This window comes from Anaerobacillus alkaliphilus, assembly GCF_004116265.1.
GTDB lineage: Bacteria > Bacillota > Bacilli > Bacillales > Anaerobacillaceae > Anaerobacillus > Anaerobacillus alkaliphilus.
Genome location: NZ_QOUX01000025.1, coordinates 1 through 115,343, shown reverse-complemented (window position 1 = coordinate 115,343; position 115,343 = coordinate 1). Strand labels below are relative to the sequence as shown.

The following is a 115,343-nucleotide window of genomic DNA, read 5'->3' as shown; positions in this document are numbered from 1 at the left end:
CTAAGCTTGCAATTGGCTCATCCGCTAAAACAACCTCAGGGTCCTGAAGCAACATCCGAGCAATTGCAACGCGTTGCTGTTGCCCACCAGATAGTTGATCCGCTCTGCGTTTTGCCAAATGACTTAAACCAACCCTATGTAAACACTCCATAGCCTTCTCGCGTAGTTCTGGAGAAGCTACTGGTGCGAATGCTTGAAAAGAATATTTTACAGATCCAAGAGCTCCAAACAACACATTTTGAAACACAGACAGATTATTAATTAAATGAAAGTGTTGGAAAACCATTCCCACTTTTTTTCGGATTGGTCGTAACTGCCCTTGACTGAGACCAATAATGTTCGTTTTATCTATGAAAATACTTCCTTCTGACGGCTTTTCAAAGCTAGTAATACAACGGAACAACGTAGATTTACCAGAGCCATTGTGTCCTAATAACACAACGGCTTCTCCTGGTTCTACAGTAAAGCTAACATTATTTAAAGCTTTTGTTCCGTCGGGATAGATCTTTGAAATATTCTCTACTTTTAGAGAAATCATAGTACCCCTCCTATCCTTCTTATAAGTCAATGCCTAAAATGCTGTATGTTTTTCTCATTAAGTCATAATCAGCATCTGAAATTTCCACGATACTCGCTTTGTTATATTTTTTATTGTCTTCGCTAGCTAAGATGGCATTTAAGATATCTTCCTCGTATTCAAATAGGATTCGGCGGAACTCTGCTTTAAAGCTTTCAGGTAATTTTGGTGATGCTACGAAAGGATCTTGAGGAAGTGGAGGTCCTTCATGTAACAATCTCCATTTACCTTCACCATCTTCTTCAACCATTTTATTGTAGACACGGATACCATCACCAATTGCATCTACTTCACCAGATTTTAACGCTTCAACAGAAGCACCACCTAGTAAAAGGATATTTACATCCCTATCTAAGTTAAATCCGTGATCAATTAAGATTGAGCTTGGCCCAATATGTCCTGACGTAGATCCTGCTTCCTTCATCGCAATCTTGGCACCCTTTAAATCTTCTAACGTCTGATACTTACTATCTTCTGCTACGATAAAAACTGTGTGGTATTGGTCACGCTCAATAGCCGCCAATGGCTCAGCACCAGGTACAGCTGATTTCGTAAGAACGTATTCAGATGGACCAGATAACACCATGTCGACTTGGTCATATTCCATTGCAGTTGTGACAATTGTACGATCTGATAAAGCAAAAAATTCAAACTCAACCCCCATTAAATCCTGAATTATATCTCGAAAGGCACCATAATTCCTTTGTAATTCTTCCATCCCATCAATACCAGTTACTGCAAATCTAACTTTTTTCGGCCAATCAGCTCTCTCATCAACTGTCTCGCCAGCAACAGTCGTATTGCTAGTTTGTGTCTTTGTCGTTTCCTGACCACCACAGCCAACTAAAAGAGCAGCACTTAAAACTACCGAACTCAGAAACTTCCATCCAAAAAACTTCATACAATTTTCTCCTCCTAATAGTGTCAATCGTTAATTTATTATGTATTGTTTCTACAATTAAAACTTTACACCGCTAATGTTAAGGCTGTACTAAGTAGGCGTTAAGATACTATGAGAATTGTTAAAAAATTACTTAGATTGTAAAGTTATCAATAATACATTAAGAGTTTGTAAATATTAGGGCCATTAATATCAGACACTGGATATTTTACTGTAAGATACAGCTAGAGGGAGTGATACTATGGACAACACTCATAAATTTAACGGAAAAGCAGGCATCTATTCTCTGTACCGACCCGATTATCCAGACCAACTCATTAAAGATATAATTGAGGAGTTTCATCTAAACAAGAACTCGCTCATTGCAGATATCGGCTCCGGAACCGGTATCTTCTCTAAGAAGCTATTAAAATTTCAGTTACAAGTAGTTGCTGTTGAGCCAAACGAAGAAATGCGCGATGTTGCGAAAAGTGAGTTAAATGAATATACTCGTTTCACTTCCATTAATGGAACGGCAGAGAATACAACACTAGAAGCTAACAGCATTGATATTATTACGGTTGCCCAAGCCTTTCATTGGTTTAACCAGGGGAAGTTTAAAAAAGAATGCCAGAGAATTTTAAAACCCGGAGGAAAGGTTTTCATCGTGTTCAATAATCGAGACATTCATTCAGACGTTTCCAAGGAGATTATTTCGATATTCAAAAAATATTGTAGCGACTTTCGTGGGTTTTCAAACGGAATTGAAGAAGATCTTGATGTGTATAATAATTTTTTCACTACAGACTACTCCTATAACAGCTATGATTTCCCATTACTTTATGACAAATCAAGTTTTATTGGGCGTCACCTTTCAGCCTCCTACGCCCTGAAAGAAGGTGATCCATTATATCCACAATTTCTAGAAGAGTTTAGTAACCTCTTTGATTTCTATCAAAAAGATGGAATTTTACACTTACCAAATGTCACGAAGAGTTATTGGGGCTCTGTGTAAATTAAAAACGAGAGCGTCTCTAAACGCTCTCGTTCATATCATTTCTTTTGCCTTCTTCTTTTACCTTCCACAATCTATATAGATGAGTGACAATTACCTTACCGATCGCATAAATCGGGATCACTAGGATCATTCCTACAATACCGATGAAACGTCCTGCGACTAACACTAGTGCCATAACCGTCACTGGATGAAGTGACATCTTTTTACCAATAATTTGTGGTTGAACAAAGATACTTTCAATTTGTTGAATAACAACAACAATGATTAACACAAACAATGCCATCATCGGAGAATGAAGCAAAGCAACGGTTACTGATGGGATTGCTCCAATCCAAGGACCGAGATACGGAATGACATTTGTGATCATTCCAAAAATCGCTAGAACAAGTGCATACTCTAAGCCAATACTCGTAAAACCGATGTAGTAAAGAACTCCGATAAACGAACAAACAATTAAGACCCCTTGTATGTAACTACTTAATGTCTTATCCATATTCGTAAGGATAGGCTTAATCTCATCCTGTTTATCCTCAGCAAAAAATTTCAGGAAGTACTTCGGAAGTCTTTCTCCCTCTTTTAACAGATAAAAAAGGATGAAAGGAACGATAAATAGTAATAACAAAGCGCTAAATACTGTACCGATGATCCCTACACTTCTAGTAAATATATCTCCAACTAGACCCCCAACCACGAGTCCAATTTGTTCAATATAATCTTCAATGGAAAATACTTCTGATAGGCCAAATCTTACGACTAGTTCATTTTGCTGCAAATTGGTAATTAACAACTGGAGTTCAGCAATGATGACAGGCATACTGACAATTAAATTCGTAAACTGCTTCTGCAATTCTGGACCAATGAAAGAAATTACTCCTATTCCCAGCGCAATTAAACCAACATATAATAACAAGATGGCCAAAGCCCTTGGCATCTTTTTACTCAACAAGGTCACTAGCGGTCTAAATAGGTAATACATAATTCCCGCTAAAAGTATTGGAAGAAATAAAGTCTGTACGAAAACGACAAGAGGTCTGAACACCCAACTTATTAGACTACCTAAGTAAATAATTACAAATAGCATGATAATAATTGAACCAATCTTTAAGACCTTTTTATACACTATAATACTCCCCCTATTGAAACCCATATACTAAGCGTTAGGCTAAAAGCTCCATTCTACATCTATTTTAATCTGCTAGAGCGGAAATACAAAGTTATTTTACTAAAGGTCGACAAAAAACTAGTGAAGCTAAAATTATTAAAATAAAAACGAACTCTAAATTTTCATCTAGAGTTCGTCAGAGCATTACCCTTTTACTAACTTTGATCGAAGTTTATTAGAGACTAACTCAATGATTAAAATGAGAATAACCAATCCAATCAAAATCGATCCTACTTGATCCCACTTATACCCTCTCATTGCGAAGATAAGAGGTGCCCCAATTCCTCCTGCACCAACTAAACCAAGAACAGAAGCATCACGCATATTCATATCAAAACGGTAGATCATGATTGACATGAATATCGATAATAGTTGTGGGATAATGCCGTAACGAATTTTCTCAAACGTTGTACATCCAATCGAAGTCATTGACTCTAACACTTTTGTATCGATCTCTTCAATTGAGTCAACATATAGCTTCGAAAGCATACCTATAGATGATATACCGATTGTTAAAACACCTGCAAAAGGTCCTGGACCTGTTACACGTATAAACATTAACCCATAAACTAGTGCAGGGATCGTTCGAATAAAAATAAGTAAAAGTCTCGTTACCCAGGAAACTGGTCTAGGTACGATATTTGTAGCTGCCAAAAAGGCTAATGGGATAGCTAAAATAGCGCCGACGATCGTTCCTAGAAAAGCGATCGCGACAGTTTCTACTAGCAAATAAGGGACACTTTGAGTTGAGAAATTAAATAATAAATTTAGATCTGGATTGAGGAGCCCCTTAAAAATATTAGAGGCGATCTTAAGACCAGTCTCATCTACACTTTTAAAGCTAATTGCGGTCACTGACCACGTAAAAAGGATCATGACGATGAATGTTACGGTTAACACATAACGGTGATGCCTTGGCGCAGCATGCAACTGCCTTTCTAATGTTGTCATAGCTCGTACTAACTCCTTTATATTAAGCTTTTTTCACAAAAATTGTTACTTTACAAACTAGGCATTGAACAAAGTTTACGAAAAAGCTTTATATTAACTTCTTTCTAAAATGTTCACTAACTGTTTCAATTAGATAGACGGTAACTACTAGTGCTAAAATGATCATTCCAACATTGGAGTAGTCGCGCCAACCAAGACCTTCATTAATTAGAACACCGATCCCCCCTGCTCCTACATAACCGAGGATGGCTGCATAACGAACATTCCCCTCGAAACAAAACAGAGAAGTCGATAAGTAACTTGGGAGAACTTGTGGGATCACAGCAAAACGAAATGCTTGAATTCTTGTCATTCCAATTGACTCCATCGCTTCAAAAGAACCCATATCTACGTTTTCGATTTGTTCATATAATAGTTTACCAACATAGGAAATTGTAAACAGCAGGATCGCTACGGTTCCTGCCATAGGCCCTAACCCAAAGATAAAGGTGGCAATGAGCGCTGACACCAGTGTAGGAAACGTCCGAAGAAGACTTAGGGCAACCTTAGTAGAGACGACAACTGCTTTCAATTTGATAATATTAGAGGATGCCATGACTGCAACAGGAAGTGCTAGGATCGACCCAATAATTGAACCAAGTAACGACATTTTAAGAGTACTCATTAATGCACTCCATAAGCTTGGTAAGTAGCTCCAATTCGGCGGGATCATTTGACCAATAATGATGAAAAATTGGTTTATTCTTGATATAAGTACTTTGTAATTAAAGCCTGTAAATTCTATTGAGATGATAATCCCAATTAGTAATAGGATGATAATGAGTGGTGTTCGAGATCTCTTTTCTAGTATCACTTTTCCATTCGGTAATAATAGTTTTTTAGGCGGAAAGATTTTATCATACATACGCCACGCTCTCCTCTAAGGAGGATTTCACCTCATCAACTTTCCCACCATAAATCTCATCAAGTAATTCTTGAGTAACAAGTGCCGCTTCTCCATCAAAGACAATCTCTCCCTTACGAACGCCAATAATCCGATCTGCATACTCTAAGGCTACTTCGACATGATGGATGTTCATGATAACGGATATGTTCATTTCCTTATTTACCTTTTTAAAGTCGTCCATGACCAACTTAGAAGTAACAGGATCTAATGATGCAATTGGTTCATCCGCCAAGATGATATCTGGGTTTTGTGCTAGTGTACGTGCTAAAGCAACACGTTGTTGCTGCCCGCCTGATAGTTGGTCAACTCGAATATAGGCTTTATCGAGTATCCCTACCTTATCAAGGGCATCCAAAGCCTTTATTTTTTGTTCCACGGTAAAAATACCGAGTGACTTTCGCCATAAGGGAAGATCTGGTACAAAGGAGACCAACACATTATTGATGACTGATGTTCTTGTCACTAAATTAAACGATTGAAAAATCATTCCAATCCTTCTACGAAACCTGCGAATTTGCTTTCCTTTTAGCTTTCCTACATCAACACCATCAACAACCAATTGCCCACTAGTAATGTCATGCATACGATTAATGCAGCGAATTAACGTTGATTTTCCGGCACCTGAAAGACCAATAACTGCAACAAATTCACCTTGTTCGATTTTTAAATTAATATTTTCTAATGCTACTGTTCCATTTGGATACGTCTTTTCAACATTTATAAACTCTATCATGCTATTACTCCAATCTTAATAAACTCTTACTCTCATTCAACAAGACTTAAAAAATGAGAACATCAACCATTCATGATGTTCTCACTTTTCACTACTATTTTAGAGATTTAAGAAATGCTTGTGCTTCTCTTTCACCATCATAATCAGAAGATGTTGCTTTTTGGTAACCTTGATGGCTGTAAATTGAAATTACATTTTTTCCTTCTTCGGTTTGAGCAATATTGATAAAGGCTTGTTGTATAGCCGCTTTCAAACCATCATCGATGATACTAGAGTTTTTACTTACACTTACCGTATCGTTAAAGATTGGTTGCGTAACTGCAATAACATTTGTTTCTTCCCAAATTGATTCAGATCGTGAAAAATCTGTAGTCCACTTAGCTTCATTGTCTCTTCTTGCATCAGCATAAGCGACAATAATATCAGCTTGACCAGCAGCTAAGCGCGCAAAAGAGCTTCCATATGAATCTGATTGAACAATTTGGCTTAAGTCAGTAAGACTTTTCCCAAATTTATCTTGTAACCATAATGTTGGGTAAATGTATCCTGCTGAAGAAGAAGAAGACATAACTGCCCATGATGCACTATTTAAATCTTCCCATGTCAGTTCTTGACCGCTGTTAACTTTCTCAGCTAACTCTTGCCCTTTTGCAGATGGTCCAGCAATGAAAATTGAACGATAGTATGTTGCTTGGCTATCCGTTGCTGTTGTTGGCTTGTTAGCATTCCAATCTTTTGCCTTATTAGAGTCATTCGATAATCCTGCACGTGTAGCGGTTAAGATAACCTCAGCTCCATCATCGTATAATACATAGGTACCACCTGGAATTAAACCTACATCTGTCGTACCAGCTGAAAGAGCTTCCCCAACTGCTTCATATGTAGTTCCTACATTAATCTCAACGTTTTTCACATCGTAGCCTAGATTTGCTAATTCATTTGTTAAAAGTTCTTTAAGTGGCTCCGTCATCGTAATGATCTCTTCTGGATCTCGAGAGGGTACAAAACTCACTTTAAGATCCTTGATTTCTTTACTAGTTGGTTCACTAGATTTCGTTTCCTCTTTAATTTCAGTGTTGCTAGAGTTTGCTGGCGCACTCGAATTCGTAGTGTCTGACCCACAACCCGTCATAAATCCGATAATCAAAACAAGTCCAATTAAGAACATTAATTTGTTTTTCATATCCTTTTTCCCTCAATTCATTTTTAGTGTTATTTTCCACATCTGATGAAAAATACCACCTTATCATACTATGATTTTGTCTCTCTTTTTTTAAGGAATTGTAATGAATTTGTAATAAATTTGTAAATAACCGGTAACCTTCCTGTGATGTTATTGTAAAAAAATAAAAATCTACTATACAAAAGAGCTCTATCTTAAAAATAATCACAAATTTATTTACAGAATGTTCACTACACCGAAAGTTTTTACTATATCTGTAATTGCTTAGCACAAAAAGAAAGGTGTCCCAAAAGCCATACATCTTGGGACACCCTTCTTTTTACTCTAGTTTTATTTTTCGAGGACATATATTCGGCTGCAAAAAAGAGTGCCTTAAGGCTACTCTCAATTATATTAAATCATTATGCGTTCGCATGCCCTAACACACCTTGAGTAGCTGCCATTCCAATAATGACACATCCCCATGCATGTTTGTATGCTGTTACCATATTATCAGCTGTAAATCGGATCGTTTTTGGATTGATAAGCTCGACTGAAGGAATTGTTGTTGTCATAAGGGCTTGATTTGTCCCTTTAAATTCAATTTCAAATGTAATTGGTCCGTCTACTTTATAAGGTTGGATCGTATTTGCTTTTTCAACAGCCATTTGCGCTTTTTCTCTTATGATTTGCTGTGCTTTCTTCGGAGGAAGTAATTCGGCTGCTAAGCGATCAATACCTCTTTTGACAACAGCAGATTCAATCTCAGGTAATGTTTCTTTTACCTCTTCTACATACGTGTCATCACCTGTGATTAAAAGAGCTGGTACGTTAAAGTCACCTGCTACAGCAGCATTAAGTTCTGTTTCTCCAACAACCTTTCCGTTAATACGAAATTCATTGACACATATACCAGCTAGTGAATGATTGATGACTGTTCGCTCAGAACCGCCTTCCCGTCCGTGGTGACCGACAAAAAAGATCCCATCATATGTATCATCTAAACCTTCTAACTGGCACATCACTCGGTTGTTACCAGAAATGAGCGATGCACGTTCGTCTAACTCTTCAATTAGAATGTTAGACATATTGCCATGCCCATCAGCAACTACGACTTCTGTTGCCCCACCGTTAAAAGCCCCTTCGATTGCAGCATTTACATCTTGAGTCATTAATTTGCGAAAACGTTGATACTCACTTTCCTTCTTTAGCTGGATACCAGTGGCAACTCCAGAAATCCCTTCAATATCAGCAGAGATAAAAATTTTCATAGTGTTTCTCCTCTCTTTTACTCAGAAATTTCACCTTTGGTAAGTATTCTAAATCAATTTAAACTTATATTCAATTCTGAATGGACACTCATTCCAATCTACTTCAACATGTGACTGCCTAATAAAATCAAGAATAGGTAGAAGCTTTTGAAAATATATATGAGCATAACATTATATATAACCCAACCCACTAAGAATTTGACTATCAATGGACATTCGTCTGACTAATAATAGTGATAATTATTTTTCTAAAATTATCCATAGATAATCATTTTCAATTATATAATTTGCTATCTCTGTAAATATCTTAAGTTTTAACTTCTAGATGCTTGGGTATATGTATATATAATAATAAGTAATGAAATGACTGTTCCCTCTAGTAACTGTCACTACTTTTATTACATAAAAAAATAATTTGTTTATTAGAAGCTATATTTCTTTCAATTAGCAAAATAATTTAATATAATAATAATGTAATAATAATTATCATCTAGTTTATGAGTTTTTTCTACTAGAGAAATAGTTATTATAAATAAATATACAGTGAGAGGAAGAATAAAATATGGATACTAATAACAATGCAAGCATGGGAAAATGTCCGTTTAATCATGGCGCTGCTACAAGTCCAAAAGCTAGTGGTACGACAAATCGCGACTGGTGGCCAAACCAGCTAAACTTAAATATTTTACACCAACACGATAGAAAGTCTAACCCTATGGGAGAAGAATTTAATTATGCAGAAGAATTCCAAAAGCTAGACTATGATGCTCTTAAGCAGGATCTTCATACTCTAATGACTGATAGCCAAGATTGGTGGCCAGCTGACTATGGTCATTATGGCCCATTCTTTATCCGTATGGCTTGGCACGCTGCAGGTACATATCGTACTGGCGATGGTCGTGGTGGTGGCGGAACTGGTGCGCAACGTTTTGCTCCGCTTAACAGCTGGGCTGACAACGGCAACCTTGATAAAGCCCGTCGCCTATTATGGCCAATTAAGCAAAAATACGGTAACAAAATTTCTTGGGCTGACTTATTGCTTTTAACAGGAAACGTTGCGATCGAATCAATGGGTGGAAAAACATTTGGTTTTGGAGGCGGACGTGCTGACATTTGGCATCCAGAAGAAGATGTCTATTGGGGTTCTGAAACTGAAATGCTAGGTAGTAACCGTTACACAGGAGATCGTGAGCTTGAAAATCCACTTGCTGCTGTTCAAATGGGTCTTATCTATGTTAACCCAGAAGGTCCAGATGGCAAGCCAGATCCAATTGCTAGTGCTCGCGACATTCGCGAAACATTTGGCCGTATGGGAATGAACGATGAAGAAACAGTTGCTCTAGTGGCTGGTGGTCATACATTTGGTAAGGCCCATGGTGCTGGAGATGCGGCTCTAGTTGGTCCAGACCCAGAAGCTGCTCCAATTGAAGCACAAGGCTTCGGTTGGTTAAGCACACACGGTAGCGGTAAAGGTCGTGATACTATCACGAGCGGTATTGAGGGCGCTTGGACGGCTAACCCTACACAATGGGATAACGGTTATTTTGAATTATTATTTGGCTATGAATGGTGGCTTACTAAGAGTCCCGCAGGTGCATGGATCTGGCATATTGTAGATCCTGATGAGAAGCATTTAGCACCAGATGCAGAAGACCCATCAATTAAGGTTCCAACAATGATGACAACTGCTGATATGGCATTACGTTTTGATCCAACTTACGAAAAAATTTCTCGTCGTTTTTACGAAAATCCAGAAGAGTTTGCAGATGCATTTGCTCGTGCTTGGTTCAAACTACTTCATCGTGATATGGGTCCTAAAGCAAGATACCTAGGTCCAGAAGTTCCAGAAGAAGATCTAATCTGGCAAGATCCAGTACCAACAGTTGATTATGATTTAACAGATGCAGAAGTAGCGGAATTAAAAGCAAAAATCCTAGACTCAGGATTAACAGTCGGAGAGCTAGTAACAACTGCTTGGGCTTCAGCTAGTACGTTCCGTGGCTCAGATAATCGTGGTGGTGCTAACGGTGCGCGCATCCGTCTTGCTCCGCAAAAGGAATGGGAAGTTAACCAACCAGAACAGCTTGCAAAAGTTCTTTCTGTATTAGAAGACATTCAAAGTTCATTAGACAAAAACGTTAGCATCGCTGATTTAATTGTGCTAGGTGGTAGTGCTGCAATCGAAAAAGCTGCACGAGTAGCTGGCTTTGATGTAACTGTTCCTTTCGCTCCAGGACGTGGTGATGCTACTCAAGAGCAAACAGATGCAGAAGGCTTTGAAGTACTAGAGCCAGTAGCTGACGGTTTCCGCAATTATCAAAAGAAACAATATAGCGTAAGTCCTGAAGAGCTTTTAGTAGACAAAGCACAATTATTAGGCCTTACTGCTCCAGAAATGACTGTACTTATCGGTGGTATGCGTGTTCTAGGTACTAACTACGGTGGAACCGGGCACGGCGTATTCACGGATACTGTAGGTACACTTACAAACGACTTTTTCGTTAACTTACTTGACATGAGCGTACAATGGAAGCCTGTAGACGGAACGGTATATGAAGGCCGCGATCGTCAAACAGGTGAAGTAGTTCGTACAGCCACTCGAGTTGACCTAGTATTTGGTTCTAACTCAGTACTACGTGCTGTTGCAGAAGTTTATGCTCAAGACGACAACAAAGAGAAATTCGTTCGTGATTTTATCGCTGCTTGGGTAAAAGTAATGAACGCAGATCGTTTTGACCTAAATCAGGCTGAACTTAAGAAAGCTCAATTAGCTAGTAAGTAAGTTTGATAGAAACCCCACTGTCAGAGATGATGGTGGGGTTTTTGGTTGGAAACGAATAAGCAGCAGTCCCTCTTTTTACGAAGTCTGCTGCTTGTTAAAATTTATTTGGACACTGGTTAACCTGGCGTAATGATTTTCAGTGGTCTCTCCGATTTGATAGTGTTTACCTTAAACTAGCTTTCAGCACTTCCGTTATTTGGAAGTCGATGATTAATTTGTTTACTAGAAAAAAGTCACTACCTATTATCCCATCAAACCCATGCATCTCTCTAACATCCCCGAGCTGTATCGTGAAGTCATTAATTGGAAAGATATCAATTGACATACTGCTCACTTTTTGTTCTATACAAATTTCAGTGCCACCAATTCCGTACATCTTTCGCTTTTTTGCATTTTCTAGATCAAGATACAGTCCAATTTCCTCACATAGATCCGTATCTAATATGGTTGAAGAACAGCCAGTATCTAGAAGGACGTTTCTAGAAGTCTTTTTCTTACCATAGTACTCAATTTCAATAGAAGCCTGTGGTAAATGGTCTTCCATACCAAACTTCATACTCTTCTTCGCACTCCTAAATATGGCTGCTCAATTACTATTACTTCTTTATTATTAGTGTGAAAGATATATAATTCACGGCTCTGATTTTCAGCATGTAATTTTTTATAAACTTTCCATGCAGCATTGCCGTTTTCAAAGTCACTAATTACCGACATTTCATCAATTATTCTCTCTCTACCTCTTGTTTCTGACTTTATTGCTTCTACTAAGACACACCGTTCTGGAAAAATCTGACGAATTTCTGACCACTTCATTAGCATGCGCCTCCGTTCAATAGTGCTTCTTATTTATTATACCACTTATATATGCAATAGATTAGGTACCATGGTTTTGTTAATATAGGTTTGTTAGCTTTTTCTGGAGATAATAGAAGTATTTGAGGTTGTCTTATGATGGGTTTGTCACATGTGAAGTTGATTTTACTAGATCAGGATAAGCAGAAAATTAAGGAATACAAATAGACAAATTATCCAAAATAAACACTTACACTCCCATCTTTGTGTGCTGTTTCTAAACAATTTTCTATAAACATCAGGATTTGTTTTAGATCCCAATCAGCCTCCGAGAGAGGGATATGAGAAAATAATTGCTTGTAGGCATCCATTGCCTTTTCCATTTGTTCTATTGTAAATGTAGAACTTCCACCTGATCCACTAACTCCTGCATGGAATTCATTTGCATCAAGTAAACTGTATAGTATTGATGCGTTATAATTCCCCATACTAAACCGCGCATACGCAACTTCATTACCGGCTTTACTAACTCCATAAATATCGTGACCCATTAACTTTCCTCCTTGAGATTTAGTTTTGATACAAAATCCTAGAAAACTATTATATGTAATTTGGTTAATCACTCCTTTCAGAGTTTTACTTTTTGAAAGAATTTTGAAGTCATTATTGGAGAAAAAAGAGTAAAAAGAGGTTGTTAAAGCACGTCAATATTATTCATTAATTGGATATGATTTTAAAATGTGGGTATTAACTGAGGGAAATCTGAGGTTTTCTATATAATAATTTCATGATCTGGAAGGCTTGTCAACAGATAATAATTCGACAATATTCGAGCATGTTTAATTAGCCTAATTGACAGGATGTTTTAGAAAAGATGGCAATTTTTGAAGTAACATTCAAGGTTTAGCTTCCAATAAAAAGGAACTGGCCACCATATCACAAAAAGCAAGCACCTACACTTTTGTGCAGATGCTTTATAAAATAGTATGTCTATTTACTTTTCTATAATCCTACTTACCTCTTGACCACAAGTGCCACACTTTCCATCAAGTATTATTCCTAACTTATGACTTTGTATAACGTAATTAGTTATCTTGACAACATCTGAACATGTTGCACACCAAACATTACGAATGAGCTGATTTCTAATTTCATTAGGTATTTTTAACCATTCTTTGTTAGCGTTATCCATTTCATTTCCTCCCATTATACAACTCACTGTGACTTCCCGAAATTTCTTGTTTCACAATCATATCCACAATACCTGTGCAACATACTATTAATTCAATATTTTTCGGGTTGTCACTGTGACTTTATTGTAGTTTGAACTATTACTCTAGACTTTTGATTTGCCAGAAAGACTCCCAAGAATATTGTTATCAAGCCAATTATTAGGTTACTAGTGATTGGTTCTCCTAGTAATACATTGCCCCACATAAGTGCCGTAAGGGGGATCAGGTAAGTGACAGTACTAGCAAATTCTGCTCCGCCATGGTTAATCAAATAATAATAGAGTAAGTGAGCAATCCCTGATCCTAAACAACCTAAACCTATTACAGAAACAAGGAACACTAAATCGATAGAGTTTATTATGTTTGCAAATGACGAAGAGTCTGTGACAACTACTCCTATCGCCCCTATACATGCACCAACTAGTAAAGAGAATGTTGTAATGATAACGACATTCAACCCTTGCAGGTGTCTTCTTGTAAAATGAGATGCAAATCCATAGCAAGTGGTCGCTAGCACCATAGTTCCAATTCCAATGAAATTGCTAGAAAATAACTCGTTAATGTTAAATTCCATTAAGATTAAAATTCCAACAAACCCAAGAATAATGCCTATCCACTGCCTTTTGTTAAGAAAGACCGAAAAGATAATAAATCCATTTAAACCCGTCAATATTGGTGTCAAAGCATTAAGGACCGCTGCTGTGTTACTTGTAATATTCGTTTGACTAAGTGCTATGAGCCCCCACGGTAATGCAGCATTAAACACCCCAACGGTCACTAGTGCTTTCCACGGAAGGCGTTTTGGAACCTCTTTTCTCTTAAACTTAATTAATAGAATTGGTAAAAGAATGATTGCACCAGCTAGACAGCGTAAAAATACAGTTCCCCATACACCTGCTGTACCAATTAAGTTTTCTATAAACACAAAGGATAATCCCCATATTAAACTTAATACGAGTAAAGGCCCGAATAATCTCATTTACTAGCTCCCTTGTCAGATTTGTATTTTTTTCTATAAGCGTTCGGTGAGAGCTGCTTTTCCTTTTTAAACAATGTAACGAAATAAGAGGTATTTGTAAACCCAACTGCGGAGCCAATAATTGATACTGGTTCGTTTGTGTTTTCTAGGTAATAGATTGCTTTTTCTACTCGAATTTTTCGAAGATACTCGACTGGACTAATTCCCTTTACACGCTTGAACGTTCTCTGAAGATGATATGGACTCACATGAAACGTTTCTCCAAGGATGGTTAATGTAATGTCTTTCCTGTAGTTCGTTTCTAACCAACCCACAATGGAATTCACCCACTTCTCCTCAGGAAGTTCGATCCCATCTGGTCTACATCGTTTACAAGGTCTATATTGAAATGATTGTGCTACTCTTGCATCATGGAATATCCTAACATTTTCTTTATTTGGAGGCCTAGAATGACATGATGGACGGCAGAATATCCCAGTCGTTTTAACAGCATAGTAAAAACTTTATCATAACTCGAATCATTCTCTATAATTGCTCTCCAATATTCTTCTGGCACATCCAGTTTCATTCGAACACCTCATCCCTATCTTCTAAGATACCAAAATTCAAAGTATAGGCAATAGCTTTCGAATGTCGTAGCAAGAAAACAAAACAATCGACAGGTGTTTGTGCACCTGTCGATTGTTCCTAAAGTATAGCACTCACTATATTAATTTCAATTTTTTAGGATTAATCTTTTCCTCTAGTAGTCCTTTAAATCGAACGATATCCTCTTTGTTCTTAAAATATCTTTTAGGCAAAATAAGTGCTGATGTTTTTGTGACGTAAAGAAGGAACATATCTTTGTATTCTGTAGTTGATAATATATCTTCCCAGACATACTTTGATTGTAGGCTATTACCAGTTAGACGGATCGATTTAGCGTTAATCATGTATTTCATTCTTTGTTTTAACGTTGGGTTTCGATCATAATGCATTTTATTAAAAAAATTCAATACAATCTTGAGGGTTATAAAACCCATGTAAGTGATGGATAGTGGTAATGAAATAGTAAGAAACCAGCCAAGTTCATCATAAGCCATGATGTAAACTCCAATAATGGAAACTAGAAACACAATGATGAAATAACGAGTGAGGACTTTCCTTGAATGATATCGACTGTATTGTTTAAATTCTTCGTATGTCAGTTGTCCTTCTAAAGTAATGGACTTATTAACCATTTATAACTCTCTCCTACTTTTCTCAGATTTAATTATGATGTTTACTCCGTTAGCTGTCCCACTCCAAATGTGGTTCTCAACTGTTGAAATATCTATTTCGGTTTCTAGAGTAACTATTCTTCTTTCTCTTCCAGAAAGAGTGATTTCATGCAAACCTTCATGATTCATTAAAGTAAGCATTTGGGGATCACCCTCAAAGCGATGCCGCTCGTAAAACTCAACTGAAAATTCAACAGGCTTTCTACTGTGATTTACAAATGGCAGTTTACAAGTACCTACTAATGTTTCATCATCAATCATCGTAAATTGACAATTGCTTGACTCGCGATCATAGGAAACCGCATAAATTCCAGTTGCTACCGATTGTTGATAAACACTAACTAAAAAGACTGGTCCAACCATCATAACAACAAATCCGAGGAGAACAAAGCGACCTCTATATTTTTTCAAAGAGTTTGACAGTAAAAACAGACTAATTATGACAAGGATGAGCGAAATAACCCCGACATAATGGATTCCACCAGCAGATCGGTGTGATGCATTTAGACTTAACAGAATAGTCTCGATTAATGATCTTGCGTGCGGGAAGGGCAAATTGAGTATGATCACAAATATTGCAATTGCTATTGCCCAATAAAAGTATTTTTTATTTTCGATCATCTCACCACTCCCAGTAAAATTGTTTCTGCTCAAAAAAACCTTCGCTTCATTATAACAAACTGTAGCGAAGGTTTTTTCATTATATTTTATTAATTTAGGAGAAGGTTTACGCTTATATCTCCTAATTACGCTACCAATAAGCGAGATAATAAAAAATATGATGAAGATATAAAAAATAAATTTAGCAATTTCAACTGCTGCACCAGCTATTCCGATAAAGCCGAAGAATGCCGCTATTAGTGCAATGATAAAAAAGATAATTGACCATCTTAACATCAGATCCACGCCTTTCTTTGTGTGTATACATAACAATACCCATCTATTAGTTAAGTAAACATTAAGAAAATCGATTTTTAATCTCAAAAAATATCCCTATTAACAATTACTTTTCACAAAAATCAACAGAAAAAACACTTGGAAACTTTGAATCATCCAAGTGTCTTTTATTATATCTTCTGTTAAAACCACCACTCACCATAATGATTAAATACACTATTATCAGGAAATTGAGTTATTATTTCTCTAGCTAGAATTTTCCAGTGATTTTTAACTTCTTCATAATTCCCCTCATAGAAAATATCTACATTTAAATTTGCTATTAAATATTCAATACCTTTATTAAATGTTTCGATATGATATAAAATTTCTTCTTGGGTAATTGTTTCATCTCCAGCTACATATCCCCTTACTTGTCCACTCACATATAGATTGATATCGCTGAAAAATCTAGAAATTTCAGCCATACTATCATGCAAATTTCGGGGCATTGATTGCTTAAGGTATACTTGGAGGAAGGAAAATGATTCTTCAGAAGTTGAAAGTGATGAAGACAAATCAGCTAGAATCAGGAGTTGTCTTTCCACAGATTCTCCTTTAAGGATAGAATTATAAATGTTATCCAATTGTCGTGTAGTAGAGTAAAATACATCAGTTGCTTTATGAATATTTCTAGAGTGAAAATCCTCAGCTATCCTTTTTTGAGTATGATATTGCGATATAAAATAAATGTTTGAAACGACTAATCCTATAATTATGGCTATAACTATATTATTTTTAATGTAATCTCCTCCATGTATTTCTTTGATGTTGTTTTGAAACACGTTATCTATTGTTTATAAGTAGTTTAACATATTTTTTGAATTTCCCTCCAAAAAATCCGAAAATGGAAATAGTTGCATCACAATTGAATGAGTTAGCGTAAGTATATCGTTTTTGTCACTGTGACACCCCGAATTTTCTTGTTTCACAGACATGTTTCATGAATTATCAACCATGTGCCTAAGAAACAAACTTGCGAGAAACTATTTTTAGTGGTGTCACAGTGGTCCAAAACTAAGCGTCAATTTTCATTAATGCTTCTGCGCATTTTATACCGTCAACCGCGCTGGACGTGATACCTCCAGCATAACCTGCACCTTCACCACAAGGGTATAACCCCTTGATGTTCGACTCAAATGTTAGCGGATTTCGCCTAATCGTAACTGGTGATGAACTTCGGCTTTCTACAGCAGATAAAATTGCGTCGTGTTTGATAAAGCCTGAAAGTTTTTTATCCATTGCTCGTAAGCCATCCTTTATACTGTCAACGATAAAATCATCAAGACATTCTCTTAAATCTGTAGTTGTGATACCTGGGGTATAAGTTGGAATAACACGCCCAATTTGTTTACTAGGTTTATCTGCTAAGAAATCGCCAACCAGTTGGACTGGTGCGTAATAATTTCCACCTCCAACTTCAAAGGCTTTTCGTTCAAGTTTTCTTTGAAACTCAATTGCCCCTAATACATCGCCATTAAAATCTTTTGGTGAGACAGAAACAAGTAATGCACTGTTGGCATTTTCACCACTTCTTGCACTATAGCTCATACCATTCGTAACTACTGTATTTTTTTCTGAAGAGGCTGCAACAACATGACCTCCAGGACACATACAAAACGTGTAAGCACCTCTTCCATTGGCAAGATGTGCATTCAACGTATATTCAGATGCTCCAAGTAATGGACTACTAGCAAAGCGACCAAACTGTTGTTCATCGATGTCTTTTTGGAGATGTTCAATACGGACACCTACAGCAAAAGGCTTCGGTATCATGTCTACTCCTAATTCCTTTAACATGTAAAAAGTATCCCTGGCACTATGCCCTATCGCGAGCACCACTGCATCAGTTTCAATTGACTCTACTTTCCCTTGCTGTCCTTCTAGTACTAAGCCTCTAACTTCACCAGCTTCAATAATAAGTTCTTTCATTTTCGTTTCGAAACGCACTTCTCCACCTAGTCGTTCGATTTTTTTCCGGATATTTCTAACAACCGTAATTAATATATCAGTTCCAATATGAGGTTTTGATAGATAAGATATCTCCCTAGGAGCACCAGCTTCTACAAGTTCATTAAACACTTTTGGGATTTTAGGATTTTTTATGCCTGTTGTTAATTTACCATCTGAAAATGTTCCTGCTCCACCTTCACCAAATTGAACATTACAATTCGTGTCGAGTTCGCCGTATTTCCAAAACTTCTCAACAGCGACTTTTCTCTTGTCTACGTCCATTCCCTGCTCGAAAACAATTGGGTTTAAACCATGCTCCGCTAACACCAAGGCGCAAAAAAGTCCAGCAGGTCCACTACCAACTACTACTGGACGATTGTTTTTTGTGATTTTCTTGATGCTATATTCTAAAGGTTCAAAGTAGGATACGTCTTTTATCCCTAAATATAAGCTCTCATTATTAATTTCAACATCAACTGAATATACAAGCTGGACATTATTTTTATCCCTTGCGTCAATTGACTTTTTAGAAATACTAAAAGATAAAATTTTGTCCTTTTTGACCCTTAAGACTTTTTGAATTTTCAGAGCTAATAGTTCCTGCTCCTTACTTGGGTCAAAATCAGCTAGAAGCTTTATATTACTTATTCTTAACATGTTAAGTTCCATCCTTAATTATTATTGCAGATATTCCATATATAGATATCTGTCAGAAAACTTAGTAGGTTTACACACACTGATAATTAGTATAAATGATAACTTGTTCTAGAAACCTTCTAAACTAGTATCTTTTTCGACAGTATCGTGACCGTTTTTTTCTTGTCACTGTGACTACCCGAAGTTTCTTGTTTCACAGAGAATGTTCCACCAATATTTTTTGATATTTCCCTGTGACGTATGAAAAAGCATTTTCATTTCATAATAAGTGCGTAGAAGGTAGTATAGACTTACAGATAAAAGGAGGTATAGGATATTGAATACAAAATATAACCCACTATTTGAAGAGTTTACGTTTAAAAGCGGTGTTCGCTTAAAAAATCGTATTCTAATGGCTCCGATGACGAACTTTGCATCCAAAAAAAATGGTGAAGTTAGCGATGAAGAATTGCCATACTATAGAGTTAGGTCCAATGGAGTTGGAGCTGTTATTACCGCTGTTGCCTATGTAACTCCTGACGGAAAAGGGTTCGTGAATGAAATTAGTGCGCACTCTGATGAGATGATCCCAGGTTTAAAGCGGCTTGCCGATACAATTAAAGGGGCAGGTGCCAAAGCAATCCTGCAAATTTTCCATGCGGGAAGAATGGCCCCACCTGAGTTGTTAGAGGATGGTCAACCGGTTAGTGCAAGTGCGGTTGTTGCTCTTAGACCTGGGTCAGTCACTCCTCGTGAATTAACTGAAGGCGAAATTGAAACAATCATACAAGCGTTTGGCGATGCCACTAGACGTGCAATTGAAGCTGGATTTGACGGCGTAGAAATTCACGGGGCAAATACGTATTTAATACAACAATTCTTTTCCCCACACTCCAACAGAAGAACGGACAAATGGGGAGGTACGCTTGAAAAACGAATGGCGTTTTCACTTGCTATCATAGACGTAGTGAAAGCTACAGTTGATGAACATGCAAAAAACCCTTTTATTATTGGCTACCGAATATCCCCAGAGGAGAAGGAAAACCCAGGGATTACGATGGAAGATACGCTGGTTTTTGTGGATACTCTAGCAGAGCAAGATTTAGATTATTTACATATCTCTGTCCAAAATTTTTGGCAAGGTTCAATTAGAGATGAAGAAGATAAAAAGTCTAGGGTGACGCTCATCCATGAACGAGTGGGAGATAAAGTTCCTATTATTGGTGTAGGTTCACTACATACACCAGATGATGTAATGAAAGCACTAGACACAGGAGTTCCTTTGCTAGCATTAGGACGAGAATTAATTGTTGAACCAAATTGGATAGAAAAAGTCCAATCTGGTGAAGAAGACACCATCGCCACAACATTAACAAATGACGACCAAGAAAAGTTAATTGTGCCTGATGCGTTATGGTCAGCTATCATGAATACACCCGGTTGGTTTCCTGTCGTTAGTAAATAATCGCAGTAGTTTACGTCACTGCGACACCCCGAAGTTTCTTGTTTCACAGATATTGATGTGTAACAATATTTTTCGAGGTGTCACAGTGACATTACACTTACTTTATATTTGCTTCATAATGCTCTTCATTAAGTTTTACTACCTCAAGTTCTTTTATATTCTCATTCAATTTCAACGCTAAACTTTCAATACCAAAGAATTCTGTAAAAGTATGACTACCAATGATAAGATTTATTCCTTTAAACTTAGCATATTGTATCGTATACAAATTACATTCCCCTGTAATATATACATCACACTCATTTTCGACTGATTCCTTAAGGCATGTTGTTGGCGCACCATTACCACAGACTAAGCCCACTCGCTTCACCTTTTTGTCATTAAACCGCCAAGATTTAACCGGTTCTTCAAGTAGGTTTTCAATATATTTTACAAATTCACTAAATTCAACTTCTTCACCGTATTCTGCGACTCTACCAAAATATAATCCTTCCCACTCGTGAGTCCTCTTAACAATTTCTAAGTTTAATTTTATTAATAAACTATCATTTGTTCCAAAGTTACAGTCATCAAGCGGCAAGTGATTATAGTAGTGACTAATACCATACTCGGCTAGTTTTTCGATGCATGCCTCTTTTAATCCAAAGATTTCATCCCATGCATCGTGGTGGGTCAACATCATACTAACTCCATGATTTCTTGCTTCCTCGATAGTTTCAAGCGTTAAATTAACACAATATCCTAACCTTTTTACTTGTTTATCTGCATTGTATGTAATTCCAGATTCCTTAGAATAGATTTCCTTACTTGTTGTATTGAAAAGATCATTAATTCCTTTGACAATATGTGAAACATCCATATACTTACCTCCTCAATTCGATCCTGTTTTGACGTCCATTCTCATTATTACCTTGGTTGTAATCAAAAAAAATTTATCTCTAAACTCTTAGCCAATAGCCAATTCAATTTACCACAGCCAGATATTTCCTAAACAAAGACGATTAAATTTTTTCTAACTCCAACCCGATATCTATCAAAAACTATAATCTTTAGCAAAAATTAAAACAACAAATATCCATATACAAGCAACACAAAGCTATAGCTATAGAAAACAAAAAATGATTTAATCAAGTCATAAAAAAATTCCAGTCTTCTAACATACGGAATTCCGGAAATCTAGAAAGGATGGATTCATTATGGACAGTCATAAGTTACTGGGTTTGAGGCCCGCAATGGGGTGGAACTCTTGGAACACCTTTACTTGGGATATTAATGAACAACTAATACGGGATGTAGCAGATCGCTTTGTTTCAGAGGGGTATAAGGATGCTGGATATGAATATATCGTTATCGATGACTGTTGGAGTTTGAAGGAAAGGGACTCTGAAGGAAATTTGGTGCACGATCCTATCAAATTCCCAAGCGGTATACGAGCACTCGCAGACTATATTCATGAAAAGGGCTTAAAGTTCGGTATGTATTCATGCGTAGGTACCCATACTTGCGCCGGCTTTCCGGGCAGTTTTGAGCACGAATTCCAAGACGCTCAATTATTAGCCGAATGGGGCGTTGATTATTTAAAATATGATTACTGCTTTAAGCCAAGGAGTATGTCAGGGGAATTGTTGTATAAACGAATGAGTCTCGCTCTTAAAAATTGCGGGAGAGACATTTTATTTTCCGCCTGCAACTGGGGTGAAGATAATGTGTACCAATGGATTCGAGAATCCGGTGCTCATATGTATAGGTCGACTGGCGACATACAAGATAACTGGGACTCGATAAAAAGCCTGACCCTTTCACAGCTCGATAAGACATGTTACACAGGCTCCTTCTGCCATAATGATATGGATATGCTTGTGGTAGGAATGTACGGTGGTAGTAACGATGGTTTTATCGGCAGTAAAATCGGAGGGTGCAGCGACAATGAGTACAAAACCCATTTTGCTTTATGGTGTATGATGGGTTCTCCTCTCATGATTGGTTGTGATATCCGAAACGCTAATGACGTAACAAAGGATATTCTGTTAAACCCAGAGCTTATCAAAATTAATCAAGATGTCGAAGGGCGCGGGGCTTACCGTATTAAACCGGAGCCGCAGTGGTTCCATTCAGATGATGTTTTTATGCTTGTCAAAGTTCTCACAGACGGTGACCTTGCCATCGGCTTCTTTAACTTGAGCGATACTCAGAGAGAAATTTCATTACAATTCTGGGATCTAGGACTTCCGTATGCGTCTGGTTTCTCTTTAGAACTGTATGACTGTTGGGAGTATAAGGAACTTGGTAAATTTAAAGAACGATTCGCTCCAACTGTTCCGGCACGGGATTGTTTAGTTGTACGGGCAAAATTAGTCAAATGAGCAGCAGCAATCGGTCATGCCAAACGTGCCGAGTTCCTCTCCAAACAGATGATGTTGCCATCTACTTAAAGCTTGTCTCTAGAACTGCACAAGATTTTCTATGTATTGATTGCCTAGGTGAGAAATTAAACTGCGGGCGCGAACCTATTGAAAAGTTAATTAAGTATTACAGAGAATCTGGGATGTGTGTCTTATTTCGTTAAAGCACTGAACGATTTGCATGCAATGTCATATATTCTGAAGGAGTATGTGACGTTGCCTTTTTAAATATTTTCGAGAAGTATAGTTGATCCCTATATCCAACAGAGTAAGCTACCGATTTAATAGACAGTTCAGCCGACTTCAAGAGTTCACACGCACGGCGGATTCTGTATTCGGTGACATAGGTTGAGATAGACATTCCAGTTTCCTCTTTAAATAAGCGGAACAAGTAACTGCGCTCGATTTTAGCAGCGTTCACGATATCCGAAACCCTCATCGTATTTTTCCAATAATTGTTGTGAATATAATTCTTCGCCACTCCTACATAATCTGTTTGCAGGATTAAGGTTTCTTTTTGATAATATTCAATATAATAGGATAGGAGCAGACGCAACTTGGCATCAGACCGTAATTTATCGAATGGTTTAGTATTGATGTTCACACCAATATCAAAAAAGGATTTTAGATTTACATTGCATATCGGGACAACAGGCTTATCAGGCGAAAACATTGTCAAAGACAACAGTTTTTCAGCTTCTTCACCGTTAAAATCAACCCAAACATACTCCCAAGGATCTTCCAAATCCGGATAGTAATGTATTTCCATATGAGGATATATCATGAAGCTTTCTCCTGCTTTTAGTGAAAACCTACCATGCCTTGTCTCTAGAACCCCCTTTCCTCTTTCGATATAGTGCAAAGCATATATATCACGTACACCCGGCCCCCATTTATGCATATTAGGAGGCTTATGGCCATTGCTGATGTAAGTCAAATTATTGCTAAAACGCGAATGATTGAAGGAGTTAATTTCAAAATCTTCATCTCGCTTCACCATTTCCCGCCTCCCCCTTTTTTTTCTATCGTAAACTCACTGTGACACCCCGAAGTTTCTTGTTCCACAATCCCCCTATGAAACAATATTTTTCGGGTTGTCACAGTGACATTACAAAAGCTTCTTAAATAAGACTTCAAGCTTCATTGATTTTTTTAAAGTATTATAGATTGGTGAATTAGTTAGTGCCTTGGTGCAAAAATCATCAAACTCATTATCCTCTAAATCTGCATATAAGAAAACAGTAATCATGATTTTACTGATCACCGGTTCTTCGTCATACCCCCTGACACCAGCTAAGGTCAGAGGGTTTTCTAGTGATAGGTTCAAAACTCCTTCAATTTCTTCAATGATTGACCCTCGCTTTTTCGATTGCTCTAACAGTGACAATAAAATGCTACTTAAGACTGATCCTGCAAAGTATTCAACACTAGTAATATGCTCGTTTTCTGAGTCAAAGCTTATTTGCTTCTCTATTTGAATGCTGCTTTTATTTGTAAATACTTTTACTCGTGAGAGATCATTAGACGTTCCTCTAAAGTTTATATCAAAAATTTTGGACTCGTACAATGTGTTTCTATTATCTGAAGTCTTCTTTTTCATATTTTCTCCTTAAAACTGAAGCTGCTTCTGTTAACGTGCTCATTTTGCCTGTGATCGTCTCAAGTACGTTAACCGGACTACTTGAGAATGTGGCAAACCCGCAGTCAGGATTTAGCGATATTCTTTCTTTTGGTAGATACTTCATTGCCTCTTCTACTCTTGAGAGAATTGAATCAACTGTCTCAATTTCATCTGTACGCGGATTTAGCACTCCTAAACCAAGTGCTGTGTGCTCTCCAATTTTTGTATCTGTGAGTAATGAGCTGATCTCTCCTGCTCTTGGAGTAGAGAATTCAAGTGTTAAAAGGGCTGGGTTTACCTCTGCAAATAGCTCGAGTAAAGGAGTATATGGACCTGTCAATAAGATGCTCTCATCCTTACTCCAGTTCCCTCTGCAAACATGAAGTGAAGGAACTGTCTTAGACCTATCTATATGATCGATGATCTGTTTAATTAGTGAACTGGCAAATTCAAGCTCCTCTTTAGGATCTTTTCGCTCCGAAAGAGCTGCACACATAAATGATCTTGGCTTTCCGTCAGTGAAAACAACTTCTGTCAGCACTGGTTCATCAAATTGAATGACATCGACTCCAATACTCATAAGGTTATCGATCTCTTCTTTCATAATCTTAATAACATCTTGGCCAAGCTCTTCTTTACTACCATAAGCCTTACCAGAAAGATTAGGAAGCCACATTGATCTAGTCAAGAGATAAGGACCTGGTAAGGTGATTTTCACAGGTTTGTTCGTAAACTTCTTTACCATCTTAAGTTCATCTGCGACAATGTCGCCGTTGTAGCTCAACTTGCCAACACAAATAGCATTCTTAATGCTTACTGCCGGAACATCAAGAGTGGTCAAGATGTTTTCAAAAGCTTTTTTATCATCAATATAATCAAGCATTTCACTCATGCTCATCATTTTGACTCCGCCAATTTTATCGGAAACGAAGGATACGTAGTTATCACGCCCAAGCTCTCCACTAGTAATTACATCGATTCCGAAATTTTCCTGAAGCCTAATAACCTTCTCGGTTTCAGTCTCTATAAGCTTGTTAAAGTCGCCAGGATCGATCGTTCCTCTTCTCACCATTCTCAGTGCTTTTAGAACTTCTTTTGATCTAGGCATGCTCCCTATTAAGGAAGTAGGAAAGAGAGGTAATGGTAGTTTCATATGTATCATCTCCCAGATTGAAATAGTGAAAAGAGAAGCCTGGATTGCTTCTCTTTTTAAAGAATGCCTACTTTACTTATCAAAGAACTTCAAATAGTTGTTGGCTTCGCGTAATTGCTGAAACCCTGTAATCCTGCCTTCAACCCATTCCTTTAAGCCTTCCATATCCATCATATTTTTATGGTCATCATTGTTATAATCCATTCTATTAAGCACCTTTTGCCATTCTAGAAATCTTTCAGTTGAAAATTCAGGGTGCGCTACGAAAATGCAGTGGTCAAACAAATCCGTTGTATCAATGCAAACTAACTGATTTTCATCAACGGTACCGTCCTTCTTCCAAGCGTCCCAATTCAAATCGAGAGCTACAGCGGCGTCTACAGTTCCTTCCATCAGTGCTTTTACGGCATCTAACTCGCCACCAACGTGATCTCCGTGAAGACCGACACCAATATCAAACCTTTTTTCACTGTAATCTTCTTCAAATTCTAGTCCATTTTTATACAAGTGGTTGATCGGGATAAGTCTTGCTTGAGGAGAATCGATCGCTCCAAAACCAATCGTCTTTCCTTTTAACCCATCTAGGTTCGTTATGCCACTATCTTTCCGGACGATGAAGCATGTCTTTCGGTCTCTGTCTGTATCCCTCATAGAGCCCATCTGGCATTTTCCATCGGTTCTCAAGTAAGTGTCCAACCAAGCTAAAGGCGAGTTCCAGGCAATATCGATTTCCTTGTTCATTAATCCGTCAACCTGTTTCTCGTAATCCTTATAGAAGACACATTCTATTTCAAGGCCTTCCTCTTTGAAAAAATCAGCGATAATCTCCCAAATAACCGTAACTTTCGGATCATAAATAACAGCACCAACTTTTACTCTATCATTACTCAATAAACTCACTCCTACTCTATTTTTAAGGAATCATCTGACCAGTTAATGCTTTTCCAAGCCAAACATTTAGAACGTCTGCACTTGGAGCCATAATTTGCCCTGCATAGGCATCTCTCAGAAGTCTTTCGGTAGGTAAAGCTTTATTATATGCTTTCCCTCCCCCGACTCTCATGGCAAGCTTCCCGCATTCAATCGCAGCTTCTGATGCTACAATTCTAGCAGCTAAAATCTTTGCAAGTGCATCTGCGTCTCCGTTTGCACCTGCAGTAGCAGCATCTAGCGTTAAGGCTCTTGCCGCAGCTGCATTCTTGTAAATCGTTCCAATATGTACTTGGACGGTTTCAATATTAGATAGTGAACTTCCATCAGGGTATTTTCGATCTACAGAATAATTACTTGCAACATCAAACATATGCAAGGCAGTACCACTGTAAACTGAACCTAGTCCTGTGATGAAGAAAGGTGCTACTACATTGAATACTTGCTCTTGGCCTGAACCTTCTTCTCCAATTCGATAGGACGCTTCGAGAGCAACATTTTCGATGTGCATTGGGCAGGAAGAGTTCCCTCTCATTCCGAGTCCATTCCAATTGGACATTTCAAAGCTTAAGCCTTCTGTTTCTAAAGGGAATACCCAGTTATTAATTTTTCCTTCTTCTACAGATGGCGCAAGAACAAGGTAGTAAGAAGCATACGTTGCTGAAGTTACCATGCTCTTCGTTCCGTTGAATTTTGTATAGTCACCATTAAACTGAGCTTGAATTTCTGGATTGTAGAAATGTGTTCCTGTTCCGAATTCACTGTAGGCTAATGCAAGGAATTTTCCATTTTCTACGACATCAGAAAAAATCTTTCTCTTAAGCTCTTCACTTCCGTGAGTTACGATACACATCAAAGCAACATTATGCATCATATAACAAAGTGCAGTTGTAGAACACGACTCCGCAAAAGCCAGAACAGCCTCTGCATGCTCGACAAGACCTTTTCCGTGTCCACCAAATTCTTCAGGTACAAGCAGTTTTAAGAAGCCTTTATTCCCTAGTTCCTTAAAAGCTTCTTCCGGAAATTTCGATTCCTGATCAATCATTTCTGTGTAAGGTAGTATGTAGGTAGCGGCAAAATCCTTACTTTCTTGATATACATTATTCATAAAATCCCTCCTGAATTCTAAAAATCTATTAATTTCTTATAATAATTAATTATTATAATAGTTATAATTTATAGTTATGATAGATACAAAAAGTTTATCACACTCAAGTTTGATTGTGAAATTAAAAATTTGGTAGATAATTTTTAGCTGACCGTTTGTAGAAAATAACATCAATGCCACGTAATCTAGTTTTAGAATTCCATATGAAAAGAATAAAAACAAACCAAGTGACCATTATTATATCTAGTAATAAGGTATGAATTTCTTCTTCAATTCATACACAAGCTTGTATACTATTTTTGCTTTAGGCCAAGTAATCCCCAAGCTCTTTTTGAGCTTGGGGATTATATTAACGAGCTATACTATGGTAGATACCTTTTTGATAGGAACGTAAATTCCCACCATAAATTATCATATTCCCAAGGGTGGCAGCGCTCATCGTAAAACTCAAAGTCTAGTTTGGTGTCATCAATCTCATAGCCGGAGTTCGGAAACCACTCCTCTAAAATATATCATTTGTCACTGAAATTAAAGTACTTACATACCGAAATTGCTATTAAACACCTATCTTTAATATAATATTTATAGCGTCTGGTCTGGCTAGACACTATATGCACAGGTTTGAGAAAATGACGGCAGATAAGATCATTACTATTACTAAGCAAACTGTTTACAGATTACTACAACAATAAATTTTATATATTGCCTGCCGTTTGTAAGGAATTCTTACAGCTTTTATAAGGTGGGGAGAAGGAGTGATAATATGAAATATCATGTGTCAATGCAAGGGAATGATCAGGCAAAAGGAACATCTGATCAACCCTTTCGTACAATATCACGCGCTGCGGCTCTTGCCATGGCTGGTGATACGGTTACTGTTCACGCTGGGGTATATAGGGAATGGGTTAATCCGGCTAATGGAGGAACAGAAGAGCATAGAATTATATATAGGTCGGCTGGTGACGGGGAAGTCGTCATTACAGGGGCTGAACGTATTACCGACTGGAAGGCTGAAGGAGACAGTGTTTGGAGCACAGAAATACCTAATTCGATATTTTCTGTTCGTAATCCCTTTGAAGTAGAGTTGAGTGGAGACTGGCTATTTGACGGAGCTTTCCCAGTTCATCTCGGTGATGTATATTTGGATTGCAAATCCTTATATGAATGCAATAGTGTTGATAAAGTACGTAAGCCCGATGTTTGGCCCGAAGCCAAATATCCCAAGGACTCACTACTAAAATGGTATGCCGAAGTTGGTTCTACAACAACGAAAATTTGGGCCAATTTTGGTGGAAAAGATCCTCGTAAGGAAAATGTAGAAATTAACGTCCGTCCTTATTGCTTCTGGCCTGAGAAACCAGGACTTAACTATATAACCGTAAGTGGATTCACACTTCGTCAAGCATCTCCTCAATGGGCAGCGCCAACTGACTACCAGGAAGGTTTGATCGGACCTCACTGGAGTAAGGGTTGGATTATCGAAAACAATATGATCAATGAATCCAAAAGCGTTGGTATCAGCCTAGGTACTGAGATCGGTACAGGTCACGCTAAGTATATGGACAAGCACATGAAAGGCGGCACACAACGTGAGCAGGAGGTTATCCTGAGAGCATTACGTTCTGGATGGCATAAGGATAGTGTAGGCAGTCACATCGTTCGTGGTAATGTAATCCATGATTGTGAACAGGCAGGAATTGTGGGACATATGGGTGGAGCCTTCAGTCGCATTTATCAAAACCGGATCTACAATATCCATCACAAGCGTCTCAGACATGGTGCCGAAGTAGCAGGAATCAAGCTGCATGCTGCTCTAGATACTCAAATTAGTGAAAATATTATCTATAGCAGTTACCGTGGAGTTTGGCTAGACTGGCAAGCACAGGGCACCCGTATTAGTCGTAATGTATTTTTTGATAATCTTTCTGAGGATTTCTTCGTTGAGGTTTGCCATGGTCCGTATATGGCTGATCATAATCTGTTCCTCTCCCCGATGAATTTCAGAAATATGGCACAGGGTGGAGCATTTATCCATAATTTGTTTGCAGGTAGATTTGTGGTTCGTTCCGAGATTACCCGTATTACGCCGTACCACTTCCCTCACGAGACAGCAATGGCAGGTTACTCCAATATTACCGGAGGCGATGACAGGTACTATAACAATATCTTTTTGGGGGATAATGATGCTAATAAAGAACCTGTCCCAATAACCTTTTTTGAGCATCTTCCGCTTAAACCTAGGGATGAAGTCGGAGATGACGGGAAGACTGTCATGGATGGTGTTCCGGACGATTCCATTTGCTATCTGCATGCTGTGGGACTGGAAGGCTACGACAAGCATCCTGATGCAAAAGATAAGAAGTGGTGGGAATACACCAAAGAGGAGCTTGCTGAGCTGGGAGATGCCGCAAAAGATTTCTTTATAGGAAATGCAGTTCTTCCGGTAGCTATGGACGGAAATTTATACCTTAACAATGCGGTTCCAGGCAGTCATGAACCCAATGCGAAGATATATGAGCAGAAGAGCATTAAAGTGGAGATTAATCCTATGCAAGGCAGAGTACAAATTCAGGTCAATGAGCCCAAATTGCTTCGTGGAGCCTCTGCAATGTTGGTTACCACCGACCTGCTTGGCAAGACTTATCACGCTGATATGAAGTATGAGCAACCAGACAGCACTCCATATCGTTTTGACTCTGACTTTTTCGGGAAAAAGAGACCTGATGCAAATGTCACACCCGGTCCGTTTGAATTAACCGAAAATGGTACCATTGATTTTGAATTTTAGTTTATTATTGAAGATCCAATCGTTTTAAAGTGATTGGATCTTTATTGTTTTAGCTTTTTCTTATGTCTATACCATTTAGTAATTTTAAGAGTTACATAACAATCTATTTTCTTAGATTGTCTTCTAGCGTAGTGATAATCTTTGTCTTCCCAGGCTGTGGCTGTAGATTTAATCTGTTAAGTATTTGCACGACTCATCATATGCATGTTGTTTATTTTTTCCTCTATGCGCATAAACGATTACTCAAAACCCATACATTAATGCAAATATCACTAGTTCTTCGTAAAAGTTAGACCCCTAATTCAAAATACCCTCAAACACCAAGTCTGAGGGAAGGGAACATAAATCACAATTCGATGTTCACTTAAAAACCTTTAAAGCCTTTGATATCAGCATGTTTCTTCTCTATCCTTGCTACGCACTCCACATGTGTCGTATGCGGAAACACTCCCTCTTTCTGTTAGGGAGTGTTTAATTTAATATCATTTCATTATCTTAACAACAATCCACACCAAAGACGTCGAATTATACCCCTCTGTACGTAAACAATCTCCAAAGACGCTCAAGCGGTCCATACTTAAACCTTGCCATCCAGGCTTTACTTAAAAAGATTTGAACAGTAAAAATAGCTACTGTGATGAGAATACCTAGTTCTGGCGTGACTTTACCGTAAAAGCCAAACCCATAGCCGTTAAATAAGAAAATACAAATAACGGTTTGAAGCAAGTAATTCGTCAACGCCATCTGACCTACAGGTGCTAAAAATTTAAGTCTTGCCAGCCAAAGTTCTTTTTGACATAGCAGTGTAATCGAGCTGATGTAAAAGAAAGACATTACAAGCCCTGATACTAGCGAGAGAACTTCTACGGCTGCTTCATGAAAATAAAACGGTACGATAAATAGTTCTGCTTTTAATAATACATATACAACAGTCATTAAAACGCCAAAGATCATGCTGTTCTTCCAAACTTTTTTGATCCAATCCAAATGACCACTTATATTGTAGAGAACCCCTTTTTTCCCAACATATAAGCCGATAAGAAAAATAGCCAGGACCATTGGAACAGTGATGATATAGTTAGATAACATAAATGGTATTTCTTCAGCTAAGCGAAACGATAGAATTTCTGAGAAACTACCATTTTGAAAAACAACAAGCGCTTCTTCAACCATGAGTGAATAGTCTGTAGTAAGTTCCATCTCTCCTGCTAGGACGTTATCCATAAGAGATGATAGAAAGCTAAAAATGGCTGTTATAAAAATAACCACACTAAATAATCCGATTGCCCATTTCTTAATTGTTTCTTTGGAAGACTTTCTAAATAGCAGTAGGAAAAATGCTGCAAGCGCATAATTAAGTAATATATCACCACTCCATAATATGAAAATATGAAAAAGTCCAAGAAACAAAAGGAATAATATCCTTCTAAAGTAAAGTTTACCTACAGATAGCCCTTTATCCTTTACTCTCTCCATAAATATAAAAAAGCCTAAACCAAATAAAAATGAAAACGTCGTAAAAAATTTGCCTGTTGCAAAAATGGTAACAAACCCGTCTGCAGCTTTGCTCACTGCTCCATCAAACAATGTATCACCCGATAGAAGTAAAAATAATTCTGGGGCCACAAAAAAATTCATGTTTACCAACAAAATACCTAAAAGCGCAAAACCTCGAATGATATCCAATGTGATAATCCGATCGCCTTGCTGGGTAGGTCGTAACCTCGGTGCATCCATGCTCTCACTCCATTCAATGTTTTGAAACAATATTGCTCGTAATTCTGCCTTAACTGTTTAACATTAAAAATTATACACGATATCAGTGGAAATATAAGTAATTTTTTGTGAGAAAATCCCAAAAACCTTTTTCCATATAGTAAGAAAGCAGAGGAATTCAACTCTGCTTTCTTATTTTCTAAATCAAATCTCGCATTAATTTGTATAAAATCGAGGATCCTTAGCTTTACTGCGACGAGATTTTTTAGCTTTCACTTGCAAGCATCTGTGTAGCTGCTTCATGCATTTCTTTCAAACCTGATGCTTCGGCGTATTCAGCAACAGTAATGCCACTTGTTGATAAAAGTTCAACGATATGCTCAGCCATTCCAGACCAAGTTTTACCTCCGGCATTGTCATATGCGTCAATCAATTTTCTCAGTCCATCTTTGCCAAACAGTAAATGATGTGACATAAAATCGACAGACACATCAGCTATCTCTACTTCTGTCCAATCAATTAAACCCGTAACATGATTGTTCTTATCAATAAGAATATGACCTGGATGTAAGTCTCCATGTATCACCCCTACATGAGATGGCCAAAGGGAGTCTTTCGCTAACCATGCTTGCCAGCGGTCCCATAGATTTTGGTTGACGTGATATTTTTCTTTTACACGTTCCATTCGTTGTTTCATGGAAGCTCTTAACTCACTAGCAGCAAGAATGTTAACACCGGTATCCTTGAATTCATGTTGAGGTAATGAATGTAAATCTGCGAGAACTTTTCCTAGTGAGTAATAATACTCAGATGGCACATTGGTTTTATCTAAACTCCAGACATAGTCTTGTAGTTCAACGTCAATAGTAGCAGCAGGAACACCACTTAATTGCTTATACGCAATTAACTCTTCGGAGAAAATAGACCAGTTGGGAACCTCAAAGCTTGCATAGTTATGAAGGATTTCTAACGCTTTTTTCTCTTTTAGAGCATGTCTCATAGACTCTGGTCTACGCGGAACCCTTAGTACCCATTTATCACGGTTTTGATCTTTAGCAAGTGCTACTCGAAAGTCAACACCAGACTCATTCATTTTTATAGTTTCTTCTATGATGTTTAGTCCTTTACTATTTGCTAATTGTTTCATTTCAAGTGTATTCATTTTCGTTTCCTCCAAATTTTTCATTTTACTATTTGCCGTAAATAATAGAAAATCACAGATCTCTGTTCAAGAGTAAACGAGGCTAACACAAATAGACGTCTCCCTTTGTGTAGGTGAAAAAGACATACGAAAAAAAGACAGATAGATATCTGCCTTTCTTCACGTTAAAAAGTGTTTACTTTTCCGTTGAAGGTTATTAAAAATGTGCAGACTACTCCCGTTTACTCTGTTTGAAACAGAGCCTTTGAACATATTAAATTACTTATTGTTCAAAGTTTGTTGGCGTAATCTTCCTGCATGCATCATCTTTAACAACCCTCCCTTTCAATTATTTAATTAAACTATACTCGATTTATTAGTAATTATCAATAAAGAGTACCCTATCAAACCAGTAGAGCGTTTTTACGCATCTTGTAAAATAGTAAGGAACGGCTCAGTCTTATATATTCTCTACCTTGTTGTCTCGAACAAGTGAAATTTCAAACCAAAAGGGTCTTCAACCATTACACTTTTTGGAGAATACTCCTTTGTGATTTGACAACCTTTTTCTAGTAGCAGGCTTTTAGTAGTTTCAATATCTTCAACTGCAAATTCAAAGTGAACGATGCTTTCACCCGTGTTTTCTATAAAAATATTTGTTCCACTGATTGAAAATTTTATTTCATTCTCAAAGATTTGTTCGACCTTCCACCCTAGTATGTCTTGATAAAACCCAATAGCATTTTCATAATCCTTCACACCAATTGCTATATTGTTCGTAAGCTGAAAAGTTGAGTGGCTGTTGAGCTTCCTTATAGTTTGAACATTTATAGAGCCTGAAGGTAGTAAGTCAAATAAATGCCAAGGAACACAATAATCATCACCCGGTCCGAAGTAAGCTTGAGTACATAGGTATATGTTATTCTGCTCATCTCTTCGGAATGTCGAAACACCAGGGTAATGCTGATTTTCCTTCAAGAAGCCTACCTCACTAGTAAACGAGTTTCCCTTAACAGAAATCATCGGAAACTGCCACTTTCGTTCCGCTGCAAAATCCTCTTGGACGGAAGGTTCATCTGGAGAAGCAAGAACAAATCCTGCTTTTGCCGCTAAATGATGATACACGCCATTAAAGCCATCCGCCCACATTGTACAATAGGAACAGCCTTTTCCCATGTTATGGATAACAAATAGTTCATCTTTATCACCAAACAAACCAAGCAATGTCGCTTGTTTATTAGTCGAAGTAACAAATTCATAGTTCGGAACCAATCGTTCACCGACTGACTTTCGTAGTTCAACAAGCTGTCTCTTCTTCTCCAAAATCTCTTGTTCTAGTGCTTCTATTTGTGCTTGAATTGTTGTCATCTGGTTCAACCCCTTATACGTGATTAATAAATAAGTTCACCATTTGAGGTCATCTTACCTTTAATTATCTCTCCACACTGTACAAAATCTTGTACAGTTATTCGGGTGTCACTGTGACGATGTTTTGAATTTATTAAAAGGGGGATAAGAAGAGTAGATATAAATAAGGAGAGAACGCAATGTCTCTTGAAATCGTCGCAGTTGGCATATTCTTTATAATTATTCACTTACTCTCAAATGAACTAATACCTGCTGATCGTATAAAAAGATTACGCTGGTTATCCCTATCTGGTGGCTTGGCAGTATCGTATGTTTTTGTTTATGTTCTGCCATCGCTACACAGCGAACAACAGAAACTGCAAGACTATGCCGACACTCTCACCATGGATTCGGAATTATATTTCATTGGTCTTCTTGGTTTACTGATATTTTATGGAGTTGAAAAAGTTGTATCGGGCACAAATGAAAAAGGAAATGAAGATCGTCTCGCTTCCTTTTGGCTACAAACAATTTTCTTCACCATTTACAATATGCTCATTGCCTATACTGTTGTTGCTTCATTAATAGAAGGGTTTCAAGCTTTGTTTTACGGAATTGCAATTGGGTTACACTTCATTGCGGTTGCGCATGATTTATGGAGAAAAAGTCCAAAGAGATACAATCAAATAGGTAGGTATGTCCTTGCTTCTGGAATTTTCATTGGTTGGGTTATAGGCTTATCAACTTCATTATCTTCCATAGCCCAATCTATGATTTTTGCCTTTATATCAGGTGCTATGATCTTAAATGTATTAAAAAACGAGTTGCCGAAAGAACGTGACGCTCATTTTCCTACATTTGCTTTTGCTATCGTCACTTACACATCGATTACGATCGGCCTTAACTATTTTTTTGAATGGTAACCTATTATTTTTACTGAGAAACACAAGCTAAAAGGGTCATTCCCCATGGATTGACCCTTTTAACTAACTATTCTTGGTACCCAGATAAATTCTGTTGTACAGAATTCAGTGTATTAATTGCTTCTTGAATTAAGTTTTTGTTATCTGGTTTTTCTACAGTACTAAGTGCTTGTTGCAATGTACTAACAGTACTTTGAACAGATGACATACTTTGATCGACATAGTCTTTTGCATTTGGCATATGTAAAACCTCCTTTATCTAAATTCAATTGTAGTATTTACACAAAGAGAGGTTATTATTTAAATTTTTCTTAACCTTGTAAAGTATGGTTCAAGAAAAGAGGGCGATAACAACTACTATCACTCCTTTATCCAATGTGAAGCTCAGCCCATCTTCCCCAACTTCTGTAATAAATCCCTAAATATTTAACATGACACTTGCAGCTGGAGCTGAATGATTTAGAACAATTCTATCATTCAAATCTAATGGTACATCTTTGTTGTTTATACTTACGAAAGCGATCATAGCGATTACGGCACAAACTACTAATCTCCCAATCAATGTTTTTAACTTCTTCATAAAGAGCCTCTTTTCTTTTTTTTATATTTCAACATCTTATATTGCATGTTACTACTTTCCATACTCAACCTCCTGCACTACTAATACGATTTAATTTCGTATTAGTAGTGCAGGAAAACATATTAACTGTTAAAAATAGCTTTCAGATTACATCCTCCCTCTCCTAGATTTTTCAATTATAGATATCAAACAAACTGCGGACAAAAAAACACTGTCCGTATTGGAAGTGCTTGTAACTTGAAATAAAAAATACTAGAAAAATCGTTCTCCTGTTATTCTTAATTATTATTAAGGTAATTTTACCTGTCCAACTGAATGTGCCTGGTATTGCCACAGAATTTCTCTAATGCGTTGAGATTGTTCCTCGGAACTTTGAATGATAACTGTTACTTCATGCTTCCCTCTCTTTTGTTTAGATTGAAGTTTCTTATTTTTAATAAAAGAATATCCTAAATACCCGATTAAAAATCCAATGATAGCAGCAAAAAGTCCACACAGGATCGGTCCCCAAGTTAAAACAAAACCAACACTTGCTCCAAAAACCGCAAAACCGGTAGCAGTTGAAATCCCTATCTCAAAAGGATGTGGGCTAAATTCTCTGTATTTGCTTTTTAAAAGATCATTGTCCATAAACACGACAATAATATGCTCTCTTTGAACAGAGTTTTCCTCTAATACGGCTAATGCTTGCTCCAATTCAATAGAGTGTTCAAAATGACCGACAATCAACATTTAGACTACACCTGCTTAACGACTTATTCGAAAAGTAAAATTTTGATATCGACTAGAGAGATGCTGACGTTGCTCCAATCGATAAAGTTCATTATGTTCAATGGTGGTTCGATAGGCATGATAAATTGCCCCTCCCATAACAGAAGGCATAAAGAGTAACCAGTGTGGATGCAGTACGGTTATGGATTGTTCCAAACGACCAAGTACAAGATATAAAAATGATTCATGCAATCTTGAAAAAGTAAGGTAGAACCACCACCAAAAAATGGCATAAAAAGCAAGTCCATATCGCTGTTGATAAAGTTGTCCCAACCCTGGAAAGAAAAAGGAGTAGAGCGGTCCCATAACGGGACTTTGCTTTTGTAAATAAAGAATTTCAGTGGAGAAGATCTCCATATTTTGTATAGGGCTTTTTTCCAGTTTGGCAAGGTGTGTTAATTTTTTTTGATAGAGGGCAACACGGAAGCTGTCTGCTATTGTAATTAGATAGATCAATAAGTAGCCCAATGTCCATCTTGGCTCCAATACATTTTTGGCCATTTCAAAGTTTCCGCAAAATGAATACACCATTGCTTCATTAATTCGGGCAAGCGTATTTATCACCACTTCTGTTAAAGTTAATAGCACGGCCCTAGTGTACTGACTCAATAAATAGTGACCAAAACCAGGAAAAACAGCTGACCACCAAGCAATCATGTAAGGATTCTGTTCCTTCAGCTGTGAAATACCGAATACACCTATTTTTGAAAGTGGATAACGAATTTTTTTAGCCATGCATTAGTTCCTTCTCACAGTTTTATTATAGTTTGTAAGATAAACTGGCTTCTCATACATATATTTACAAATTTAAGTTAATTTCCACATAAATCCAACATTGCTTCATATAGACGGCACAACAACTAAAGCACGTTATTAGGTTGGCTCCCTCGTTTAATCGATTATAGAGAGGTGCCACTTATCTTTAAGCCTTTTTTTACCTCTATAATGGCACGGTTCAGATTTAACAAAAGAAAACACCCTATTAAAAAATAATAGGATGTTTAAATGTATTCTTATAGTAACTCTATCCTCGCAACCGCCTCGCAATGATTCGTATGTGGAAACATATCGACCGGCTGCACTTCTACCGTTTTATAGCCACCATCTTCAAGTATGCGTAAATCCCTTGCTAGTGTCGCTGGGTTACAGGAAACGTACACAACTCGCTTTGGTTTCATCTTTAGGATCGTATCTAGAAGTGCTTCGTCACAGCCTTTTCTTGGTGGGTCGACGACGATGACGTCGGCACGGATGCCTTGAGCATACCACCATGGGATAACTTTTTCTGCTTCACCGACGGCGAAGTCTACATTGTCCATATGATTTAGTTCGGCATTACGTTTGGCATCGCTAATCGCTTCTGGAACGATTTCAACTCCGTAGACATGCTTTGCTTGCTGTGCTAAAAATAACGAGATCGTCCCAATTCCACAGTAGGCATCTATCACTGTTTCAGCACCTGTTAACCCTGCATATTTAAGCGCTTGATCATAAAGTACCTTTGTTTGTTCTGGGTTTACTTGATAAAATGACCTAGCTGAAATGGCAAATTTCACATCGCCGATTGTATCATAAATATATTCTTCGCCGGCTAAGACTATCGTTTCGTCACCGAAGATGACGTTTGTTCGTTTTGTATTGATGTTTTGAACAATCGATGTCACATGAGGAACTTTTTCTTGAATGGCTTCAATTAATTCCTTTTTGTTCGGAAGCTCTCTAGATCTAGTGACTAACACAACCATAAGTTGACCAGTATTAACACCGTAACGGGCAACCACATGTCTCAATGTTCCTTGATGCCGTTCCTCATTGTAGCCTTTAATTCCAAGTTTTGAGGCTACTTCTCTTACCGCCTGCACGATCTTGTCATTTTCTTCATGCTGAATTAAACAGCTATCCATATCGATAATTTCATGACTTCGTTCTTTGTAGAAACCTGCAATCAATCCACCTTCACGGTCAGCAAATGGAACTTGGGCTTTATTGCGGTAGCGCCAAGGATCGTTCATTCCTAATGTTGGATGGATGAAAACATCCGTAATCTTTCCAATACGTTCAAGGACGTCACGGACTTGCTTTTGTTTCTGCTTCAGTTGGCCTTCGTAGCTTAAGTGCTGGAGTTGGCAGCCACCACATTGATCAAAAATAGGACAAGGCGGAGCATCAACTCGGTCTTCACTTCTCTTCGTTACTTCTAATAGTCTCGCAAATCCGTACCCTTTGTTTGTTTTAATGACTTTCACTTTTGCTTGTTCTCCAGGCAGTGCCTTTGGGATAAATAGAGCATAGCCGTCGATTTTGGCTACTCCTGCCCCTTCATGAGTTAAATCTTCTATTATTACGTCTACAATTTCATTTTTGGTAACAGGTGTACTTCCTTTTGACATTCCTACGACTTCCTTTTCGTTCTATTTTACTAGTGTTGATTTTATCATAACCATGGCGTCGATGCGAATGCTCAGAAAGGATTACTTCAATAGTATCGTAATTTTTTCGTTATATTGCTTTTGGTAGTGATAGCCTTGGATAAAGAGATCGTCTGGGACCATGTCTGTTTCAAAAATCAAGGTCCGTACCTTCATTTCTCGATTATTTATTTCAGTTGTGTATTGGTTCCTTGTTGTCGTTAAGGAAACTCGCTCTGCTCCACTGCCAATTTGCACGCCGTCCAGCATAACGTCTAGATCTGTTGCCAATTCGATCTCGACTCCGCGCGAGGCTATCTCTATGTTTTTTACCAAGAGATCTTTATCACCTACTAGGAACTGTGCTTTATCTAATGAATATGTCTCAGCTACGTTTTGATAGCCAACAAAGTCTTTGATCAGTAGTTCTAATGAGTTGATTTCCTTTGGTAGAGCATCATATCTGATCTCGAACTTTGTTCCACGAATGGACGATGTGGCTCCGCTACCGAGGATCGCTACAGGCTCTCCATTTGCGAGTAATTCAATCCCATGTAAGCCAAGCGGCACTCGGTCAAAATTATCTACATTTAAGATGCCTTCTACTAAGGTCATGGTTGGTGTTGCTATGATTTTCTCAAATCTAACATTCCCTTTATCAACCGTTATTGTTTTGTTAATCGAGCTTTTCAATTGTGTTTGCAAGGCCAGTTTCGGATTATACGGGAATGAGATACCTTCGTCATGTTCGCGAAGATTTACCGTTAATGTTTTTGCAAATGGACTTACCGGTTCAAAATCCATTGTTCCTTTGATCTCAGTTCCCGAGTCACTTAAGGACCACGTGGTACTAATGACTGAGGCATTGGTGAACAAGCCAGTAATACTTCCGACTCTGAAGTAGTCATGGTCTAAGTCAAGACCTTTTGGGTTTGTCAGGGTGTAGTATATGATCGTTCGATTGGCATCAGTCATAATGCCGTTAATCGTTAACACGGTATCATTGTCTAGTTCAATCGACTTTTCTACAGCCTGACCCATGCCGTCCTCGTTTAACTGCAGAAGTGTGTCCGACATTAACTCATCAAACCCAAACAATTGTTTACCGTAATAAGCAAAGGCGTTGTAGTTGTAACCAATGAATGTAAATAGAATGAGAGCTACGGCTATAGACTTCCAAATTGGCGAATAACGTTTTGGTTTAGGAGTGGTCGTTGCTAAGGCGCTTCTTAACCGATTTTCTAGTTCGGGTGGAGCAGTCATTTCTTCTAGTCGCTTCTTCTCTTTCTCGAATTCTCGTTCAATCATTAATTCCCACCTCCGTATAGATCCTTTAGCTTCTTCAACCCTTGAAAAATTCTCGACTTTACCGTTCCTATTGATACATTTGTTAGTTGGGCAATGGTTTGATAGTCCATATCTAGCAGATACTTTAATTTTATCGCTTCTGCTTGCGTTTCGTTAATCTTCGTTAATAGATGGTTGATCTCCATTTGTTGGTCGCTATTTGGATAAGGATTAACTGTTTCCTCATGTTCTAGTTCTTCCATTAATATTATCTTGTTCCCTTTTCTCAGTAGCGTTTTACAGCTATTGACTAGGATCGTTTTACTCCAACTGTAAAAGGCCTCATCATTCTTGAGTTGATCAATCTTTTCATACACTTTGACGATCATATCCTCCATGGCGTCCATGGAATCATGTTCATTTCCCATATAGGTGTAAGCAAGTCGATAGTAATCATCTTTTTGGTTCATAATCAGTTGTAGTAATGCTTCTTTATTTCCTTTTTTCGCTTGTTTCACTAGCTGCCGAACATCCATAGCTTCACCTCTCTCACCTATAAGAGTCTTACCAATGCTAAAAAGTTCATTATTAATGAAAATATATTTCCACCCTTAAGGAAAACTTACATTGGCACGCTTGGTCTCCGTAGCTTCAATATGTCCATCTGGAATACCAAGTGATTAATCCCCTACCTTTAACTCGTGTGTATAATTCGGGCCGTCGTCTACTTTCGTAAACCCAAACGATGTGTAAAATTGATCTGCTTGCTCTGTATCTGTATGGAGTACGAGTAGGCAAAAATTTTGTTTGGCTTCTTGCAAGAGTTTTTCTAGCAAAATCGTTCCTACTCCCTTTCTTCGATACTCGGGCAATACATAAAACCTTCGTAAGCGAGCAATCGTTGGATCTCCCAAGAAAGGATCAATGTTTACTCCACCAATGGCAATGAGAGTTTTATCCGTTGTAAATACTCCATATAATGCTTCTCCAGGCTTATTAAATGTGTTTATTCTAGTTTGATAGTCCGTTAGCAATCTATTAACAAAACGGAAACCTTCTATTTGGCTTTGCTCTAATAAATCTGTGATATCTAGTTTAAGTAAATTCTCTATCTTGTGTACGTTAATCATAATTCCTCCAAAATTATAGTATATGTTTTTTATTTTAGCAGATAATTCCTTTAATCAAATGTTTGATTAATTAGTGAAAGGTTTGTTGCTAGGTGAAAAATATATTGATCTTACTGTTACTTCTCCTTTTTCCAGCCATAGCATCAGCTGAAGAAGCTGTAAAGGCTGCTTTTATTAGAGAAGGAAATCTATGGACCTTACTTGACGGTGGGGAGACACAGGTAACTAACTCAGGAAAGGTCTTCAACCAGCCACAATGGTCCCCTGACGGTAAGTGGGTCCTCTATCAAGAAGAGGCTTCTTCCGAGTTTCAAAAAGGGGATCAACAGGCGGAAGTTTGGGTATATCACATTGAAACGAAGGAAAAGAAGAAAATCTTTTATGATGGCGTCTCACCATCATGGTCACCTAACAAGCATCATGTTGCCTTTAATTCCCAAGGTATTCTCAACATTTCTGATTTCAAGCAATTCTACAATATTGCCACTGGAGTAAGTGATTACACTTGGCTGCCAGACGGGAGTGGTTTTCTATTATCTTCATCTGGTGTACTTCGACCTGACGGATGGACAAGTGCGATGTTGTTTAAAAAGAAAGTTAACGATAATTATGAGGATATTGTTCTCTTTGGTGGTGTCGATCAGCTTTTTACCCTCCCAAGTGAAATTGGTGTTGGTGATCAATCCATCATTTCTGTCTATGCTGGCGATTTTCACTACTCACCAAGTAATAAGTGGATTTCATTTATCGTATCGCCAACTGCATCATGGTCGATGGATAGCAACATGGTTTGTGTACTCTCAAGTGACGGGAAAAAGTTTGATATTTTAGATGAAATCATATTGGATGCGGGAAAACCAAAGTGGGCTCCGACTCAAGATACGATTGCCTTTATTGCAGGTGGAGGCAGGATCGTTTACGGCTTCAAGGACAAAAAACTAAAGTTCAGAGAAATGCCTGTCTCATCAACCTTAACACCCGAAAACTACATTGATCTTGATTTCGATTGGCTTTCAAATGAGGCAATTGTTACCTCACGATTTGAGGAACGGGAATGGTCAAATGACTTCAGCAAGCACCCATTACCTGCTTTGTATTCAATTAATATCAAAACGAATCAGCAAGTGAAGATCACTAATCCACCAGAAGGATACGGAGACTACTATCCGAGATATGTTAAGTCTATTGATAAAATCATATGGTACCGAAAAACCTCGATCATTGATACTACCCATACACTTTGGATTGCAAATCCTGATGGAAGTGAAGCTAGGGAGTGGCTGAGGAATGTTGAGGGTATTGAGTTTTACTAATTAACAAATGAGGGTGTCCGAAAATCCTAGATTTTTAGACACCCTTCTGTTATTTATTCTTCTATTTCTACCACCTGAAATTCTCTTAACATATGATGGAACCTTGCCCCGTGGCCTTCTGATGCTTCAAGGAAGTATCTTTGTTCAATAACAAAGCTACCTTCTTTTTCGTTTGAAACAACATAGACTTTGCGAACAACGCTGTCCCACTCATTACCATCAATCGCTGATACTAGTAACCCTTCTACTGGGTCAGTGACAGGAGTGATTTCATCTACTGTAGCAAAAGAATTGGTTAGCTCCGCGTGAACTTCTTCTGCAACTACTTCTGGTGTTTTATCTTCGATTTGTCTAATCGACATCGAGACTTCTGGGTAGATATCACTTAACTCTTGGTTAAAAACAACCTTATCCATGTCACCTTCTTGAATCAAGCTATATCTTTCTTCATCAATATAAATAATGTATCCTGCTTTCCCTTCTTTTAAGACTACCTCTTTCTCCTCTGGCATTCCTTCGATTTCTTCTACGACTGTTTTTTCCGGTGCAAAATATTCACGAATACTGCTTACAAACGCTTGGCCCGTATCAGTTGAGGTTGTGAAAATTCCTAGTAGTACGGCTGCAGCAATTGTTCCTGTTAACCAGCCTTTAGACTTCTTATGATTTGTGTTTCTTCTAGTTGATCTAGGTTCTAGTTTCATAGGTATCTCCTCCGTTTTTAGATCTAATTTTGATTCAATTTGTGCCCATATATCTTCTTTTTGACGCGAGGCGTCGTCTGTATTTTTAAGCAAGCTAGCTTTAATTTCTTTATCTACGTTTTTCTCTTCCATTTAATTCGCCTCCTTTTTGGCTTCTAAAAATCGCTTTAGCTTCTGCCTACCTTTGAAAAGCCGTGATTTAATAGTGTTAAGGTTTTCCTCTAAAATATCGGCAATCTCTTGTTCTTTGAAGCCATTTAAATACTTCAAAACAATCGGCGTACGATTATGAGGTTCAAGTTCTTGAATGGCTTGGTATAAATCTTCGTATTCCTCAAACTGCTCGTCTGCGTGTGCCTGCTCAATAATTTCTCCTACACTTACGACCTTGGAATTCTTTTTGAGAATTCGATTGCACTCATTTAAGAGAATTTTATAAAACCACGGTTTAAACGGTCGATCTGCTTGATATAAATGAATGTTTTGATACACCCGGATAAACGTTTCTTGAACTGCATCACCAGCGTGAGATGCATTATGGTTCATAACTACTGTTGCTACCCTGATTGCGTAATCAAAATAGAAATCATATAACTCTCTAAAGGCACTACTGTTACCATTTTGTAGCTGCTTTAATAGCTCTTGCTCATTCAAGCTCGCCACTCCTTTCTGTTTCTGTTTTCACTCTATATACCTACGAAGTTTTAAAAAAGTTTTCGTTTTGAGAAAAAATATATGTAAGATATTCCCTGCCGTCTATAAACCTATTATAACCCTATTGCATCTTCTCAAAGCAAAAGACCCAAGAACAGTTCTTAGGTCCAAAAAAACTATCTATTAAATTGGTGAAGCCAAACTTATTGAGCTACGTGCTCCTTCAATCGCGGCATTTACTACTTCTGTCATTAACCGTCTAGCTCGATTTCATGTAATTACCTTTTATTTTTCAATAAAAAAACATGGACATGCCCATGCTCTATTCAAAAAGTAGTTTCTCTTTCTCCAATGTTTTAATCTTTCTAATATGAGAAATAAACATTGGCAGTAATAATGCTACAAGGATCCAATTAACAATAGAAATATAAATGTTTGCATAGGTATATCCCCCACTACCAACCGATAAACCAATAAAAACGTTTAGAAGAGCAACAGCTAAATTCAGCCCTCCTATTAGTCCAATAAACATTGCTATTTTTTTATAATGGCTGATTTTCGAGTCAATATCTGAGTATAAATCGAAAGGTCCTTCACTTGCCTTTTTGCGGAAGTATACCCATCGTATATAGCTAGCAACACAATCGACTCCTGACTCTTCCATCCATCTAATATAAGCTCTACTTTCCGCACTTGATGGTAGATTTTCTAAAAGTTCAATTCGGTAAATGTATTCTCCTGGTGTGCCTTCTTCAAACACATACCGTCCAAAAGAAAAGTCTACGAGGTGCATGCCTTTTGCTGCCATTTCATTTAACCATTTCTCTTCTCTTTCATAGTTCATAAAAAGCTTGTAAACTTTAAACTTCATCGCTCTCAACTCCCGTTATTTTTCTTCCATTCTCTAGTAGCTCTTCTAGACGTTTCATTTCAGTTTGGACAACTTCTCTACCTACGTCCGTGATGACATACTCTTTTTTTCGCGTGTCTGCATCTGTTGCTGTAGCGACAATCCAATTTTTTTCTAGCATCGTGTTAATAGCGCCGTACAGTGTGCCTGGCCCTAAGTTGACTCGTTCATCGCTAACCTCTTTGACAAATTGCATAATTCCATAGCCATGCAGGGGGGTGTGTAGCGCTATTAAGATATAGTAAACTCCCTCAGTTAATGCGTTTTGATCTTTTGGTGGCATAACCATCCTCCTTTATTATCGGCTGGCGTTATATCGTTAACCGATATATCGTTCTTGGTTTGATTATATCGACTACCGATATAAATGTCAACTAGGGAAAAATAAAAAACCGAACCTATATTGGTCCGGTTATAATCCTTTTCCACTGTATCTGTAACCCGTCTCGCTTGATCGTGCTCTTTTCCGTTCCTAGCCGCGTACTCTTGGTGAACAAGACCAGCTAGTCCTTACATGATAACTTTGATATTTTTACTGACACCAGTGTGTCCTCGAAATGGTAAGGCCTCGGTACTTTGCCCTAAAAACATATAATAGCCTAAAAAAATATCTTCTAAGCCACCAATAAATTATAATCCCATATAGCGTAACATCTGCTTCTCAGGCACAAGCATTTGTAAGTGATGGCGCAAATTCACAAATTCTCCGGGTAACATCCCACCGTACTCGCCGTCTAAATTCAAGTGAACTACTTCTTCTACATACACTTTAATTCGATTCGCCTGTACATAGATGACAGCCGGGTCGTTCAAGTGGTCACCACGAGCAGCGGCACTAGCAACACGAACAAAGTCTGCTAGATTGGTCTTCTTTAAAATAATTAAATCAAACATCCCATCATTTAATGATGCTCGAGGCGCTAATTTCTCAAATCCGCCGACAGAATTGGTATTGGAAACGAGGAATAGCATGATATCTCCCTCAAAGAGCTTACCATCATATTCAATTCTTACTTTAACAGGGTGAATTTTTGGAAGCTTCTCGATGCCTTTTGCATAATAGGCCATTTGACCAATCATCGTTTTCAGCTTACTCGGTACTTCGTATGTAAGCTCAGTCAATGTACCGCCACCAGCAATATTTATAAAATATTGGTCATTTACTTTGCCAATATCAATGGGCATTTCATGGCCATTACAAATAATATCACATGCTGTTTCAATTGATCTTGGAACTTCAATCGCCCGCGCAAAGTCATTCGTTGTTCCGGCAGGAATGAGTCCAAGCTTCGGACGGTATGGTAGTTCAGCCAAGCCATTAATAACCTCGTTGATCGTTCCGTCTCCACCAGCTGCAATCACTAAATCAAAGCCTCGTTCTGCAGCGAGTTTCGCAGCTCTTTTGGCACAGTCTTTTCCTGTTGTCGCATGAGCTGAAGCTTCATAGCCGACTTTCTCTAATCTTTCTAGTATATAGGGTAATTGTCGTTTGACTTGTTCTCTACCAGCTGAAGGATTATAAATTAAACGTGCCCGTTTCATAAAAACGTCCCCTTTTATTCCATCATTTAACATGTACAACACCCATTTTAACGCATCCTCGATGATATTAAAAGGGGACAGTAGTCACTGTCCCCAAAAAAGAGTTATCGTTTCTTAATCTCTTCAAGTAAAATCTTATTTACTAACTGTGGATTTGCTTTTCCTTTTGATGCTTTCATCACTTGACCGACTAAGAAGCCAATTGCCTTATCTTTCCCTGCTTTAAAGTCATCAATAGACGGTTGATTTTGATCAAGGATCCCGCTGATCATCGTACGAATTTCACCTTCATCAGAAATTTGAACAAGACCTTTATCCTTAACAATGGCTTCAGGATCGCCGCCTTTTTCGACTAACTCCTTAAAGACATCTTTGGCAATTTTGGATGAGATTGTACCTTTTTCGATCAAGCCAATCATTTTTGCTAGAGCTTCAGGAGTTAATGGAATATCAACAATTTCTTTATCGGCAGTTTTCAGGTACGCATTGACTTCGCCCATCAACCAGTTAGCTAGTTGTTTAGCCGGAGCGCCATACGTTAAACCAGTCTCAAAAAAGTCAGCCATCGCCTTAGACTGTGTTAATACACCAGCATCATAGCTCGACAATCCTAATTCACTCGTATAGCGAGCCTGACGAGCATCTGGCAATTCAGGAATCGTTGCGCGCACTCTCTCTTTCCACTCTTCATCAATATGATAATCAACTAAATCTGGGTCTGGGAAGTAACGATAATCTTCAGAACCTTCCTTCACACGCATAAGGACGGTTTCTTTCTTATTATCATCCCAACGGCGTGTTTCCTGTTGGATTTCGCCACCAGCAGTAATTACTTCTGCTTGTCTTACTTCTTCGTGAGCTAAACCACTTCGTACATGAGCAAATGAGTTTAAGTTTTTAATTTCTGTTTTTGTTCCAAACTCCACTTGTCCAACTGGGCGGATCGAGATATTCGCATCACAACGTAGCGAGCCTTCTTCCATACGGCAATCAGAAACTTCCGTGTATTGAAGAATCGCTTTTAATTTTTCTAAATACGCATAAGCTTCTTCAGGAGTACGAATATCTGGCTCTGATACGATTTCGATTAACGGCGTGCCCACGCGGTTAAAGTCTACTAAAGAATAATCACCATACTCTGAGTGCGTAAGTTTCCCAGCATCTTCCTCTAAGTGAATGCGAGTAATTCCAATACGCTTCGTCTCACCATTTACTTCAATATCAATCCAGCCGTGCTCACCAATCGGCTTATCAAACTGCGAAATTTGGTAAGCTTTTGGACTATCTGGGTAAAAATAATTTTTCCGATCGAATTTTGTGATTGATGCAATTTCACAATTTAGAGCCATTGAAGCTTTCATCCCAAACTCAACTGCTTGTTTGTTTAGTACAGGTAAAACACCTGGATGACCTAAACAAATTGGGCATGTGTGAGTATTAGGCGGCGCACCAAACTCCGTGGAACAACCACAGAAGATTTTCGAATTCGTTTTCAGTTCAACGTGAACCTCTAATCCAATAACTGTTTCAAAACTCATGATTGTCCCCCCTTTATAATTGTGGTTTCGCCTGATGATGGTCTGTCGCTTGCTCAAATGCATGAGCAACACGGAACACCGTCGACTCGTCAAAATGTTTTCCGATAATCTGTAAACCAACAGGTAAACCATTTGATAGTCCACAAGGAACGGATATGGCTGGTACTCCTGCTAGGTTTATTGGAATCGTTAAAATATCATTCGCATACATCGTTAGCGGATCTTTTGTTTTCTCACCGATTTTGAATGCTGTCGTTGGAGCAGTTGGACCGATGATGACATCATATTTTGCTAAAACATCATCAAAATCCTTTTTAATTAATGTACGGACTTGCTGCGCTTTTTTATAGTAAGCATCATAGTAACCTGAGCTTAACGCAAACGTCCCAAGCATAATTCGACGTTTCACTTCGTTACCAAAGCCTTGACTACGACTTTCTTTATACATTTCAATTAGGTTTGCTCCGTTATCAGAACGCACACCGTAGCGAACTCCGTCAAAACGAGCAAGGTTCGCTGATGCTTCTGAAGATGATAGCAAGTAATACGTTGCAACTGCATATTTTGAATGTGGAAGTGACACTTCTTCCCACGTTGCCCCTAGACCTTCTAATACTTTTAAGGCTTCTAATACTTTACTTTTCACATCCTCATGAACACCTTCAGCAAGGTATTCTTTCGGAACGGCAATTTTCAAGCCTTGAACATCACCTGTTAGGCTCGCTAAATAATCAGGCACATCGACATTGGCACTTGTAGAGTCCATCTTGTCGTAGCCCGCGATCACTTGCATTACATACGCATTATCTTCAACTGTTCTAGTAACAGGTCCAATTTGATCAAGAGATGACGCAAACGCCACAAGTCCAAAACGGGACACTCGTCCATAGGTTGGCTTTAGTCCAACAACCCCACAATAAGAGGCCGGCTGGCGAACTGATCCACCTGTATCTGAACCTAAAGAAAATAAAACTTCACCTGCTGCAACCGAAGCCGCGGAACCACCACTCGATCCACCAGGAACATGATCTAAATTCCAAGGATTACGAGTACGGAAGAAACCTGAGTTTTCCGTTGATGAACCCATTGCAAACTCGTCCATATTTAATTTTCCGATCATGACTGCTTCTGAAGAACGAATTTTGCCCATGACTGTTGCATCATGTACTGGTTCAAAATCGCCTAACAATTTACTTGCACAAGTCGTGCGTAACCCTTTGGTCACGATATTATCCTTAATTCCAATTGGCAGACCATAAAGCAGGCCTTTTTCCGTTCTACCAACCAATGCTTCATCTAATTGTTTGGCGTAATTACGTGCATTCTCCTCATCTAAAGTTAGAAATGCCTTTACTTTGTCATCAACATCGGCAATACGCTTGTAAGATGCATCGACAAGTTCAGATACTGTTATTTCTTTTTCACGAAGCTGTTTATGTATAGCTGAAACACTCTGTTCTAATAGTGACACTGTCGTCCCTCCCCTACTCTAATATTGATGGTACTTTCACTTGTCCATCTTGATGATCCGGTGCATTCTTTAAGACATCTTCTCTTGATAACGATTTTCTTACCTCATCCTCGCGAAGAACATTTTTGACATCTAAAACATGCGTAGTCGGTTCGACTCCTTCTGTATCTAATTCATTTAATTGTTCAGCAAATCCAATGATCGCATCTAGGTGTTCCGTGAAAAGTTCAACTTCCTCTTCTGAAACGGACAAGCGAGCTAAGTGCGCGACGTGCTTTACTTGATCTTTTGTAATTCGAGCCATACATTCCCACCTCCAAAAATTTAACTATACTTTACCATTTTTCGAATATATTGATAATACCAAAGGAACAACTTTAATTCAATAAAGCCTAAGTGCTCTGTAACTCTTCTAGACAATCATGAATAGAGAGAAGCTGAAAATAAACAATTCGTTTAGGGGTGAAATGGTGAAAATACTGATTTGAAGCTTGTTTTAAATTCGCTTCCTCTTTTAATAGTTGATCTAATTCATTTGCTAGCTCATAGTGACGATTATCGATATCAAAAGTAGGACTAGCTAAGATAGCCTTTATTGAAAAAACGGCTTCCATGACTAACTCTTTTTCAGCAGTAGTAAAACTGCCTGGCTCTTTTACATACTGTAGGTTACCAAGATGCAGAACGATTTTTTGGCTAATTAAATTTGTTTTCCTCAACTTATTGAAATTACGATATTCACTAAGCTTAATCCTATGATACTTCCATTCTTTCTCTTGAAACGAAACTAGTTCACTAATTTTCTCTGTCGACTGTCTCAGTTTCAGATAATCTTCTGATGGGGCATCCGCCTTGGTTTGTTTCATATTAATTATAGTCTCAATTGTATCAACTAAAACCTTGCCGGCTAATTGTAGATTAGGTACTAACTTTTCTTTAATGATAGGTGAAAATTTAGGTGGTAAAATAAAAAAGTTCACTAATGAAGAAACTGTAATTCCAATGAAAGTAGTTCCTAACCTTGATAGAAAGGTCAATACATGGTGGTGATCTTGAATGTCGGGTACCATAGCCACAGCTGTCAAAGTAGCAACTAATATTCCGTCGTAAAGTTTTAATTTTTGACAAAGTAGAATGGTAAAGATGGCCGCCAAAGTAAATGAAGTTGCTGACGGTCCAAATAAAAAGACAAATAACACTGCGAATCCTGCGCCAATTGCTGATGCAGGAAAACGGACTAACCCTTTTCTAATCGAATCTGAGGCCGTCGGTTCAATCGTCACAATCGCTGCAATTACGGCAAACTCTGGAGGGAGCTTTAGCAAGATACAAATAAGCGCCGTAATAAATACCGAAATTCCTGTTTTAATAATCCTTCTACCTACCAACCCTTTTCCCCTCATTTGGTCACCTGTTCGTTTTTTATAAATTGTACCTGATTTTCTACAATTTACATAGAATTTTCTAAAAATTAAAAAAGACTGACAGATTTGTCAGCCTCTATATGTATGTTCTTTAGTATTTGAAAACAACGACTGGTCTAAAGAAAAGAACTTACTACCGTTTAATGAAAGATGAATGCCAATGGCTAGTAAAATGACATCGTATGCATAACCATCTAAAAACCCTGCAGCAAACTTCACTTTAACAATTGCGCCTAAAAGGATTAGTGAAAAAAGCAATGAAAATACCCTCGTACCTAAACCGACGATGAGTGCGGCCCCACCAATCACTTCTATCCCAGCTACCCCATAGGCCATAAATCCTGGCAATCCTATTGATTGAAACCAGCCTACGACATTTTCAATGCCTCCCTGAAACTTAGCTAAGCCATGGCTTAGAAAGACTACTCCTAATGTAATTCTTAATAATAAAGCACCAATATCGTTTCTCATAGTTGCTCCATTATAATAATGACTGATACCACTTAGCAGCAGCATCTACTTCATCTCTCGTCAATTGATGTCCGCGGTTTTCCCAATGAATGTCTACCGTAGCTTTCGCTTTTTCTAATAATGATTGAAGTTCGATAGACTCTTCAGATGTACAAATCGGATCATTTGTACCTGCCGCAATAAAGACAGATGTACCCGTTAAATCAGGTAATTCAATATCTCGACGTGGCACCATTGGGTGATGTAGGCTAGCAGCTTTTAATGAGTTTCCGTAATGAAATAACAAGCTTCCCGCAATGTTTGCTCCATTTGAATAGCCGACAGCTACGATATTATTGCGGTCAAATTCATATTTTACAGCTGCCTCATTTAAGAATTCATGAAGTTCCTTCGTACGGAAGATTAAATCCTCCATATCAAATACCCCTTCTGCTAAACGACGGAAAAAGCGCGGCATCCCATTCTCTGATACATTCCCGCGCACACTTAACACAGATGCTTCCTTATCAATTAAGTCTGCCAACGGTAATAAGTCGTTTTCATTTCCTCCTGTACCGTGTAATAACAATAATGTTGGTTTTGAGGGATTTGTTCCTTTTTGAAAGATATGTTTCATGGTTCGTCTCCTTTTCTATTTAGGTCTCTCAAGAGTGAAAATTTCACCTATTTTTGCGTAATCATTACCTGCGAGGCGACTAACTGCTCGCAGGCTGTGAGGATTTATTTTCCCATCTTGATATATTTCATCACTAAAATAAAACTGAACGACTCTACCTATAATAAAGTCACAGTTACCACCTAGCTCTAATGACTGCTCTAACACACATTCCATACGAATTTTTGCTTCTTTCACTCCAGGGACGGAAATCTTCGTACTAGAAATTGGGGTTAACCCTGAAAGTTCAATTTCACTTTCATCTGGTGGAAGACTTGCTGCAGTCATATTTACCTTTTCAACATTGTCTTCATCAACAATATGAACGACAAATTCTTTTTTTGCAAGGATATTCCTTGCTGTATCCTTTTGCCTATCTCCTCCTCGCTGAATTGATATCGAGATAAGCGGTGGGTTCGACGAGACGATGTTAAAGTAACTAAAGGGCGCTCCATTTATTACCCCACTTTGCGACTGTGTCGTGACAAAAGCGATTGGTCTCGGGATAATGCTACCAATTAAGAGCTTATAATTTTCCTGACTAGTATTTTGCGAAGGGTCAATCATGTTCGTTGAAAATGCTTGCTCCATATAGTCCCTCATTTCCAATTTGTTTTTGTTAAGCAGTATATTCGATATCATTCTTCCATAAACCTCTTTAAGAGAATGAGGGACACTTCTTCCTACTGAATGGCGCTACCTCTTAATGGTCATGTTTTTCACTTTTGCTGTCGTCGTTATAATGATTCCCTTGTTCAAATACATTTCCAACGATAACCTCTTTCTTAGGCATAACGTGTGAGCCTCGAGCGGTTACGTGTGGCTGAACGATGTACACGCCTTCCTCTTTAAATAGCACTGTCACACTATAGATCCCGTCTTTAACATGAATTGCTTCCAAAAATACCCTATCTTCCGGCCGGTCCGTTTTCCATATTTCAAATTCAACCTGATCTGCATCTAAAACCGCCTCATCTCCTTGAGTTACCTTCACATTTAAAACCGTTTCTTCGTCCAGTTTCACGTCTTCTCCTATAATTATCTCTACGTCTACTAACTCAGAAAGAGCTATTTTCTTGTTCAATTCACCTGAACAAGCGGTAACAAAAAAAGTTGCAAAAGTGAGAAAGAATAAGGTTAAGAATATTTTCATCGCTTTAGTTCCTTTCTAAACAATCTCCATTTATTCATTCACTAATGTTATTAGCGCATCCATAATTCCGTCTTGATCAATCCGTTTCTTTGCATTGGCCATATCATAAAGACCACGTATTCGATTATCCTTATCGATCAGAAACATCGTCGTATTATGAGCAATAAAATCACCACTTACTTTTTTAAATTTCATATGATAGGCATTAGCGACTTTCTCCGTCTCAGATAAAGTTCCTCTTAGAAATTTCCATCCCTCAGGATCTGCTTCAAAAGCTTCGGCGTAAATAGTGATTGCTTGTAAATCATCATGCTCGGGGTCTAGCGTAATCGCTATTAGCTCGACATCTTTACCGAATACCCCTTGTAATTTCAGTTTTGCTTGTAATTCTCTAAAATCCATCATCGTCATCGGACAAATGTCTGGGCAACGCGTGTAAAAAAACGCTAATAATTTAACCTTCTCATTATTAGAAGTGTACAGATTACCATAACGGTCTTCTAATATAAAAGGCTCTACTTGATCTAAAACAGGCAGTGTATCCTTTTTCTGAAAATGATACACAAAATAAACCGCAAAAAGGATGGACAGCAACATAAAACCGTATAGAACTGCTCTTTTTATGGGTCTCACCTCTATCTATAAGACTTGAACTTTAATATTCTATGTTCAATCTCCATACACGGACACGGGTTAAAGACCACTTTATAAAAAGATAAAAATTTGACTAATCTTCCGTAAAAAACCTATTTATCTAATAATAGTTGTTCCTCCATTCATTTCAATCGAACGAGCATACGATAATACAAGAGTTAGAACAAATCATTGTTCGTTAACTCAAATATTTTGAAGGAGGATTATAAAATGAGTATGTATCATCACTGTACTTGCAACCGAGGACATGAGTTTAAACATTCACGTTGTAGCTGCTATAGTGATCACCAAAGACATTATCGACGGGATCGCCACAGCTATCACCCTCATCATCTACACCATTCACATCATTCTTGTCATCTACACCATAGACATCACTCTTGTGGGTGTTCTAACTGTTACACGGATTGTAGAACCCCAGTCATTTCTGATAGAAGCTTTTATTATGATGACCGTTTTTTATGTGATGACCGTTTTCGCCTTCGTTTAGGTGGATTATATGGTGGGATGAGTTATAAATTACGACAACTCATTGGTTGTGAAATTAAAATGGACATTAGTTGTGGAGAAGACTGCGAAATAGTTGAGGGAAAACTATGTTTCGTCGGATCTGATTATGTAGAAGTCGAGTTAAAAGATGACAAAAAAGACCGTAGAGACCCTTGCAAGAAAAAAGATAAGAAAGAAAAAGACAAATTTGTTCGAATCTATCCTTTTGAATCTATTAAATCATTTGAACACAAAAAGAGTAAGTGTGACTGCTGTAAATAAATTTTCATGGTAGAAATATTAACCACATGAAAAAGGGACCTCAGTCCGATTTAACGGGTTAACTTCTAAGGTGTATACAATCTATTCAAACACATGTGATTTAATATAACAAATCACATGTGTTTTTTTGTCATATCAATAAGTATTATAAAAATACTTACGAACACTTCAAAAATGAGATAAAGTGGCGAAGGGTTCTCTATTTAACCACTTTAACCTGGTCGTATAGGAGGTAGTATGGTTTAATTAGATATTATATATTAGAACGAGCAAATTAAAAGGCACGAAGACTAAGTCTTTCGTGCCTTTTAACATGTGAAATATATACTGTGATTATCTCTGTTTTTCCGTAATTTGTCGTTCACAAGTAAGACAAATTGGATCAACGCCGCTCATTTTTTTTAGAGGACAACAAGTCTAATGGAACGCAATGGAATTTCTTTTACTCGCTTATCGTCCAGACAAAATGATACATCGTCGTTCGTGACATCGTGTAACGTTCCACTCGCATAACGGTCGTCATAGGCGATCTTCATTTTTTTCCCAACTAACATGAGCAAATAAATATTCAATCTTAGCCGATAGAAAATTTGGATTAGCTCTGGCGAAGCACTAACGGTCCTTCCAAAATTGAACGTTAACTCTCTCCGTAGACACGGGTCAATGCTTTCTAATTCTCGTTCATGCGGCATTTCCATCGGATGATGGGTTGAACTTATTTTACAAATGTTTCCAAAGGGAATTATAAACTCTCGGTGATCCTGCAATAACGTGACAAAATCGAATCCAACTAAATTAACTCGCCCCTCTACATGTTTGTTTCCTGCCATAGACTTGCCGATCTTTTTATGCTGAAGTTGTTTCTCTTTCACTTGTTGTCTTCTTCTTCGCCCAACTTTTCCTTGATGATATATCCCTTCTGTTTCACTTTTCTTTTTGACTTTTATTCTTCTTTTCTTTACGTGTTTTTTACCGTCTCGTACTTTACACTCTTTATCTTCAATAGCTTCGTTTAATTCGATTTTTACGAAATGCCCCACTAATCGGTCGAAGGCGCTTCTTCTACTCTCTTCACTTTGTTCCCCTGATAACGCTAAGTCGAGTAATAAACGATTGGCAGTTTCAATCTTCTCGTCAAGTTCCAATGTTTCTTCTTCTGAAAGACATGATGTTGGTGATGGATACAATGGTGTTAAAATACGTTCTGGACAGTCACATTCAGGTATGCAAAAATCATCAGGTGTTCCTGGAGGTACAACATCCGGACAACAAAATGTTTCCGTATGCTCCTTTGAATTCATCGTTTTCACATCCTTTCTTACTAATAAGAGCATCTTCTTAGTTTTGTAATTTTTTTAAATGTGGTTGTAACTCTTGGTGAACTCTAAAAATCCCCCACATCCCTTGTTCAATATCCCAGCGGATATTACCCGATCGGTACATATAATCTCCTGGAAAGTTGAAGATCCCCCCTGCTCCCCCTATTAACGGTAAGTCGTCTGTTGCACCTGCAATTAAAAACCCAACAAATGACCGAACGCGAGAGTCAATTTCTTTTGCATCTGATTTCCAATAATGTCCGTGCATATGAAAAGTGTGTGCTCTTCTCCGTTCAGATGGATTCGTTAGACGAACGACTACTGGGTCGCCTGGATACGCTTCAAATAATGGTGTTGCCGGGTCCCCAAATACACGGGAGCTAAATAGATCACTTAAAACGGGATGCTCTCGATAACGATTGATTAATCTTTCGGAACGATAATTGAATCCTCTAGAACCATTGTCATACGTGTCAACTTCTACTTCGATTTCTGATTCATCTCCTAAAAGGATGCCGTCAATTGGATCTAATATTAATCTTCCATCTTTATCTTCTAACCGAACCCCATCATGCATAATTAACGTAAATTCCCGTGTATCAGGAAGAAACGGATTTCTTAAAATCACATTGGCCCCCGCTTTAACAGGGAGGTGGGTTTCTGTATCTAAATACGTTGTAAAACGTGGTTCTGAAATAAAAGCACCAAACGTTCCAAAAGACCGGTGATTTCGTAAATCTGCCATATCCCATAAAGCACATGTTCCGTGATGACCGTTGACGTACCATCTATACGTGATGACTTCACCAGGTCCTACCGTTTGATCTGGATTAAATCCGACCGTATCTCCACTCGATGTTCTCACATCATAGTCTAATAAACTCGGATGCAATGAAATTCGAAGCGATGGTGGATAAAAAGCTTGCTCTTTCACAGGTGGATAAGGGTGAATTCCATCTTGAAATGGGAATAATTCCAACTTCAACTCACTTCTTAACGTCACTTCCACTAAATCGCCTGAGTTCCCTCGTAACACGAGTGGTTCTGGATTTTTTTTACCTGAAAGAATATCATCAACATCTTCTTCAAGGGCAAATATAATGCCGTACGGATCATGGTCACCGTAAGAATTGTATATAATAGGCGTTTGAAAGGCGACGACACTATATCTTCGGATTGGCGCATCGACAGCGGCCTCTGGTGGCAGCGTAGCTTGTGGATTCGCCAACTGAGGCGGTTTTCCTGTCACTTCGGGAAGGGGCTCTGTTCGTGGTGGCGGACACGGACGATCTGTAAGAACGATCAAATCCTCGACGAGTTGGTCATACGCTCGAATAAGTCCCCACGTTCCATTCCAAACATCTTCTTCTGTCTCAAATGCCCATAAATAGTCTCCTGATAAAGGTACTTCCATTTCAAATGTAAACGATTCGGAAATACCTATATGCTGCTGCGACTTTAAAGCTGAGTCTAAGTCCGCACGTTCATCTTTCCACTTCAACCCGTGAAGATTAAAACTGTGCGACTCTTCATGAGACCCTTGTAATAATCGAATACGAATAGGATCGCCTTCGTAGGCCTTTAAAATCGGTGTAACGGGATCACCGTTCACGTAAGAACTAAATGAATATGCAGGATCACAGTCTTTCCCTAAACGAAATTGTAAAGGCTCATTTTTAAAATTGACTCCAAACACGCCGGGATCATCCAATGATCCAGGGTATTCCGGAGCTTGTATCGGGCATTGATCTTTATCAAACAAAAGAACAAAATCTTGTACAAACAATGTTTGATCCCGATAATCTGGAATGATCGGATGGCGGACGGTTACTTGCGTTCCATAATCGATCTCATCCCCTGTACAAGAATTGAAAAACTTCGAAAATCTAGGCTGGATGACCCCTGCCCCAAACACTCCATGGTTTTCTTGACTTGTTGGAAATAAATGATCGTGGAAAAAGAAAGCTTTCAATTCAGAATCAGCGTACCATTCATACCGAATTGTTTCTCCTGGCAAGACAGAGCTATCGTAATTCCACCCTACATTTGCTCCATCAGAAACTAAGACATCGAATTTAACATAATGAATATGCAAACCCACTTCGTACGTTCGCGTCACAAGTTGAAAGGCGTCTCCGTCTAAAATATGAGGCAGTCGATTTGTAAAATTAACTCGAATACAAGAACCAGCTGGTACATGTAATGTCAGCGGTTCTGGCTCTTTTCTACCAGCCAAAAAATCTTCTATATCTTCATCAAGTACGTAAAACCGCCCTTTCGGATCATGCCACCCTTGTTTATTGTAGACAATCGGTAATTCAATGACTGAGATATTATACTCCACGACTACTGGGTTTCCTAAACAAGAGTCAACAAAAACGGAGCCTGGTCTTGCATTGGGTACCGCTGCATTTCTTTCTAACTCGGTCATCTCTCTGCCACCGACAATACCTAATGGTGGTCGTGGGGCTTTACACCCTACTTTTCCAGGTATGAAATTTGGAAAACCAGGTTTTTCTTTTGTCGGTCGAGGAGGACACGGACGGTCTGGTAAAGGTTGTAAAGGTGCAATTGGAACGCCATTTGGATAGCACTGACTCCCGTCTTGAAGGGTGTCGAATATTCTGTTCATTCCCCACATCCCTACTTCAAAATGAGGATACAAATGACAGTGAACAATGGTATCACCAATTGCCCCATTTAAGCTCCCTAATCCATATAAAGGACTAACATCGTAATGACTTTGTGGACTAATCGATTGTGAATCTATAACATCTGCAAGCGTACTTTTCGGATCTCTAAACCATTGATGCGTATGATAATGAAAAACGTGCGTCTCTTTTATACCGCCATGAATGACCCTTATAACTGCTGGATCACCTACATAGCCTCTTAATATTGGCGTTGCTGGGTCACCAAAGGTCCACGAATCATGGTGAACTTCTTCTCCTTCTGCCTCTGGGGCCACGACGCCTTCTTCAATCAGTTTTAACCGATTATGAAGCGGTTCGTAGCGTAGGTTGACTCCGTGGAACGACTCTGATTCTTGACCTGTCATTGGATTAAGCGGACTGTTTCCTGTTAAATCTTTTACTTCCATTTCATCACTAAAGAACCAAGCATATTCACGAAAAGACGGTTGAAAAGGATGGTGGATATCCGCATACACTCCGCTATTTAACTCTTCACCAGTGACAGGATCCGTCCACCAAGAGCCTCTTTTTTGAACAAGCAAGGCTCCGAACAATCCTTGAGTGCTCGATCCTTTTTCAGTACTAGAAACGTTCCCTAAATCTGTGAAAAAATAACTTCCTTCATTATTCGCATAAATTTTATAACGAATTACCTCTCCACAAGAAATTGTAGTATCGGGATTATACCCGACGTGAGCACCGTCCGATGTTAATACGTCATAGTCTGCTTCTTGGAAATGAATGCCTGTCGCAAAAGGTAATTGGTTTTCAAACAATATTTCCACTTCATCTCCTTGGTTCGCCCGTATCGTTAATGGCTGAACTAACTCTACTGGTGTAAAAGGATTTTTGCGAACTTGTTCTTTCACTTCTTGCTCATTTTCCTTCAACACATAAATACGACCGTTCGGATTGTGTTCACCGAAATTATTAACAACAATTCTTATAGGAATAGCAACAATATGATATTGTCGTAACATATATAGCCTCCTCTCATACTTTTAATCGCCTAACTCGGGAATTAATGGTCCGTCTTCTCGTTCTATATAAAATACTTCAATCGTATGAATGTGAATCATCCATATACGATCTTCTAATTGCGAAAAATGGGTAGTTTCTACTTCCAGCTCGACGATATCGTCCATGACGTTTAAAATCTTACCGATAAACATAAATGGAAAGGAAGGCGTAAGAATAAAAACTCGCTGTCCTATTCCTTTAATGAAATGATCTATTAGCGCATCGTCATGTATAGCATTAATATAAATAGGTTTTTTTTCCATTTGACATGGACCTCCTTAAACTAATGGAATTCTTGTATTACAATCAAAGTCTGGGGTGAAATGGGCGATTTTCTCCAGCGGAATCGATAGCGGAGTAGGAAATTTATAGTATGGCGCATTAAAAATTTTTATCGTTACAGGAAAAATCGTAATATGACCTCTCTCAACTTCAATGATCGGCCCACAAAATATCGGGCGGAATGTTTGCCCTAATAAATTTAATTGGGCAGATTCAGTAACGACTAATATCGAATTCCCTTTCAAGTCCATTAGTTGTCTATACAAAGGATCCATTATATCTCTTTCAGCACTCATCGTAGTCCTCCTATGCTTTAAGTTTTTATTTAGCTAGTCTTATATTTTATAATCATCAAGTGTAACTGCCAATTTATTGAAATAGATTTACGAGTCTCTTTCCTAACAATGAGAGTAACGTAGTATACCGTAAAGTAGATACATATAATACGTCATTCATAGTCATGTCATGCTTTCGTCTAAACATAGAAAGCATCAACCTTTGATCGTTTGTGCCGTCAATTTTTCCAAAGAATGTTTCACTTGGAGTCTCAACTTTTACCCAAGTTCCACTCCACATTCTTAAATTCGTGTACAACGTTTCCTCAAAAAATTGCTGAATATACACATCTCTTTTCGCTACTGTCTCTCCAAAATTAGTTAATAATTTATGACGTAAATCATTATCATAAATAAAATATTGATGGCTATTGTCATAGTTCGGGATGCCTGTTGGAACATTGGCAGACTCAATTTGTTCATAAGGAACCCAAATTCGATCCTTTAAGTTCGTTAACATGACAAAATCTCGTCCAACGGCTGTCACTTTTCCCAAACTATATCGAGTTTTCTCTCCTAGCTTAGAATAGATTTCTACTTGTTGATTTCGTTTCATTTTAAAAAATTTCTTCAGTAGTAAAGGCCTCTTCCTTTCCGGTGCAGCTTCGGTAATTTTTCTAAAATTGACTTGTTCCATATATTCATTAAAAATCCTGATTTCTTCTGTAGACGTTGCTCCAAGAGGCGAACTAAACCGCTCTCCTTTTTCATGAAGTGCATTGATCTTCTTCGGCTCGTTCTTTCTTTTCTCTAACAGCAACTTCCTATAATCATCGAGACGTAAGCCTGTTCGCATGAATTACCTCCTTCCTACTACTTACAAAATCTAGATATTATATGTATAAACGAGAGGATAGGAATAGACAGTAGCATATTTCTTACATATGCATAAAACTATCTTGATAAGGTTTAGTCATATGAGGTGATGTTTGTGGGAATTTTATTGTCCGTCTATTTTTATTTTAATTTTTTGTTTGCCACCATTTCCTACCTTTACTTATTGAAAAGACGTAAGCTAATTGGCTTTCATCTAGGTATGAATATCGCAATGGTCGCTGGTGGAGGAATGGCAATCTCTTCAGGTGTTATTTTAATTAACGAGTTTCCGTTGCACTATATGGAAATAACGTTTATTTCTATTCTCATTGGGATGGCGATCGGCAGTTTATTTGGGGGGGTGTTTGATTATCAAACATTACTAACAGGGTACATCAATGGCTTAATGATGGGAATTATGGCACCGATGGTAGGGGCAGCTGCATCAAATAGTTTGATATTCATTAGTTTTTTTCAAGTTTTTATTATCGGCTCCTTCATTTTGGTCATGATTTCTTCGAAAAACGCTTAAAGAAATGGAGTCCGACATGATTAATTTTCTTTTAGTAACTCTATTACTCATTAGTGGTGTCATAAGTTTCTATTCTTATAGACAGTTATATCGGCACAAAAATTTATTTAGTGATCGCTTCGGATTCAACGTTGCTCTCACAGCGAGTACAGCGGTTAGTCTTTCGATTTCGATCCTGCTTTTTTTATTGCACCCTAACATCCATCTTGTCGGGAGCATTAATATTCTACTTGGCATTTTCATAGGCTTACTGTTCGGTTCTTTGGTAAACACACAAACGATTGTCGCTGGTGTTTACAACGGTGGGGTTAGTGGAATTATGGGAACAATGATTGGTGCCGTTGCCTATGACCCTTCGATTTGTGGTCTACCTTTTACTGAGAGTTTGCAACAAACGACCGTTATGTATTTTGGAATTGGTAGCTTTATATTGTTCCTATTGACCATTCGGTTACTCCATTTTTCACTGAGAGTGTAGAACAACATCAAGACAAGAAAGGAGGGATCATTGTGAGTGAATATACACAAGGAGGTTGTTGGAAAAGTAAAAAAATAGATGAGAATGGCAATCAAGAATATTTCTATATGAACTGTACTCACGCTAAATTAATGCAACGATTATTGCAACAAGAAAAGGTTCTCCACTATCTATTGAAAAAAAGCGTAGCAGTAGAGCAAAATTACGAAGAGCTTCAAGTGAAGCTTCATCATCTTACAACATCTTACGAAACACTTGTGACCTCCAATAAAATAACATTGGAAAAATTGTCGCATCTTGAAACGAAATTGTTAGATTACAAGAATTTAGAAAAGCAAATGGACACTTTAGATAACCTTACGAAACAGTTAGCGAAAAAAATAAGTGGGCAGCAATCGACCTTCACCGATATACACTCTTGGTTCCACGTGGTAAAGAAAGGAAAAAAGGAAATTAACAATAAACATAGTCAATTGGATGACAGGATGACCAGATTACAAAAACAAACCGATGAACAAAAATTGCATTTGGAACAAAGCTATAATTCCTTTTCCTCACCGATTCCTAAGGATACTATAAATAATGACACGAGCCAGCCTAAGGAAGCTATAAATAATCACTCGTGCCTTCCTATGGAATCGAAACTTAAGGAAACTATTAATAATCACTCGTGCCTTCCTATGAAATCGAATCCTAAGGAAACTATTAATAATCACTCGTGCCTTCCTATGGAAACGAATCCTAAGGAAACTATTAATAATCACTCGTGCCTTCCTATGGAATCGAATCCTAAGGAAACTATTAATAATCACTCGTGCCTTCCTATGGAAACGAATCCTAAGGAAACTATTAATAATCACTCGTGCCAACCAAATGAGTCGATCTTAGAAATATTATTTAACCTCCCCCCTAATTTCCCTGTTCATAGTTTGTATATAGAAGGAAATTCCGTTGAGGTTAGTCGATTTATTTCGGTAGATCCGGATCAACAAGTAGCTCAATTTGCCTTAAATAATAAAATTAAAACGTTTGATTGTGAAAAAATTAACGGCATTGAGTTTTCACCTAAAGCTTGATGGTGATACAGTTTTTAAAAGGGACGAATAGAAACAATGAAAAGAGAGGATAAGTCTATCCCCTCTTTTTGTGTAAAAAAATTAATCAGCTTCTACTGGTAAAAAGCAAACACCGTTAATATCTGCTACTTCAAATACACAAACTTCACAATTCGGTCCGTTAAAAAATACTAAATCCCCGGTCATCGTAACATAATTAACAAGAGGTACTTTTTTTCCTCTTAGGTAAATCTCAGCAACTGGTGCACCTGGCGCAAGCTTTCTTAAAATATCAAGTACTCCACCGTTATTAGTACTCATCGTATCTCCCCTTTAACTTTATTACCTTTTTTCAAAGGTTACTATACTATATTTGGTAATATAATTTTGGCTTGGGGGTTTTATACATTTACTTTTAATTTGATTTAAACATCCTAAAATTTCAAATAGATTCGGTGCATTCCATATTCACTTCAAGATCAGTCCTTTAATCTAATTTTCTTACCTCAAGTGGTAGTAGATGTTGCTCGAGCTGTTCGCGATGAACTTCATATTGAGCTGGTAACTTTAAATTCTCGCCCATAGTCTCAAACGATTCGTCATGTGCAAAGCCTGGGGGATCCGTCGCAATTTCAAATAAGATTTCTCCAGGCTCTCTAAAATATATCGCATTAAAGTAATTTCGATCCTGAACTGGAGTAACCCCAAAACGGAAGCTTTCTACGTGTTGCTTCCAATCCAATTGATCTGCATCATCCTTCGCTCTCCATGCTATATGATGAACAGTGCCAACACCCATTTGCCCCTTACCGGTTGGCTTCATTTTCAAGTCAATGATATTTCCGATATCGTCAGTGGATTGAAAACGCAAGTACTCCCCTTCTTTACAAACTTTCTCAAGCCCCATGATTTTCTCGAGCATGATAGCTGTCTGTTCGGGATGGTTGGAAAATAACGTTGCTCCACCAAAGCCTTTAATCGCTACATCAGATGTCACTTCACCAAACTCCCAGTGATTTTTTTCACCAGCTTCTCTTTCAACGATTTCTAAACGTAAACCATGAGGATCTTCAAACTCTAGGTATGTTTCGCCAAAGCGAATAGTCTCCTTGTAATCAATCTTAAATTTTTCAAGGCGTACTCTCCAGAAGTTTAATGCACCTGTTGGCACCACGTAAGAAGTAACACCAACCTGGCCGTCGCCAATTCTTCCTTTATAAGCACCTGCCCACGGAAAGAAGGTAATGATTGTTCCTGGACTACCTCCTTCGTTTCCAAAGTATAGATGGTACGTGCCAGGATCATCAAAGTTGACTGTTTTCTTAACTAAGCGAAGACCTAAAATTCCAGCATAAAAATCTACATTTTCCTGTGGGTGACCGACGATTGCTGTTATATGGTGGATACCTAGTGTTTTTTTAGTCATGTTATCTCCTTTCATCAATAGGCAAGCGCAGGAAAGAAATGATCCTGCGTTGCTAGCTTCTTCTTACTCTTGTTTTACACACATTGAAGACTAATTAATCGTTTGATTAGTATTACTTAAGTTTTATCATCTATTACTCATTATATCTCGAAATCAAGATATATTACCATAAAAGTGCATCAAGCGCATATTGACCAGGTCCGATTAAGGCAATACCAATAGCAACTGCGATTAACGTTAGATTATATTCATATCCATTCTGAGTCACCCATAAACCGTTTGCTCCGTGAACCTTCACAATTGCCACTAGCATTGTTCCTGCAAGTAACACTGCTGCTAAAGGAGTTAAAAGCCCTAATATAAATAAGATACCTCCAACAAATTCTCCTAACCCTGCAAATAATGCCATTGTAACTCCTGGTTTTAATCCTATCGAAACAAGCCAATCGCCCGTTCCTTTTAACCCATAACCACCGAACCAACCAAAAAGCTTCTGTGCTCCATGACCAATAAATAAAGCACCGACTACTACACGAATAATTAATAAACCTAAATCTTCCATTCTAATTCCTCCTAAAGTTGTTTTTATCTTGATTTCAAGGTATATACTCAAAAAATATCTTGAATTAAATTATCTTGAATTTAAGATAATATTAACCCCTTATCTCAACCATGTCAAACATTTTTTCTAACTACAAAAAAAATAGGCTTCAGATGAGCCTTAATCCTTTACCTTGCTATACTCATTACGAATGAATTAAAGTCCCTTCGCAACGACCTTTTTCTCTTGTTTAAAGACAATGAGAGAGATGATCACCCCTAGCTCAGCGACAATAATATAAAACAGAAAACTTTCGAGGCCCAAGAATGTTGCCGCTACCCAATCCCCTTCTGAATGGGTACTCACTATTTTTGCGAACAATGTATCAAGTATTGAATATTGATCGCTCAGGTAAAAGCCACGGTACAATAGAAGTAAGCCACTCAGATAAAATGGTAAAGAAATTAGTAAAGACTTTACTCCTCTCGTATTAACCGTCCAAGCCATCAGAAGAGGAAAGATTGCTAGAGTTATAAAGATAATCAACTGAAGCAATGTTTGGTTTTGAATTAACTCCGACATTTCGATTGGTAGGACAAACTTCCAGTAAACTCCTACAGTGAAAAAAAAAGCAATTGTGTAGGAGATAATCTTTTCTAACATTTTCACCTCTCCCCTTAATATAACAAGAATGTTTTAGAATATTGGTCATACAAAGGCCGTTTTCCTTTTTTAAAAGAAAAGAAGATTGTCGGAAATAAAAACACTTTCAGCATTTCTCTTTTTGCATACTGACTTTTACTTATCTCGTTGGCATTTTCATCCCGTAAATATAAGCCTACCATCTTCATCCCTACCGTTTGCTTTGAAAACATGGGGATTATATATTGAACAACGATTGCCACGATTCCTAAGACAATCCAATTAATCACAAACAAATGAAATTCATGCTCCCAAATATATTCCCGAATATAAAAGAGATTACTAGTGTCAGGGGCATTCGATTGGTGAAACATCCACCAAGTCATTAGAATTCCAGATATAATTAGAACCACTGCCAATGTGATGAGATCGTAAAAAATCGCCAACAACCGCGAAAAAAAACTAGCTTGATACTTTTCATCGAGGAATTTATTTACCCATTTTTCTTCCATCAATTAGCCCTCCTTAAACGTGTTCTCACTATATATACGAACAAAAGCGTAATAAGTTTCAAGTCATTGCTGAATATTCAGAAAAAAAGAAAGACACTTACTTTCGTCTAAAGGTTAAGTGCTTTTATGATAAGAGTTTCCGATGTATATTTTATTCGAAATCAAATATATCAAAAAATAAATTGGGAACGAATAGATATGTTTCCAAGCGATTGGCTTATATAGTTCGAGCCAAATAAACAGGGGTTCTCCCACATATGAAGTTAACCCTGCAAATATCAAGCCTTTGATATAAGGGCTTAGCTTCGGTTTAAACTGGATCAACCCCATGATGACAATAGGCATTAAGGTTGTATCCCACGGAAAAAATGCTGGAATTAACGGAAGCGGTGCATGTGTATAATACCATAATCCTAACTGGACACCGATCGAATCCAAAAACGTAGAAAGAAACATAACAAAAAAACCAACTGTTAAAAGACGTAACGTGCTTTCTTTTCTCCTAAAGATAATCCATAATATCCAAGGGATGATAGACAAACCAACCCCAATCCACCATTGCCACGTAAATAAAATAGTATCCTTCCAGATGTCCAATTTTTCATAGGTTTGTATACTTACTTGCTTGTACAGTTCTTCAATTTTTTCTTTATTATTCACTCATCAAACCTCCAGCGAGCTCGTCCTTAAAGAATATGTAATATAAACACAAACTAACCTAAATGTCACATTTTTAATATTCCATTTTTAGGAAGTTGCTATTCATTTAGAAAAAAGAAAGAAGACCCGCTTGGCAGGCCTTCACTTATTACTGTATCTCCACAACAAATGTATAAGAAACGCGCCCTTTGGCTTTTTCCTTGCCAAAGCTAGACCAATTGGCAACTACTTCGTAGATGTATCTGCCTTTTGTATCGGGTAGTTGAATTTCACTTTCTTTTACCGGAACTTCTACCTCTCTGTAGTCTGATTCCCATAAAAATACCTCTAGAGAAGGCTGACCTTCTAGTTCAATTTCTACTTTCGAATTCGGAGCTAACTCCAACGCTTCAAACCACTCAGCAATTTGGTTTGGGGATGCTGCGTCCGACATGATTGTTTGATTGTTCGCTTCCCACTCATAACCACCACGAACCATTTCAATTTTTATATCACCAGCATGAGCATAGCCCGGAACAGCGGGTGGAAAGTCATAACTTACAGCATGTGGATCTACCTTCACAGTAACTCCATTATATTGATGTTCATCGCTTTTCCCGCAACCTACAATGATAACGGACGCTATTAAGATCATTACTATTGTTCTGATCGTCATTTTGATCACCTCTAGCTATTAGTTTTACTAGATGAAGAAAAGCCAGCCTCTAAAGGCCGGCTTTTACATCTTATTCTTCTGTTTTCGGTTGCTCCACTGGAGCTTTTGATGCTGCTAATTCGTTTGATAACTGGTCAATGCTTGCTCTCACATTGCCTTTACCAGAGAAGTTCTCAATCAACTCTTTAACATCAATGCCAGATGAAGCTTTTAATGACTCCTGTAATGTTGACATTAAGTTTGTTGCATATCCAGTGACTTTGTTCGCACCGCCATTTTCGCCGCTTGAACCTGTGTCAACAACTGTGATCTTATCTATATTAGCTAGTGGACTAGCAACCTCTCTTGCATATGAAGGAAGCATTTCTAAGATCATATCAAGCATAGCCGCTTGGCCGTACTTCTCGAATGCTTCTGCAATCTTCTCTTTCGCTTCCGCTTCAGCAAGACCTTTTAAGCGGATAACTTCTGCTTCTGATTGACCTTTTGCACGTTCAGCTTCGGCTTTCGCAATACCGTCAAGTCGAATTTTTTCAGCTTCGGCTTTAGCCATGGCTTCAATACGGTATTTGTGAGCATCTGCTTCAGTAAATTGTTTTGTTTTATCTGCTTCAGCCGCTTGCTCGACTGAATAACGATCCGCATCTGCCTTTTTCTTAACTTCTGAATCGTATTGTTTTTCACGTCTAAGAATCTCTTTTTCTTCTAATTCGATTTGCTTTTGACGCTCAATAATTTGAATTTGCATTTGTTGTTCCATAACTTCTTGTTTCGAACGAGCTTCTTCTAAATGGTACGCTTGGTCAGCTCGTGCCTTTGCTACATCTTGTTCTCTACGGAACTCAGCAACTTTTAATTTATTTACCTTTTCAGCTTCTGCAATTTCCGTTGCCCTTTCTAATTCAGCACGTTTTGCTTCTTTGTCAGCTTCAGCACGCTTAATTCTCGTTTCTTTATCTGCTTCCGCCGTGGCGATGTCAGCATCACGCTTCACTTGAGAAATCCGTGCCTTTCCAAGTGATTCTAAGTAACCATTTTTGTCACGAACATCTTTAATTGTAAATGAAACAATGACAAGACCCATTTTCGCTAAGTCTTGTGATGCAACTCGTTGAACTTCTTGCGAGAACTTCTCCCGATTTTTATAAATTTCTTCAACCGTTAACGAACCTAAGATTGAACGTAAATGACCTTCTAATACTTCTTTTGCTTCATTTTCACGATCTGCTTTTGTTTTCCCAAGAAACTGCTCGGCAGCTGTGGCTATTTCACCAATTGAGCCACCAATCTTTATGATCGCTGTTCCGTCAGCCATAACAGGTACACCTTGTTCTGTGTAAACCTCAGGAGTAGAAACATCAATTTTACTAGATAATAGACTTAAAGATGCTGATTGATGGAATACTGGAAAAACAAATGTACCACCACCACGAACAATTTTTATTTTATTGCCAGATTCGTCAATGTTAACATTTTTTCCGCCTAAATAACTACCTGTTACAATTAAAGCCTCATCTGGACCAACTGTACGATACTTTGTTACAAATACACCAATAAGAGCTAAAATTAAAAATGCTACAATACCTACAACAATATAAATTAAATCCATAATAACCTCCAATTAATCGAATTTTTCATGAGGCACCACATGTAATACCCCGTTTTTCACTTCAATTACTAATACATCTGTATCATAAGGAATCGCATCATTTTCGAAGCTCACCGCAGACTTGGCGATGTTACCACCGTGTCCTTGGATCATTACTTCCCCAAAACCATCGACAGGTATCGAGGTAATCACCTTACCAATCCGACCTTTTAGATCTTCATCAGAATAGGCCATCGTCGCCTCCGCTTGAGAAAGTGGTATTAAAATGAAAACATTTAACAACGTCACTAAAATGAGTGCAGTGACAAGAGAAGCCAAAAAGACTATAAAACTATGAACGGAAGTTAACCTCTCCATCAAATAAGCCATCGCACTAAAAATTGTTATAAACGCCAAAACGACAGTTGGATTTACGGGACCTTCAGATAATGACTCGAAGATCCCTTCTAATAAATCGCCGAACAAGATATAAAGTAATGTTAAGCTCGCACCAATAATTAGCGCATACATATAAATTGTTTCTAAGGTAAAGCCAAAAAGCTCCATTGATTACCCTCATTCACTGTTAAGTTTTTCTTTTAACCGGGCAAGCTCAAGGTCAACGCTGCTCTCTTTATGAAGGGCATCTAGCTCCTTATCTAAGCTTTGGTTTGCCACTCGTAAGTCTTCACTTGCCTCAGCTTCAGCTTCGAATTGCATAACCTTCTTTTCCATACGCTCAAAGCCTTGCTTAGATCCTCCGTTATTCATCGACGATAACGAACGGTTCATCTGTGCTTTTGCTTTCGCTGCACCAGCTTTCGCCTTCAATGTATCTCGTTTTAACTCCATCTCACGGAATTCTGATTTCATTTGCTTCAGCTTTTCTTTTAAGTCTTCTGCTTGAAGTGCCGTACTGCGGTGAAGTTGTTCTAACTGTACATATTCATTTGCTAATCGTTGCTTATCTTCTAACGCACGTCTTGCTAAATCTTCATTACCGCTTTGTAACGCTTGTAATGCTTGTTGTTCACGCTTCTCAACCATGTCTCGTGCTTCATTGACCTTTTTATTAAACAACTTTTCTTCGGCAATCATTTTTGCCGTCGCTGCTTCCACCTCCCTGATTTCAGCACTCATGTCTCTTACATACTGATCTAACATTTTTTCTGGATCCTCCGCTTTGTCAAGCGCACTGTTAAGCTCAGAACTAACTACCGTCTTAATTCGTTTAAAAAATTCAAACATAAAAACCCCTCCTTATTTAGTAAATTTCAACTTAAATGAAATTATAACTTTTTATAGTAGTATTTACGGTTTTTTACAAAGTTAGGTTTCATTATTTTAAAGAAAAATGTTTGAGATATAGGTGGATATGTTTTGTTGCTAACTTTGAGCTAAATTTTTTATGTGATAGCCAAGAATTGCATGCGCCTACATCATTCTTACTTACGATACTCTCCTAGTTACTGGAAAATAAGAGCGGCAAGATCATTCTTGCTTACAAGATTCTCCTAGTTACTGGAAGATACAAGCAACAAGATCATTCTAGTTTGCAATATTCTCCTAGTTACTGGAAGATGCGAGCAGCAAGATCATTCTCACTTACAACTTTCTCCTAGTTACTGGAAGATACAAGTAGCAAGATCATTCTTGCTTACAACATTCTCCTAGTTACTGGAAGATACAAGTAGCAAGATCATTCTCACTTACAACTTTCTCCTAGTTACTGGTAAACACACGCAGCTAGAGCATTACCGCTTACAACTTTCTCCTAGTTACTGGTAAATAAACGCAGCAAGATCATTCTCGCTTACAAGGTTCTCCTAGTTACTGGAATATACCAGCAGCAAGATCTCCGCCGCTTACACAATTCTCCTAATCACTGGAAAATACCAGCAGCAAGATCTCCGCCACTTACACAATTCTCCTAGTTACTGGTAAACACGCGCAGCAACGTCGATCTAACCTACACTAAAACCTACAATACAACCTCAACTATTCTTCCCTATCGAAAACCCCTCAAACAATCTTCCTCCATAAGGACGTAGAACATCTTCGACTAGGTCAGCAACGTCTGCCTTATCCCCCGTCCGATAAAACAGATCAAATGACTCAAAATACTGTTGAGCGAACTGTTCATCAAACTGCTTCAACGTCCGCATGACCCATTTAGAGGAACCGATCCAGTGCCCGTTAGTTCTTAATACAAATTCACTAACAAGTTCTGTTAAAGTGTTGGCAATCTGTAATTCCTCCGATCGGTCAGTTGCGCCAAGCAAATCATCCAAAGCGTCAGTGATAAAGTACCTTTTTAATCGAATGATTTCACCCGACCACTTCTCTGGTCCTTTTGCCAGCAACTCATTTGCCTCGTTCTTTATGTCAACAACAATCCCATTGTCCTTAAGAATTACTCCTTCTGACACCATCCTCGGTAACGTCGGTCGCGCCCTTTCACAATCACTAACGAAAAATGGTTTATAAGAATCTAGATTATGTACAAATACCTCTATCGGCCAGCCAAACTCTACCAAAGACTCTCTATAGGAATGAGACTGATTGCGGTCAAATATGACAATATCCAAGTCGGAAGTTGCGGTTGCTTGGCCACTTACAACACTACCTGCTAGCAAGGCTGCATCGCAGTTAGGGTGAAACTTGCTAACGAATTTTTTTGCTGCATGAATTGGCAATTGCTCCATTTCTTCCTCCTTCGACACCATTTCTCTTATTCTAACAAAAATGGAAAAAACACACCATCTAAAGGTGTGTTTTTTCCACAAATAATTATATTTTACTAGTTTTTACACTATCAAATTCATCTAAGATTTCTTGCGATGGTTCTTTACCAATTAAGCTAACGACCATAATGGCAATCCAGCCAAAGATAAATCCTGGAACAATTTCATATAGGTCGAATAAACCACCTGATAGCTCACTCCAGACAAAGACTGTTACTGCACCAACGATCATTCCAGCTAATGCACCATTTCGAGTCATGCGTCTCCAGAACAATGCTAGAATAATGACAGGCCCAAACGCTGCTCCAAAGCCTGCCCACGCATATGATACTAGATCTAGTACTGAACTTTCCGGATTGTAAGCGAGGATAATCGCAATAATTGCAATTAAGACAACCCCTGCTCTACCGACCCAAACCAGTTCAGTTTGACTAGCATTTTTTCTAAAAATAGCTTTATAGAAGTCCTCAGTAATCGCACTTGAAGATACTAATAATTGTGAGTCAATTGTGCTCATAATTGCTGCTAAAATAGCTGCCAGTAAGAAACCAGATACCCAAGGATTAAATAAGATTTGGGTAAATAGGATAAATACTGTTTCATGGGCGCCATCAGCAATCGCATCTGCTGGACCATTTGCTGAGAAGTAAGCAATCCCAACAAATCCAGTAAAGATTGCTCCCATCAATGCTAATACCATCCAACTCATCCCTACTAATCTAGCTTTAGGAATTTCTTTAGACGATTTCACAGCCATAAAACGCGTGATGATATGAGGTTGACCAAAATAACCTAAGCCCCAAGCAGCTAAAGAAATAATCCCCATCGCTGTTACACCAGCAAATACATCTAGATGAGCTGGGTCCACATTCCCTACCGCTGAAACCGTTGCACTCCAGCCACCCATTTCAGCAATAGCAACTATCGGAACAATGATTAGAGCCAAGAACATTAAGATCCCTTGGAAGAAATCTGTCCAGCTGACTGCTAAAAATCCACCTAAGAACGTATATGAAATAATTACAATAGCACCTATCCATAATGCCTGAGTATAAGTTAATCCGAATGAAGCTTCAAATAAATAAGCTCCTCCGACAAGACCTGAAGATGTATAAAAGGCGAAGAAGATTAAGATGACAAATGCAGAAATTACCCGAAGAATTTTTGAGTCATCTCGAAAACGGTTTTCTAAGAAATCAGGTACTGTAATAGAGTCTCCTGCAATCTCAGTGTACTTTCGTAAGCGAGTAGCGATAAACTGCCAATTTAAGTATGCCCCAACAGCTAAACCTACGGAAATCCAAATCGCTTCCATACCAGCAATATATGCGTACCCAGGTAAACCTAGCAATAACCAACTACTCATGTCAGAGGCACCCGCACTCAACGCGGCGACTCCCCCACCTAACCTCCTTCCTCCTAGAACATAATCTGATAAATTGCTAGTCATTCGATAAGCAAAAAGACCGATTGCCAGCATCCCAACTAAGTAAACTATAAACGTAACTAACGTTGCTGTTTCCAATGTTATTCTCTCCCTTCAGTAAAATATGTGATGACAGATAGCACGATTAGTAATGGCATCGGAATAAATAACCAAAACCAGGTTGCTGCTGATAATGCGTGCTCCATATTTCCACCTCCTATTCCCCAGACACATTTTTCCTATACAGCTTTATACATTAACTAAAAAGCACTGTTAACCTATACATATAAGAAGATAGTTGATAATATAACACAAAGTAATTAACCGAACAGTCGGAAAGTTAGCAAAATAAAATTCTATTAGTATAATTATTCACCTTTTATGCCGAACAACGCATTTTCTCCTGTATATAAGAATATAAATACACCTAACTAAATTTAAATAAATTTGAATTTTTTTTGAACAAAGTATAAAATAGCTTGATTTTTAATTTTATTTCTATATAATTTTATTTCTTTTTTCATTACAAAAAAAAAAATAAATCAGTCCAATTGAACTGACCAATTTCACACCCACAATCTTAGGCTTATTCCTTTACTTCCATAGCAAAAAACGACTATCACATTGATAGCCGTTTCTGTTTTTAACGGTAAATATGCACAAAAGGTTCTTGTTCTGAGTGTCGGACAATAATACTCTCAGCGCCTTCTAACGATGTTAAGTAGATTTGAACCGTTAGTGTGGTTGGAAAATGTTTTTTCATTCGATCGGTTATATATTGACTCATTGCAATAATTTCTGCTTTGCTGCTAGTTTGTAAGTTAATTGTAATCGTTAACTCTTGAAGTTGATCGTTTTTATAGCGACCTTTGCCTACAACACCTACATAATTGTCAAAGAAGCCGTCGATGTCCTGCTTAAAGTTCGCAAAGCGGTTGGCGTCTTCCCGAAAATCCTGTGTGGCTTGCCTTGACGGATAAAAGTAGTACGCTTCATTAATGGTTTCCCAACGTTCAATACGTTTCCCTGGTTCAATCACTGTCATGGCCATAAATGTCCCAGGTACTAGTGATCTCCGAACTTCTTCTTTATAAAGGGCAATCATAATTGGAACATTAGCTAGGTTGTCTCTCTCACGAACTCGGTTTAATACTTCAATCGCAATTCGTTTTCCTTCTGCCAATATGTCCTCTTCATCTAAAGGAACTTCAAACGATGGACCACCAACCTCCGTTTGATAGTAATACATTGAGTTTAAAGAGATCCCCAATACTAAGCCACCTAATTCAAGAGACCCGCCGTCTTCAACACCCTTTAAATAATTGTGTTCCATAATATGAGACAAGTAAGACGGTTGATTTTCATGTTTTTCTCTCTCCGTATCGCCTTCTCCTAACGGTGGATTTAAGCCTTCACGATGGCTTTCCATTTCTGGATTGTATCTTCGTAGCCATCGATTAATTAATGATCCCTCTAAATACTGACCTTCCTGAAAGAAATATTGATTTTGCGAAAACCTCGTAGAAGCTAGCTCCATTAATCCAATTTCTAGTTGATTAATATCAATTCGATTAAACACAGCATGTGGCACTAAGCCTCTAGCTTCACTATGGCGATAATCTCCTTCATGCAGAACTGTTCGGTAATAGTTTTCTGGTGTATTTAAATTTGGACTAATAATAACCTGCTCATCATCTTCTGTATCTTCAATAACTATAATTTCTTCTTCTTTTTCGAGTACCCCAATACATCCCGATAAAAAAAGTGTCGTTATCGCTAGTACACTTACGAAACGTTTCAAAATGACACCCTCCTCTACCTAAACACAGCTCGGAGGATGACTCGTAAGCCACCCACCCGACTATTTATTTAATTCTTCCACTAATCTTTCTTCATTCCAAATATCAATACCTAAACTCTCTGCTTTCGTTAACTTCGAGCCAGCCTTTTCCCCAGCAATTAAAAGATCGGTCTTGGCACTAACACTGCCTGTTACTTTACCGCCCAGTGCCTCAATCTTTTCTTTTGCTTCTTCTCTTGATAATATCTCTAGCTTACCAGTTAAGACAATTATTTTGTTTAAGAAAATCGAATTACCAGAAACTTCAATTTTCGGACCTTTATATTCTGTATTTACTCCAAGGGATTTTAACTCTGAAATAAGTTCCCCGACCTCTGGGGTATTAAAGTAGCGAACGATCGATTCTGCCATCTTAATACCGATCTCATTTATTGCAACTAACTCTTCTTCACTTGCCTCATGTAATCCATCAATGTTCTCAAAATGCTGTGCCAGAGTCTTCGCCGCTTTTGCACCAACAAAACGAATCCCTAGACCAAATAAAAGTTTTTCTAATGAATTCCCTTTAGACGTTTCAATTGCCTGTAAGAGGTTGTCTACAGATTTTTCACCCATTCGTTCAAGATTTAGTAATTCATCTCTTTGTAACTTATATATATCAGCAACATCCTGAATTAATTCATGTTCAAATAGCTGGGTGATCACTCGTTCTCCTAAGCCATCAATATTCATCGCGTTTCTTGAAACAAAGTGAATTAGACCTTCACGAATTTGAGCTGGACATTTTGGATTAATACAACGAAGGGCTACCTCTTCTTCTAAACGCACCAATTCACTTTCACACGCAGGACAATGGGTAGGCATATGAAATTCTACTTCTTCTCCAGTCCGGAGTTCCTCAAGTACATTTACAACCTCAGGAATAATGTCACCCGCTTTTTTAATTACTACTTTATCGCCAATTTTTAAATCCTTTTGACGGATTAAGTCTTCATTGTGTAGTGAAGCTCTTTTTACAGTAGTCCCAGCCACTTGTACTGGTGTAAGAAGCGCTGTTGGAGTGACAACTCCAGTACGACCAACACTTAGCTCAATCCCCTCCAAGGTTGTCACCACTTCTTCAGCAGGGAATTTATAAGCAATCGCCCATCTTGGGCTTTTCGCTGTAAATCCAAGCTTTTTTTGAGCCTCTAATGAGTCTACTTTTATAACAATCCCATCAATTTCGTATGGCAGATGAGGACGCTTGTCTAACCAGCTGTCCACATATTCAATAACCTCATCAATGTTCTTACAGTGTCGTGCTTCTTTGTTTGTTTTTAAGCCTAACTGACTCATATATTCAAGAGCTTCAGTATGGGAAGAAAGCTCTTTATCTTTGATTTGTGCAAGCGAATATAGGAAAATATCTAAATTCCTCTTTGCAGCAATTTTTGGATCCAATTGTCTAAGAGACCCCGCCGCTGCGTTCCGCGGGTTAGCAAATGGTTCCTCACCCGCTTCTCGTTTTGCTTCGTTTAACTTCTCAAAAGACTTCTTGGGCATAAAAGCCTCACCACGAACCTCTAAATCGACTGCTTCTTTTAACCTCATCGGAATGGAACGTACTGTTTTTAAATTATTTGTGATGTTTTCCCCAGTTGTACCGTCTCCTCTAGTTGCCCCTAGGACAAAGCGTCCTTTTTCATATTTCAGTGAAACTGCTAGCCCATCAATTTTTAGCTCACAAGCATAAGTTACAGCACCACCAAAGCCTTCAGTTACACGGCGATCAAAATCACGAAGATCTTGTTCGTTAAAGGCATTCCCTAAGCTTAACATCGGAATTTCATGTTGAACCTTCTCAAAATGAGGTAGTGGTTCACCACCAATACGGACAGAAGGTGAGTCTTCTGTAATTAAATCTGGGTACTCATTTTCAATCTGAATTAGCCCGTTCATAGCTTGATCATACTCGGCATCAGACACAATCGGTTTGTCCAATACATAGTAATGATAACCGTATTCCTCAAGCTTTTCCCTTAATTCAGCTAATTTATTTTCAGCTTCCATACGATCCATTTTTTTCGTCCTTTCCTTTGAGAATGTAGAGATAATGTAGAATTAAGAATGTAGAATGTAGAATTTTTTCGTAGTGCTACGAAGCATTTCTAAACATTCTACATTCTGCATTTTACATTCTACATTCTACATTTACTAAACTTTGTTTATCGGCGCAAATTTAGCTGCTAGACGTTTGATACCAATAGGTTGTGGGAAAGCAATGTCCAGTTCGACATTCTCACTAGAACCTTTCATACTAACGACTGTTCCTATGCCCCATTTTTTATGCTCAGCCTTGTCGCCTACTTGCCAAGAGAATTGATCGCCACCAGTTGTTGTCATTTGCGGACGGGAAGATGCCATCATTCGTTGTCTCTGTGGAGCGGCTGCTGGGCTAGGTCTTGATGTTTTCGCCCAAGCTGGTGCTTCTTTTTGTTCGTTTAACGATTCAAGTACTTCGCTTGGAATTTCTTTAATAAAGCGAGATTGCGGATTTGTATTCGTACGTCCAAATAGCGTTCTCATTTTTGCACAAGACAAGTATAAGCGTTGCTCTGCACGTGTAATTCCTACATAAGCAAGTCGTCTTTCTTCTTCCATCTCTTCTTCTTCAAAAAGAGAGCGGCTATGAGGAAATACACCTTCCTCCATCCCAATTAAGAAGACTACCGGGAACTCTAATCCTTTTGCCGAGTGCAAAGTCATTAATAACACACGGTCAGAGTCTTGTTGTTCATTCTCGTCTTCATCAACTTTATCAATATCTGCAACTAACGCCAAATCTGTTAAAAATGCTACTAATGATTTATCGTCAGTTCTTTTTTCAAACTCATTCGTAACAGATAAGAATTCATCTATATTTTCTAAACGGGCCTGTGATTCAATTGTCTTTTCCAATTTAAGCATTTCTCGATAACCCGTCTTTTCTAGTAATTCCTCAACAAGCTCTGTCACCGATAAGTACTCTTCAAGCTGTACCCAGCCACGCATTTGATCAATAAATTCGACAAGTTTATTCGTAGTTCCTTTGGCTAAGCCCATTTGCTCAACTTCATGTAATGCTTGGAAAATAGATATTCCTTGAGCCCCTGCAAAATCAGCAATTTTCTCAATCGTTGTTGCGCCAATTCCGCGCTTAGGTACATTGATAATGCGTCGTAATGAAATATCATCGTCAGGGTTGGCCACAACACGTAAATAAGCCAAAAGATCTTTAATCTCTTTACGATCATAGAACTTAGTCCCGCCAACAATGTTGTAGTTAATGTTGGATTTCACTAATAATTCCTCAATCACACGTGACTGAGCATTTGTGCGGTACAAAATGGCCATGTCGGTAAGCTTATAATCATGTTCCTTCATTAGTTCTTTAATTTTTCCAACAACAAAGTAAGCTTCATCATGTTCAGTATCGCCAATAAAGCAAGCAATATTGTCACCTTGCTGATTTTCTGTCCATAAATTTTTCGGCTTACGGTTCAGGTTATTATTAATAACTTGATTTGCCGCTTGTAAAATAGTTTTTGTTGAACGATAATTCTGTTCCAACATAATCGTTGTTGAAGTTGGATAATCAGTCTCGAACGTTAATATATTCGTAATATCAGCCCCACGCCAGCGATAGATTGACTGATCGGAATCCCCTACTACACAAATGTTTTTGTAGCGCTCGGCAATCATTTTTACGAGCATATACTGAGCTCTATTTGTATCCTGATACTCATCAACGTGAATATACTGGAATTTTCGTTGATAAAATTCAAGAACTTCAGGAACCTGCTTGAACAATTGAATTGTCGTCATAATTAAGTCATCAAAGTCTAGCGCATGATTTTTACGAAGTTCTTTTTGATATGCTTCATATACATCAGCAACAGTTGATTCGTAAGGGCCTTTTGCAATTTGTTGATATTCTTTAACCGTCTTTAACTCGTTCTTTGCACTGCTAATACTACCTAATAAACTTCTAGGTTCAAATTTCTTAGAATCAATGTTTTTTTGCTTTAAAATTTGCTTAATTACCGACAGTTGATCACCTGGATCTAAAATCGTAAAGCTTCGTTTCACACCGATTCGATCTATGTCTCTTCTTAAGATACGGACACACATCGAGTGGAATGTAGAAATCCAGATATCCTCTGCTGTAGGGCCAATAATTTTTTTGACACGTTCCTTCATTTCTTTTGCAGCTTTATTCGTAAACGTGATTGCTAGAATTGACCATGGCGCAGCTTGTTTTTCACCAATTAAATAGGCAATTCGGTTTGTTAATACTCTTGTTTTTCCTGAGCCAGCACCAGCCATAATTAATAGGGCTCCATCTGTATGCTTTACAGCTTCACGTTGTTCGTTATTTAATCCACTTAATATTGATTGTGCGTTCATTTTTTACCCCCACCACCAAAACATATGTTCTCTTTATTTTAAAGTAATTAATGTAGAATGTAAAATGTAGAATTTAGAATGCAAAATGGGGAATGTAAAATGTTGCATAGCTTGTCCCTCAACAATTCATAATTCTTAAATCTTAATTCACAATTAAGATTTACATTTCACAGTAGAAAGTGCTGTTTCTAGATTATCATAAATAATATTTCCGACAACGATTGTATCTGCGTATTGTGCCATTTCTTTCGCTTGCTCTAGCGTTTGGATTCCGCCGCCATAAAAGAGCTTCGTTGTTTGTAGTTCATCACTTACTTCTTTTACTACTTCAAGATCTCCGTAAGTTCCGCTATATTCTAAATAAAAGATTGGGAACCGGAACATCTTTTCTGCCATTTGGGCATAGGCTACAATGTCTTCCATCGCTAGCTCAGTATTAGCCTCTGTTAAACCTGCAACTTTACTATTCGGGTTTAAGACACAATAACCTTCCATAATAATTTCATCCCAATTCATAATTGCTCCAAATTCTTTTACAGCCTGATGATGTAATCCTGTAATCCAATCTGTTGAATTACTGTTCAAAATAGAAGGGATAAAGTAATAGTCAAACCCTGGAATTACTACATCTATGGAAGAAACTTCTAAAGCACAAGGCACAGAGTAGCGTCGAATTCTCATGAGAAGATCTATGACATTATCTTCTGTTACACCATCACTTCCGCCAATGATAATGCCATCTGTTCCTGACTCACAAATTCGCTCAAGATCGTGAGCGTTTATTTCTTTATTTGGATCCAATTTAAATACATGTTTCCATTCATGGTATTCCAGCATTTTTTGTGCTCCTTTTTTATCTCATATCCTCATTCGGTTATTATATCAAAAAATGCTTTTATACTCATCAATACATAGCGAGTATTTACAATTAGTTTCTTCCAATTAGAAATACGCAGCATCTCGTCACGTTTGCTTACAATTTAGCTAGACAAAAAAGAAGCTAATTTTCTCAAAAACTAGCTTCTTTCCTTATTAATAATTCCAGTTTGGTGGTTGTGGGTATTGATAGTATTGTTGCTGTTGCTGTGGTTGATATTGATATTGTTGTTGCTCTTGGTGTTGCTGGTAACGGTGTGGCACTGGTGTTGGAGCATGGTAGGTTGTGTGTTGTGGATAATAAACAGGATTTGTAAAATCCATTTCATTATGATGTGTCCCAAAGAATGGTTTTGTATAATCTTGAGAAGGCCAGTGCTGAACGTTTAATTTATTATATTTTACCGGCTCATCTGATACGTAGGCACACACATTTCCTTTTCCATCAAGCTTATCATCCATGACACCTGGAAGGCCCACTAAAGAAGGGATTGTTAGTTGCATTCCTTCCTGTAAATTATGTGGATCAACATGTTGATTATGTCCAAACAGGACGTTAACGTCCATCTTATACCTATCAGCTACATCGTAAAGGGTTTCTCCCCTTTTCGTAATATGAATTCTCATTTCAAAACAAACCTCCTAAAGCAATTTATCATAACAATATATAGTTATTCAAAAATTGGGTTTTTGCTATAGAATTAGGCTAGTTTCCTACATTTAATTGTTTTAGATTTTCTGTGTCATCATCCCAACTCGAACATACGATAAGAGTATAGGACAAAAAACGGGAGGATGTTTATGTTGACACATATGAACAATATCCTTGGGATACGAATTAACAGTGCTTCTTCCAACGCCTCTATCAACTTTGGTAATGTCGTCCATAAAGGCCATCAAGCAAACATTAAGATGAATGTAGGTTATGCTCAAGCTGGTGACGCTAACTTCTCACCACTACAATTTAATAATGCAAACTTAACGAATGATCCGGACGTTCAAGATCAAGTTCAGGCACAAATTTAATCTTTGGGAGGTCATTATGTTTTTTACTCATATGAATAACATCGTTGGTATACGAATGAACAATTTATCGGCAAATGCATCGGTTAACTTCGGTAACGCTATCCTTAAAGGATTTCAAGGTAACTTAAAGTCGAATGTAGGCTATTTACAACCAGGGGATGCTAATTTTTCACCTTTGCAATTTAATAATGCAAACTTGACGAACGATCCGGATGTTGTCGACCAAGGGCAAACTCAAATTTAGTCAAATGATTGGAGAAGCTTATGTTTCCTACTCACATGAATAACATTGTTGGAATTAGAGTTAATGACCTTTCGGAAAATGCCTCAGTAAACTTTGGGAATTCTATTTTGAAAGGGTTCCAAGGTAATATTAAGAATAACACTGGGTATCACCATCCAGGTGACGCAAATTTTGCTCCATTGCAATTTAATAATGCAAACCTTTATAATGACCCTAACATTCAAGATCAGGTTCAAGCTCAAGTTTAATTTTTATGGAAAGGACTAGAATTTTATGCAAATAAACATACGAAACATACGAGTAAATTCAATTAGTACCATTGGTTCCTTGAACATTGGAAAAACTGTGTTTACTGATAATCGCTCTTCTAGTGCCCAATTTCCTAAAGGTAATTATGAAGAAACAGAGCCTGAAAACGGTGAAGAAGAAAATAATGAGGAAAACGGTGAACCTATTGAGTTTAATCCACCGATGGGAGTACCACCAATTATTATTCCTTAGTTATGATCATAAGAAATCGAACACCACTAATTTTCTTTTGAAATTAGTGGTGAATTTTTTTCAAAATAGGTGAACGCCCAGAGCCCATCTTTCATACTCTATCTAGAGACTACAACAGGGGTGAATGAAATGTATTACTACCAATGGCCTTACTTCTATTATTATAATCAGCAGCCTTGTTATTGGGGGTGTACGGATCGATCCCAATGCAAATTTAAACAGCAACATCAGCAGTATGCTCCTACCTATATGGACCAACAATATGTAGACCCGGCCTATTATCAGCAATACATGGATGCGGAACAGTTTTATATGGAAAATCAGGTGAAAGATACTAATATAGAAAATAAAAAAGAGATAAATCCTGAACAAATAAATCAGATAAAGCCAGTTCCAGTTAAAAATGATTACGCTCATCAAGTTATTACTAAACTTGAGAACTTGCAAAACAAACTAGAAGAAATGGAAAAAGAAAATGAAGAGTTAAAAGAAAAGGTACAAAATATTAAACCGATTAACATTGAAAATATTAATTATAAAATTCAGGAATTAACCGTCGAGGAGCTATCCGGAAGTCTTAACATAGGACTTTCAGCTTTAACTGATGCGGAAAATCTTAAAAAACTCCTAGAAGAAAAAGGCGAAATAAAATTTAACGACCTCGATACAGAAGCTATGGAGAACATGGAGGAAATGGAAGATTTCAATGGAGCATAGGAGTAGACTTTAGAGCACACGAAATAAATGAAGCCGTGTGCTCTAAAGTATTTTTAGGGGATGAATTCTTGTAAAGCCTCACTAAGCATGTTCCTCAAGGATTTTTAATTAATCATTTATTTAAAGCTAGTTTCTTGGAAGTTCAACAATTTATAAAGTAGACGAGCTGCTTCTTGTTCGTTTGTTGGGAGCCTTTCTAGATTTAAGTCAGGGATCATTCGAAACAATCTTGCAATCCTAGGTAAATGTAGCTTTGCTTCTCTTACTATTTTTTCATTTACCAAGAGCTCTGGTCCACCATATTCTAATAACTTACCGTCTTTCATGATAATAATTGTGTCTGCCCATGAAACGGCAAAGTCAACATCGTGTGTAGATAATAGAACCGTTTTCCCCATGAAATTCAACCCTTGAAGAAGAGCAGCCACTTCATCTTGTCCCTGTGGATCTAAGTAAGACATCGGTTCATCTAAAATCACGATATCTGGCTTCATAGCTAAAACACCCGCAATCGCTACTCGCTTTTTCTGACCGTAGCTAAGTTGATAAGGTGCTTTTTGTTTAAACTCAAGCATTCCAACTGATCCCAGAGCTACGTTACACACGGCTTCAATCTCTTCCTCGGATAACCCTAGATTCCTAGGACCGAACTGAACATCCTCCCAAACCGTCCCAGAAATTACTTGGTCATCTGGGTCTTGGAAGACCAACCCCACTTTTTGGCGAATGAGTTTTGCACTTTTTTTATTTAGAGGAACGCCCATTATCGAGATCGATCCTTCTTGCGGCAATTTCAAACCATTTAAATGGTGAAGTAATGTGGACTTACCTGCTCCGTTTGGTCCGAGTAGAGCAATCTTCGACCCCATCGGAATTTGTAGTGAGATATTTTCAATGGCCGTCGTTGTATCAGGGTAACTATAGGTTACATTTTGGATATCAATCGCAAGCATCTCTTCACCTCCCATATGGTTGTCCACCTGAAAAATACATTTTATATATTTTTGTCTTTTTGAGGTGCCAGGCACCTCAAAAAGAAAGTGCCTGGCACCTTAGGTAGACAACTTACGTAAATTTCTTCCCTAGCTTTCCTGCATCGACCATAGAAGCTAGTACGTCGGCGATTATTCGTGTACCAAGCAACGCGGTTTGGTCACTTACATCATATGGAGGCGATACTTCAACTAACTCCATTCCGCAAATTCCTTCTCTTGCAACAATATCTAAGAATTTCAATCCTTCACGTGGTAGGAAACCACCTGGCTCTGGCCATCCTGTACCTGGTACAAATCCAGCATCAAAGCTATCAATATCTACACTTAGATAAACTGCTTTTGCTCCACCCTGCCATGCTTTTTCAAGGGCAATTTCAGCTACTTTTTCAATTCCTAACCTCTCGATATCAAAAATAGAAATAGCTGTTGTATTGAACTTCCTTACATTTTTAACAGCCTCACGCGGCACCTGCCAGCCACCAATACCAACTTGAACTAGGTTAGAGGGTGGCGCATTTGGAATGTTTGTGGCATGGAACCAAGGTGTTGTATGCATCCTCTCATCCATGTCTTTTTCCTGTAAGTCTAGATGGCGGTCCATATGGATAATTCCTACTTTTCCATCAATGTTATCTGCAATTGCTCTTAAACATGGGTAACCAATGGCGTGGTCTCCCCCTAACATCACTGGCAATGTTCCCTGAGCAAATACATGAGATACAGCTTTATATATTTGGTCAAAACTCTTTTCTATATTGGCAATCGTAAAAACATCACCGACGTCACACATCTTTAACGATTCCGCTAAATCTACACCTTTTTCATAGCTGTAACTTGTATACAGTTTAGAAATTCGGCGCATTGCTTCTGGTCCAAATCTAGCCCCAGCTCGATATGTTGTACCAATATCAAACGGCACTCCAATAAACGCTACATCATACTCTCCTACTTTACGCACATCCTCTAAAAATGGGGTACGTAAAAATGTCGGAATACCTGCATATGCAGGGCGTGGTTCTCTGGTGAATGTTGAAATTGTTCGATCACCTATGGATGGAGCTGCCTCCAAGCCATATTTTAATGATCTTTGCAATATTTTCTCATTTTCAATCTCCGGAATTTTCGCTTCCTTTTTCGCATGTTCTATTCCGAGTAGATCCGTGTGGCGATCACTTTCAAGAGCTTTTTTCTTTCGAAAGCTTAAGCCATGATTGTCGAAAAATCCCACCGTGTATCACATCCTTTTCTCTTAAATTCAGATGTACTTCTTGATGTCATTCAGCGAGAGGCAGGAGCACATACTAACCTATTTATATTCCTTCGCTAGTCAATAAATGCCTAGACAAATTGCGAATTTTCTGTGGAACTAGCCCATTTCCTGTCAAAAAATAAAGAGCTGTTCTAACCAGCTCTTTTTACTCTTCGTCTAAGTTTTGGATATTGACTTTCTTTTTTATAGGCGTTGACCGTATTAATCGATGTAAATGAATGACTAGCACGCCCCGTTGATATGAGGCGTCAACTTTATCGTCTCTCACTGGGTATGGAAGTTCAACTGTCCGTTTAAATGGTCCTTGGGCTAATTCCTCTTGGATAAGACGAAAACCGCTATAATCTACATGAAGCGTTCCTCTGACCTCAAGAGTGCGTTCATATGCGTAAATATCTACTTCTTCAAGCTTTAATCCCGGCAAAGCAAAAATAACTAATAATTCATTACCAGATTCGTAAATATTAAGCTTTGGACCACTCGAATCAAAAATTAAGTTTTGAAAATCGGAAAAGAAATCTTCACCTAAAAAATTAGGCATCCCCTTTTTCCAGCCACCGTTACCTCCACCATTCATTGGCCAAAATTTATTCATTTCCACGCCTCCTTTTTCACTACCAGTTTATGAAAATAGGCGAATTAAGTGCATGATTAAAAGAAAAAAAGTGAAGGTTATAGCGCAATGGCTAAACCTTCACTTTTGTTCACTAGATCCAGAAGAAAGCAGAACCTAAGGCAAAACCACCAATGGCTGCTAAAGCAATCGGAAACCAAGGTCTAACGCCCCAGCCCCAGCCGCCAAAGCCCCAACCATAACCTGAAACACCAGGAGTCATAGGCTCAATGTAGACGTGTTGATGGTCTACATGAACAATCTTACCCACGTGCATCTTTCCACATTTTTCATAAATTGTAACAACCTTGCCTTTATGCTGACAGCAAAGATTATAATAATGGCTCATCGTTTTCATCCCTCCATTTGTCCTAATTCCCTATTAATATATTTAAATGTCCACGTTATTGACTGTACATATACACAGTGTCATTTAAAATAGGCAGTCCTCTTCTTATAGTTACCTAGTTAAATACCCTCGCAAACTTAGGTCTTTCACATAAGCTAAGATGAACTAGATAGGATTAAGTAAGAGGAATTCATACAATTCTAAGGAGGTTACAATGTTTCCCTTTTCAGCATTATTTAGAAAAAATCAGATGGGGTTTAACCCATTTGCTATTCAAAGTCAAATGATGAAACATCCAATGGCAGGTGGTCAATTTCCGTTTAACATGATGAAACAAAACCCAACGGGTGGCGGAGGGCAATCTTTTCCCTTTAGTATGATGGGTGGATCAGGACAATCTTTCCCTTTTAACATGATGAAGCAAGGTCCTATGGGCGGTGGGGGCCAGTCATTCCCATTTAGTATGATGGGGAATCAATTTCCTTTTAATATGGCTAAGCAAAACCCACCAAGTGGAGGAGGTTCAAATTCGCCAAACATGAACAGTTCTTTTCCATTCAACATGCTGAACCAAAATCCAATGGGGTTCCCTTTTAACTACGAAAATCAGCCGGTACAAGAGGAAAACCCTTTTACAAATAGTTTTTTCCAACCTCAACAAGGGCAAATGCAACAAAATCCAGGGCAAATGCAGCAACAAGCTCCGCAATTTCCACATTCTCTAATAAGAGATCAGTCGGGAAAACTTGATTTTAATAAAATAGGAAACGGAGTTCAATCCACATTAGGACTCGTTGGTCAAATGGGACCCCTCATGAAGATGTTCGGCGGCTTTTTTAGATAAAGCAAAAATAAAGGTGCTAAGAGTCCAACTTCTTAGCACCTTTATAAAATTTATTTAACTAATTCTTCAGCCTTAACTGAAGTTTCTTCTAAATGAGTAGCAATTTTTCTATTGTCATCATTTAAACTTTCGAGTGTAGCACTCATTTCTTCCAAACTAGCTGATGCCTCTTCAATAATGGCTGCTAGTTCATTAGTTGAACCTTCTACTTTCGTAGTGTTCGATTGAACATTAGTAACCAAGCTTTCAAATTGTGTAAACTTCGTTGTAAGGTTTAAAAGTGTCTCTGACAATGTGGTAAAAGCATCTTTCACCCCGATTGTTGCATCCAGGTTTTCTGTAAGTTTTGTGCTACTCTGAGTCATTTTCTCTAAGGCAGCACCATTGCTATAATTAACCTCAGTAAGGTTACTTGTAATTTTAGCAGCAGTTACATTTGTTATCTCAGCCAGCTTACGAATTTCATCGGCCACTACTGAGAACCCTCTACCCGCCTCACCTGCTCTTGCAGCCTCAATTGATGCATTAAGAGCCAGTAAATTTGTTTGCTCTGAAATTTCTTTAATTTTATCCGTAAAGCTATTTGTTTGTTCGATTTTTTTCGAAAGCGTTGTAAAGTTGTCATTCAACTCTCTAATTGTTTTTTCGAGATCGTTCATACTAGTGTTTAGAGAGTCAGCCTTTTTTAAACCAGTTTGAGAAACTGTTTGTGCCTTACCTGAGCTAGTCATTAGTTCTTGTAATTCAACACTAAGCTTGTTCATGCCACTCATCGTGTCTAGTGCGTTTTGAGCTATCTCTGAAATTTGTTCACTTTGTGATTGTGAGCCTGCTGAGACTTCGTTAATGGCTATCGACATCTCCGTTTGAGATTGTAAATTACTTTGAAGCTGCTCATTAATAGTAGAAATACTACTACTAATTATAGAAACATTTTCTTGCAGTGAAGTACGTTCTTGTTCTTTCTTTTCCGCATCTAATTGTGATTGAGCTAATACTTCCGCTAATTTATTTGACTGCAACTTACTTAGTCTAAGTAACACAAACAAAATTAGTCCGATTAAAAAATATACTAACATTATGACTGTAAACTCATTATTAATCATTTCTGTATATTGAGTCGCAAGCTGCTTGTTCATAATTTGACCAACTAAGCCAAATATGAAACCAAAGGCAAAGATATTTTGATACATGTGAATGGTAGAAAAGACTAATAGAAGGTTTAAAATAAGTATAGTAGATAACCCTCCACCAAACAGATTAATAGATAAGATCGTCATCAGATAGACAAAGATTATAAATACAAAAGGATACACTTGTTCTTTATTTTTTATTACTTTATGAAACAAGAAATATAGAATGATTAGTACAATAAGTTCACTCCCATATAAAAAGATTCGATTGACATCATTGGTAATGATTGAATAACCTAATCCCGCAACTAATGAAATACCAAATGCAATCAAAATCCATAAGTTTTTCATCCTAATGTCTTGCTTTTGTGCACTCTCTACAATGTTCATTTTGAGACCCCCAAGTTTGTTGGTTTATTCTTAATTATAAGTCTTCTTTAGATCATTTACTACAAATTTCGACGAAAAACTACATATTGCCACATTTACCAATTTGTATATAATAAAAAGAAAAAAACATACCCTCACCCGTCTGGTGAATAGTATGTTTTTTGTACTTACTACTACTTATCAGAAATATTCTTTTGATTGAATTGCCCTTCTTTAACACGTTCAAGGGTCATCTCATATCCATCGTTGCCATAGTTTAGACAACGCTTTACACGGGAAATCGTCGCTGTACTTGCACCTGTTTCAGCTTCAATCTTTTGGTATGTAAATCCTTCACGAAGCATACGAGCAACTTCAAGACGTTGTGCTAAAGATTGAATTTCATTTATCGTACAAAGATCATCAAAAAATTGATAGCATTCTTCTAAATCCTTCAAGCTAAGAATTGATAAGAATAATTGATCTAGTTCTTTTCCTCTTAGTTTATCAATTTGCATCTAAACCATCCTTTCTCTAACCTGTTAATTTAGTGTTACATTTGAATCTAGTTTTGGAACAATATTAATCCAAGTCTTCCCTTGAACAAAACCTACTTTTTCTCCGTTTTTCATTGGTAGGATTTGTCCATCGACATTTGTCCATTGAACAGATTGGACAACTCCGTGGTGAATTAAAAATCCATTCCCCCCTGAAGTTATATCAATGGCTCTTCGGCCAACATCATCTATTACTCGGTGGCCCATTTCAACAACAAAGATATTATCAATCAATACAGGATTTTTCGTTTCCAGATCTAAGCTTTGGTCTCCACCAATAATGCGGATGTATCTTTTCTCGGCTTCGTCATATTGATAAACAACATTATTAGCATTACTACCATAATTAATGCTTACTTCGTTTGCCTTATCCCCTAGAACTACAGCACCTTTTTCTAAAAACGGGAGCGGGGGAACCGGAACTGTTAATGAACGTTTTGCATGTTCTGCGGCCTTAAGTAAATTATCATAACTCGTATATAAATTATGAGGTGCTTTTCTCGCAGAAGAACGTGAAAAATATCGACCATCGTAGTCTAGTCCACTAATGAAATCAACTTGTCCACTTTGGAACATGGCGAACGCTTGGGGACTTCCACCAGCCGATACATAAATACCATTATACCCATTATTTAACCGGATATAATAATCCCTCGCACTACGTACTGGCCCAATAATTTCAGGTCTTTCACTATGGAAAAACGCAAGTAATCGAGTAATTGTTGCTTCAGAAAGCACCTCGTACACCAAGTCCGCTTGGTAAATACCTGATTGCGGTCTGGCTGAACGGGTATTCTCAATCATCACACCAAATGCCCGATGACTTACCTCTTCATTGGTACCTATCCCTGTTAAAGGATAGGTATTTAAAAACACTTCTTTTTCCTCTTCTTCAACTGGTTCGATTTCTATTTCTTCCTCAACTTCTACTTCACCTGGTTCTTCAACCACATGTGAAGACTCATCCTTGTTACAAGCAACTATAAACATGATTAAAAACAAAAGAATTAAACTTAATGTAAACCTTTTCATTCTCTACCATCCTTTACCTTAGATGCTTCCCTTTTATAGTTTAACGCATAATCGAAGGAAAGAGTACAGTTTTCTTCTTTACATCAAAAATTCCTTTTTGTGTAATTCGAATATAGGGTAAATGTGTAGATGAAAAGAATAACAAACTATAAATTGGATCATCAAACATGTAACCTCTATCTTTTAGCATGGAAACTAATTGTTTTTCTTCTTCAATCACCTGTTCCATACTCGAACTAGACATAACCCCATAAATATCTAGTTTAATACTATTAATTATTTCTCCCTTTTCAACTAATACAATGCCACCCTGCTGCTTTTTCAATTGATCAAATGCTAGTAACATATCAGTCTTATTTTTACCAATGATAACGATATCTCCAGAATTTGAATAAGAGCAGGCAAATCCTGATACCGTTTTAGCGAATTTTTTTATAACTGTATTAATTAACCATCGTCCATTACGGTCAATCATCATAAAAAAGCTTTCTTCACTCTCAGCAGGTATTTCATTTTGGGTAACGTCAATTGAAATCTGATATGGCTTTAAAATAACTGCATTTACCATCTCAACTCCAAGTGGCATGGAAAAGTGCATATCATTTCTCGTTAACTCCCAATCTAGTTTAAGTGGTGCAGCTCCATATTCTTTCCACGGAAAATGAATGGCCGGATAGCAATTAACTCCATCCTTTTTCACCCATTGGCCTTTTGCCAAAACTGACGTTGGAAACGGATTATTTTGTTTTTCTAGAATATTAATATGAGCTATTCTTCCAGGGGCAATCATACCAATGCAATCATCTAATCGATAGTGCCTAGCTACATTATACGTTGCCATACCATAAGCGTCCTCAATTGGAACTCCATGTTCAATCGCAATTGAAATTAACAGGTCCATAAAACCCTGTTCATAAAAGCTAGGTGTCGAACCATCTGTTGTCATTAGAACACGGCTAAAATCGTCTAAACCAGCTTCTAATAGTTCAGTAATTAACTTTGGTAGATCAGGACGAATAGATGAATGCCGTAATGATGTAGTGTAACCAAGATCTAATCTCATTAAAGCTTCTTTTCCTGTCATTGCTTCGTGATCACTACTTACTCCTAGTAAAGCCATCTGTGTGAGCGTTCGTTCTGAGGCGCCTGGTAAGTGCCCTTCAATTGGCTTTGATAATTTTTTTGTTTCTTGCATCCAATGGAGCAAACTATCATCCCCGTTTAACACCTTTGGCCAAGCGGTTAACTCGCCTCCCTGCACTACTAGTGGGTGTTCGAGCCAGGCCTTCATGGTTGAATAAGAAAAAACTTCTTCTTCATGGTTTAACTCCGTTTGGGCATCATATCTAGCCCACCAAAACATAGAGGTTGGTAATTTGCTATCTAAGTCTTCAATTACTGTAAGCGCTTTCTTTTTGTCTGTATTTAAAAACCAAACCATGTTGTCATTCATCAGTGTTGTTGTCCCACGTACGGATGCATATTCGGCAAGAGTATGGGGATTATATAACTGAAACGGATGTGCATGATGCTCGATATAACCAGGTACAAGGAAGGAATTACTGCAATCAACCACTTCTGTTGTATCCATTTTTATTGGCATATCATTGCCCACGTAGATAATTCGATCTTCATATATCCATATATTGGCTTGAAGCCATTTTTTTCGCACACTATTTAAGTAGGTTGCATTCGTCAAACAGATAGTAGGGGCAACCTCACCGCGAAGGATTTGAAGCTGTGTACGTATTTGTTTTTTAGTCCAGCGCTCAAACCTCTCTGCTACCATATTTTATCACCCAATTCGTAAGTTTAATATTTATTTACACGATGCGCAAAAGCGTCTGTAAGCGCTCTAAAAATGTGTTTCCACTATAGTAACATATTTTCGCCATTTAACACACTAAAGTTTATTGACAATTTCCAAAAAGTTTTTGGAAAAAAAGAAGGAGTCGTGAAGAACAATGAAAAAAGTAACACCTAATATTGGCCTTGTTAACTCTTTTATCCGTTTAACCTGTGGTTTTACTGTACTAGCTTGGGCTACATCTAAGCTTGTAAAACGACCATATAGTAGCACACCAATCTTAGTGGCAATGATGGGTGCCATGAAGGTTGCAGAGGGGCTTACTCGCTTCTGTCCATTAACTTATCTTTTTGAAGAAAAAATGGAAGAAATGACAACTTCAAACGCAGATTCACAGGAAGAAGTAGTAAACCCAAGCTAAAACTAATTTAAAAAATGCTGACTCAGTAACTGGGTCAGCATTCATTATAAAAAGGAGTGACTGTAATGAATAACTATTTAGAGTTCGCATTAGATAGCCTGTTTATTTATGCATTACTTATTGGCTGTGTCGTAGCCGTTGTTTACTTTTATACGAAAAAAGCCAAAGGGAAACGCCCTTAATTTTTTTGCATCTGCTTAATTGCTTTACTTCCAATATCATTTCGATAAAATAATGAATCTGACTCGATGTTTATAATATCCTTATAAACTGCTTGTTGGGCTTCTAATAAATTGGGAGCAACGCTCGCAAGTAATAAGACTCTTCCGCCATTGGTGACAAAGTCACCATTTATTTTTTTAGATCCGGCATGGAATAATAATGAGTCTTTTGAAAGGTTTTCTAAGCCAGAAAATTTCTTACCTTTCTCATAGCTACCTGGGTAACCTTTTGATGCTAGTACAACACCAACAACAGCATTATTTGACCACGATAAATCTACTGGTTCACCATTTAACAATGCTAGTAAAACATCAACAAGATCATTTTCTAACCTAGGCAAGACAACCTGTGTCTCTGGATCACCAAACCGTGCATTAAATTCAATAACCTTTGCCCCTGCTTCAGTCATCATTAACCCAGCATATAATATCCCAGTAAAGGCTCTGCCTTCTTGTTTCATTGCTTTTGCCATTGGAACTAGGATTTTCTCAACAGCGTTTTCCACGTCCTCTTGGCTAAATTGAGGTACAGGAGAATATGCACCCATTCCACCAGTATTCGGGCCTTCATCCCCATCAAATACACGTTTATGGTCTTGGGCACCTACCATCGGAATTACCACTTCATCGTTAACAAATGCCATTAGAGACAGTTCTTCTCCAGCTAAATACTCCTCAATCACTACTTTTCTACCTGCATCACCAAAGGTATCTTTTTCAAGCATATCTACAAGAGCAGCAATTGCTTCAGCTTCTGTCATCGCAACAACAACACCTTTCCCTGCTGCAAGTCCATCTGCTTTAATAACAATTGGGGCACCTTTTTGTTCAACGTAAGCTTTTGCCTCAGAAAAATTTGTAAATGTTTCAAAGAAACCTGTAGGAATCTGATACTTCTGCATGATCTCTTTTGCGAACGATTTGCTTCCCTCAATTAGGGCAGCTTCTTTCCTTGGACCGAATACAACTAATCCGTTTTCCTGAAATTCGTTTACAAGTCCGTTAAGTAACGGTACTTCAGGTCCTACAATCGTCAAATCTATGTTCTCTTGCTTAGCAAAAAGAATGAGGTCATTCGTATTTGCTTCAGAGATTTGTACAAGCGTTGCTATATTGGACATACCTTCATTCCCAGGTGCAACAAATACCTGCTCAACTTTCTTACTTTGAGCACATTTCCAAGCAATCGCATGCTCACGACCACCGCTACCGATAACTAAAACCTTCAATCCGTTCACCCCTTTTTCAATTGTCAATTATGAATTATGAATTATGAATTAGATTTAGTAATGCTCCGAAGCACTGCAAAAAAACAATTCACAATTCAAAATTGATCATTCATAATTCTATTTTAGTGTTTAAAGTGTCTTACTCCTGTCATGACCATTGCAATTCCAAGCTCGTCGGCTTTTTTGATTGAGTCTTCGTCGCGAATTGAACCGCCTGGTTGAATGATTGCTGTCACTCCAGCTTTTCCTGCCGCTTCTACTGTATCATTCATTGGGAAGAATGCATCAGAGCCCATGACAGATCCAACAACTTCATCTCCAGCTTGTTCAATAGCAATTTTTGCTGAGCCAACACGATTCATTTGTCCTGCGCCAACACCGACTGTCATATTGTCTTTCACTAAAACAATCGCATTAGATTTTACGTGCTTCACTACTTTCCAAGCCATCTTTAACGCTGCCCACTCTTCTTCTGTTGGCTCACGCTTAGTTGCAACTGTTACCGTCGCTTCTTCAAGTCCAAATGTATCCTCATCTTGAAGTAATAGGCCGCCATGGATTGAAGTTAAACGCTTCTCTACTTTAGCCGCAGCAGTGAACGGTAATGTTAATAAACGTAAATTTTTCTTAGATGTTAAGATTTCTAGAGCTTCTACGGTGAATGCTGGAGCAATAATAATTTCTAAGAATACTTCTTTCATTTTCAATGCAGTAGCTGCATCTACTTCTTTATTAAGAGCAACAATTCCACCAAAAATAGAGACCGGATCAGCAGCATAAGCTTTGTCGTACGCTTCTTCAATTGTCGTACCAACACCAACACCACAAGGGTTCATATGCTTAATTGCTACTACCGCAGGCTCAGTGAACTCTTTCACAAGTGCTAAAGCAGCATCTGCATCATTGATGTTGTTGTAGGATAATTCTTTGCCGTGTAATTGAGTGGCATTAGCAATCGAACTTTCTGCACCTAGTGGCTTCTTATAAAAAGCTGCTTTTTGGTGAGGATTTTCCCCGTAACGTAAATCTTGTTTTTTCTCAAACGTAACTGTTAAAGATTCTGGAGACTCTTCTTTTACTTCATTTGTTAAGTATTCAGCAATAACCGCATCATAAGAAGCTGTGTGACGGAACACTTTTGCTGCTAGTCGAGCGCGAGTCTCACCGTTTACAGCACCTTCTTCTTTTACCTGACTGATCACAGTTTCATAGTCAAGAGGGTCAACAACAACTGTCACGTGCTTATGGTTTTTTGCTGCAGCACGAAGCATACTTGGACCACCGATATCAATATTTTCAATTGCATCAGCAAATGTAACATCTGGCTTTGCAATCGTCTGTTGGAACGGATAAAGATTTACAACAACTAAATCAATTGGTTGGATATTATGCTCTGCCAATTGAGCTAGATGATCGTCACTCTCACGCATCGCAAGTAATCCACCGTGAATATTCGGATGTAGAGTTTTTACACGACCATCTAAAATCTCAGGGAACCCAGTTACTTCAGAAATACCAATGACAGGAATGCCAGCCTCTTGAATCGCTTTTTTCGTTCCGCCTGTTGAGACAATTTCCACACCAAGTTCAACTAACTGACTAGCAAAAGGGATAATTCCTTCTTTATTCGATACACTTATAAGAGCACGTTTCATTTGTGTTAAACCTCACTTTCAACTTCGTTTAATAGTTTAGCTAGGACATCAGGATACAGTTTATGTTCTACCTGTTGAATTTTCATTCGGACCATATCTACCGTATCGTTCTCTTCAATAAAAATTGGCGCTTGAGCAATAATTGGGCCAGTGTCCATACCAGCATCAACATAATGGATGGTAACACCTGTTACCTTCACTTTTGCCTCGTACGCTTGTTCAACCGCGTCTTTACCCGGAAACGATGGTAAAAGGGATGGATGAATATTAATAATGCGCCCTTCAAACGCTGACAATAATGTATTTCCAATCAACCTCATATAACCAGCTAAGACAATCCACTCTACGTCGTGAGAACGTAGCTGTTCTAGAATAACCTTTTCAAAGGCTTGTTTATTTTCAAAGTTCTTAGGAATAAACTGAAAAACATCAATATTATTTTCTTTTGCCCGCTCAATAGCAAACGCATTTGGCTTATCACAAACTAAAATGGCGATTTCAGCCTCGAGCTGCTTATTCTGGACGGCATCAATAATTGCTTGAAAGTTGGTACCACTTCCAGAAGCAAAAACTGCTATTTTCGTCATTCAAATAGCCCTCCTATGTGGACACCTTCCCCTGTACTCACACGGCCAAGGATATAAGCTTTTTCACCTTGTCGTTCTAACTCCTTAATTGTAGCCACTGCCTCTTCTTTGGAGATAATTAAAATCATCCCGATCCCCATATTAAACGTAGAGAACATGTCGTTAAACGATAATTGACCTTTTTCTTTAAGAAGATCGAAAATTGGTGGGATTGGCCATGAACCAAAATCAATGTCTGCCTTTAAACCTGCTGGCAATGAACGTGGTATATTTTCATAAAAACCACCGCCAGTAATATGAGAAAGACCTTTCACATTATATTGTTTTAGGACTTCTAAAATTGGCTTTACATAAATTCGTGTTGGTGTCAGTAATTCTTCTCCTAATGGTTTTTGAAGGTTACCATAAACCTCATGTAAATCTAACTTCGCTTCTTCTAATAGAACCTTTCGTACAAGCGAAAATCCATTACTATGTAAGCCATTCGAAGAAAGACCTACGATCACGTCACCATCACTTATTGCCGAACCAGTTAAAAGCTTTGATTTCTCGACAATCCCTACTGAAAATCCAGCTAAATCGTACTCATCTTCACTATATAAACCTGGCATTTCAGCAGTTTCTCCGCCAATAAGGGCACAGCCCGCCTGCTCACAACCATCTGCAATTCCTTTAACAATTGCTTCAATTTTCGCAGGTTCAGCCTTGCCACAAGCAATATAATCTAAAAAGTAAAGCGGTTCTGCTCCTTGAACAACAATGTCGTTCACACACATAGCTACCGCATCAATTCCAATTGTATCGTGTTTATCAAGCATGAAAGCTAACATTAACTTTGTTCCTACACCATCTGTACCAGAAACTAACACCGGTTCTTTTATATGGGTAAAACTAGATAAGTCAAACATTGCACCAAATGACCCTAACCCACCTAACACTTCAGGTCGCATCGTTCTTTTCACATGCTTCTTCATTCGTTCAACAGCTTCATAACCCGCCTCAATATCTACTCCAGCTCGTTTATATGCACTAGACATGATAACCTCCAAATTGAATTTTGAATTGTCAATTTTGAATGATGAATTAATGAAAGTCTAAGCTTCGAAGCTCAGACCCACATCAATTCAAAATTCAAAATTCCTAATTCACAATTTTCTTTTAACATTTCACCGGTTTTTGTTCGCTTGTTCCTAGATCATATAGTTTTGTCGGATATTTCCCAGTAAAGCAGGCAAGACATTGACCATTATTTTCATGGTCCGTGTTTCTTCCTACCCCTGTAAGTAGTCCTTCAACACTGATAAATGATAGAGTATCGGCACCTATTTCTTGGCGTATTTCTTCAACATTTTTTGAAGCTGCGATCAACTCTGATGTCGAAGAAGTATCAATTCCATAGAAACATGGACTTGTAATTGGTGGCGCACTGATCCGAACATGAACTTCTGTTGCTCCTGCTTCACGCAGTAAACTAACGATTCGTCTACTTGTTGTGCCACGAACAATCGAGTCATCAATCATAACCACTCGTTTTCCTTCGACAACACCGCGAACGGCAGAAAGCTTCATTTTTACCCCTTGCTCTCGCAATTCTTGAGAAGGTTGAATAAATGTTCTTCCTACGTAACGATTTTTAATTAAACCTAACTCGTAAGGAATACCTGATTGTTCCGCATAACCAATGGCTGCTGAAATACTTGAGTCCGGAACACCAGTTACTACATCAGCCTCAACCGGAGCTTCTAAGGCAAGTTGCTTCCCTAAGCTCTTTCTAGCTGTGTGAACATTGATTTCATCTACATTACTATCTGGTCTAGCGAAATAAATATATTCCATACTACAAATTGAGCGGTGAATTGGCTCACTAAAGCGTTCTGAACGAAGACCCTCGTCATTAATAATAATTAATTCTCCAGGAACGACTTCACGTTCAAATGTTGCACCAATCACGTCAAAAGCACACGTTTCAGAAGCAATCACGTAAGCATCACCTAATCTACCGATTGATAGTGGACGTAATCCATTAGGATCAAGAGCCACCATTAGTTGATTTTCGGTCATTACCATAAAAGCAAAAGCACCTTTCACTTGTGTTAACGCGCTTTTCACACGCTCAACAAGAGATAGTTCATGGCTTCCTCTTTTAATTAAGTGTGCAAGAACCTCAGTATCCGAAGTCGTTTGAAAAATACTACCCTGACTTTCTAGTTCAAGCTTCAGACTTTCTGCATTTACTAAATTACCATTATGAGCAAGAGCTAAGCTACCCGTTTGCGAGTTAAATAATAGCGGCTGGGTATTAGCCAGGCCGCCTCCACCAGCAGTAGAGTAGCGAACATGGCCAATTGCCCCGTTTCCATGTAACGTTTCAATTTCTCCCTTTGAGAAAACTTCTGTTACAAGTCCAAGCCCTTTATGAATGCTTAAATTTTCTCTGTCTGTAACGACAATTCCAGTTCCTTCTTGACCACGATGTTGTAAGCTGTGTAATCCGTAGTACGTAATTTGAGCTGCGTCAGGATGACCCCATACTCCAAATACACCGCACTCTTCGTTTAGGCCTTTGATTTCAGCAAACATGGAATCGCTCCTCTCCAAGCTTCTTGTAAATCAGAAGTAGCTACTTGGATAACTGTTTCACCACTTTCGTTTACAATTGTAAGTTCTGCCTCACTAACAACTTCACCAATGCATGTAGCATCTACTAAACTTTCAAATTGGTCCTTTTTATCACGAGGTACAGAAATAACAAATCGCGTTTGGCTCTCAGCGAATAACGCAGTTACTTTTTCACCACTAATCGCGATTTTCGCGCCAACTTTTCCATCCATGATACATTCCGCAACCGCTACAGCTAATCCACCTTCAGCAACATCGTGAGCAGATGCAACAGCTCCTTGATGTATCGCAGTTAATAATTGTTGTTGAGCTTTCTTTTCTACGGCTAAGTCAATGCTTGGTGATTTTCCTGAGATCTCACCATAGATTAATTTTTGTAGTTCACTTCCACCAAATTCTGGTTTCGTTTCACCTAATAGATAGATAAGATCTCCAACGTTTTTAAAGCTTTGTGTAGTTACATAAGCTAAATCTTCAATTAAACCTACCATTCCAATCGTAGGTGTTGGGTAAACAGCAACCCCACTTCTTTCGTTATATAAAGAAACGTTACCACCGATAACTGGTGTTTCAAGAGCACGGCACGCTTCACTTAGTCCATCTGTTGATTTTTCTAACTGCCAGAAAATTTCTGGTTTTTCAGGGTTTCCGTAGTTTAGGCAATCTGTTACTCCTAGTGGTGTAGCACCTGAACATACAAGGTTTCTTGCTGCTTCAGCAATCGCAATTTTCCCACCAGTTTCAGGATCTAAATATAAATAGCGAGAGTTACAATCTGTTGTCATCGCTAATGCTTTGTTTGTATCACGAATTCGAAGTACAGCTGCATCAGAACCTGGGCAAACTACTGTATTCGTACGAACCATATAGTCATATTGATTATAAACCCATTCTTTACTAGCAATCGTCGGTTGTGCAAGTAAGCTTAATAGCATTTCTTGAACATCCGTTACTTCTGGCACAACAACTTCTTGTGCTTGGAACTTAGCAAAGTACTCAGGCTCACGAGAAGGCTTGTGGTATACAGGCGCATCTTCTGCAAGAGCATCAACTGGTACTTCCGCAGCTACTTCGCCTTGGAACATTAAGCGAAGCATTTTATCATCCGTAACTTTACCTACAACCTTTGATAAAAGACCCCACTTATCAAAAAGAGCTTTAATCTCATCTTCACGGCCTTTTTTTACAACGATTAACATACGCTCTTGAGACTCAGAAAGCATCATTTCATAAGGTGTCATACCTAGTTCACGTTGCGGTACTTCATCTAAGTTAAGTTCAATTCCTGAACCTGCTTTACTTGCCATTTCAGCTGAAGAAGATGTAAGACCAGCTGCACCCATATCTTGAATACCAACTAATGCGTCAGACTTAATTAACTCAAGACATGCTTCAAGAAGTAACTTCTCCATAAATGGATCCCCAACTTGAACTGCTGGGCGCTTCGCATCTGAATCTTCGTCTAATTCTTCAGAAGCAAATGTTGCACCATGGATCCCATCACGACCCGTACTAGCACCTACATACATAACTGAGTTGCCAACACCTTTGGCTTGCCCTTTTTGAATATCTTTATGGTCGATTAAACCTACGCACATTGCGTTAACAAGAGGGTTTCCTTCGTAACATGGGTCAAATTGAATTTCTCCACCAACTGTTGGAATTCCAATACAGTTACCGTAACCAGCAATCCCGGCTACTACCTCTTCAAATAAATATTTCACTTTTGGAGATTCTAATTCACCAAAGCGTAACGAGTTTAATAGAGCGATAGGACGAGCACCCATTGAGAAAACGTCACGAATAATTCCACCTACACCAGTTGCTGCCCCTTGGTATGGTTCGATCGCTGATGGATGATTGTGACTTTCAATCTTAAAAACTACAGCTTGCTCATCGTTAATATCAATAATTCCTGCACCTTCACCAGGTCCTTGAAGAACGCGTTCACCAGTGATCGGGAATTTTTTTAGTAATACTTTTGAATTTTTATAAGAACAATGCTCGCTCCACATAACTGAGAAAAGTCCAGTTTCCGTCCAGTTTGGAAGTCGCCCAAGGATGTTTTCTACCATTTGAAATTCTTCGTCACTTAAGCCCATGTCTGCATACAGGCGTTTTTCTTTAATCATTTCTGCTGTTGGTTCTTTAAGAAGTAACGACATGTGCTTCCCTCCAAGTACGTAAAATTGACTTAAATAATTGTAAACCGTCATTGCTACCTAAGAGTTGATCAACGGCACGTTCAGGGTGTGGCATCATCCCAAGAACATTTCCTTGCTCGTTTGTAATTCCCGCAATATCACTTATTGATCCGTTCGGGTTATCCTTATATTTGAAAACGATTTGTTTGTTAGCTTCTAGTGTTTTTAACAATTCTTCGTCACAATAGTAGTTCCCTTCACCATGAGCAACAGGGATTGTAATTTCTTGACTAGCTTCATAACCAGTGGTAAACATTGTTTGGTTATTTTCAACAACAAGTGTGACAGGGCGGCAAATAAATTTTAAATTCTCATTACGGCGCATTGCCCCTGGAAGAAGCCCTGCTTCAAGTAGAACCTGAAATCCGTTACAAACACCAAGAACAGGTTTCCCTTCAGCCGCTGCTTTCTTCACTGCTTCCATGACGTTCGAAAATCTTGCAATCGCACCACAACGTAGGTAGTCGCCATAAGAGAAACCACCAGGTAATAGAATTCCATCAAAACGGTCTAAATCTGTCTCTGTATGCCAAACGTATTCTACTTCTTCTCCAAGTTCATCACGAATCGCATGGTACATATCTACATCACAGTTGGATCCTGGAAAGACGATACAAGCAAATCTCATGAAGGTACTACCTCCTCGATTTCATAACGGTAATCTTCAATCACTGTGTTCGCTAATAATTTCTCGCACATCTCTTTCACACGAGCATCAACATTTTCATTTTTCTCTAAAGTAAGCTCTAAATATTTCCCGATACGTACTTCTTGAACCTCATTATATGATAATGCGTGAAGTGACGAGCGAACCGCACTTCCTTGTGGATCTAGAACGCTTTCTCTTAATGTGATATATACTTTTACTTTGAACATGATGATCCTCCTAGTCTAGTTAAAATTTCTTCATATCCTTCTGTTAAGCTACCAAGATTACGACGGAATAAATCTTTATCAAACTTCTGATTCGTGTGAATATCCCAAAGTCTACAAGTATCTGGCGAGATTTCATCTGCTAAAAGAATGTCTCCTTCACCAGTTACACCAAACTCTAATTTAAAATCTACTAATCTAACATCTACATTTTTAAAGTACTCAAGTAAAAATTCGTTTACGCGAATTGCGTTGTTACGAATGACTTGCAGTTGTTCTGGAGTTGCAATATTTAGTAGACGAATGTGATCTTTATTAATGAGCGGATCACCAAGTGCGTCATCTTTATAGTAAAATTCAATGATTGCTTGATCTAACTGAATTCCCTCTTCCATTCCTAAACGCTTGGCCAGGCTACCTGCTGTTACGTTACGAACGACAACTTCTAAAGGAACTATTGTCACCTTACGAACGAGCTGTTCTGTATCTGAGAGCTTTTCAACAAAATGGTTGTTGATACCAGCGGCTTTTAATGCTTCAAAAATTTGCGAAGTGATTAAATTGTTAAGACGTGATTTTCCAGCAATCTTATCTTTCTTTTCGCCATTAAACGCTGTCGCATCGTCTTTGTATTCCACCCAAAGTACATCTTGAACATCTGTTGCATAGATCTTCTTCGCTTTACCTTCGTATAAAAGCTCATTCTTAATCACAGTTTTGCCCCTCCAATTTGGTTGTGAAATACTAAAAGTGAAACTATGAATTATGAATTGGGTAAGTCAAACCATAAGAACCACAAAGCTTAGCTCACTGCAATTCATAATTCAAAATTGTCAATTCACAATTAGATAAGTCCTACTCTTTCAAAAATCGTATCCACATGTTTTAAGTGGTGATTGTAATCAAAGCAATCATCAATTTCTTCTGTGCTTAGTAGTGAAGTGATCTTCTCATCCGCTTCTACTAAATCACGGAATTGAACCCCGCGCTCCCATGCTTCCATCGCCTTTGGCTGTACAAGGTCATATGCTTCTTCACGAACCATTCCTTTGTCAATTAGAGAAAGAAGAACACGTTGAGAATAAATTAATCCATAAGTTCTAGTCATGTTGCGCTTCATGTTTTCTGGGAATACCGTTAAGTTCTTCACGATATTACCGAAACGGTTAAGCATATAATTTAATGCGATTGTCGCATCTGGAATAATAATACGTTCAGCTGAAGAGTGAGAGATATCTCTTTCATGCCATAATGCTACGTTCTCATAAGCTGTTACCATATGGCCACGTAGAACGCGAGCAAGACCAGTCATATTTTCCGAACCAATTGGGTTACGTTTATGAGGCATAGCTGAAGATCCTTTTTGACCTTTCGCAAAAAATTCCTCTACTTCACGTGTTTCACTTTTTTGGAGACCACGAACTTCTGTCGCCATTTTTTCAATGGAAGCTCCGATAAGAGCTAACGTTCCGATGTAATGTGCGTGACGATCACGTTGCAGTGTTTGTGTTGAAACTGATGCACGATCTAAACCTAAGTTTTCACAAACATATTGCTCAACGAAAGGATCAATGTTTGCATATGTTCCAACCGCTCCAGAGATTTTTCCAACTCGAACACTCTCAGCTGCTTGCTTAAATCTTTCTAGGTTACGTTTCATTTCTTCGTACCATAATGCTAGCTTTAAACCAAACGTTGTTGGCTCAGCATGTACCCCATGAGTACGGCCCATCATTACAGTATCTTTATGTTCAATTGCTTTATTTTTTAGGATTTCAATAAAGTTTGTAATATCTTTTTCCAAAATCTCATTTGCCTGCTTTAGTAAGTATGATAAAGCTGTATCAACAACATCTGTAGAAGTTAGGCCGTAGTGAACCCACTTTCTTTCTTCGCCAAGAGTTTCTGATACTGCTCTTGTAAACGCAACAACATCATGTCTTGTTTCTTCTTCAATTTCTAAAATACGTTTAATATCAAACGAAGCATTCTCTCTAATCTTCTGTACGTCTTCTTTCGGAATATCGCCTAATTCTGCCCAAGCTTCACAAGCTACGATCTCAACTTCTAACCAAGCTTTAAAGCGGTTTTCATCTGTCCAAATTGCGCCCATTTCTGGTCTAGTATAACGTTCAATCATGTGTTAACCTCCATTTTTTCCTCTTGCCAAATTTCAAGAGAACCAATAATTTCAAGTGCTTCTTCAACAGTATTACCTAAGACAGTTAAGTGCCCCATTTTTCTACCTTTTTTTGCTGCGTCCTTACCATATAAGTGTAGGTGGCAATCAGACATGAGTGGAATTGTAGCAAGAACCTTTGGTAGATGTTCTCCTAATATATTTACCATAACCGTAGGCTTTAGTAATTTTGTATCACCTAGTGGCCAATTACAGATTGCACGGACATGTTGATCAAATTGAGATGTAGCACAAGCATTAATTGTATAATGCCCCGAGTTATGTGGTCTAGGCGCCAACTCATTTACAAAAATTTCACCGTTGCTCGTTAAGAACATTTCAACTGCTAACGTTCCTACTAATTCAAAGTAATCAGCTAAATGAAGAGCAACTTCCTCTGCTTTTTGGATAAGCTCCTCTGATACCCTAGCTGGAACAATCGACATATGCAAAATATTATTTTTATGAATATTTTCAGCTGCTGGAAATGTTTTTGCTTCTCCTTCAGGATTTCTTGTCACAATCACTGAAAGCTCTTTATCAAAAGTAATCCATTTTTCTAATACTAGTTCATCTGATTTCGCTAACAAATCAAACGCTTCTTCTATGTTTTTGAGATTTTTCACGACGACTTGACCTTTGCCGTCATACCCTCCGCGACATGTTTTTAAGACTACAGGTAAACCTAATTGATTAATTCCTGTTACTAAGTCTTCTTTATTATTGACTAAGTGATATGGGGCTACCTTTATACCAGAAGCCTCGATCGCAACTTTTTCTTTGCCACGATGTTGTGTGATAGACAGAAGTTTACTTCCTTGAGGTAAGTTTCCATTCTGCTCTAACCAGTTCGCTGTTTCACTATCGATATTTTCGAATTCATAGGTCAAGACGTCACAATTATCTAGGAGTTGCTTAGCTCCCGTAAGGTCATCATAAGCAGCGACAACTTCTAGGTCAGCGACCTGACCACAAGGTGAATTCTCATTCGGTTCTAGTACCGCAATGCCAAATCCCATTTCCCTCGCCGAGAGGGCCATCATTCTTCCTAACTGTCCGCCACCTAATATACCAATCGTACTCCCTGGTAAAATCATTTGTCTCACAGCTCTTCACTCGTTTCTAACACGCGTTGTGTGATTTGGGCTCTTCTTGCCGTAACTGCTTCATCAATCTCACTATACTGCGTCGCAAGCATTTGCGCTGCTAATAGACCAGCGTTTTCAGCACCCGCTTTCCCAATTGCTACAGTAGCTACTGGAATTCCTCCAGGCATTTGTACGATTGATAGTAACGAGTCTAGTCCGTTTAATGCTTTAGATTGAACAGGCACTCCGATGACTGGTAAAATCGTTTTCGCCGCTACCATCCCTGGTAAATGCGCTGCTCCCCCAGCACCTGCTATAATAACCTTTAGGCCTCGTTCTTTTGCTGACTCAGCATAAGTAAACATTAAATCAGGAGTTCGATGTGCGGATACAACTCGTTTTTCAAAAGGAACATTTAATTCCTCTAAAACGTTACAAGCGTGTTGCATTGTTTCCCAATCAGAAGTACTTCCCATAATGACACCAACTAATGGCTTTGACATAGCGACCTCCTATGATCCTATAAGTCTATTTTTATATTTTAATATAATTTTTAGAATATTCTAAACAATACAAAAAGCCCAAGTAATATAATAATGCTAATTCTCTATGCGAGGAAGCAAATTCATACTTGGGCTAAAAATGTAGTAGGCTCCTAGTGGTTTTAATCAAACATTTAATTAAAGGCCCTAAGTACTACAAGTATAGTTGCTTTCCTTCATAGTCTAACGATTTAAGGTCGTTAGGTAGAAACTTCTGGGCCATATCCCCAACATTATATGAAGAAAGTATTATGATCACGTTGTTTATCCATTTTAATCTTAGCAGTTTGTCAGAAGATTTGTCAACGAAATTCGAACGTTTTTTCTAACAACTTATTCCATCGTTCGTTTTTAGTCGTTCAACTTCCCTTCAAAAACGATTTTTTGCTCTTTTACTACCGTTTCAAGCTTGCCATCCAATTTCACTTCATGAAAGACAGGCTCTTCCATTCTTCGTACCGGAGTATATCCTTCTAATGCCATCCGATCAAGACATTGCGAGATTGTTTCACCTGTTTCAACGACGAATTTTTTCTTTTTTAATTTCTTTTCCACGTCTTTCTTACCTCCGAATTCCTTTAACCCAGAACCCACCGAAGAAGGTTTTTGGCTCATGTGAGATAATAAATGCTTTTGGATCTAATTCTTTAATTGTTTTATATAGGGCTTTTTCTGACTTTCTTGATGTTAAAATTTCCATCATCAAGCGTTCACCTTCGCGCCCGTGTGCTACCCAATTCGTTACGCCATACCCTTTGTCTCGAAGCGCATTCGGAATATCTGGCTCGTATTCTTTCGTAATTACATTAACAGTAATGTATCCTAAGGCTAGTTTCTCCTCAATTTTCATTCCTACTAAAACACCAATTGAATAACCTATTGCATAAGCAATTAAATTCTCGACACGGTCAAGATTATCCAACACTAATCCTAAACCAATAATATAAATGATTACTTCTACAATACTTGTTAAAGCGGCAAAATACCGTTGTCCCTTTAATGTGAAAATCATTCGAATTGTAAACAATGTCACATAGACAATGTTAATCGCTAATATGATTACGATCATTCCAACCGCATTCTCTAGAATAAAGTCAATCATCTTAGTACCCCCTATCTGAATTGCCTTTTTCCTAAAGGCTCTTTTCGTAAAATTTGTGGCAATTACGATTATCAGTTTAGAGGTTAGAAAAGATGCCCGCCAAACTTTGTGCAATGCCTATGCTGCTTATTTGAAAAACAACAACCTTTGCGAAAACAACCTACCTAAAAAGACTCTTCTTGGTAGGATAACAGATTAGGTATTAATTTTAAAGGATTCTCCTAATCCAAGTATTGGTTGGTTTTATCATACCCTTTTATCTTCGAAGGAAATCTAGGCATTTAATTAGTCAACAAAAGGTCATACTAGGTATACTAGTGTTGTAGGAATAAGAATGGAGGTAATAAAATGATTATTGAAATGTGGACAGATTTTGCGTGACCATTTTGCTATATTGGCAAGAGGCGTCTGGAGGATGCCCTAAAGAAGATTGATCACCCAATTGAGGTAGTTTACCGTTGTTTTGAGTTAGACCCCCATGTTGAGCGCGATGTAAACTATAATATATATGAGAAATTGTCTAAAAAATATGGGATGAGCCTTGAACAAGCAAAAGCCAACTGTGGTAATATGGCGCGGACCGCAGCAAGTGAGGGCTTGGAATTTAATTTTGACACGATGATATTAACGAATACTTTCGATGCACACCGTTTGACGATGTTTGCTAAGACCAAAGGGTTAATGAAGGAAATGACTGAACGACTTCTCCGTGCATTTTACACAGAGTCAAAGCATATCGGAGACCACGAGACTTTGATAAAGTTAGCTGTGGAAGTTGGTTTGGACCGTGATGAGGTATCTGCTGTGCTAGCTAGTAATGCAATGGCCGACGACGTTCGTCACGATGAAGAAGAAGCTAGCCAATACGGCATTCGTAGTATCCCGTTTTTCCTAGTTAATAAAAAGTACGCAATTACAGGCGCACAACCAACTGAGACATTTGTTCAGTCTTTACAGCAGATTATTGATGAAGAAGGCTTGAACGCTGGCGGTGACATGGAAGGCGCAGTTTGTGACGAGACTGGTTGCGAAATACCGAAGAAGTAAAAAAAATTGAAGTATGAAGGCCTATACCCCTGAATGAGGGTATAGGCTTTTTTTGGTGGTGTAGGAGATTTGAGAGATCCATCATCGTTTCCCACCGAATCGACCACGGTTTTTACAACTTCTTACAGATCCATCATCGTTTCCCACCGAATCGATCACGTTTTTTACAACTTCTTACAGATCCATCATCGATTCCAGCCGATTCAATCACGTTTTTTACAACTTCTTACAGATCCATCATCGATTCCAGCCGAATCGATCACGTTTTTTACAACTTCTTACAGATCCATCATCGATTCCAGCCGAATCGATCACGTTTTTTACAACTTCTTACAGATCCATCATCGATTCCAGCCGAATCGATCACGTTTTTTACAACTTCTTACAGATCCATCATCGATTCCAGCCGAATCGATCACGTTTTTTATAACTTCTTACAATAAGTAGCTGGTTTCTGCCGCCCCCCCCCTCATTTTTTACATCCCCAACCAGCCCAAACTCCCTCAGCCCCTAAAATACTCTTCACTTAGCAGAGCAAATAAATAGTTATTACGCCATTCTCCTTTTACCTTCAAATTTTTAAGAAAATGCCCCTCTAAGCGAAAGCCTGACTTTTGAAGAATTTTAACAGAGCCCGTATTTTCAGTATCACAAATTGCAAATATACGATGCATCCCAAACCTACGAAAACCTAATTCAACCAAACCATCGACTACTTCTTTCCCCAAGCCCATCTTCCAATAACTCGAATGAAGGAAATACCCTATTTCAGCTGTTTCAAAATCATCATCTTGAACCATAAACAAAGCATTCCCAATGACTACACTTGTCTCTTTCAGAACAACTGCTAGAACAAAGATTTTTCTATCTCCATCTTGCTGCATGGCAATTTGCTTCTTAAGGCTCTTTTCTGTTTGTTTTTTATCACTTGGTCCCCAAGTTAAATACTTCACTACTTCTTGATTCGATTATAATTGATAAATATCTTCTAAATCATTTTCGACAAGCTCACGTAACACAAGCCTATTAGTTTCAAATGCCTCAAGTATAGTCACTGACAGTCCCCCTTAATTAATCATTTATTTAACACATCTAATCTATTAACTTATATACCTAGTCGCTTCAGCAGGTGATAGCTTCATTGTTGCTCTAGCTGGCAATGCGATGAGTAGCAATGTTAAAAAAAGCGAGCCAAGATAATAAACTGCAATTTTTACATAGGGAAAAATTACTTCAATCCTCTCTATTTCCTCATTAGCGTCGTTCATTAAAGACTGAAGCATCATGTCGCCACCATAAGCCCCAACTACGATACCGATTGTAATACCAATAACCGCAATCACAGCGCCTTCAATTAAATAGCTCCAGTAAATAAGCTTTGGACTAATGCCGATTGCTCGAAGCATTCCAATTTGTTGACGTCGCTCTCGAATAACCCTAATCATAACAATCATTAATCCTACAATCCCTATAATTGTAGCTAATGCATTAAAGCCTTCGAATAGCGAGAAGAACATCAATATAAATGAACTGTTAACTACAGCCATTTCAGTAGGATTTATGAGCGGATAAATGTTGTTTAATGTAAACTCTTTTTCTATACTTTTTGCAGTGTCAGCTAGAGAATAGGCTTTATCGACTTTTAATAAAACCGTCTTCGTAATAAGGCGCTCATCGGAAACAAATTCAGAAAGGGCCTTATCACTTACCCACATTCCATATGAGGTTGGGAACTCATAGCTATCCCCTTCGTACTTGGCAACAGCCACGACTCTTTTCTGACTATTACCGAGAGTTACTGTATCTCCAGGCCTTATATCTCGATCTAAACGAAACTCTGAAACAATAACCAAGCTTTGGTCCTCCGCAACAGCCTGCCAAACCTCCCGATCGCTGTTAAAATGACCATCCCGTTGTAAAAGAGTAATAGTATTCGCATTAGCAAATGCTTCATCTATTCCATTTACTATGTCATAAAATTCCTCTACATGAGCTTGTGAAATTAACGAGATCTCGTTAATTCTTTTCTCATCTATATAATTCGAAGTTACTAATATCTTCTCAAGTTCCTCTTTCTCCCAGGTTCCAGATATATTTTTTCGCCAAGAGGTCATATCCAGCTGTTGCACTATCTTTGTTAAAAGAACTAAAGTGACTTTCCATTGTCTTACTAAATACACCTGAAAAACTCGTTAAAAATAGTACCAACGAAAACATAAAGATTAACATACTAGTTCTAGCTGGGTTTACCTCAGGATGTCGAAACGATAAGTTTAGAACTCCATTTAATTTTGGAAAGGGCCGAAATAAAGTTTTTACCATGCTGAAAATTATCGGCATCCCGATGATAAAAATACAAACGAGCAGTAATAATAGGGCTAGACTCACTGCCAAGTTTATTAAAGGCTGTATAGCACTGTTTCTAACCGCCTCAATATACATTGTTGATTTTGTAAAAATAAATAAACTGATCGTAGACATTAACAACACAGCTGTCAGAACAATTCTTACCGGAAAAAATTTGTTATTCTTACCTGCTCTAAATCCTTCTCCACCAGTTACAGCTAACGCATTTACAATAGAAATCTTGACAGCTTTTCTTGAAATAATAGCAATACATAAGTAAACGATAAGAAGCCCTATTGAAAATCCTGTCAACAACGTTAGCACATCTATCGAAAATTCATAGCGAATATTTAATCCACTACTATACTCAACAGCCGTTGAGAGAATTTCACGTATTTTTAATACGAGAAAATAGGCTAGCCCGATCCCAAATGCCATCCCAATGCACCCAGACAAAATAGCATAAATACTACCCTCTATTTTTAAGAGTCGGCTCAAATCTTGTTCACTTAACCCAATTGCTCTAAGGATACCGAATTCTTTGCGACGCTCTTCAGCTACCATTTTAAACACATTTGTAATTAAAGCCATCCCGATGATGATTGCTGTAATGCTTGAAATTGTAAAAATAGGTAGCAGCTTCGAACTCTTTTCTAATTCATTACTTGTATAAATAGCTACAGGTACCGTATCCCAGTTACCACCAGGAGAATACGAATGGTAATATTCTACCTTTCCACGAGTTGGAAACTTAGTTGTCAGGACATTTGTATAACCGGCTTCCTCCATTCCAACTAATGATCTTGCTGTTTCTAAAGATACAATTGCTGTAGAAGTTGCTCTATTTGTTCCTCTATAGCCAGTTATCCCCTGTTCTGGAACTACCTGATTAACAGTAAACGTATGCCACTGTTTTTGTTTATCGACAACAATAACCTGATCTCCTTCGATTACCTCTAGTATTGCAGCTGTTCTCTCTGAAAGAATGATCTGATTATTTTTTACTGAAAAATTGATGCGTTCATCAGAATGACTACCGACTCCTACTACATAGGTTTTTGGACTAAGAATTACTGGGTTGTTATTTTGATCTACCTTCATAAGTAGCATTTCTTCACTTACAATAGGTAACAAATCCGCCACTGGCCAATCTTGGCGCTGGTTATCTAGCTTTAATTGTTGAAGATCTTCTGCCTGAAAATAAGGTTTTGATAGCATGGTTTGACCAATGGCAGGTACGTCTCCAACAATATCTCCTAGCTGTTCCTCATAAACACGTTCCACACTTCTAGAAATTGAATGATCAATAAGTAACGAAGTCGTTATTAGAGCAGTACCTACCATCGCTCCAACAACTGTTAATAAAGTTGTTTGTTTATGAATCACTAAATTTCGCATCGCCATTTTTCGTAAGTGCGGATATTTTTTCGCAGTAACAATTGTACTTAATATCAGACAGGCTGCTACAGTAATCGCAACGTAAGCAAACATTAGTCCTCTCTCCTTTCAGAGTAAATAGGACGTGTCTTACTTGTTCGTTCCTGAATAATAACTCCACTATCCATATAAAGTATTCTATGAGCTCTCTCAGCTACCTTTGGATCATGAGTAACAATGACAAAGGTAATCCCATCAACCCGATTTAAGTGGTCAATCAAATCTAGGACCATCTCTGTAGTCTCACGGTCAAGAGCTCCTGTAGGTTCATCTGCCCAAACCACCTTTGGCTCATTGACAATCGCTCTAGCTAAAGCAACTCGCTGTTGTTGTCCTCCTGACAATTCACTTGGCCGATGATTTTTTCGTTCTTTCAAGCCAACACGAACTAACGCAGCTTCTGCTTTTTTTCTAGCTAGCTTTCCTGACATCCCCTGACAGAGTAAAGGCAATTCGACATTTTCTACAGCAGTTAAAACAGGTATCAAGTTATAGGATTGGAACACAAATCCCATAGCATTCGCTCGAAATTCATCTCTCTTCTCCGCTTTAATCTTATGAAGATTTACTCCATTAATAAAGACTTCACCCGCAGAAATCGTATCAATTCCGGAGACAGTGTTTAAAAGTGTTGTTTTCCCACATCCAGAGGGACCCATAATGGCAACAATTTGACCTTCATCTATGCTCGTTGTAATCCCCTTTAATACCTCTACCTTTTGCTCCCCATTATCAAATATCTTTTTAAGATTGTTTACTTCAACTAATTTCATATTTTACTCCTCCTAACACTTCTTTGAATTTAATTTACTAAATTGATTTCTAGATCTTTTCAAGAAGATGTTAAGATTTTGTCAAGATAACGGAAATATCGGTAATTGTACTAAAAAAGTTGTTCCCACTTCTAACTCGCTGTCGACAGTAATCTCTCCACCATGAGCCACAACAAATTCTTTTGCAATCGCAAGCCCTAGTCCCATTCCACCATAATCACGACTACGCGATTCCTCAATTCGATAAAATCTCTGAAAAATATATGGAAGGTATTCAATTGGTATGCCTTGTCCATTATCTATGATCGATATTTCAACAGTATCTTCTAGCTTTTTTATATGTACTTCCACATTCCCGTTTGTTGCTGTGTAGCGAATCGCATTTCCGATCAAATTGATAAATACTTGTTTCAATCTAGCTAAATCACAATAGACTTCAGAATTGGTGGCACCTACTAGTTTTAACCTAATTTCCTTTTCCTCTGCTTCCACATCTAAAATTGAGATAATCTCCTCCATCATATTATCAAAATGCACCCAGGTTCTCTCAAGCTTTAAATGTCCTGTTTCAGCAAGACTTAGTTGCCTTAGGTCTAATATTAATTTTGACATACGTGAGGTTTCATCCAATAGTGGTAATAAGCTTTCTCTAGTTAAAGGTATTGCTCCTTCAACTATAGACTCTAGTTGTCCCTTAAAAATGGAGATTGGCGTTCGCAATTCATGAGCAACATCAGCCACCATCTGATTTCTTAACTTTTCTCCCTCAGTTAAATCTCTCTGAAGTTTCCTTACCGATTGAATAATCCCCTCGTAACCGTCTACTGTGGCTATATTGATACCATTAGGGTTATCAGCGACAGCTTTGATTTGGTCAACGACTGTTGTGTTCAATCGTTCTCTCCATAAAATATAAAGGTAGATACTAAGCATGACAGTAATAACTAACATGATAAAAAAACTCGTAGCGAGTATTGGGTGCAATCCTGAAATTCGACCAATATAAAACGCTACTAAAAGTGATAAAACTACAATGATAAAATAAAAGATTATGTCTCTTCTTTTTCTGCCCATACTTTTTAAATCTCCCTTACCTTATATCCCACTCCAAAGACAGTCATTACAATTTGCGGATCATTGGCATCTACTTCAATTTTCTTTCTTAGGTTTCGAATATGTGTATCAATTGAACGCTCATAACCTAAATACTCCTCACCAAGAGCCTGTTCTAATAGTTGCAGCCTGCTATATACTCTTCCAGGATTTTTCGCAAGTGTCGCAAGTAATTTAAACTCTGTCGGTGTCAATGTTACTTCTACTTGATCGATTTTAACTATGTAGCGCTCCATATCAATTTCAATATAGTTATGTATGGTAATAACTTGGGAAGGTTTATTATCAATACTTTTTTGAACTCGCCTCAAGACAATTCGTACTCTCGCAGCTAGTTCCCGAACTGAAAAAGGCTTTGTAATGTAGTCATCCGCGCCAATCTCTAAACCTAGCAATTTATCGATTTCCTCAGATTTTGCTGTCAAAAAAAAGATTGGGACATCTGAAAAATCTCGTATCTTTCTACAAACCTCAATTCCAGTCATTTGTGGCATCATCCAATCAAGAACTAATAAATCTACTGTTCTTGCTTTCATTATTTCTATTGCTGTAAGGCCATCTTTTGCTGTGTACACACGATATCCTTCTTGTACAAGGTAATTTTCAATGATTGAAATGATTTTTTCTTCATCATCCACTACTAATATTGTTGCTTCCACTCTTACACCCTTCCTTTTTTCAAAGAGTTTATTTCCAATTATAAACATCTTATAAGGAAAAAGGTTGATTGTATAGTGGTCTTTTATGTATGAGAAAAACATCTTGTTAAACTTTGAAACGGTAATTGGAAAAGTGGGGCATCATACTATTTTGGAGCATATCTCGTAGACTCAGGAAAGCTACTGATCTCGTTCACATCCTGAGATACTTCCTTGATTAACTCCGTGCAGCTTTGCATCGAGGAAGCCTGCTTCAGAGCGTTACTAGTAGACGCAGATGCACATAAACCAGCTAAACTATTTTAAACTTTTTATTTAAAACACAAAAAAAACACACCCATATCGGATGTGTTTTTCTACCTAGCAACGAAGCTACTGATCTCGTTCACATCCTGAGATACTTCCTTGATTAACTCCGTGCAGCTTTGCATCGAGGAAGCCTGCTTCAGAGCGTTACTAGTAGACGCAGATGCACATATACCAACTAACCTATTTTAAACTTTTTATTTAAAATACAAAAAACACATCCATATCGGATGTGTTTTTCTTAGTTACCTAGCAACGTCCTACTCTCACAGGGGGAAACCCCCAACTACCATCGGCGCTGAAGAGCTTAACGATCGTGTTCGGCATGGGAACGAGTGTGACCTCTTCGCTATC

The 115,343-nt window shown here is 38.1% G+C and carries 117 protein-coding genes, 1 rRNA gene, 2 pseudogenes and 1 riboswitch (1 of these 121 running past the window's edge); of the genes and pseudogenes, 20 read left to right on the top strand and 100 right to left on the bottom strand.

Translation table 11 applies throughout. The annotated features are described in order from the left end of the window. Positions 1–538 carry the 5' portion of a phosphonate ABC transporter ATP-binding protein gene (gene phnC / locus DS745_RS07090; protein ID WP_129077572.1) on the bottom strand. Its footprint begins 254 nt before the window's first position, so 538 of the gene's 792 nt are visible here — the first part of the coding sequence; its start codon is at positions 536–538; its stop codon lies beyond the left edge, outside the window. Positions 539–557: 19 nt separating this feature from the next. Continuing rightward, positions 558–1,478: a PhnD/SsuA/transferrin family substrate-binding protein gene (locus DS745_RS07085; protein WP_129077571.1), complete on the bottom strand. Its 921-nt coding sequence runs from the start codon at positions 1,476–1,478 to the stop codon at positions 558–560. A 241-nt stretch (positions 1,479–1,719) separates the two neighbouring features. Here DS745_RS07085 and DS745_RS07080 point away from each other — a divergent pair, with 241 nt between their 5' ends. Further along, on the top strand, positions 1,720–2,472 hold the full coding sequence (locus DS745_RS07080) for a class I SAM-dependent methyltransferase (protein WP_129077570.1): 753 nt from the start codon (positions 1,720–1,722) through the stop codon (positions 2,470–2,472). A gap of 19 nt (positions 2,473–2,491) precedes the next feature. Here DS745_RS07080 and DS745_RS07075 read toward each other — a convergent pair whose 3' ends face one another. The 6 genes from DS745_RS07075 to DS745_RS07050 form a co-directional block, all read right to left on the bottom strand. Then, complete coding sequence (locus tag DS745_RS07075; protein WP_129077569.1) at positions 2,492–3,595, bottom strand: AI-2E family transporter; 1,104 nt, start codon at positions 3,593–3,595, stop codon at positions 2,492–2,494. Positions 3,596–3,781: 186 nt separating this feature from the next. Continuing rightward, positions 3,782–4,588, bottom strand: a complete 807-nt coding sequence (phnE, locus tag DS745_RS07070) for a phosphonate ABC transporter, permease protein PhnE (RefSeq protein ID WP_129077568.1) — start codon at positions 4,586–4,588, stop codon at positions 3,782–3,784. A gap of 88 nt (positions 4,589–4,676) precedes the next feature. Beyond that, positions 4,677–5,492, bottom strand: coding sequence for a phosphonate ABC transporter, permease protein PhnE (phnE, locus tag DS745_RS07065; RefSeq protein ID WP_129077567.1), 816 nt, complete (start codon positions 5,490–5,492; stop codon positions 4,677–4,679). Next, positions 5,485–6,267: a phosphonate ABC transporter ATP-binding protein gene (gene phnC / locus DS745_RS07060; RefSeq protein ID WP_129077566.1), complete on the bottom strand. Its 783-nt coding sequence runs from the start codon at positions 6,265–6,267 to the stop codon at positions 5,485–5,487. Before phnC (DS745_RS07060) ends, phnE (DS745_RS07065) begins: the two co-directional genes overlap by 8 nt. Before the next feature lie 94 nt (positions 6,268–6,361). After that, positions 6,362–7,450, bottom strand: coding sequence for a phosphate/phosphite/phosphonate ABC transporter substrate-binding protein (locus DS745_RS07055; RefSeq protein ID WP_129077565.1), 1,089 nt, complete (start codon positions 7,448–7,450; stop codon positions 6,362–6,364). Positions 7,451–7,851: 401 nt separating this feature from the next. Then, entirely contained in the window at positions 7,852–8,700 is an 849-nt protein-coding gene (locus DS745_RS07050; RefSeq protein ID WP_129077564.1) for a M55 family metallopeptidase, read from the bottom strand. A gap of 562 nt (positions 8,701–9,262) precedes the next feature. On the opposite strand from DS745_RS07050, the gene katG reads away from it, so the two are divergent. Further along, positions 9,263–11,482 carry a catalase/peroxidase HPI gene (katG, locus tag DS745_RS07045; RefSeq protein WP_129077563.1) on the top strand — a complete coding sequence of 740 codons (2,220 nt, stop codon included), beginning with the start codon at positions 9,263–9,265 and terminating at the stop codon, positions 11,480–11,482. A gap of 163 nt (positions 11,483–11,645) precedes the next feature. Here katG and DS745_RS07040 read toward each other — a convergent pair whose 3' ends face one another. From DS745_RS07040 to DS745_RS06995, 10 genes and pseudogenes are all read right to left on the bottom strand, one after another. Then, entirely contained in the window at positions 11,646–12,038 is a 393-nt protein-coding gene (locus DS745_RS07040; RefSeq protein WP_129077562.1) for a retropepsin-like aspartic protease, read from the bottom strand. Then, positions 12,035–12,295, bottom strand: a complete 261-nt coding sequence (locus tag DS745_RS07035; RefSeq protein ID WP_129077561.1) for a hypothetical protein — start codon at positions 12,293–12,295, stop codon at positions 12,035–12,037. The genes DS745_RS07040 and DS745_RS07035 overlap by 4 nt, the downstream gene beginning before the upstream one ends. A 212-nt stretch (positions 12,296–12,507) precedes the next feature. Continuing rightward, positions 12,508–12,825, bottom strand: a complete 318-nt coding sequence (locus DS745_RS07030; RefSeq protein WP_129077560.1) for a hypothetical protein — start codon at positions 12,823–12,825, stop codon at positions 12,508–12,510. 443 nt (positions 12,826–13,268) lie between these two features. Then, positions 13,269–13,466, bottom strand: a complete 198-nt coding sequence (locus tag DS745_RS07025) for a hypothetical protein (protein WP_241657745.1) — start codon at positions 13,464–13,466, stop codon at positions 13,269–13,271. A 110-nt stretch (positions 13,467–13,576) separates the two neighbouring features. Beyond that, positions 13,577–14,485, bottom strand: coding sequence for a DMT family transporter (locus DS745_RS07020; protein WP_129077559.1), 909 nt, complete (start codon positions 14,483–14,485; stop codon positions 13,577–13,579). Next, positions 14,482–15,053, bottom strand: a pseudogene (locus DS745_RS07015) (bifunctional transcriptional activator/DNA repair enzyme AdaA). The gene DS745_RS07020 and the pseudogene DS745_RS07015 overlap by 4 nt, the downstream one beginning before the upstream one ends. Positions 15,054–15,189: 136 nt before the next feature. Beyond that, entirely contained in the window at positions 15,190–15,705 is a 516-nt protein-coding gene (locus DS745_RS07010; protein ID WP_129077558.1) for a YcxB family protein, read from the bottom strand. Further along, positions 15,706–16,641: a DUF1328 family protein gene (locus DS745_RS25455; RefSeq protein WP_338324526.1), complete on the bottom strand. Its 936-nt coding sequence runs from the start codon at positions 16,639–16,641 to the stop codon at positions 15,706–15,708. It lies immediately after the preceding gene. Positions 16,642–16,823: 182 nt separating this feature from the next. After that, complete coding sequence (locus tag DS745_RS25010; protein WP_206662922.1) at positions 16,824–17,228, bottom strand: hypothetical protein; 405 nt, start codon at positions 17,226–17,228, stop codon at positions 16,824–16,826. Between the two features lie 469 nt (positions 17,229–17,697). Further along, positions 17,698–19,290 (bottom strand): NAD(P)/FAD-dependent oxidoreductase, encoded by a 1,593-nt coding sequence (locus DS745_RS06995; RefSeq protein ID WP_129077556.1) that lies wholly within the window; start codon positions 19,288–19,290, stop codon positions 17,698–17,700. Between the two features lie 316 nt (positions 19,291–19,606). Here DS745_RS06995 and DS745_RS06990 point away from each other — a divergent pair, with 316 nt between their 5' ends. Continuing rightward, complete coding sequence (locus DS745_RS06990) at positions 19,607–20,734, top strand: NADH-dependent flavin oxidoreductase (protein ID WP_129077555.1); 1,128 nt, start codon at positions 19,607–19,609, stop codon at positions 20,732–20,734. A gap of 97 nt (positions 20,735–20,831) precedes the next feature. On the opposite strand, the gene DS745_RS06985 is transcribed toward DS745_RS06990, so the two are convergent. Continuing rightward, positions 20,832–21,593 carry a Nif3-like dinuclear metal center hexameric protein gene (locus DS745_RS06985; protein ID WP_129077554.1) on the bottom strand — a complete coding sequence of 254 codons (762 nt, stop codon included), beginning with the start codon at positions 21,591–21,593 and terminating at the stop codon, positions 20,832–20,834. A gap of 337 nt (positions 21,594–21,930) precedes the next feature. Between DS745_RS06985 and DS745_RS06980 the strand changes: the two genes are divergently transcribed. Continuing rightward, positions 21,931–23,097 carry a glycoside hydrolase family 27 protein gene (locus DS745_RS06980; protein WP_129077553.1) on the top strand — a complete coding sequence of 389 codons (1,167 nt, stop codon included), beginning with the start codon at positions 21,931–21,933 and terminating at the stop codon, positions 23,095–23,097. Between the two features lie 199 nt (positions 23,098–23,296). On the opposite strand, the gene DS745_RS06970 is transcribed toward DS745_RS06980, so the two are convergent. From DS745_RS06970 to DS745_RS06950, 5 genes are all read right to left on the bottom strand, one after another. Continuing rightward, complete coding sequence (locus DS745_RS06970; protein WP_129077551.1) at positions 23,297–24,136, bottom strand: AraC family transcriptional regulator; 840 nt, start codon at positions 24,134–24,136, stop codon at positions 23,297–23,299. 108 nt (positions 24,137–24,244) lie between these two features. Then, entirely contained in the window at positions 24,245–24,736 is a 492-nt protein-coding gene (locus DS745_RS06965) for an OsmC family protein (protein WP_129077550.1), read from the bottom strand. Further along, positions 24,714–25,910, bottom strand: a complete 1,197-nt coding sequence (locus DS745_RS06960) for a cobalamin-independent methionine synthase II family protein (protein ID WP_129077549.1) — start codon at positions 25,908–25,910, stop codon at positions 24,714–24,716. The genes DS745_RS06965 and DS745_RS06960 overlap by 23 nt, the downstream gene beginning before the upstream one ends. Before the next feature lie 72 nt (positions 25,911–25,982). Then, positions 25,983–26,810 (bottom strand): phosphate/phosphite/phosphonate ABC transporter substrate-binding protein, encoded by an 828-nt coding sequence (locus tag DS745_RS06955; protein ID WP_241657744.1) that lies wholly within the window; start codon positions 26,808–26,810, stop codon positions 25,983–25,985. 13 nt (positions 26,811–26,823) lie between these two features. Next, positions 26,824–27,951: an acyl-CoA dehydrogenase family protein gene (locus DS745_RS06950; protein WP_129077547.1), complete on the bottom strand. Its 1,128-nt coding sequence runs from the start codon at positions 27,949–27,951 to the stop codon at positions 26,824–26,826. A 763-nt stretch (positions 27,952–28,714) separates the two neighbouring features. On the opposite strand from DS745_RS06950, the gene DS745_RS06940 reads away from it, so the two are divergent. Continuing rightward, a complete protein-coding gene (locus DS745_RS06940) occupies positions 28,715–30,739 on the top strand; it encodes a DUF1565 domain-containing protein (protein WP_129077546.1) in 2,025 nt (674 codons plus the stop codon). A 525-nt stretch (positions 30,740–31,264) separates the two neighbouring features. On the opposite strand, the gene DS745_RS06935 is transcribed toward DS745_RS06940, so the two are convergent. The 3 genes from DS745_RS06935 to DS745_RS06925 all read right to left on the bottom strand — a co-directional run bounded on the left by DS745_RS06935 (position 31,265) and on the right by DS745_RS06925 (position 34,964). Beyond that, the gene (locus DS745_RS06935) at positions 31,265–32,476 is read right to left on the bottom strand and encodes a DUF418 domain-containing protein (protein ID WP_129077545.1); all 1,212 of its coding nucleotides are present in this window, start codon (positions 32,474–32,476) and stop codon (positions 31,265–31,267) included. Between the two features lie 244 nt (positions 32,477–32,720). Beyond that, on the bottom strand, positions 32,721–33,617 hold the full coding sequence (locus DS745_RS06930; RefSeq protein WP_129077544.1) for a macrolide 2'-phosphotransferase: 897 nt from the start codon (positions 33,615–33,617) through the stop codon (positions 32,721–32,723). A 450-nt stretch (positions 33,618–34,067) separates the two neighbouring features. After that, positions 34,068–34,964 (bottom strand): DUF899 family protein, encoded by an 897-nt coding sequence (locus DS745_RS06925; protein WP_241657743.1) that lies wholly within the window; start codon positions 34,962–34,964, stop codon positions 34,068–34,070. A 179-nt stretch (positions 34,965–35,143) separates the two neighbouring features. Here DS745_RS06925 and DS745_RS06920 point away from each other — a divergent pair, with 179 nt between their 5' ends. Next, complete coding sequence (locus tag DS745_RS06920; protein ID WP_129077542.1) at positions 35,144–35,866, top strand: hypothetical protein; 723 nt, start codon at positions 35,144–35,146, stop codon at positions 35,864–35,866. A gap of 67 nt (positions 35,867–35,933) precedes the next feature. On the opposite strand, the gene DS745_RS24860 is transcribed toward DS745_RS06920, so the two are convergent. The 8 genes from DS745_RS24860 to DS745_RS06890 all read right to left on the bottom strand — a co-directional run bounded on the left by DS745_RS24860 (position 35,934) and on the right by DS745_RS06890 (position 42,042). Continuing rightward, positions 35,934–36,107 carry a hypothetical protein gene (locus DS745_RS24860; RefSeq protein ID WP_196121208.1) on the bottom strand — a complete coding sequence of 58 codons (174 nt, stop codon included), beginning with the start codon at positions 36,105–36,107 and terminating at the stop codon, positions 35,934–35,936. 177 nt (positions 36,108–36,284) lie between these two features. Continuing rightward, a complete protein-coding gene (locus DS745_RS24525) occupies positions 36,285–36,446 on the bottom strand; it encodes a hypothetical protein (protein ID WP_161568196.1) in 162 nt (53 codons plus the stop codon). Between the two features lie 288 nt (positions 36,447–36,734). Further along, positions 36,735–37,178 carry a hypothetical protein gene (locus DS745_RS06915; RefSeq protein ID WP_129077541.1) on the bottom strand — a complete coding sequence of 148 codons (444 nt, stop codon included), beginning with the start codon at positions 37,176–37,178 and terminating at the stop codon, positions 36,735–36,737. Between the two features lie 15 nt (positions 37,179–37,193). Then, on the bottom strand, positions 37,194–37,952 hold the full coding sequence (locus tag DS745_RS06910; RefSeq protein WP_129077540.1) for a hypothetical protein: 759 nt from the start codon (positions 37,950–37,952) through the stop codon (positions 37,194–37,196). A gap of 278 nt (positions 37,953–38,230) precedes the next feature. Beyond that, positions 38,231–39,607, bottom strand: coding sequence for a 23S rRNA (uracil(1939)-C(5))-methyltransferase RlmD (rlmD, locus tag DS745_RS06905; protein ID WP_129077539.1), 1,377 nt, complete (start codon positions 39,605–39,607; stop codon positions 38,231–38,233). An 81-nt stretch (positions 39,608–39,688) separates the two neighbouring features. After that, positions 39,689–40,933, bottom strand: a complete 1,245-nt coding sequence (locus DS745_RS06900; RefSeq protein ID WP_129077538.1) for a DUF4179 domain-containing protein — start codon at positions 40,931–40,933, stop codon at positions 39,689–39,691. Next, entirely contained in the window at positions 40,933–41,448 is a 516-nt protein-coding gene (locus DS745_RS06895) for an RNA polymerase sigma factor (protein ID WP_129077537.1), read from the bottom strand. The genes DS745_RS06900 and DS745_RS06895 overlap by 1 nt, the downstream gene beginning before the upstream one ends. A 144-nt stretch (positions 41,449–41,592) precedes the next feature. Next, positions 41,593–42,042 carry a GNAT family N-acetyltransferase gene (locus DS745_RS06890; RefSeq protein ID WP_129077536.1) on the bottom strand — a complete coding sequence of 150 codons (450 nt, stop codon included), beginning with the start codon at positions 42,040–42,042 and terminating at the stop codon, positions 41,593–41,595. Between the two features lie 104 nt (positions 42,043–42,146). Here DS745_RS06890 and DS745_RS06885 point away from each other — a divergent pair, with 104 nt between their 5' ends. Then, positions 42,147–43,355, top strand: coding sequence for a TolB family protein (locus DS745_RS06885; protein ID WP_241657742.1), 1,209 nt, complete (start codon positions 42,147–42,149; stop codon positions 43,353–43,355). Positions 43,356–43,408: 53 nt separating this feature from the next. On the opposite strand, the gene DS745_RS06880 is transcribed toward DS745_RS06885, so the two are convergent. The 14 genes from DS745_RS06880 to DS745_RS06815 form a co-directional block, all read right to left on the bottom strand. Further along, entirely contained in the window at positions 43,409–44,191 is a 783-nt protein-coding gene (locus DS745_RS06880; protein WP_129077534.1) for a hypothetical protein, read from the bottom strand. After that, entirely contained in the window at positions 44,192–44,722 is a 531-nt protein-coding gene (locus tag DS745_RS06875) for an RNA polymerase sigma factor (protein WP_421721805.1), read from the bottom strand. Between the two features lie 313 nt (positions 44,723–45,035). Then, a complete protein-coding gene (locus DS745_RS06870) occupies positions 45,036–45,584 on the bottom strand; it encodes a DUF2812 domain-containing protein (RefSeq protein WP_129077532.1) in 549 nt (182 codons plus the stop codon). Continuing rightward, positions 45,574–45,906 (bottom strand): PadR family transcriptional regulator, encoded by a 333-nt coding sequence (locus DS745_RS06865; protein ID WP_129077531.1) that lies wholly within the window; start codon positions 45,904–45,906, stop codon positions 45,574–45,576. The genes DS745_RS06870 and DS745_RS06865 overlap by 11 nt, the downstream gene beginning before the upstream one ends. A gap of 347 nt (positions 45,907–46,253) precedes the next feature. After that, a complete protein-coding gene (locus tag DS745_RS06860; protein WP_129077530.1) occupies positions 46,254–47,165 on the bottom strand; it encodes a diacylglycerol kinase in 912 nt (303 codons plus the stop codon). Between the two features lie 104 nt (positions 47,166–47,269). Next, the gene (gatB, locus tag DS745_RS06855) at positions 47,270–48,703 is read right to left on the bottom strand and encodes an Asp-tRNA(Asn)/Glu-tRNA(Gln) amidotransferase subunit GatB (protein ID WP_129077529.1); all 1,434 of its coding nucleotides are present in this window, start codon (positions 48,701–48,703) and stop codon (positions 47,270–47,272) included. 13 nt (positions 48,704–48,716) lie between these two features. Further along, on the bottom strand, positions 48,717–50,174 hold the full coding sequence (gene gatA, locus DS745_RS06850; protein ID WP_129077528.1) for an Asp-tRNA(Asn)/Glu-tRNA(Gln) amidotransferase subunit GatA: 1,458 nt from the start codon (positions 50,172–50,174) through the stop codon (positions 48,717–48,719). 13 nt (positions 50,175–50,187) lie between these two features. Beyond that, entirely contained in the window at positions 50,188–50,478 is a 291-nt protein-coding gene (gatC, locus tag DS745_RS06845) for an Asp-tRNA(Asn)/Glu-tRNA(Gln) amidotransferase subunit GatC (protein WP_129077527.1), read from the bottom strand. A gap of 88 nt (positions 50,479–50,566) precedes the next feature. Next, entirely contained in the window at positions 50,567–51,562 is a 996-nt protein-coding gene (locus DS745_RS06840; protein WP_161568195.1) for an FUSC family protein, read from the bottom strand. Between the two features lie 105 nt (positions 51,563–51,667). Next, positions 51,668–52,069: a DoxX family protein gene (locus DS745_RS06835; protein WP_129077525.1), complete on the bottom strand. Its 402-nt coding sequence runs from the start codon at positions 52,067–52,069 to the stop codon at positions 51,668–51,670. A gap of 10 nt (positions 52,070–52,079) precedes the next feature. Then, positions 52,080–52,685, bottom strand: a complete 606-nt coding sequence (locus DS745_RS06830) for an alpha/beta hydrolase (protein WP_129077524.1) — start codon at positions 52,683–52,685, stop codon at positions 52,080–52,082. 15 nt (positions 52,686–52,700) lie between these two features. After that, a complete protein-coding gene (locus DS745_RS06825) occupies positions 52,701–53,315 on the bottom strand; it encodes a flavin reductase family protein (protein WP_241657741.1) in 615 nt (204 codons plus the stop codon). A 112-nt stretch (positions 53,316–53,427) separates the two neighbouring features. Further along, positions 53,428–53,877, bottom strand: coding sequence for a FixH family protein (locus tag DS745_RS06820; protein ID WP_129077523.1), 450 nt, complete (start codon positions 53,875–53,877; stop codon positions 53,428–53,430). Positions 53,878–53,907: 30 nt separating this feature from the next. Further along, positions 53,908–54,441 (bottom strand): SCO family protein, encoded by a 534-nt coding sequence (locus DS745_RS06815; protein WP_161568194.1) that lies wholly within the window; start codon positions 54,439–54,441, stop codon positions 53,908–53,910. A 300-nt stretch (positions 54,442–54,741) separates the two neighbouring features. On the opposite strand from DS745_RS06815, the gene DS745_RS06810 reads away from it, so the two are divergent. Beyond that, positions 54,742–55,302, top strand: a complete 561-nt coding sequence (locus DS745_RS06810; RefSeq protein WP_129077521.1) for a hypothetical protein — start codon at positions 54,742–54,744, stop codon at positions 55,300–55,302. Positions 55,303–55,703: 401 nt separating this feature from the next. Here the strand turns inward: DS745_RS06810 and DS745_RS06805 are convergent, their stop codons facing one another. The 5 genes from DS745_RS06805 to DS745_RS06785 form a co-directional block, all read right to left on the bottom strand. After that, entirely contained in the window at positions 55,704–56,603 is a 900-nt protein-coding gene (locus DS745_RS06805) for a hypothetical protein (RefSeq protein ID WP_129077520.1), read from the bottom strand. A gap of 37 nt (positions 56,604–56,640) precedes the next feature. After that, positions 56,641–60,294, bottom strand: coding sequence for a multicopper oxidase domain-containing protein (locus DS745_RS06800; RefSeq protein WP_129077519.1), 3,654 nt, complete (start codon positions 60,292–60,294; stop codon positions 56,641–56,643). 21 nt (positions 60,295–60,315) lie between these two features. Beyond that, a complete protein-coding gene (locus DS745_RS06795; RefSeq protein WP_129077518.1) occupies positions 60,316–60,597 on the bottom strand; it encodes a hypothetical protein in 282 nt (93 codons plus the stop codon). Positions 60,598–60,612: 15 nt separating this feature from the next. Beyond that, positions 60,613–60,912, bottom strand: coding sequence for a hypothetical protein (locus DS745_RS06790; protein WP_241657740.1), 300 nt, complete (start codon positions 60,910–60,912; stop codon positions 60,613–60,615). Positions 60,913–60,985: 73 nt separating this feature from the next. Further along, complete coding sequence (locus tag DS745_RS06785; RefSeq protein ID WP_129077517.1) at positions 60,986–61,747, bottom strand: hypothetical protein; 762 nt, start codon at positions 61,745–61,747, stop codon at positions 60,986–60,988. A 135-nt stretch (positions 61,748–61,882) separates the two neighbouring features. On the opposite strand from DS745_RS06785, the gene DS745_RS06780 reads away from it, so the two are divergent. Genes DS745_RS06780 through DS745_RS06770 form a run of 3 tightly spaced genes read left to right on the top strand, consistent with a single transcriptional unit; the run spans position 61,883 to position 63,853 of the window. Then, positions 61,883–62,299, top strand: coding sequence for a hypothetical protein (locus DS745_RS06780; protein ID WP_241657739.1), 417 nt, complete (start codon positions 61,883–61,885; stop codon positions 62,297–62,299). Positions 62,300–62,315: 16 nt separating this feature from the next. Next, the gene (locus tag DS745_RS06775) at positions 62,316–62,777 is read left to right on the top strand and encodes a hypothetical protein (protein ID WP_129077515.1); all 462 of its coding nucleotides are present in this window, start codon (positions 62,316–62,318) and stop codon (positions 62,775–62,777) included. 32 nt (positions 62,778–62,809) lie between these two features. Further along, complete coding sequence (locus DS745_RS06770) at positions 62,810–63,853, top strand: hypothetical protein (protein ID WP_129077514.1); 1,044 nt, start codon at positions 62,810–62,812, stop codon at positions 63,851–63,853. An 81-nt stretch (positions 63,854–63,934) separates the two neighbouring features. Here the strand turns inward: DS745_RS06770 and DS745_RS06765 are convergent, their stop codons facing one another. The 17 genes from DS745_RS06765 to DS745_RS06685 all read right to left on the bottom strand — a co-directional run bounded on the left by DS745_RS06765 (position 63,935) and on the right by DS745_RS06685 (position 81,758). Then, positions 63,935–64,153, bottom strand: a complete 219-nt coding sequence (locus DS745_RS06765; protein WP_129077513.1) for a hypothetical protein — start codon at positions 64,151–64,153, stop codon at positions 63,935–63,937. Between the two features lie 166 nt (positions 64,154–64,319). Further along, on the bottom strand, positions 64,320–65,258 hold the full coding sequence (locus DS745_RS06760; protein ID WP_129077512.1) for a ring-cleaving dioxygenase: 939 nt from the start codon (positions 65,256–65,258) through the stop codon (positions 64,320–64,322). A gap of 163 nt (positions 65,259–65,421) precedes the next feature. Continuing rightward, positions 65,422–65,820, bottom strand: coding sequence for a DoxX family protein (locus tag DS745_RS06755; RefSeq protein WP_129077511.1), 399 nt, complete (start codon positions 65,818–65,820; stop codon positions 65,422–65,424). Between the two features lie 195 nt (positions 65,821–66,015). After that, positions 66,016–66,462, bottom strand: coding sequence for a hypothetical protein (locus DS745_RS06750; RefSeq protein WP_129077510.1), 447 nt, complete (start codon positions 66,460–66,462; stop codon positions 66,016–66,018). 14 nt (positions 66,463–66,476) lie between these two features. Continuing rightward, positions 66,477–66,953: an RDD family protein gene (locus DS745_RS06745; RefSeq protein ID WP_129077509.1), complete on the bottom strand. Its 477-nt coding sequence runs from the start codon at positions 66,951–66,953 to the stop codon at positions 66,477–66,479. Positions 66,954–67,067: 114 nt separating this feature from the next. Continuing rightward, the gene (locus DS745_RS06740; protein WP_129077508.1) at positions 67,068–67,613 is read right to left on the bottom strand and encodes a CBO0543 family protein; all 546 of its coding nucleotides are present in this window, start codon (positions 67,611–67,613) and stop codon (positions 67,068–67,070) included. Between the two features lie 148 nt (positions 67,614–67,761). After that, positions 67,762–68,268 (bottom strand): hypothetical protein, encoded by a 507-nt coding sequence (locus DS745_RS06735; RefSeq protein ID WP_129077507.1) that lies wholly within the window; start codon positions 68,266–68,268, stop codon positions 67,762–67,764. A 70-nt stretch (positions 68,269–68,338) separates the two neighbouring features. Continuing rightward, positions 68,339–69,877: a flotillin family protein gene (locus tag DS745_RS06730; RefSeq protein ID WP_129077506.1), complete on the bottom strand. Its 1,539-nt coding sequence runs from the start codon at positions 69,875–69,877 to the stop codon at positions 68,339–68,341. Positions 69,878–69,889: 12 nt separating this feature from the next. Beyond that, positions 69,890–70,423 (bottom strand): NfeD family protein, encoded by a 534-nt coding sequence (locus tag DS745_RS06725; RefSeq protein ID WP_129077505.1) that lies wholly within the window; start codon positions 70,421–70,423, stop codon positions 69,890–69,892. Positions 70,424–70,432: 9 nt separating this feature from the next. Continuing rightward, the gene (locus DS745_RS06720; RefSeq protein WP_129077504.1) at positions 70,433–71,104 is read right to left on the bottom strand and encodes a PspA/IM30 family protein; all 672 of its coding nucleotides are present in this window, start codon (positions 71,102–71,104) and stop codon (positions 70,433–70,435) included. A gap of 746 nt (positions 71,105–71,850) precedes the next feature. Next, positions 71,851–72,561, bottom strand: coding sequence for a nucleotidyltransferase domain-containing protein (locus tag DS745_RS06715; protein ID WP_129077503.1), 711 nt, complete (start codon positions 72,559–72,561; stop codon positions 71,851–71,853). An 85-nt stretch (positions 72,562–72,646) separates the two neighbouring features. Beyond that, positions 72,647–74,125 (bottom strand): sodium/proline symporter PutP, encoded by a 1,479-nt coding sequence (putP, locus tag DS745_RS06710; protein ID WP_129077502.1) that lies wholly within the window; start codon positions 74,123–74,125, stop codon positions 72,647–72,649. Positions 74,126–74,669: 544 nt separating this feature from the next. Then, positions 74,670–75,827, bottom strand: a complete 1,158-nt coding sequence (locus tag DS745_RS06705) for a CamS family sex pheromone protein (protein ID WP_161568193.1) — start codon at positions 75,825–75,827, stop codon at positions 74,670–74,672. Positions 75,828–75,887: 60 nt separating this feature from the next. Beyond that, on the bottom strand, positions 75,888–77,888 hold the full coding sequence (gene ligA / locus DS745_RS06700; RefSeq protein ID WP_129077500.1) for an NAD-dependent DNA ligase LigA: 2,001 nt from the start codon (positions 77,886–77,888) through the stop codon (positions 75,888–75,890). A 135-nt stretch (positions 77,889–78,023) separates the two neighbouring features. After that, positions 78,024–80,255: a DNA helicase PcrA gene (gene pcrA, locus DS745_RS06695; protein ID WP_129077499.1), complete on the bottom strand. Its 2,232-nt coding sequence runs from the start codon at positions 80,253–80,255 to the stop codon at positions 78,024–78,026. Between the two features lie 153 nt (positions 80,256–80,408). Beyond that, a complete protein-coding gene (pcrB, locus tag DS745_RS06690; protein ID WP_129077498.1) occupies positions 80,409–81,092 on the bottom strand; it encodes a heptaprenylglyceryl phosphate synthase in 684 nt (227 codons plus the stop codon). Positions 81,093–81,287: 195 nt separating this feature from the next. Continuing rightward, positions 81,288–81,758 carry a LysM peptidoglycan-binding domain-containing protein gene (locus DS745_RS06685; protein ID WP_129077497.1) on the bottom strand — a complete coding sequence of 157 codons (471 nt, stop codon included), beginning with the start codon at positions 81,756–81,758 and terminating at the stop codon, positions 81,288–81,290. A 174-nt stretch (positions 81,759–81,932) separates the two neighbouring features. Between DS745_RS06685 and DS745_RS06680 the strand changes: the two genes are divergently transcribed. From DS745_RS06680 to gerPC, 5 genes are all read left to right on the top strand, one after another. Beyond that, positions 81,933–82,157 carry a spore germination protein gene (locus tag DS745_RS06680; RefSeq protein ID WP_241657738.1) on the top strand — a complete coding sequence of 75 codons (225 nt, stop codon included), beginning with the start codon at positions 81,933–81,935 and terminating at the stop codon, positions 82,155–82,157. A 16-nt stretch (positions 82,158–82,173) separates the two neighbouring features. Continuing rightward, the gene (locus tag DS745_RS06675; RefSeq protein ID WP_129077495.1) at positions 82,174–82,401 is read left to right on the top strand and encodes a spore germination protein; all 228 of its coding nucleotides are present in this window, start codon (positions 82,174–82,176) and stop codon (positions 82,399–82,401) included. Between the two features lie 20 nt (positions 82,402–82,421). After that, on the top strand, positions 82,422–82,649 hold the full coding sequence (locus DS745_RS06670; RefSeq protein ID WP_129077494.1) for a hypothetical protein: 228 nt from the start codon (positions 82,422–82,424) through the stop codon (positions 82,647–82,649). 25 nt (positions 82,650–82,674) lie between these two features. After that, the gene (locus tag DS745_RS06665) at positions 82,675–82,902 is read left to right on the top strand and encodes a hypothetical protein (protein ID WP_129077493.1); all 228 of its coding nucleotides are present in this window, start codon (positions 82,675–82,677) and stop codon (positions 82,900–82,902) included. 129 nt (positions 82,903–83,031) lie between these two features. Next, positions 83,032–83,619: a spore germination protein GerPC gene (gerPC, locus tag DS745_RS06660; RefSeq protein WP_129077492.1), complete on the top strand. Its 588-nt coding sequence runs from the start codon at positions 83,032–83,034 to the stop codon at positions 83,617–83,619. A gap of 116 nt (positions 83,620–83,735) precedes the next feature. On the opposite strand, the gene DS745_RS06655 is transcribed toward gerPC, so the two are convergent. From DS745_RS06655 to DS745_RS06640, 4 genes are all read right to left on the bottom strand, one after another. Then, on the bottom strand, positions 83,736–84,587 hold the full coding sequence (locus DS745_RS06655) for an ATP-binding cassette domain-containing protein (RefSeq protein WP_241657737.1): 852 nt from the start codon (positions 84,585–84,587) through the stop codon (positions 83,736–83,738). A 97-nt stretch (positions 84,588–84,684) separates the two neighbouring features. Beyond that, entirely contained in the window at positions 84,685–85,842 is a 1,158-nt protein-coding gene (locus DS745_RS06650) for an agmatinase family protein (RefSeq protein ID WP_129077491.1), read from the bottom strand. 187 nt (positions 85,843–86,029) lie between these two features. Continuing rightward, a complete protein-coding gene (locus DS745_RS06645; RefSeq protein ID WP_129077490.1) occupies positions 86,030–86,479 on the bottom strand; it encodes an Hsp20/alpha crystallin family protein in 450 nt (149 codons plus the stop codon). A gap of 112 nt (positions 86,480–86,591) precedes the next feature. Next, on the bottom strand, positions 86,592–86,846 hold the full coding sequence (locus DS745_RS06640; RefSeq protein WP_129077489.1) for a hypothetical protein: 255 nt from the start codon (positions 86,844–86,846) through the stop codon (positions 86,592–86,594). Between the two features lie 214 nt (positions 86,847–87,060). On the opposite strand from DS745_RS06640, the gene DS745_RS06635 reads away from it, so the two are divergent. Then, positions 87,061–87,690 (top strand): hypothetical protein, encoded by a 630-nt coding sequence (locus DS745_RS06635; protein WP_129077488.1) that lies wholly within the window; start codon positions 87,061–87,063, stop codon positions 87,688–87,690. 50 nt (positions 87,691–87,740) lie between these two features. On the opposite strand, the gene DS745_RS06630 is transcribed toward DS745_RS06635, so the two are convergent. From DS745_RS06630 to DS745_RS06615, 4 genes are all read right to left on the bottom strand, one after another. Then, a complete protein-coding gene (locus DS745_RS06630; protein ID WP_129077487.1) occupies positions 87,741–89,213 on the bottom strand; it encodes a methyl-accepting chemotaxis protein in 1,473 nt (490 codons plus the stop codon). 173 nt (positions 89,214–89,386) lie between these two features. Next, complete coding sequence (locus tag DS745_RS06625) at positions 89,387–89,710, bottom strand: YerC/YecD family TrpR-related protein (RefSeq protein WP_129077486.1); 324 nt, start codon at positions 89,708–89,710, stop codon at positions 89,387–89,389. A gap of 24 nt (positions 89,711–89,734) precedes the next feature. After that, positions 89,735–90,781: a DUF3048 domain-containing protein gene (locus DS745_RS06620; RefSeq protein ID WP_129077485.1), complete on the bottom strand. Its 1,047-nt coding sequence runs from the start codon at positions 90,779–90,781 to the stop codon at positions 89,735–89,737. A 40-nt stretch (positions 90,782–90,821) separates the two neighbouring features. Continuing rightward, positions 90,822–92,570 (bottom strand): adenine deaminase C-terminal domain-containing protein, encoded by a 1,749-nt coding sequence (locus DS745_RS06615; RefSeq protein ID WP_129077484.1) that lies wholly within the window; start codon positions 92,568–92,570, stop codon positions 90,822–90,824. Between the two features lie 175 nt (positions 92,571–92,745). Between DS745_RS06615 and DS745_RS06610 the strand changes: the two genes are divergently transcribed. Together DS745_RS06610 and DS745_RS25450 are read left to right on the top strand one after the other, a co-directional pair. Then, positions 92,746–93,009: a YgaP family membrane protein gene (locus tag DS745_RS06610; RefSeq protein ID WP_129077483.1), complete on the top strand. Its 264-nt coding sequence runs from the start codon at positions 92,746–92,748 to the stop codon at positions 93,007–93,009. Between the two features lie 65 nt (positions 93,010–93,074). Beyond that, a complete protein-coding gene (locus DS745_RS25450; protein ID WP_338324525.1) occupies positions 93,075–93,191 on the top strand; it encodes an EYxxD motif small membrane protein in 117 nt (38 codons plus the stop codon). On the opposite strand, the gene purD is transcribed toward DS745_RS25450, so the two are convergent. The 14 genes from purD to DS745_RS06540 form a co-directional block, all read right to left on the bottom strand. Next, the gene (gene purD, locus DS745_RS06605) at positions 93,188–94,459 is read right to left on the bottom strand and encodes a phosphoribosylamine--glycine ligase (protein WP_129077482.1); all 1,272 of its coding nucleotides are present in this window, start codon (positions 94,457–94,459) and stop codon (positions 93,188–93,190) included. The genes DS745_RS25450 and purD overlap by 4 nt on opposite strands. A gap of 122 nt (positions 94,460–94,581) precedes the next feature. Beyond that, a complete protein-coding gene (gene purH / locus DS745_RS06600; RefSeq protein WP_129077481.1) occupies positions 94,582–96,114 on the bottom strand; it encodes a bifunctional phosphoribosylaminoimidazolecarboxamide formyltransferase/IMP cyclohydrolase in 1,533 nt (510 codons plus the stop codon). A gap of 5 nt (positions 96,115–96,119) precedes the next feature. Continuing rightward, positions 96,120–96,701 carry a phosphoribosylglycinamide formyltransferase gene (gene purN / locus DS745_RS06595; protein WP_129077480.1) on the bottom strand — a complete coding sequence of 194 codons (582 nt, stop codon included), beginning with the start codon at positions 96,699–96,701 and terminating at the stop codon, positions 96,120–96,122. Next, complete coding sequence (gene purM / locus DS745_RS06590; protein WP_129077479.1) at positions 96,698–97,738, bottom strand: phosphoribosylformylglycinamidine cyclo-ligase; 1,041 nt, start codon at positions 97,736–97,738, stop codon at positions 96,698–96,700. Before purM ends, purN begins: the two co-directional genes overlap by 4 nt. Before the next feature lie 121 nt (positions 97,739–97,859). Beyond that, positions 97,860–99,281: an amidophosphoribosyltransferase gene (gene purF / locus DS745_RS06585; RefSeq protein ID WP_129077478.1), complete on the bottom strand. Its 1,422-nt coding sequence runs from the start codon at positions 99,279–99,281 to the stop codon at positions 97,860–97,862. Continuing rightward, positions 99,257–101,485 carry a phosphoribosylformylglycinamidine synthase subunit PurL gene (purL, locus tag DS745_RS06580; protein WP_129077477.1) on the bottom strand — a complete coding sequence of 743 codons (2,229 nt, stop codon included), beginning with the start codon at positions 101,483–101,485 and terminating at the stop codon, positions 99,257–99,259. The genes purF and purL overlap by 25 nt, the downstream gene beginning before the upstream one ends. Next, complete coding sequence (gene purQ / locus DS745_RS06575; RefSeq protein WP_129077476.1) at positions 101,469–102,152, bottom strand: phosphoribosylformylglycinamidine synthase subunit PurQ; 684 nt, start codon at positions 102,150–102,152, stop codon at positions 101,469–101,471. The genes purL and purQ overlap by 17 nt, the downstream gene beginning before the upstream one ends. After that, positions 102,149–102,400, bottom strand: a complete 252-nt coding sequence (gene purS / locus DS745_RS06570; RefSeq protein WP_129077475.1) for a phosphoribosylformylglycinamidine synthase subunit PurS — start codon at positions 102,398–102,400, stop codon at positions 102,149–102,151. The genes purQ and purS overlap by 4 nt, the downstream gene beginning before the upstream one ends. Continuing rightward, on the bottom strand, positions 102,388–103,110 hold the full coding sequence (gene purC, locus DS745_RS06565) for a phosphoribosylaminoimidazolesuccinocarboxamide synthase (protein ID WP_129077474.1): 723 nt from the start codon (positions 103,108–103,110) through the stop codon (positions 102,388–102,390). Before purC ends, purS begins: the two co-directional genes overlap by 13 nt. A gap of 131 nt (positions 103,111–103,241) precedes the next feature. Continuing rightward, positions 103,242–104,537, bottom strand: coding sequence for an adenylosuccinate lyase (purB, locus tag DS745_RS06560; RefSeq protein ID WP_129077473.1), 1,296 nt, complete (start codon positions 104,535–104,537; stop codon positions 103,242–103,244). After that, positions 104,534–105,673, bottom strand: coding sequence for a 5-(carboxyamino)imidazole ribonucleotide synthase (gene purK, locus DS745_RS06555; RefSeq protein ID WP_129077576.1), 1,140 nt, complete (start codon positions 105,671–105,673; stop codon positions 104,534–104,536). Before purK ends, purB begins: the two co-directional genes overlap by 4 nt. A 5-nt stretch (positions 105,674–105,678) precedes the next feature. Next, a complete protein-coding gene (purE, locus tag DS745_RS06550; protein ID WP_129077472.1) occupies positions 105,679–106,167 on the bottom strand; it encodes a 5-(carboxyamino)imidazole ribonucleotide mutase in 489 nt (162 codons plus the stop codon). A 198-nt stretch (positions 106,168–106,365) separates the two neighbouring features. Next, positions 106,366–106,467, bottom strand: a riboswitch (purine riboswitch). Between the two features lie 90 nt (positions 106,468–106,557). Further along, positions 106,558–106,761 carry an NETI motif-containing protein gene (locus DS745_RS06545; RefSeq protein ID WP_129077471.1) on the bottom strand — a complete coding sequence of 68 codons (204 nt, stop codon included), beginning with the start codon at positions 106,759–106,761 and terminating at the stop codon, positions 106,558–106,560. Positions 106,762–106,768: 7 nt separating this feature from the next. Then, positions 106,769–107,308 (bottom strand): DUF2179 domain-containing protein, encoded by a 540-nt coding sequence (locus tag DS745_RS06540; RefSeq protein WP_196121206.1) that lies wholly within the window; start codon positions 107,306–107,308, stop codon positions 106,769–106,771. Between the two features lie 393 nt (positions 107,309–107,701). Between DS745_RS06540 and DS745_RS06535 the strand changes: the two genes are divergently transcribed. Continuing rightward, positions 107,702–108,355 carry a DsbA family oxidoreductase gene (locus DS745_RS06535; protein WP_277750902.1) on the top strand — a complete coding sequence of 218 codons (654 nt, stop codon included), beginning with the start codon at positions 107,702–107,704 and terminating at the stop codon, positions 108,353–108,355. A gap of 503 nt (positions 108,356–108,858) precedes the next feature. Here the strand turns inward: DS745_RS06535 and DS745_RS06530 are convergent. The 7 genes and pseudogenes from DS745_RS06530 to rrf form a co-directional block, all read right to left on the bottom strand. Next, a pseudogene (locus tag DS745_RS06530) lies at positions 108,859–109,311 on the bottom strand (GNAT family N-acetyltransferase); the annotation flags it as partial. Positions 109,312–109,455: 144 nt separating this feature from the next. Next, complete coding sequence (locus tag DS745_RS06525) at positions 109,456–110,469, bottom strand: ABC transporter permease (protein ID WP_129077468.1); 1,014 nt, start codon at positions 110,467–110,469, stop codon at positions 109,456–109,458. Beyond that, positions 110,417–112,192 (bottom strand): ABC transporter permease, encoded by a 1,776-nt coding sequence (locus DS745_RS06520; RefSeq protein WP_129077467.1) that lies wholly within the window; start codon positions 112,190–112,192, stop codon positions 110,417–110,419. Before DS745_RS06520 ends, DS745_RS06525 begins: the two co-directional genes overlap by 53 nt. After that, positions 112,192–112,911 (bottom strand): ABC transporter ATP-binding protein, encoded by a 720-nt coding sequence (locus DS745_RS06515; RefSeq protein ID WP_129077466.1) that lies wholly within the window; start codon positions 112,909–112,911, stop codon positions 112,192–112,194. The genes DS745_RS06520 and DS745_RS06515 overlap by 1 nt, the downstream gene beginning before the upstream one ends. Positions 112,912–112,992: 81 nt before the next feature. Then, on the bottom strand, positions 112,993–113,985 hold the full coding sequence (locus tag DS745_RS06510) for a sensor histidine kinase (RefSeq protein ID WP_129077465.1): 993 nt from the start codon (positions 113,983–113,985) through the stop codon (positions 112,993–112,995). Positions 113,986–113,990: 5 nt separating this feature from the next. Next, positions 113,991–114,683 (bottom strand): response regulator transcription factor, encoded by a 693-nt coding sequence (locus tag DS745_RS06505; protein WP_206662920.1) that lies wholly within the window; start codon positions 114,681–114,683, stop codon positions 113,991–113,993. A gap of 553 nt (positions 114,684–115,236) precedes the next feature. Beyond that, positions 115,237–115,343, bottom strand: a 5S ribosomal RNA gene (rrf, locus tag DS745_RS06500); the annotation flags it as partial.

Excerpts from the sequence above, each read along its gene's own strand:
- DS745_RS07085 (WP_129077571.1), bottom strand. The coding sequence starts at position 1,478 with ATGAAGTTTTTTGGATGGAAGTTTCTGAGTTCGGTAGTTTTAAGTGCT.
- DS745_RS07080 (WP_129077570.1), top strand. The coding sequence starts at position 1,720 with ATGGACAACACTCATAAATTTAACGGAAAAGCAGGCATCTATTCTCTG.
- phnE (WP_129077568.1), bottom strand. The coding sequence starts at position 4,588 with ATGACAACATTAGAAAGGCAGTTGCATGCTGCGCCAAGGCATCACCGT.
- phnE (WP_129077567.1), bottom strand. The coding sequence starts at position 5,492 with ATGTATGATAAAATCTTTCCGCCTAAAAAACTATTATTACCGAATGGA.
- phnC (WP_129077566.1), bottom strand. The coding sequence starts at position 6,267 with ATGATAGAGTTTATAAATGTTGAAAAGACGTATCCAAATGGAACAGTA.
- DS745_RS07055 (WP_129077565.1), bottom strand. The coding sequence starts at position 7,450 with ATGAAAAACAAATTAATGTTCTTAATTGGACTTGTTTTGATTATCGGA.
- DS745_RS07050 (WP_129077564.1), bottom strand. The coding sequence starts at position 8,700 with ATGAAAATTTTTATCTCTGCTGATATTGAAGGGATTTCTGGAGTTGCC.
- katG (WP_129077563.1), top strand. The coding sequence starts at position 9,263 with ATGGATACTAATAACAATGCAAGCATGGGAAAATGTCCGTTTAATCAT.
- DS745_RS07040 (WP_129077562.1), bottom strand. The coding sequence starts at position 12,038 with ATGAAGTTTGGTATGGAAGACCATTTACCACAGGCTTCTATTGAAATT.
- DS745_RS07035 (WP_129077561.1), bottom strand. The coding sequence starts at position 12,295 with ATGAAGTGGTCAGAAATTCGTCAGATTTTTCCAGAACGGTGTGTCTTA.
- DS745_RS07030 (WP_129077560.1), bottom strand. The coding sequence starts at position 12,825 with ATGGGTCACGATATTTATGGAGTTAGTAAAGCCGGTAATGAAGTTGCG.
- DS745_RS07025 (WP_241657745.1), bottom strand. The coding sequence starts at position 13,466 with ATGGATAACGCTAACAAAGAATGGTTAAAAATACCTAATGAAATTAGA.
- DS745_RS07020 (WP_129077559.1), bottom strand. The coding sequence starts at position 14,485 with ATGAGATTATTCGGGCCTTTACTCGTATTAAGTTTAATATGGGGATTA.
- DS745_RS07010 (WP_129077558.1), bottom strand. The coding sequence starts at position 15,705 with ATGGTTAATAAGTCCATTACTTTAGAAGGACAACTGACATACGAAGAA.
- DS745_RS25455 (WP_338324526.1), bottom strand. The coding sequence starts at position 16,641 with ATGTTAAGATGGTCAATTATCTTTTTTATCATTGCACTAATAGCGGCA.
- DS745_RS06995 (WP_129077556.1), bottom strand. The coding sequence starts at position 19,290 with ATGTTAAGAATAAGTAATATAAAGCTTCTAGCTGATTTTGACCCAAGT.
- DS745_RS06985 (WP_129077554.1), bottom strand. The coding sequence starts at position 21,593 with ATGGATGTTTCACATATTGTCAAAGGAATTAATGATCTTTTCAATACA.
- DS745_RS06980 (WP_129077553.1), top strand. The coding sequence starts at position 21,931 with ATGGACAGTCATAAGTTACTGGGTTTGAGGCCCGCAATGGGGTGGAAC.
- DS745_RS06970 (WP_129077551.1), bottom strand. The coding sequence starts at position 24,136 with ATGGTGAAGCGAGATGAAGATTTTGAAATTAACTCCTTCAATCATTCG.
- DS745_RS06965 (WP_129077550.1), bottom strand. The coding sequence starts at position 24,736 with ATGAAAAAGAAGACTTCAGATAATAGAAACACATTGTACGAGTCCAAA.
- DS745_RS06960 (WP_129077549.1), bottom strand. The coding sequence starts at position 25,910 with ATGAAACTACCATTACCTCTCTTTCCTACTTCCTTAATAGGGAGCATG.
- DS745_RS06950 (WP_129077547.1), bottom strand. The coding sequence starts at position 27,951 with ATGAATAATGTATATCAAGAAAGTAAGGATTTTGCCGCTACCTACATA.
- DS745_RS06940 (WP_129077546.1), top strand. The coding sequence starts at position 28,715 with ATGAAATATCATGTGTCAATGCAAGGGAATGATCAGGCAAAAGGAACA.
- DS745_RS06935 (WP_129077545.1), bottom strand. The coding sequence starts at position 32,476 with ATGGATGCACCGAGGTTACGACCTACCCAGCAAGGCGATCGGATTATC.
- DS745_RS06930 (WP_129077544.1), bottom strand. The coding sequence starts at position 33,617 with ATGAATACACTTGAAATGAAACAATTAGCAAATAGTAAAGGACTAAAC.
- DS745_RS06925 (WP_241657743.1), bottom strand. The coding sequence starts at position 34,964 with ATGACAACAATTCAAGCACAAATAGAAGCACTAGAACAAGAGATTTTG.
- DS745_RS06920 (WP_129077542.1), top strand. The coding sequence starts at position 35,144 with ATGTCTCTTGAAATCGTCGCAGTTGGCATATTCTTTATAATTATTCAC.
- DS745_RS24860 (WP_196121208.1), bottom strand. The coding sequence starts at position 36,107 with ATGCCAAATGCAAAAGACTATGTCGATCAAAGTATGTCATCTGTTCAA.
- DS745_RS24525 (WP_161568196.1), bottom strand. The coding sequence starts at position 36,446 with ATGAAGAAGTTAAAAACATTGATTGGGAGATTAGTAGTTTGTGCCGTA.
- DS745_RS06915 (WP_129077541.1), bottom strand. The coding sequence starts at position 37,178 with ATGTTGATTGTCGGTCATTTTGAACACTCTATTGAATTGGAGCAAGCA.
- DS745_RS06910 (WP_129077540.1), bottom strand. The coding sequence starts at position 37,952 with ATGGCTAAAAAAATTCGTTATCCACTTTCAAAAATAGGTGTATTCGGT.
- rlmD (WP_129077539.1), bottom strand. The coding sequence starts at position 39,607 with ATGTCAAAAGGAAGTACACCTGTTACCAAAAATGAAATTGTAGACGTA.
- DS745_RS06900 (WP_129077538.1), bottom strand. The coding sequence starts at position 40,933 with ATGATTGAACGAGAATTCGAGAAAGAGAAGAAGCGACTAGAAGAAATG.
- DS745_RS06895 (WP_129077537.1), bottom strand. The coding sequence starts at position 41,448 with ATGGATGTTCGGCAGCTAGTGAAACAAGCGAAAAAAGGAAATAAAGAA.
- DS745_RS06890 (WP_129077536.1), bottom strand. The coding sequence starts at position 42,042 with ATGATTAACGTACACAAGATAGAGAATTTACTTAAACTAGATATCACA.
- DS745_RS06880 (WP_129077534.1), bottom strand. The coding sequence starts at position 44,191 with ATGGAAGAGAAAAACGTAGATAAAGAAATTAAAGCTAGCTTGCTTAAA.
- DS745_RS06870 (WP_129077532.1), bottom strand. The coding sequence starts at position 45,584 with ATGAAGTTTAAAGTTTACAAGCTTTTTATGAACTATGAAAGAGAAGAG.
- DS745_RS06865 (WP_129077531.1), bottom strand. The coding sequence starts at position 45,906 with ATGCCACCAAAAGATCAAAACGCATTAACTGAGGGAGTTTACTATATC.
- DS745_RS06860 (WP_129077530.1), bottom strand. The coding sequence starts at position 47,165 with ATGAAACGGGCACGTTTAATTTATAATCCTTCAGCTGGTAGAGAACAA.
- gatB (WP_129077529.1), bottom strand. The coding sequence starts at position 48,703 with ATGAGTTTTGAAACAGTTATTGGATTAGAGGTTCACGTTGAACTGAAA.
- gatC (WP_129077527.1), bottom strand. The coding sequence starts at position 50,478 with ATGGCTCGAATTACAAAAGATCAAGTAAAGCACGTCGCGCACTTAGCT.
- DS745_RS06835 (WP_129077525.1), bottom strand. The coding sequence starts at position 52,069 with ATGAGAAACGATATTGGTGCTTTATTATTAAGAATTACATTAGGAGTA.
- DS745_RS06830 (WP_129077524.1), bottom strand. The coding sequence starts at position 52,685 with ATGAAACATATCTTTCAAAAAGGAACAAATCCCTCAAAACCAACATTA.
- DS745_RS06825 (WP_241657741.1), bottom strand. The coding sequence starts at position 53,315 with ATGGAGCAAGCATTTTCAACGAACATGATTGACCCTTCGCAAAATACT.
- DS745_RS06820 (WP_129077523.1), bottom strand. The coding sequence starts at position 53,877 with ATGAAAATATTCTTAACCTTATTCTTTCTCACTTTTGCAACTTTTTTT.
- DS745_RS06810 (WP_129077521.1), top strand. The coding sequence starts at position 54,742 with ATGAGTATGTATCATCACTGTACTTGCAACCGAGGACATGAGTTTAAA.
- DS745_RS06805 (WP_129077520.1), bottom strand. The coding sequence starts at position 56,603 with ATGAATTCAAAGGAGCATACGGAAACATTTTGTTGTCCGGATGTTGTA.
- DS745_RS06800 (WP_129077519.1), bottom strand. The coding sequence starts at position 60,294 with ATGTTACGACAATATCATATTGTTGCTATTCCTATAAGAATTGTTGTT.
- DS745_RS06795 (WP_129077518.1), bottom strand. The coding sequence starts at position 60,597 with ATGGAAAAAAAACCTATTTATATTAATGCTATACATGACGATGCGCTA.
- DS745_RS06790 (WP_241657740.1), bottom strand. The coding sequence starts at position 60,912 with ATGAGTGCTGAAAGAGATATAATGGATCCTTTGTATAGACAACTAATG.
- DS745_RS06785 (WP_129077517.1), bottom strand. The coding sequence starts at position 61,747 with ATGCGAACAGGCTTACGTCTCGATGATTATAGGAAGTTGCTGTTAGAG.
- DS745_RS06775 (WP_129077515.1), top strand. The coding sequence starts at position 62,316 with ATGATTAATTTTCTTTTAGTAACTCTATTACTCATTAGTGGTGTCATA.
- DS745_RS06765 (WP_129077513.1), bottom strand. The coding sequence starts at position 64,153 with ATGAGTACTAATAACGGTGGAGTACTTGATATTTTAAGAAAGCTTGCG.
- DS745_RS06760 (WP_129077512.1), bottom strand. The coding sequence starts at position 65,258 with ATGACTAAAAAAACACTAGGTATCCACCATATAACAGCAATCGTCGGT.
- DS745_RS06755 (WP_129077511.1), bottom strand. The coding sequence starts at position 65,820 with ATGGAAGATTTAGGTTTATTAATTATTCGTGTAGTAGTCGGTGCTTTA.
- DS745_RS06750 (WP_129077510.1), bottom strand. The coding sequence starts at position 66,462 with ATGTTAGAAAAGATTATCTCCTACACAATTGCTTTTTTTTTCACTGTA.
- DS745_RS06745 (WP_129077509.1), bottom strand. The coding sequence starts at position 66,953 with ATGGAAGAAAAATGGGTAAATAAATTCCTCGATGAAAAGTATCAAGCT.
- DS745_RS06735 (WP_129077507.1), bottom strand. The coding sequence starts at position 68,268 with ATGACGATCAGAACAATAGTAATGATCTTAATAGCGTCCGTTATCATT.
- DS745_RS06730 (WP_129077506.1), bottom strand. The coding sequence starts at position 69,877 with ATGGATTTAATTTATATTGTTGTAGGTATTGTAGCATTTTTAATTTTA.
- DS745_RS06725 (WP_129077505.1), bottom strand. The coding sequence starts at position 70,423 with ATGGAGCTTTTTGGCTTTACCTTAGAAACAATTTATATGTATGCGCTA.
- DS745_RS06720 (WP_129077504.1), bottom strand. The coding sequence starts at position 71,104 with ATGTTTGAATTTTTTAAACGAATTAAGACGGTAGTTAGTTCTGAGCTT.
- DS745_RS06715 (WP_129077503.1), bottom strand. The coding sequence starts at position 72,561 with ATGGAGCAATTGCCAATTCATGCAGCAAAAAAATTCGTTAGCAAGTTT.
- ligA (WP_129077500.1), bottom strand. The coding sequence starts at position 77,888 with ATGGATCGTATGGAAGCTGAAAATAAATTAGCTGAATTAAGGGAAAAG.
- pcrA (WP_129077499.1), bottom strand. The coding sequence starts at position 80,255 with ATGAACGCACAATCAATATTAAGTGGATTAAATAACGAACAACGTGAA.
- pcrB (WP_129077498.1), bottom strand. The coding sequence starts at position 81,092 with ATGCTGGAATACCATGAATGGAAACATGTATTTAAATTGGATCCAAAT.
- DS745_RS06685 (WP_129077497.1), bottom strand. The coding sequence starts at position 81,758 with ATGAGAATTCATATTACGAAAAGGGGAGAAACCCTTTACGATGTAGCT.
- DS745_RS06680 (WP_241657738.1), top strand. The coding sequence starts at position 81,933 with ATGTTGACACATATGAACAATATCCTTGGGATACGAATTAACAGTGCT.
- DS745_RS06675 (WP_129077495.1), top strand. The coding sequence starts at position 82,174 with ATGTTTTTTACTCATATGAATAACATCGTTGGTATACGAATGAACAAT.
- DS745_RS06670 (WP_129077494.1), top strand. The coding sequence starts at position 82,422 with ATGTTTCCTACTCACATGAATAACATTGTTGGAATTAGAGTTAATGAC.
- DS745_RS06665 (WP_129077493.1), top strand. The coding sequence starts at position 82,675 with ATGCAAATAAACATACGAAACATACGAGTAAATTCAATTAGTACCATT.
- gerPC (WP_129077492.1), top strand. The coding sequence starts at position 83,032 with ATGTATTACTACCAATGGCCTTACTTCTATTATTATAATCAGCAGCCT.
- DS745_RS06655 (WP_241657737.1), bottom strand. The coding sequence starts at position 84,587 with ATGGGAGGTGAAGAGATGCTTGCGATTGATATCCAAAATGTAACCTAT.
- DS745_RS06645 (WP_129077490.1), bottom strand. The coding sequence starts at position 86,479 with ATGAATAAATTTTGGCCAATGAATGGTGGAGGTAACGGTGGCTGGAAA.
- DS745_RS06640 (WP_129077489.1), bottom strand. The coding sequence starts at position 86,846 with ATGAGCCATTATTATAATCTTTGCTGTCAGCATAAAGGCAAGGTTGTT.
- DS745_RS06635 (WP_129077488.1), top strand. The coding sequence starts at position 87,061 with ATGTTTCCCTTTTCAGCATTATTTAGAAAAAATCAGATGGGGTTTAAC.
- DS745_RS06630 (WP_129077487.1), bottom strand. The coding sequence starts at position 89,213 with ATGAACATTGTAGAGAGTGCACAAAAGCAAGACATTAGGATGAAAAAC.
- DS745_RS06625 (WP_129077486.1), bottom strand. The coding sequence starts at position 89,710 with ATGCAAATTGATAAACTAAGAGGAAAAGAACTAGATCAATTATTCTTA.
- DS745_RS06620 (WP_129077485.1), bottom strand. The coding sequence starts at position 90,781 with ATGAAAAGGTTTACATTAAGTTTAATTCTTTTGTTTTTAATCATGTTT.
- DS745_RS06615 (WP_129077484.1), bottom strand. The coding sequence starts at position 92,570 with ATGGTAGCAGAGAGGTTTGAGCGCTGGACTAAAAAACAAATACGTACA.
- DS745_RS06610 (WP_129077483.1), top strand. The coding sequence starts at position 92,746 with ATGAAAAAAGTAACACCTAATATTGGCCTTGTTAACTCTTTTATCCGT.
- DS745_RS25450 (WP_338324525.1), top strand. The coding sequence starts at position 93,075 with ATGAATAACTATTTAGAGTTCGCATTAGATAGCCTGTTTATTTATGCA.
- purH (WP_129077481.1), bottom strand. The coding sequence starts at position 96,114 with ATGAAACGTGCTCTTATAAGTGTATCGAATAAAGAAGGAATTATCCCT.
- purN (WP_129077480.1), bottom strand. The coding sequence starts at position 96,701 with ATGACGAAAATAGCAGTTTTTGCTTCTGGAAGTGGTACCAACTTTCAA.
- purM (WP_129077479.1), bottom strand. The coding sequence starts at position 97,738 with ATGTCTAGTGCATATAAACGAGCTGGAGTAGATATTGAGGCGGGTTAT.
- purF (WP_129077478.1), bottom strand. The coding sequence starts at position 99,281 with ATGTTTGCTGAAATCAAAGGCCTAAACGAAGAGTGCGGTGTATTTGGA.
- purL (WP_129077477.1), bottom strand. The coding sequence starts at position 101,485 with ATGTCGTTACTTCTTAAAGAACCAACAGCAGAAATGATTAAAGAAAAA.
- purQ (WP_129077476.1), bottom strand. The coding sequence starts at position 102,152 with ATGAGATTTGCTTGTATCGTCTTTCCAGGATCCAACTGTGATGTAGAT.
- purS (WP_129077475.1), bottom strand. The coding sequence starts at position 102,400 with ATGTTCAAAGTAAAAGTATATATCACATTAAGAGAAAGCGTTCTAGAT.
- purB (WP_129077473.1), bottom strand. The coding sequence starts at position 104,537 with ATGATTGAACGTTATACTAGACCAGAAATGGGCGCAATTTGGACAGAT.
- purK (WP_129077576.1), bottom strand. The coding sequence starts at position 105,673 with ATGATTTTACCAGGGAGTACGATTGGTATATTAGGTGGCGGACAGTTA.
- purE (WP_129077472.1), bottom strand. The coding sequence starts at position 106,167 with ATGTCAAAGCCATTAGTTGGTGTCATTATGGGAAGTACTTCTGATTGG.
- DS745_RS06540 (WP_196121206.1), bottom strand. The coding sequence starts at position 107,308 with ATGATTGACTTTATTCTAGAGAATGCGGTTGGAATGATCGTAATCATA.
- DS745_RS06525 (WP_129077468.1), bottom strand. The coding sequence starts at position 110,469 with ATGACCTCTTGGCGAAAAAATATATCTGGAACCTGGGAGAAAGAGGAA.
- DS745_RS06520 (WP_129077467.1), bottom strand. The coding sequence starts at position 112,192 with ATGTTTGCTTACGTTGCGATTACTGTAGCAGCCTGTCTGATATTAAGT.
- DS745_RS06515 (WP_129077466.1), bottom strand. The coding sequence starts at position 112,911 with ATGAAATTAGTTGAAGTAAACAATCTTAAAAAGATATTTGATAATGGG.
- DS745_RS06510 (WP_129077465.1), bottom strand. The coding sequence starts at position 113,985 with ATGGGCAGAAAAAGAAGAGACATAATCTTTTATTTTATCATTGTAGTT.